Annotated in this window: 97 protein-coding genes, 2 tRNA genes and 1 pseudogene (1 of these 100 running past the window's edge); 47 read left to right on the top strand and 53 right to left on the bottom strand. The window is 72.0% G+C overall.

Features of this window, described 5'->3' with window-relative positions; genetic code table 11:
* The 4 genes from ACERM0_RS19975 to ACERM0_RS19960 form a co-directional block, all read left to right on the top strand.
* A protein-coding gene (locus tag ACERM0_RS19975; protein ID WP_373680394.1) for a DNA polymerase domain-containing protein crosses the window boundary here: on the top strand, window positions 1-934 show its 3' portion. 80 nt of this gene lie to the left of the window's left edge; only the last 934 of its 1014 coding nucleotides appear in the window; its start codon lies beyond the left edge, outside the window; its stop codon occupies window positions 932-934.
* Between the two features lie 301 nt (window positions 935-1235).
* Entirely contained in the window at window positions 1236-2318 is a 1083-nt protein-coding gene (locus ACERM0_RS19970; RefSeq protein ID WP_373680393.1) for an iron-containing redox enzyme family protein, read from the top strand.
* 21 nt (window positions 2319-2339) lie between these two features.
* Window positions 2340-2591, top strand: coding sequence for a Rho termination factor N-terminal domain-containing protein (locus tag ACERM0_RS19965; protein ID WP_373680392.1), 252 nt, complete (start codon window positions 2340-2342; stop codon window positions 2589-2591).
* Window positions 2592-2656: 65 nt separating this feature from the next.
* Complete coding sequence (locus ACERM0_RS19960; RefSeq protein WP_373680391.1) at window positions 2657-4402, top strand: MFS transporter; 1746 nt, start codon at window positions 2657-2659, stop codon at window positions 4400-4402.
* 61 nt (window positions 4403-4463) lie between these two features.
* On the opposite strand, the gene ACERM0_RS19955 is transcribed toward ACERM0_RS19960, so the two are convergent.
* From ACERM0_RS19955 to ACERM0_RS19945, 3 genes are all read right to left on the bottom strand, one after another.
* Entirely contained in the window at window positions 4464-4679 is a 216-nt protein-coding gene (locus ACERM0_RS19955) for a cold-shock protein (protein WP_373680425.1), read from the bottom strand.
* 246 nt (window positions 4680-4925) lie between these two features.
* Window positions 4926-7328, bottom strand: coding sequence for a DNA topoisomerase (ATP-hydrolyzing) subunit A (locus tag ACERM0_RS19950; RefSeq protein WP_373680390.1), 2403 nt, complete (start codon window positions 7326-7328; stop codon window positions 4926-4928).
* 79 nt (window positions 7329-7407) lie between these two features.
* Window positions 7408-9324: a type IIA DNA topoisomerase subunit B gene (locus ACERM0_RS19945; protein WP_373680389.1), complete on the bottom strand. Its 1917-nt coding sequence runs from the start codon at window positions 9322-9324 to the stop codon at window positions 7408-7410.
* A gap of 346 nt (window positions 9325-9670) precedes the next feature.
* On the opposite strand from ACERM0_RS19945, the gene ACERM0_RS19940 reads away from it, so the two are divergent.
* A complete protein-coding gene (locus tag ACERM0_RS19940) occupies window positions 9671-11194 on the top strand; it encodes a sugar transferase (RefSeq protein ID WP_373680388.1) in 1524 nt (507 codons plus the stop codon).
* A gap of 51 nt (window positions 11195-11245) precedes the next feature.
* On the opposite strand, the gene ACERM0_RS19935 is transcribed toward ACERM0_RS19940, so the two are convergent.
* Window positions 11246-12037, bottom strand: a complete 792-nt coding sequence (locus ACERM0_RS19935; RefSeq protein ID WP_373680387.1) for a Crp/Fnr family transcriptional regulator — start codon at window positions 12035-12037, stop codon at window positions 11246-11248.
* 308 nt (window positions 12038-12345) lie between these two features.
* On the opposite strand from ACERM0_RS19935, the gene ACERM0_RS19930 reads away from it, so the two are divergent.
* Complete coding sequence (locus ACERM0_RS19930; protein WP_373680386.1) at window positions 12346-13656, top strand: S8 family serine peptidase; 1311 nt, start codon at window positions 12346-12348, stop codon at window positions 13654-13656.
* 50 nt (window positions 13657-13706) lie between these two features.
* On the opposite strand, the gene ACERM0_RS19925 is transcribed toward ACERM0_RS19930, so the two are convergent.
* Window positions 13707-14468, bottom strand: a complete 762-nt coding sequence (locus ACERM0_RS19925; protein ID WP_373680385.1) for a hypothetical protein — start codon at window positions 14466-14468, stop codon at window positions 13707-13709.
* A 464-nt stretch (window positions 14469-14932) separates the two neighbouring features.
* On the opposite strand from ACERM0_RS19925, the gene ACERM0_RS19920 reads away from it, so the two are divergent.
* The 3 genes from ACERM0_RS19920 to ACERM0_RS19910 are packed head-to-tail and all read left to right on the top strand — an operon-like array spanning window position 14933 to window position 20907.
* On the top strand, window positions 14933-19267 hold the full coding sequence (locus ACERM0_RS19920) for a putative Ig domain-containing protein (RefSeq protein WP_373680384.1): 4335 nt from the start codon (window positions 14933-14935) through the stop codon (window positions 19265-19267).
* A 9-nt stretch (window positions 19268-19276) separates the two neighbouring features.
* A complete protein-coding gene (locus ACERM0_RS19915; RefSeq protein ID WP_373680383.1) occupies window positions 19277-19933 on the top strand; it encodes an adenylyl-sulfate kinase in 657 nt (218 codons plus the stop codon).
* Window positions 19930-20907, top strand: coding sequence for a sulfotransferase (locus ACERM0_RS19910; protein WP_373680382.1), 978 nt, complete (start codon window positions 19930-19932; stop codon window positions 20905-20907). The genes ACERM0_RS19915 and ACERM0_RS19910 overlap by 4 nt, the downstream gene beginning before the upstream one ends.
* A gap of 1 nt (window position 20908) precedes the next feature.
* Here ACERM0_RS19910 and ACERM0_RS19905 read toward each other — a convergent pair whose 3' ends face one another.
* Entirely contained in the window at window positions 20909-22468 is a 1560-nt protein-coding gene (locus tag ACERM0_RS19905) for a flippase (protein WP_373680381.1), read from the bottom strand.
* A 320-nt stretch (window positions 22469-22788) separates the two neighbouring features.
* Here ACERM0_RS19905 and ACERM0_RS19900 point away from each other — a divergent pair, with 320 nt between their 5' ends.
* The 12 genes from ACERM0_RS19900 to ACERM0_RS19845 are packed head-to-tail and all read left to right on the top strand — an operon-like array spanning window position 22789 to window position 35640.
* Window positions 22789-23478, top strand: coding sequence for a sugar transferase (locus tag ACERM0_RS19900; protein WP_373680380.1), 690 nt, complete (start codon window positions 22789-22791; stop codon window positions 23476-23478).
* An 11-nt stretch (window positions 23479-23489) separates the two neighbouring features.
* Window positions 23490-24587: a Gfo/Idh/MocA family protein gene (locus tag ACERM0_RS19895; RefSeq protein ID WP_373680379.1), complete on the top strand. Its 1098-nt coding sequence runs from the start codon at window positions 23490-23492 to the stop codon at window positions 24585-24587.
* Window positions 24584-25786 carry a hypothetical protein gene (locus tag ACERM0_RS19890; RefSeq protein ID WP_373680378.1) on the top strand — a complete coding sequence of 401 codons (1203 nt, stop codon included), beginning with the start codon at window positions 24584-24586 and terminating at the stop codon, window positions 25784-25786. The genes ACERM0_RS19895 and ACERM0_RS19890 overlap by 4 nt, the downstream gene beginning before the upstream one ends.
* On the top strand, window positions 25783-26838 hold the full coding sequence (locus tag ACERM0_RS19885; protein WP_373680377.1) for a sulfotransferase: 1056 nt from the start codon (window positions 25783-25785) through the stop codon (window positions 26836-26838). The genes ACERM0_RS19890 and ACERM0_RS19885 overlap by 4 nt, the downstream gene beginning before the upstream one ends.
* Window positions 26835-27608 (top strand): sulfotransferase, encoded by a 774-nt coding sequence (locus ACERM0_RS19880; RefSeq protein ID WP_373680376.1) that lies wholly within the window; start codon window positions 26835-26837, stop codon window positions 27606-27608. The genes ACERM0_RS19885 and ACERM0_RS19880 overlap by 4 nt, the downstream gene beginning before the upstream one ends.
* A 1-nt stretch (window position 27609) precedes the next feature.
* Window positions 27610-28593: a sulfotransferase gene (locus ACERM0_RS19875; protein WP_373680375.1), complete on the top strand. Its 984-nt coding sequence runs from the start codon at window positions 27610-27612 to the stop codon at window positions 28591-28593.
* Entirely contained in the window at window positions 28590-30098 is a 1509-nt protein-coding gene (locus tag ACERM0_RS19870) for an O-antigen ligase family protein (protein WP_373680374.1), read from the top strand. The genes ACERM0_RS19875 and ACERM0_RS19870 overlap by 4 nt, the downstream gene beginning before the upstream one ends.
* Window positions 30095-31012 carry a sulfotransferase gene (locus ACERM0_RS19865; RefSeq protein WP_373680373.1) on the top strand — a complete coding sequence of 306 codons (918 nt, stop codon included), beginning with the start codon at window positions 30095-30097 and terminating at the stop codon, window positions 31010-31012. The genes ACERM0_RS19870 and ACERM0_RS19865 overlap by 4 nt, the downstream gene beginning before the upstream one ends.
* Complete coding sequence (locus tag ACERM0_RS19860; RefSeq protein ID WP_373680372.1) at window positions 31009-31839, top strand: hypothetical protein; 831 nt, start codon at window positions 31009-31011, stop codon at window positions 31837-31839. Before ACERM0_RS19865 ends, ACERM0_RS19860 begins: the two co-directional genes overlap by 4 nt.
* Window positions 31836-32915, top strand: a complete 1080-nt coding sequence (locus ACERM0_RS19855) for a phosphotransferase enzyme family protein (protein WP_373680371.1) — start codon at window positions 31836-31838, stop codon at window positions 32913-32915. The genes ACERM0_RS19860 and ACERM0_RS19855 overlap by 4 nt, the downstream gene beginning before the upstream one ends.
* Window positions 32906-34147, top strand: coding sequence for a glycosyltransferase family 4 protein (locus ACERM0_RS19850; RefSeq protein ID WP_373680370.1), 1242 nt, complete (start codon window positions 32906-32908; stop codon window positions 34145-34147). Before ACERM0_RS19855 ends, ACERM0_RS19850 begins: the two co-directional genes overlap by 10 nt.
* Window positions 34148-34149: 2 nt before the next feature.
* Window positions 34150-35640, top strand: coding sequence for a hypothetical protein (locus ACERM0_RS19845; protein ID WP_373680369.1), 1491 nt, complete (start codon window positions 34150-34152; stop codon window positions 35638-35640).
* A gap of 78 nt (window positions 35641-35718) precedes the next feature.
* On the opposite strand, the gene ACERM0_RS19840 is transcribed toward ACERM0_RS19845, so the two are convergent.
* Window positions 35719-36708 carry a sulfotransferase gene (locus ACERM0_RS19840; protein WP_373680368.1) on the bottom strand — a complete coding sequence of 330 codons (990 nt, stop codon included), beginning with the start codon at window positions 36706-36708 and terminating at the stop codon, window positions 35719-35721.
* A gap of 227 nt (window positions 36709-36935) precedes the next feature.
* Here ACERM0_RS19840 and ACERM0_RS19835 point away from each other — a divergent pair, with 227 nt between their 5' ends.
* The 3 genes from ACERM0_RS19835 to ACERM0_RS19825 are packed head-to-tail and all read left to right on the top strand — an operon-like array spanning window position 36936 to window position 40481.
* On the top strand, window positions 36936-38147 hold the full coding sequence (locus ACERM0_RS19835; RefSeq protein ID WP_373680367.1) for a DegT/DnrJ/EryC1/StrS family aminotransferase: 1212 nt from the start codon (window positions 36936-36938) through the stop codon (window positions 38145-38147).
* A 10-nt stretch (window positions 38148-38157) separates the two neighbouring features.
* Window positions 38158-39450 (top strand): glycosyltransferase, encoded by a 1293-nt coding sequence (locus ACERM0_RS19830; protein ID WP_373680366.1) that lies wholly within the window; start codon window positions 38158-38160, stop codon window positions 39448-39450.
* Window positions 39451-39452: 2 nt separating this feature from the next.
* Complete coding sequence (locus ACERM0_RS19825) at window positions 39453-40481, top strand: glycosyltransferase (RefSeq protein WP_373680424.1); 1029 nt, start codon at window positions 39453-39455, stop codon at window positions 40479-40481.
* A 6-nt stretch (window positions 40482-40487) separates the two neighbouring features.
* On the opposite strand, the gene ACERM0_RS19820 is transcribed toward ACERM0_RS19825, so the two are convergent.
* The 8 genes from ACERM0_RS19820 to ACERM0_RS19785 form a co-directional block, all read right to left on the bottom strand.
* Entirely contained in the window at window positions 40488-41651 is a 1164-nt protein-coding gene (locus ACERM0_RS19820) for a lipid II:glycine glycyltransferase FemX (protein ID WP_373680365.1), read from the bottom strand.
* Entirely contained in the window at window positions 41648-42799 is a 1152-nt protein-coding gene (locus ACERM0_RS19815; RefSeq protein ID WP_373680364.1) for a lipid II:glycine glycyltransferase FemX, read from the bottom strand. The genes ACERM0_RS19820 and ACERM0_RS19815 overlap by 4 nt, the downstream gene beginning before the upstream one ends.
* A 38-nt stretch (window positions 42800-42837) precedes the next feature.
* On the bottom strand, window positions 42838-44154 hold the full coding sequence (locus ACERM0_RS19810; protein ID WP_373680363.1) for a nucleotide sugar dehydrogenase: 1317 nt from the start codon (window positions 44152-44154) through the stop codon (window positions 42838-42840).
* Window positions 44151-45374, bottom strand: coding sequence for a glycosyltransferase family 4 protein (locus tag ACERM0_RS19805; RefSeq protein ID WP_373680362.1), 1224 nt, complete (start codon window positions 45372-45374; stop codon window positions 44151-44153). Before ACERM0_RS19805 ends, ACERM0_RS19810 begins: the two co-directional genes overlap by 4 nt.
* 76 nt (window positions 45375-45450) lie before the next feature.
* A complete protein-coding gene (locus ACERM0_RS19800) occupies window positions 45451-46506 on the bottom strand; it encodes a GNAT family N-acetyltransferase (protein ID WP_373680361.1) in 1056 nt (351 codons plus the stop codon).
* Entirely contained in the window at window positions 46503-46901 is a 399-nt protein-coding gene (locus ACERM0_RS19795) for a phosphomannose isomerase type II C-terminal cupin domain (RefSeq protein WP_373680360.1), read from the bottom strand. Before ACERM0_RS19795 ends, ACERM0_RS19800 begins: the two co-directional genes overlap by 4 nt.
* Window positions 46902-46974: 73 nt before the next feature.
* A complete protein-coding gene (locus ACERM0_RS19790) occupies window positions 46975-48726 on the bottom strand; it encodes a bifunctional sulfate adenylyltransferase/adenylylsulfate kinase (protein ID WP_373680359.1) in 1752 nt (583 codons plus the stop codon).
* A 92-nt stretch (window positions 48727-48818) separates the two neighbouring features.
* Window positions 48819-49982: a lipid II:glycine glycyltransferase FemX gene (locus ACERM0_RS19785; RefSeq protein ID WP_373680358.1), complete on the bottom strand. Its 1164-nt coding sequence runs from the start codon at window positions 49980-49982 to the stop codon at window positions 48819-48821.
* 243 nt (window positions 49983-50225) lie between these two features.
* Between ACERM0_RS19785 and ACERM0_RS19780 the strand changes: the two genes are divergently transcribed.
* From ACERM0_RS19780 to ACERM0_RS19760, 5 genes are all read left to right on the top strand, one after another.
* On the top strand, window positions 50226-51734 hold the full coding sequence (locus ACERM0_RS19780; RefSeq protein WP_373680357.1) for a diguanylate cyclase: 1509 nt from the start codon (window positions 50226-50228) through the stop codon (window positions 51732-51734).
* Window positions 51735-51745: 11 nt separating this feature from the next.
* Complete coding sequence (locus ACERM0_RS19775) at window positions 51746-51877, top strand: hypothetical protein (protein WP_373680356.1); 132 nt, start codon at window positions 51746-51748, stop codon at window positions 51875-51877.
* A 95-nt stretch (window positions 51878-51972) separates the two neighbouring features.
* Window positions 51973-53580, top strand: coding sequence for an acyl-CoA carboxylase subunit beta (locus ACERM0_RS19770; protein WP_373680355.1), 1608 nt, complete (start codon window positions 51973-51975; stop codon window positions 53578-53580).
* Between the two features lie 5 nt (window positions 53581-53585).
* Complete coding sequence (locus ACERM0_RS19765; RefSeq protein ID WP_373680354.1) at window positions 53586-55736, top strand: biotin carboxylase N-terminal domain-containing protein; 2151 nt, start codon at window positions 53586-53588, stop codon at window positions 55734-55736.
* 107 nt (window positions 55737-55843) lie between these two features.
* Window positions 55844-57976 carry an S-layer homology domain-containing protein gene (locus tag ACERM0_RS19760; protein ID WP_373680353.1) on the top strand — a complete coding sequence of 711 codons (2133 nt, stop codon included), beginning with the start codon at window positions 55844-55846 and terminating at the stop codon, window positions 57974-57976.
* A gap of 115 nt (window positions 57977-58091) precedes the next feature.
* Here the strand turns inward: ACERM0_RS19760 and ACERM0_RS19755 are convergent, their stop codons facing one another.
* From ACERM0_RS19755 to mbhE, 16 genes are all read right to left on the bottom strand, one after another.
* Window positions 58092-59567, bottom strand: coding sequence for a complex I subunit 5 family protein (locus tag ACERM0_RS19755; RefSeq protein ID WP_373680352.1), 1476 nt, complete (start codon window positions 59565-59567; stop codon window positions 58092-58094).
* 1 nt (window position 59568) lies between these two features.
* Window positions 59569-60057, bottom strand: a complete 489-nt coding sequence (locus tag ACERM0_RS19750; protein WP_373680351.1) for a cation:proton antiporter subunit C — start codon at window positions 60055-60057, stop codon at window positions 59569-59571.
* Window positions 60054-60491 carry an MnhB domain-containing protein gene (locus ACERM0_RS19745; protein WP_373680350.1) on the bottom strand — a complete coding sequence of 146 codons (438 nt, stop codon included), beginning with the start codon at window positions 60489-60491 and terminating at the stop codon, window positions 60054-60056. The genes ACERM0_RS19750 and ACERM0_RS19745 overlap by 4 nt, the downstream gene beginning before the upstream one ends.
* Window positions 60488-61099: a DUF4040 domain-containing protein gene (locus ACERM0_RS19740; protein ID WP_373680349.1), complete on the bottom strand. Its 612-nt coding sequence runs from the start codon at window positions 61097-61099 to the stop codon at window positions 60488-60490. The genes ACERM0_RS19745 and ACERM0_RS19740 overlap by 4 nt, the downstream gene beginning before the upstream one ends.
* Entirely contained in the window at window positions 61096-61473 is a 378-nt protein-coding gene (gene mnhG / locus ACERM0_RS19735; RefSeq protein ID WP_373680348.1) for a monovalent cation/H(+) antiporter subunit G, read from the bottom strand. The genes ACERM0_RS19740 and mnhG (ACERM0_RS19735) overlap by 4 nt, the downstream gene beginning before the upstream one ends.
* Window positions 61470-61841: a monovalent cation/H+ antiporter complex subunit F gene (locus ACERM0_RS19730; protein ID WP_373680347.1), complete on the bottom strand. Its 372-nt coding sequence runs from the start codon at window positions 61839-61841 to the stop codon at window positions 61470-61472. Before ACERM0_RS19730 ends, mnhG (ACERM0_RS19735) begins: the two co-directional genes overlap by 4 nt.
* On the bottom strand, window positions 61841-62410 hold the full coding sequence (locus ACERM0_RS19725) for a Na+/H+ antiporter subunit E (RefSeq protein WP_373680346.1): 570 nt from the start codon (window positions 62408-62410) through the stop codon (window positions 61841-61843). Before ACERM0_RS19725 ends, ACERM0_RS19730 begins: the two co-directional genes overlap by 1 nt.
* Window positions 62407-64143, bottom strand: coding sequence for a Na(+)/H(+) antiporter subunit D (locus ACERM0_RS19720; RefSeq protein WP_373680345.1), 1737 nt, complete (start codon window positions 64141-64143; stop codon window positions 62407-62409). The genes ACERM0_RS19725 and ACERM0_RS19720 overlap by 4 nt, the downstream gene beginning before the upstream one ends.
* Window positions 64136-64405, bottom strand: coding sequence for a hypothetical protein (locus tag ACERM0_RS19715; protein WP_373680344.1), 270 nt, complete (start codon window positions 64403-64405; stop codon window positions 64136-64138). The genes ACERM0_RS19720 and ACERM0_RS19715 overlap by 8 nt, the downstream gene beginning before the upstream one ends.
* A complete protein-coding gene (locus tag ACERM0_RS19710) occupies window positions 64402-65892 on the bottom strand; it encodes a complex I subunit 5 family protein (protein WP_373680343.1) in 1491 nt (496 codons plus the stop codon). Before ACERM0_RS19710 ends, ACERM0_RS19715 begins: the two co-directional genes overlap by 4 nt.
* A gap of 221 nt (window positions 65893-66113) precedes the next feature.
* The gene (mnhG, locus tag ACERM0_RS19705; RefSeq protein ID WP_373680342.1) at window positions 66114-66464 is read right to left on the bottom strand and encodes a monovalent cation/H(+) antiporter subunit G; all 351 of its coding nucleotides are present in this window, start codon (window positions 66462-66464) and stop codon (window positions 66114-66116) included.
* Complete coding sequence (locus ACERM0_RS19700) at window positions 66461-66718, bottom strand: monovalent cation/H+ antiporter complex subunit F (RefSeq protein ID WP_373680341.1); 258 nt, start codon at window positions 66716-66718, stop codon at window positions 66461-66463. The genes mnhG (ACERM0_RS19705) and ACERM0_RS19700 overlap by 4 nt, the downstream gene beginning before the upstream one ends.
* A complete protein-coding gene (locus ACERM0_RS19695) occupies window positions 66715-67083 on the bottom strand; it encodes a Na+/H+ antiporter subunit E (RefSeq protein ID WP_373680340.1) in 369 nt (122 codons plus the stop codon). The genes ACERM0_RS19700 and ACERM0_RS19695 overlap by 4 nt, the downstream gene beginning before the upstream one ends.
* Window positions 67080-68627 carry a proton-conducting transporter membrane subunit gene (locus ACERM0_RS19690; protein ID WP_373680339.1) on the bottom strand — a complete coding sequence of 516 codons (1548 nt, stop codon included), beginning with the start codon at window positions 68625-68627 and terminating at the stop codon, window positions 67080-67082. The genes ACERM0_RS19695 and ACERM0_RS19690 overlap by 4 nt, the downstream gene beginning before the upstream one ends.
* Entirely contained in the window at window positions 68624-69073 is a 450-nt protein-coding gene (locus ACERM0_RS19685; protein WP_373680338.1) for a sodium:proton antiporter, read from the bottom strand. Before ACERM0_RS19685 ends, ACERM0_RS19690 begins: the two co-directional genes overlap by 4 nt.
* Window positions 69070-71940: a hydrogen gas-evolving membrane-bound hydrogenase subunit E gene (mbhE, locus tag ACERM0_RS19680; protein WP_373680337.1), complete on the bottom strand. Its 2871-nt coding sequence runs from the start codon at window positions 71938-71940 to the stop codon at window positions 69070-69072. Before mbhE ends, ACERM0_RS19685 begins: the two co-directional genes overlap by 4 nt.
* A gap of 326 nt (window positions 71941-72266) precedes the next feature.
* Between mbhE and ACERM0_RS19675 the strand changes: the two genes are divergently transcribed.
* Window positions 72267-72809: a hemerythrin domain-containing protein gene (locus ACERM0_RS19675; protein ID WP_373680336.1), complete on the top strand. Its 543-nt coding sequence runs from the start codon at window positions 72267-72269 to the stop codon at window positions 72807-72809.
* Here the strand turns inward: ACERM0_RS19675 and ACERM0_RS19670 are convergent.
* The 6 genes from ACERM0_RS19670 to ACERM0_RS19645 all read right to left on the bottom strand — a co-directional run bounded on the left by ACERM0_RS19670 (window position 72806) and on the right by ACERM0_RS19645 (window position 78995).
* Window positions 72806-73987 (bottom strand): MFS transporter, encoded by a 1182-nt coding sequence (locus ACERM0_RS19670; RefSeq protein ID WP_373680335.1) that lies wholly within the window; start codon window positions 73985-73987, stop codon window positions 72806-72808. The two genes, ACERM0_RS19675 and ACERM0_RS19670, sit on opposite strands and share 4 nt — an antisense overlap.
* A 44-nt stretch (window positions 73988-74031) precedes the next feature.
* Complete coding sequence (locus ACERM0_RS19665; protein WP_373680334.1) at window positions 74032-74604, bottom strand: DUF421 domain-containing protein; 573 nt, start codon at window positions 74602-74604, stop codon at window positions 74032-74034.
* Complete coding sequence (locus tag ACERM0_RS19660; protein ID WP_373680333.1) at window positions 74604-74993, bottom strand: four-helix bundle copper-binding protein; 390 nt, start codon at window positions 74991-74993, stop codon at window positions 74604-74606. The genes ACERM0_RS19665 and ACERM0_RS19660 overlap by 1 nt, the downstream gene beginning before the upstream one ends.
* A 128-nt stretch (window positions 74994-75121) precedes the next feature.
* Window positions 75122-75442, bottom strand: coding sequence for a hypothetical protein (locus tag ACERM0_RS19655; RefSeq protein ID WP_373680332.1), 321 nt, complete (start codon window positions 75440-75442; stop codon window positions 75122-75124).
* Window positions 75443-75510: 68 nt separating this feature from the next.
* A complete protein-coding gene (gene acs / locus ACERM0_RS19650; protein WP_373680331.1) occupies window positions 75511-77472 on the bottom strand; it encodes an acetate--CoA ligase in 1962 nt (653 codons plus the stop codon).
* Window positions 77473-77804: 332 nt separating this feature from the next.
* The gene (locus tag ACERM0_RS19645; protein WP_373680330.1) at window positions 77805-78995 is read right to left on the bottom strand and encodes a transcriptional regulator; all 1191 of its coding nucleotides are present in this window, start codon (window positions 78993-78995) and stop codon (window positions 77805-77807) included.
* A gap of 188 nt (window positions 78996-79183) precedes the next feature.
* Here ACERM0_RS19645 and ACERM0_RS19640 point away from each other — a divergent pair, with 188 nt between their 5' ends.
* On the top strand, window positions 79184-80494 hold the full coding sequence (locus tag ACERM0_RS19640) for a M15 family metallopeptidase (protein WP_373680329.1): 1311 nt from the start codon (window positions 79184-79186) through the stop codon (window positions 80492-80494).
* Here the strand turns inward: ACERM0_RS19640 and ACERM0_RS19635 are convergent.
* Genes ACERM0_RS19635 through ACERM0_RS19625 form a run of 3 tightly spaced genes read right to left on the bottom strand, consistent with a single transcriptional unit; the run spans window position 80491 to window position 84138 of the window.
* Window positions 80491-81297, bottom strand: coding sequence for an SDR family NAD(P)-dependent oxidoreductase (locus ACERM0_RS19635; RefSeq protein ID WP_373680328.1), 807 nt, complete (start codon window positions 81295-81297; stop codon window positions 80491-80493). The two genes, ACERM0_RS19640 and ACERM0_RS19635, sit on opposite strands and share 4 nt — an antisense overlap.
* The gene (locus ACERM0_RS19630; RefSeq protein ID WP_373680327.1) at window positions 81294-82694 is read right to left on the bottom strand and encodes a TldD/PmbA family protein; all 1401 of its coding nucleotides are present in this window, start codon (window positions 82692-82694) and stop codon (window positions 81294-81296) included. Before ACERM0_RS19630 ends, ACERM0_RS19635 begins: the two co-directional genes overlap by 4 nt.
* Window positions 82695-82698: 4 nt before the next feature.
* The gene (locus ACERM0_RS19625; protein ID WP_373680423.1) at window positions 82699-84138 is read right to left on the bottom strand and encodes a TldD/PmbA family protein; all 1440 of its coding nucleotides are present in this window, start codon (window positions 84136-84138) and stop codon (window positions 82699-82701) included.
* A gap of 227 nt (window positions 84139-84365) precedes the next feature.
* Here ACERM0_RS19625 and rsgA point away from each other — a divergent pair, with 227 nt between their 5' ends.
* The 9 genes from rsgA to asnB all read left to right on the top strand — a co-directional run bounded on the left by rsgA (window position 84366) and on the right by asnB (window position 95039).
* Window positions 84366-85361 carry a ribosome small subunit-dependent GTPase A gene (gene rsgA, locus ACERM0_RS19620; RefSeq protein WP_373680326.1) on the top strand — a complete coding sequence of 332 codons (996 nt, stop codon included), beginning with the start codon at window positions 84366-84368 and terminating at the stop codon, window positions 85359-85361.
* 40 nt (window positions 85362-85401) lie between these two features.
* Window positions 85402-85776: a hypothetical protein gene (locus tag ACERM0_RS19615; RefSeq protein ID WP_373680325.1), complete on the top strand. Its 375-nt coding sequence runs from the start codon at window positions 85402-85404 to the stop codon at window positions 85774-85776.
* A gap of 70 nt (window positions 85777-85846) precedes the next feature.
* Window positions 85847-85917 (top strand) — tRNA-Cys (locus ACERM0_RS19610).
* A gap of 688 nt (window positions 85918-86605) precedes the next feature.
* Complete coding sequence (locus ACERM0_RS19605; protein WP_373680324.1) at window positions 86606-87481, top strand: formyl transferase; 876 nt, start codon at window positions 86606-86608, stop codon at window positions 87479-87481.
* A 25-nt stretch (window positions 87482-87506) separates the two neighbouring features.
* A complete protein-coding gene (locus tag ACERM0_RS19600; protein WP_373680323.1) occupies window positions 87507-88478 on the top strand; it encodes a sulfotransferase in 972 nt (323 codons plus the stop codon).
* Between the two features lie 505 nt (window positions 88479-88983).
* Window positions 88984-90477, top strand: a complete 1494-nt coding sequence (locus ACERM0_RS19595; RefSeq protein WP_373680322.1) for a hypothetical protein — start codon at window positions 88984-88986, stop codon at window positions 90475-90477.
* A 161-nt stretch (window positions 90478-90638) separates the two neighbouring features.
* The gene (locus ACERM0_RS19590) at window positions 90639-91730 is read left to right on the top strand and encodes a glycosyltransferase family 2 protein (RefSeq protein ID WP_373680321.1); all 1092 of its coding nucleotides are present in this window, start codon (window positions 90639-90641) and stop codon (window positions 91728-91730) included.
* A gap of 239 nt (window positions 91731-91969) precedes the next feature.
* Entirely contained in the window at window positions 91970-93043 is a 1074-nt protein-coding gene (locus ACERM0_RS19585; RefSeq protein ID WP_373680320.1) for a hypothetical protein, read from the top strand.
* A gap of 4 nt (window positions 93044-93047) precedes the next feature.
* Window positions 93048-95039, top strand: a complete 1992-nt coding sequence (asnB, locus tag ACERM0_RS19580; protein WP_373680319.1) for an asparagine synthase (glutamine-hydrolyzing) — start codon at window positions 93048-93050, stop codon at window positions 95037-95039.
* Here asnB and ACERM0_RS19575 read toward each other — a convergent pair.
* The 4 genes from ACERM0_RS19575 to ACERM0_RS19560 are packed head-to-tail and all read right to left on the bottom strand — an operon-like array spanning window position 95030 to window position 100303.
* The gene (locus ACERM0_RS19575; RefSeq protein ID WP_373680318.1) at window positions 95030-96139 is read right to left on the bottom strand and encodes a glycosyltransferase family 4 protein; all 1110 of its coding nucleotides are present in this window, start codon (window positions 96137-96139) and stop codon (window positions 95030-95032) included. The genes asnB and ACERM0_RS19575 overlap by 10 nt on opposite strands.
* Window positions 96136-97704: a lipopolysaccharide biosynthesis protein gene (locus ACERM0_RS19570; RefSeq protein WP_373680317.1), complete on the bottom strand. Its 1569-nt coding sequence runs from the start codon at window positions 97702-97704 to the stop codon at window positions 96136-96138. The genes ACERM0_RS19575 and ACERM0_RS19570 overlap by 4 nt, the downstream gene beginning before the upstream one ends.
* Entirely contained in the window at window positions 97701-98963 is a 1263-nt protein-coding gene (locus tag ACERM0_RS19565) for a hypothetical protein (RefSeq protein ID WP_373680316.1), read from the bottom strand. The genes ACERM0_RS19570 and ACERM0_RS19565 overlap by 4 nt, the downstream gene beginning before the upstream one ends.
* A gap of 23 nt (window positions 98964-98986) precedes the next feature.
* Window positions 98987-100303, bottom strand: a complete 1317-nt coding sequence (locus ACERM0_RS19560; RefSeq protein ID WP_373680315.1) for an O-antigen ligase family protein — start codon at window positions 100301-100303, stop codon at window positions 98987-98989.
* Window positions 100304-100506: 203 nt separating this feature from the next.
* Between ACERM0_RS19560 and ACERM0_RS19555 the strand changes: the two genes are divergently transcribed.
* From ACERM0_RS19555 to ACERM0_RS19540, 4 genes are all read left to right on the top strand, one after another.
* The gene (locus tag ACERM0_RS19555; protein WP_373680314.1) at window positions 100507-101661 is read left to right on the top strand and encodes a GNAT family N-acetyltransferase; all 1155 of its coding nucleotides are present in this window, start codon (window positions 100507-100509) and stop codon (window positions 101659-101661) included.
* Window positions 101658-102743, top strand: coding sequence for a GNAT family N-acetyltransferase (locus ACERM0_RS19550; RefSeq protein WP_373680313.1), 1086 nt, complete (start codon window positions 101658-101660; stop codon window positions 102741-102743). The genes ACERM0_RS19555 and ACERM0_RS19550 overlap by 4 nt, the downstream gene beginning before the upstream one ends.
* A gap of 169 nt (window positions 102744-102912) precedes the next feature.
* Window positions 102913-103677 carry a polysaccharide deacetylase family protein gene (locus ACERM0_RS19545; RefSeq protein ID WP_373680312.1) on the top strand — a complete coding sequence of 255 codons (765 nt, stop codon included), beginning with the start codon at window positions 102913-102915 and terminating at the stop codon, window positions 103675-103677.
* Between the two features lie 218 nt (window positions 103678-103895).
* Window positions 103896-104621 (top strand): hypothetical protein, encoded by a 726-nt coding sequence (locus ACERM0_RS19540; protein ID WP_373680311.1) that lies wholly within the window; start codon window positions 103896-103898, stop codon window positions 104619-104621.
* A gap of 73 nt (window positions 104622-104694) precedes the next feature.
* On the opposite strand, the gene ACERM0_RS19535 is transcribed toward ACERM0_RS19540, so the two are convergent.
* The 5 genes from ACERM0_RS19535 to ACERM0_RS19515 all read right to left on the bottom strand — a co-directional run bounded on the left by ACERM0_RS19535 (window position 104695) and on the right by ACERM0_RS19515 (window position 109847).
* Entirely contained in the window at window positions 104695-107289 is a 2595-nt protein-coding gene (locus ACERM0_RS19535; RefSeq protein ID WP_373680310.1) for a PQQ-dependent sugar dehydrogenase, read from the bottom strand.
* A gap of 156 nt (window positions 107290-107445) precedes the next feature.
* On the bottom strand, window positions 107446-108132 hold the full coding sequence (locus ACERM0_RS19530) for an anti-sigma factor (RefSeq protein WP_373680309.1): 687 nt from the start codon (window positions 108130-108132) through the stop codon (window positions 107446-107448).
* Window positions 108129-108674: a sigma-70 family RNA polymerase sigma factor gene (locus ACERM0_RS19525; RefSeq protein WP_373680308.1), complete on the bottom strand. Its 546-nt coding sequence runs from the start codon at window positions 108672-108674 to the stop codon at window positions 108129-108131. The genes ACERM0_RS19530 and ACERM0_RS19525 overlap by 4 nt, the downstream gene beginning before the upstream one ends.
* An 11-nt stretch (window positions 108675-108685) precedes the next feature.
* Window positions 108686-109282, bottom strand: coding sequence for a hypothetical protein (locus tag ACERM0_RS19520; RefSeq protein WP_373680307.1), 597 nt, complete (start codon window positions 109280-109282; stop codon window positions 108686-108688).
* 127 nt (window positions 109283-109409) lie between these two features.
* Window positions 109410-109847, bottom strand: a complete 438-nt coding sequence (locus ACERM0_RS19515; RefSeq protein WP_373680306.1) for a MarR family winged helix-turn-helix transcriptional regulator — start codon at window positions 109845-109847, stop codon at window positions 109410-109412.
* A 77-nt stretch (window positions 109848-109924) separates the two neighbouring features.
* On the opposite strand from ACERM0_RS19515, the pseudogene ACERM0_RS19510 reads away from it, so the two are divergent.
* A pseudogene (locus ACERM0_RS19510) lies at window positions 109925-110392 on the top strand (NAD(P)-dependent oxidoreductase); the annotation flags it as partial.
* 162 nt (window positions 110393-110554) lie between these two features.
* Here ACERM0_RS19510 and ACERM0_RS19505 read toward each other — a convergent pair.
* Window positions 110555-111346, bottom strand: coding sequence for a thioesterase family protein (locus ACERM0_RS19505; RefSeq protein ID WP_373680305.1), 792 nt, complete (start codon window positions 111344-111346; stop codon window positions 110555-110557).
* Window positions 111347-111561: 215 nt separating this feature from the next.
* On the opposite strand from ACERM0_RS19505, the gene ACERM0_RS19500 reads away from it, so the two are divergent.
* Window positions 111562-111635 (top strand) — tRNA-Val (locus ACERM0_RS19500).
* A gap of 35 nt (window positions 111636-111670) precedes the next feature.
* Here the strand turns inward: ACERM0_RS19500 and ACERM0_RS19495 are convergent.
* The 3 genes from ACERM0_RS19495 to ACERM0_RS19485 form a co-directional block, all read right to left on the bottom strand.
* On the bottom strand, window positions 111671-112972 hold the full coding sequence (locus ACERM0_RS19495; protein WP_373680304.1) for a cytochrome P450: 1302 nt from the start codon (window positions 112970-112972) through the stop codon (window positions 111671-111673).
* 9 nt (window positions 112973-112981) lie between these two features.
* A complete protein-coding gene (locus ACERM0_RS19490; protein ID WP_373680303.1) occupies window positions 112982-113218 on the bottom strand; it encodes a hypothetical protein in 237 nt (78 codons plus the stop codon).
* A gap of 101 nt (window positions 113219-113319) precedes the next feature.
* A complete protein-coding gene (locus tag ACERM0_RS19485; RefSeq protein WP_373680302.1) occupies window positions 113320-114243 on the bottom strand; it encodes a methyltransferase domain-containing protein in 924 nt (307 codons plus the stop codon).
* Window positions 114244-114445: 202 nt separating this feature from the next.
* On the opposite strand from ACERM0_RS19485, the gene ACERM0_RS19480 reads away from it, so the two are divergent.
* Window positions 114446-115276 (top strand): formyl transferase, encoded by an 831-nt coding sequence (locus tag ACERM0_RS19480; protein WP_373680301.1) that lies wholly within the window; start codon window positions 114446-114448, stop codon window positions 115274-115276.
* Window positions 115277-115343: the final 67 nt, after the last annotated feature.

Genomic DNA, 115343 nt, shown 5'->3' with positions numbered 1-115343 from the left:
GTCGGTGTCCAACCTCGACAAGGTCTACTGGCCGCACACCGGCACGACCAAGGCGGCGTTCCTCAACTACCTCGTCGCCGTCGCGCCCGTGATGCTGCCGCACCTCGCCGGCCGGCCCGTGACCCTCAAGCGCTATCCGGAAGGCGTCGAGGGCGGCAGCTTCTTCGAGAAGCGCTGCCCACCCCACAAGCCGGACTGGCTGACCACCACCACGCTGCCCAAGCGGGGGACGGGCCGCTGGGGCCGACCGATCCCCGAGGAGGAGCGCCGCAAGCCGCGCCCCGGGGAGCGAGAGGACCTCGTGGAGCACTGCAACCTCACCGACACGGCCGCGCTCGTGTGGGCGGGCAACCTCGGCGCCATCGAACTGCACGTCACGATGGGCAAGGCACCTCGCCCCGACAATCCCCGGGCGGTGGTGTTCGACCTGGATCCCGGCGCCCCCGCCGACGTGATCACGTGCGCGCAGGTCGCCATGCGGTTGCGTGAGGTGTTCGACCGGTTGTCGCTGACCGCGGTCCCAAAGACCTCCGGCGGCAAGGGCCTGCAGCTGTACGTGCCGGTCAACCAGGACGGGACCACCTACGACGACACCAGCGACTTCTCCCGCGACGTCGCCCAGCTGCTCGAGCGCGTGCACCCCGAGCTGGTCGTGTCGACCCAGACGAAGACCGAGCGGGTCGGCAGGGTCCTGATCGACTGGTACCAGAACACGCTGACCAAGACGACGGTGTGCGTCTACTCGCCGCGCGCCCGCGAGCGCCCGACGGTGTCCACCCCGCTCACCTGGGACGAGGTCGCGGACGCCGCCGAGGGCGGCGACGCCGACGACCTGAGGTTCGAGATGGACGACGTGCTCGAGCGGGTCGAACGGCACGGTGACCTGTTCGCACCCGTGGAGGAGTTGGCGCAGGAGCTGCCCCGGCTCGGGTGACCGGCTGCGTGCCATGCCATCTCGTGGTGTGCCACCGACGTCCGGGCGAGTCCTTCAGCCATCGGACAGGGTCGGTCGCCCGTACGGCCGAACTCGCGCCGCGGTCATGGTCGGCCGGTCGGCGTGGGACGCCCGGCACGCGAGCGGCAGCTTCGTACCGTCCGGTGACGGTCACGTGACCAGCCCCGCTCGCTTTCCTGGACCCGTGGGGCGCCCCGCTGGAGGACGAACACCTGTGGACGCCATCGCCACCACGCCGCAGCCGTCGGCATCGCCCGTCGGAGAAGGAGTGCCCCGCCCGGTGCAGACGCCGGGCCGGCACCTGCCGTGCCCGTTGCCGACACCGCGCGGGCCCGTCAGCAGCTTCCTCGTGGAGCACCTCACCCGCACGCCGCACGACCTCCCCGTCTGGCCGACGGCCGAGGACGACCCCCTCACGGGCGACGACACCCATCTCGCGCTGTACCTCGTCTACGAGCTCGCGTACCGCGGGGTCGAGGGCGTGGACGAGCGCTGGGAGTGGCACCCCGACCTGATCCGACTGCGCGGCCAGCTCGAGGATCGCTTCGAGGCCGCCCTGATCGACCTGGTCGGCGACCTGCCCGACGTGGACGACGTCACCGAGTTCCTGCAGGACCTGACCACCGACGACAGCGACGGGCGCTCGATCTCCAAGTTCATCGCGTCCGACGGCGACCTGCACCAGTTCCGCGAGCAGGCGGTCCACCGCACGGCCTGGCAGCTCAAGGAGGCCGACCCGCACAGCTGGGCCATCCCGCGGCTGGGCGGCAAGCCGAAGGCGGCGCTGGTCGAGATCCAGGCCGACGAGTACGGCGACGGCGTCGACCAGGACGTCCACGCCGAGCTGTATGCCCTGACCATGGAGCGCCTCGGGCTGTCCTCGCGGCCCAACCACTACCTCGACCTGCTGCCCGGGGTCACGCTGGCGACGGTCAACCTCGTGTCCATGTTCGGGCTGCACCGCCGCTGGCTCGGCGCCGTCGTCGGGCACCTCGCCGTCTTCGAGATGTCCTCGGTGACCACCATGGCCCGGTTCGCCACGGCCCTGCGCCGGCTGCGCTTCGACCCGTGGACGTGCCTGTTCTTCGACACCCACGTCGTCGCCGATGCCCACCACCAGACGGTGGCCGCCACGGACCTGGCCGGCGGGTTGGTCGAGCAGGACCCGAAGCGTCTGGACGAGGTGGTCTTCGGGGCCTTGGCGCTGTGCAAGTTGGAGGCCAAGCTGACCGAACACATGCTGGGCGCCTGGGACCGGGGCGAGTCGTCGCTGCGCGGCGAGCTCGACGTCACCGGTCCGGCCCCCGGTCAGGACCTGCTGCACGTGCCGGCCGACGACCCCCGGCTGCGTGCGCGCGTCTGAGGATCGACGAAGGAGCACGACATGGCCAAGGACCACGGACCGTCCGTCAAGAACGACGAGCAGTACGAGGCCCTGCGCGACGAGGGGTACGGCAAGGAGGCCGCCGCCCGGATCGCGAACAGCGGCAACGACTCGTCGAAGAAGGGCGGCGAGAACCCCTCCTACGACGACTGGAGCGTCGACGACCTGCGCGAGCGGGCCGCCGAGCTCGACGTCGAGGGCCGCTCGGACATGAACAAGTCCGAACTGATCGAGGCCCTTCGCAACCGCTGACCGCCGACCGTGACGCGGCCGGGGCGTGGTGCACGCCGCCGGCCGCATCGGCTTGACTGCGTGACGTGACCACCGACCCCGCCAAACTGACTCCCCGGCCACCGGCGCCTCAGGCGCCGGTGCCGACGTTCGCACCCCTGCAGGTGCCCGAGTACCGCCGCATCTGGGCGGCCGCGCTGGTCAGCCACCTCGGCACCTTCCTGCAGTTGACCGCCGGTCCGTGGGTCATGCAGGAGATGACCGACTCGCCGCTGCTCGTGGCGCTGGTCACCACCTCGCTGACCCTGCCGAGGTTGCTGCTGACCCTTCCCGCCGGCGCGCTCGCCGACGTGGTCGACCGCCGCACCCTGATGCTGATCGGCCAGTTCACCAGCGCCATCTCCGTCGCGGTCATGGCGGTGCTGACGGCCACGGGCACGCTCACGCCCTACTGGCTGCTGGGTCTGTCGTTCGTGCTGGGCGTCGGCAACGCGATCGGCCTTCCGGCCTTCCAGACCCTGATCCCCGACCTGGTACCGCGCCGCATGATGGCGCAGGCGATCACGCTGAACTCGGGCGCCTTCAACGTGGCCCGCGCGATCGGGCCGGCCATCGGCGGCGTGATCGTGGGTGCCGGCCTGGCGAGCACGGCGTTCGGGGCCAACGCGGCGTCGTACCTCGCGATCGTCGGCGTGCTGCTGACGTTCCCGAAGGCCAAGGTCGAGGACACGCGTCGTCAGACGCTGTGGCGCTCCACCGCCATGGGGGTGCGCTACGCCCGGTTCACCCGCCCGATCCGCGTGCTGTTGGGCGTCACGGCACTCTTCGCGCTCACCACCGCCAGCATCCAGTCGCTGCTGCCGGTGGTCTCCCGGGAGCTCGGGCTCGGCGGGACCGGCTTCGGCGTGCTCTACGGCCTGTTCGGGGTCGGCGCCCTGGTCGGCGTGCTGACCCGCGAACGGGCCCGCGTGCGCTTCGGGCGGCGCATGCTGCCCGGCGCGGTGCTGGTGTTCGGGCTGTCAGGGGTCGTCTTCGGGTTCGCCCCACACCCGGTGGTGGCCGCCGCGGCGCTGGCGGTCAACGGCCTGTGCTGGGTGTTCACCCTGGTCACCATGAACGCCACGGTGCAGTTGCTGGCACCACGCTGGGTGCGCAGCCGGGTGGTCTCGCTCTACGTGCTGGCGATCGGACTGCAGCCGGTCGGCGCGTTCGCCGCCGGTGCCCTGGCCGAGGGTGTCGGCGCCGGCACCGCGGTCGCCGTGTTCAACCTCGGCACCGTTGCGTTGGGCGCCGCCGCGTTCCGGCTCGGACTGCCGGTCCTGGGCGAGTTCGACGAGCCGTCGGCCCCCGACGACTGGCACGTGCCCCGCCACGCCCAGCACGTCGCGGGCTCACCGGTGCTGGTGGCCAACACCTGGGAGATCGACCGCGACGACGCGGAGGCGTTCTTCGACGTCATGCGCGAACTGCGCCGGCAGCGCTTCCGCACGGGGGCACACCGGTGGTCGCTGTACCGCGACGCGGACCGGCCCACCCGCATCACCGAGTTCTTCGTCGTGCACGACTGGGAGGAGCACCTCGCCCAGCACGCCCGCATGGACCTCGAGGTGGCCGACACCCTGGCACGGGCGCGGGCGTTCGATCGCGGCGACGGGCCGGTGACCCGGCACCTTGCTGGACTGGACGTCCTCGACCCGTCGGCACCGACCGTGGACGAGCAACTGCTCACCATCCATGCCGAGGCGCATCGCAGCGACGGCAGCTTGCCGCTGGATGAGGAGGGGACCACCCCGGCGGCGACGGAGGCGCAGCGATCGGCCCGCGACGGCTGACGGCCGGTCGTCGTGGACGGCGACCGGGGCCGCTGTGGCCCGTCGCTCTCCGAGGCGTCGGTCAGGTCGTGTGGACGTCGAGGGCGCGTGGTCCGCGACCGTCGTCGCTGCGTTCGAACGTCACGCGCTGACCCGCCTGCAGGCACCGGAACCCGTCGCCGGAGATGGACGAGTAACGGACGAAGACGTCGTCGCCGCCGTCGTCCGGGGCGATGAAGCCGTAGCCCTTCTCCTCGTTGTACCAGCGGACCTCGCCGCCGAGGCGGTCGGTCTGGATCGGGATCTCGGTGGTGAACTGCTGCAGGTCGGACTGCACGTGTGGGCTCCTGGAGGGGCGGAAGCGAGCCTCGGCTGATCGCCGTCGAGAGACTACGGACCCGGGACTCCTGTCCCGGGTATTTGCGTGGTCGTCCGTACGGGGAGCGCCCGGAAGGTCCGAGTCGGGAACTTCGGGCGATCGGCGACAGCGACCGTCGGCGCGCCGGCCCGTTCGAGATGGACGCCGAAGCCGCCCGGCGGCGTTTCAGTCCGGCGGGGCAGCGGCGGCGTGCTCGGCGACCACGGGTCCGGCCACGGCGTGGCCGATCGGGCTGCCACGCCCGGCCCGTCGCGCCTCGACCAGGTCGAGCGCCCGCAGCACCGCGGGTTCCTCGCCGTGCACGTGCAGGTCGGCGGCGAGCCCGCACCACAGCAGGTCCGCACTGCCGGTCATCAGGCCCTTCCCGCCCCGCCCCTTGGCCGGGTACTCGCCCAGCGGCGTGCGCTTGGCCGTGCCGTCGCCGCCGATCGTCACCACCTCGGCGTCGTCGGTGCCGCCCGGCACCACGCTGAGGGCCACGACGGCCGCGCCCTTCGGCACGTTCATACCGGCGACACCGGCGGCGCTGCGTCCCATGGCGCGCACGTCGTCGGCGGCGAAGCGGATGACGTGGCCGCCGGAGTTCGCGAGCAGCAGGTGGTCGCCGTCCCGGCACACCGCCACGGCCGCGACCCGGTCGTCGGCTCGGACACCGGCCGCCTGCAGGGAGCGCTGCCGTGCCTCGGCGAACTCGCTCATCGCGGTGCGCTTGACCTGCCCGGCCGCCGAGGCCGTCACGACCGTGGCCGCCGGGTCGTCCGACAGCACGACCGCCCCGGCGAGCTTCGCGTCGGGCCCGCCGCCGAGCAGCCCACCGACGTGCGTCCCGCGCTGGCTCGCCTTCACGACCGGGACGTCACCGACGCCGACCCGGTGCCCGGTGCCGGCCTCGTCGATCAGCAGCAGGGTGTCGTCCGTGGTGCAGCGCAGGACCGCGACCAGCGGATCGTGGGCGTGCTTGTGCGCCGGCGTCGCCCGGCGGCGTGCCAGCGGCTTGAGGTAGCCGCCGCGGGTGACCATCACGGTCACCTCCTGCGCCTCGAAGCCGGCCTGGGAGCCGCCGGCCAGGACGTCCTCGGCGCTGATGCCGGCACCGACGATCCGCGACCGGCGCGGCGTCGCGTGCAGGCGCTTGATCTCGCGCAGTTCGTCGCCGAGCAGCCGGTCCAGCACGCTCGGGTCGCCCAGGATCTCCTCCAGCCGGGCGATGCGTTCCTGCAGGTCCTGGTACTCGTCCTCCAGGGCCGCCCGCTCGAGCGCCGCCAACCGCCGCAACTGCATGTCCAGTACGGCCTGCGCCTGCACCTCGCTCATCGCGAACCGCTCGATCAGGCCGGTGCGGGCGTGTGCGGCCGACTCGCTGCCGCGGATCAGGGCGATCACCTCGTCGAGGTGGTCGAGCGCGAGCAACAGCCCCTCGACGACGTGGGCCCGGTCACGAGCCTTACGCAGCCGGTGCTCGGTCCGCCGGGTCAGGACCTGCCGCTGGTGGGCGAGGTAGTGCCGCAGGCAGTCGACCAGCCCCAGGGTGCGCGGGGCACCGTCGACCAGCGCGACGAGGTTGACGTTGAAGTTCGTGCGCAGGTCGGTGGCCCGGTACAGCTTCTCCAGGACCTTGGCCGGGTCCTCGCCCCGCTTGAGTTCGATCACGATCCGCATGCCGTCACGTGACGACTCGTCCCTCAGGTCGCGGATCGCGTCGAGCTTGCGGCTGCTGACCAGGTCGGCGATCCGCTGCAGCAGCGCGGCCTTGTTGACCTGGTAGGGGATCTCCGTGATCACGATGCGCGGCAGGTTGCCGCTGCGGGTCTCGGTCGTGGCGACCGCCTCGACCGTGATGGCGCCGCGGCCCGCCTCGTAGGCTTCGCGGATGCCGTTGCCCTCGACGATGCGCGCGCCGGTGGGGAAGTCCGGGGCCGGGACGTGGCGGATGAGCCGGTCGAGGTCGGCGTCGGGCCGGTCGAGCAGGGTCAGGCAGGCGTCGATCACCTCGCCGAGGTTGTGCGGCGGGATGTTGGTCGCCATGCCGACGGCGATGCCGGACGCGCCGTTGACGAGCAGGTTCGGGAACCGGGCGGGCAGGACCAGCGGCTCGGTGTCGTAGCCGTCGTAGTTGTCGACGAAGTCGACGGTCTCCTCGTCGATGCCGGCGAGCAGTTCCATCGCCAGCGGCGACAGCCGCGCCTCGGTGTAGCGCATGGCCGCCGGCGGGTCGCCGTCGACGGAGCCGAAGTTGCCGTGCCCGTCGATCAGCGGCTCGCGCGTGGCGAAGTCCTGCGCCATGCGCACCAGCGCGTCGTAGATCGAGGAGTCGCCGTGTGGGTGGTAGGTCTTCATGACCTCACCGACCGCCGACGCGCACTTGCGGTAGGGCCGGTCGGGGTGCAGCCCGGACTCGTACATCGAGTACAGGATGCGGCGCTGGACCGGCTTCAGCCCGTCACGGACGTCGGGCAGGGCGCGCCCGACGATGACCGACATCGAGTAGTCGAGGAAGGCCTGTTCCATCCTCGACTCGAGGCTCACGTCGAGGACCTGGCCGGCCGAGAGGGTGCTGTCCTGCGGCATCGGGGATTGCTCCGAAGATGGGGTGTCGCGGGTGTGTGGGGGCGGAGCCCCCCACAGTCAGCGAGCGAAGCGAGCGGGTCTACACGTCGACGTTCTCGACGAACTTGGCGTTGGTGACGATCCAGTCGCGGCGCGGGTCGGTCTGGTTGCCCATCAGCAGGACGAACAGCTCGTCCGCCCGCGCGGCGTCCTCGATGTTGACGCGCAGCAGCGTGCGCCGGCGTGGGTCCATGGTGGTGGCCCACAGCTGGTCGGCGTCCATCTCACCCAGACCCTTGAACCGCTGGATCTCCACGTTGGTGTTGCGCTTGAACTCCGTGCGGAGCAGCGTGTCGCGTTCCTTGTCGCTCATCGCGTAGGCCACCTTGGTTCCCTTGCGCAGCTGGTACAGCGGCGGCTGTGCGAGGTAGAGGTGGCCCTTCTCGATCAGCTTCGGGGTCAGCCGGTAGAAGAAGGTCAGCAGCAGCGTGGTGATGTGCCCGCCGTCGACGTCGGCGTCGGCCATCAGCACGATCTTGTCGTAGCGCAGCCGGTCGTGGTCATAGGCGTCGCCGACACCGGTGCCGATCGCCTTCACGAGGGCCTGGATCTCCGCGTTCTCCAGGACCCGGCCGAGCTGTGCCTTCTCCACGTTCAGGACCTTGCCGCGCAGCGGCAGGATCGCCTGGGTGTGGCGGTCGCGTGCCGACTTCGACGAGCCGCCCGCCGAGTCGCCCTCGACGATGTACAGCTCCGTCTCCGAGGGGTCACGTGACGTGCAGTCGGCGAGCTTGCCGGGCAGACCCGCCGACTGGGTGTCGAGGAGTCCCTTGCGACGGGTGAGCTCGCGCGCGGCCTTGGCGGCCTGCCGGGCCTTGGCCGCGACGGCGGCGCGCTTGACGATCTGCTTGCCCTTGGCCTTGTGCTTGGCCAGCCACGCCGCGAGTTCCTCGGTGACGACCTGCTCGACGTAGCCGCGGGCGATCGTGGAGCCGAGCCGGCCCTTGGTCTGCCCCTCGAACTGCGGGTCGGGCAGCTTGATCGACACGACCGCGACCAGGCCTTCGCGCACGTCGTCGCCGGTGAGGTTCGGGTCCTTCTTGAGCAGCGCCCCCGAGTCGCGCCCGAACTTGTTGAGTGTCGAGGTCAGTGCCCGCCGGAAGCCCTCCTCGTGCGTTCCGCCGTCGGCGGTGCGCACGATGTTGACGTAGCTGCGCAGCCGGTCGTCGTGGAACCCGTCGGTCCACGTGAACGCGAGGTCGAGGGCGACGGGGTGGCCTTCGAACTCGCGTTCGTCGTGGAGTTCGATGGGGTGGGTCAGCGGATCCTTGCCGTGCAGCAGTTCGTTGACGAAGTCCGTCAGCCCGTGCTTGAACTTCAGCGTCTGCGAGCGCCCGTCGCGATCGTCGGCGAGCATGATCTCCAGCCCCGGGTTGAGCAGGGCGGTCTCGCGCAGTCGTTCGCCGATGCGGTCGTAGTCGAGCGTCGTGGTCTCGAAGATGTCGGGGTCGGCCCAGAAGCGCACCAGTGTCCCGGAGCCCTTGCGCTTGCCGGCCTTCTTGAGGTTCTCCACCTTCGCGCCCCGTGCGAAGGCGATGGTGTGGCGGTGCCCGCCGCGGGTCACCTCCACCTCGGTGCGGGTGGCCAGCGCGTTCACGACCGACACGCCGACGCCGTGCAGGCCGCCGGAGACGGCGTAGGACTGCCGGTCGAACTTTCCGCCGGCGTGCAACGTGGTCAGCGCGAGTTCGACCGCCGGGACCTTCTCGGTGGGGTGCTTGTCGATCGGGATGCCACGGCCGTCGTCGGACACCTCGACGCCACCGTCGGCGAGGAGGCGGACGGCGATCTTCTTCGCGTGGCCGGCGAGGTGTTCGTCGACGGCGTTGTCGACCACTTCCCACACGAGGTGGTGCAGGCCACGCACATCGGTCGAGCCGATGTACATGGCGGGACGCTTGCGCACGCCCTCCAGTCCCTTGAGGACGCTGATGCTCTGTGCGCTGTACTCGGTCACGGGCGGCCTCGTCTCGGGCGCGGCTGCGCCACCGGAAGTCTCCGGCGGGCAAGGTACGACATGGGTGTGATTCGTACGAGCAGCCGTCGCCCTCCGGACCGGTGCCCGTGCGCCGTCTCCGAGGACCGGCGAGGGGGCGTCGCCCACCTGCCGAGCTCTCGAATGGGGCTCCGACCGGTTTACCGTCGGACGTTGGGGGAAAAGGGTCCCGGCCCTTCGCACGTAAAGAGCTGAAGGGACACTGCACCCCGATCATTGGCAGGGCGAAGACAGGACACGTGCCCACACTCATGTTCTGGCCACTGCCCCTAGCCTTTGGTTCGGCAGCAAAGAGCCCGCGTGCTCGATGAAAAACCAGCCCGTATCGGTTGGATCTCTTGAGATCAATAGTCGGGGGGAGTCGGTGACGGGCAGTGCGGAAGTGCGACGCAATAGCAAGCAAGCGAGTGTCGGTTCCAGGGCAGTTCCCGACGTAGCGGCCGCGACGCCGCTGTCGCAGTCGTCCGCTCGGGCGGCCGCCTTCGAGGCTCCGAGCCTTCCGGATCGCCGCAAGCGGGGGCTGCTCGGCGAGGCCGTCCTGCGCCGGCTCATCTCGACGCCGACGTCGGACGCCGTGGCGTTGGCCGTCACCCTCTTCCCGTTCCGGGGTTCGACGGTCACGGTCGGCTACGTGACCTGCGCATGGCTGGTGCTGTTCGTCGGGGAACCCGGTCACCGGCGGCTCAGTCCTCGGGTGAGCGAGGACGGCGGTTGGCTCGTCAAGCGGCTTGCTCTGACGCTGGTCGTGTTTGGGCCGTGGGCCGTGCTCCGCCTGCAGGCCGGGCGGCTGATGCTGGTCTTCGTCGAGGCGACGGTCCTGGTCGTCGCCGCCCGGGCCGTGACCTACGCAGGGTTGCGGCGATTGCATACCCGCGGGCTGCTGCTCTCCAACACGCTCGTCGTCGGGACCGGAGTCGTCGGCCAAGAGCTCGGTCATGTCCTGCGCGACCATCCGGAGTATGGATTGCGCCTGGTCGGCTACGTCGACGGTGACCCGCCCGCCCACGTGGCGAACCAGGTCGTCGCGAGTCCCGAGGAACTGTCGCGGGCGCTGCGGGAACTGGCGGTCCGGCGCGTCGTCGTGGCATTCGGGGCCCGCCGCGCCTCACAGATGGTCGCGATCCTGCGCGCGTGCGACGCCCACGACGTGACCGTCTACCACGTCCCGCGCTTCTTCGAGTTGGGCGCACTGCCGGACGCGCTGGAGCACGACGACGTCTGGGGCATCCCACTCGTGCGGCACCGGCGGGCCGCGTTGCGGCCGCACGCCCGGGTCGTGAAACGGGCTGTCGACCTGTTGCTGTCGGCAGCGGCGCTGCTGGTGGCCGCCGCCCCGATGGCCGTGCTGGCGGCTCTCGTCCACGCCTCGAGTCCCGGGCCGATCCTCTTCCGCCAGGTCCGGATCGGACAGTCCGGCCGCGAGTTCGAGATGCTCAAGTTCCGCACCATGTACGTCAATGACGATTCGGCCATCACGTGGTCGGTTGCCGGTGACCCGAGATTGACGCCTGTTGGCGCCTTTCTCCGCAAGTCATCGTTGGATGAACTTCCACAGTTGTTCAATGTCCTGCGTGGAGACATGTCGCTCGTCGGTCCACGTCCAGAGCGTCCTCATTTCGTCTACAAGTTCGGTTCTGGCATACCCGGATATACCGACCGACACCGGGTTCCCGTGGGCGTGACAGGCTGGGCGCAGATCCATGGCCTGCGCGGGGACACCTCCATCGAGCAGCGCGTCCGCTTCGACAACTACTACATCGAGAACTGGTCGTTGTGGCTCGACTTCGTGATCCTGTTCCGGACGCTGCGGTCGTTCCGGACCGGAGGCTGACGTCGCCCCGGCACCGTCGCGTCGGCGGGAGGTGATCAGGCCGCGGTGGGATCAGGCCGAGGTGGGGGTTTCCTCGGCTGTGGTATCGAGGTGACCGAGCAGCAGAGCGGTGGCGCTGGGCGACGAGTGGCGCCGGGGCGTCAGCCGTGTCTCGAGGGCTGCGAGGTCACGGACGATCAGCTCACGGCGACCGGTGTGGACGATGCCGGTGCGTCGCAGGTCGGCCAGGACCTTCGCCGCCGACTCCCGCGACACGCCGGCCCATGACGCCAGTTCCTCCTGCGTCAGGTGCAGGCGCACCATCACGACGTCGTCGACCTGCTGTCCCCAGCGCGTGGCGAGCTCCAGCAGCCGGTGCACCAACCGCTCGCGCGTCGAGGTGCCGGCGAAGCTGACCTGACGGTCGCGCAGCTCGCCGAGCTGCGCACCGACGGCGTGGAGGCACGCGGCCGCCACGGCCGGATGCGCCTCGACGAGGGGTCGCAGTTCCCGACCCGGCAGCACCAGCAGGGTCGCCGGCTCCAGGGTCGTCACCCGCGCCGCACCGGGATGGCCCAGTGCGGCGGGCAGCCCGGCCGTGTCGCCCGGGCCGAGCAGCGCCGTGACGACGTCGACACCGTCGAGGTTGGAACGGTGCTCCTTCGCGGCACCGCGCAGCACCACGACCACGTCGTCGTCGGACTCGCGCAGGACCAGCGAGCCACGGGCGTGGTCGGCCGCCTGCGCCACCCCGAGCACCAGCGCCAGGTCGTCGCGCGAGAGGCTCCCGAGCAGCGCCGAGGCCCGGGCGGCCGCGACGACGTCGGGCTGCCGCCACCGGCCCGACGCGACCCCTGCGTGCATCCGTACTCCTGGCCCCCGAAGCAGCTCCGCAGCGTGACAGCGGAGACCGGATTGTGCGCCGGTTGGCGATGCACAACATTCGATCACGGCGACGACGTGCGTTGCGCGCCCGGGCTGCCGGGTTGCTGGCGCGAACATCCCGGCGAACCGGGCACGTGGTGGGCATCGGCGGACCGACGGACGCCGTCGGCGGCCGTTCGGCCGCTCAACCTGCGGCCAGCGCCGCCCGATCTCCCGGTGGGGACCCGAACCGCGAGGGACCCGTCGCCGACGCGACGGATCGCGGCTCGGCCATCGCGAGGTGTGCCATGTCCACGAACGCCGGCCGACGCCGGACACGATCGCTCCTGGTCGTCCTGCTGCTGGTGGCGACCCTGCTGCCGACGGGCGCTGCCACGGCACACACGCCGGGCCCGGAACCGACCGAGCGGCTCCTGGTCACCTACCGACCGGGAACCGGTGAGGGGGCGAAGGCTGCGGCCCGGGCGACCGTCGGCGCGTCTTGGGTAGGCGCCATAGAGCGGCTGGGTGTCGAGGTCCTGCACCTACCGGAACAGGCATCTTCGCGGGCTCTGGCGAAGTTGCGCACCAACCCTGCCGTGGCGAGTGTCGAAGCGGACCAGCTGCTGACGCCGGAGGCGACCCCGAACGATCCGGCGTGGGGCGACCAGTGGGGCCCGAAGCACGTGCAGGCGCCGGCGGCGTGGTCGGTCACGACGGGCGCCCCGGACGTGCGCATCGCGGTGCTCGACTCCGGCGTCACCGTCAGCGCGGACCTGCAGGGCAAGGTCCTGTCAGGACACAACGCGATGGACGGTTCCGCGAACGTGACCGACAACCACGGTCACGGCACGCGGTCCGCGAGCGTCGCGGCGGCCGCGACGAACAACGGTCTCGGCATCGCCGGCTACTGCTGGCAGTGCACGATCCTGCCGGTGAAGGTGTTCGACTCCGAGGGGGCGTACGTCTCCGACATTGCCAGGGGCATGGTCTGGGCGACCGACAACGGCGCGGACGTGATCTCGCTGTCCATGAGCGGCCCGAACGCCTCGGCGACGATGCTGAACGGCGTGCGCTACGCCAGCGAGCGCGGGGTCGTCGTCGTGGCGGCGGCCGGCAACTACTCGTCCGACGCGCCGCGGTACCCGGCGGCGTATCCGGAGGTGATCGGCGTCGCCGGCACGACCAGCACGGACGCCCTGTACTCGTGGTCCAACCACGGGGCCTGGGTCGACGTCAGCGCCCCCGGCAACAACCAGGCGCTGACCCAGACCGGCGGCGTCGTCGGCTACTCCGGGACGTCCTCCGCGACCCCGGCGGCGGCCGGAGTGATCGGGCTCGGGTTGGCGACCGGCGCCTCGGCCGCCCAGGTCCGGCGCGCGCTCGAGGATGGTGCCGTGCCACTGTCCAGCGTGCGGACCGGTCGGATCGACGCCGCCGCGATGTTGGCCCTGCTCGGCGGCACGGGTGGTGAAGTGCCGACACCGACCGATCCACCGCCCAGCGAACCGGCGCCCACGGATCCGGCGCCGAAGCCGGGCAAGGGCAACGGTGGCGGCGGCAAGGACAAGGACGCCGGCGGCGGCAAGGGGAACGGCAAGCCCGCCGGCAAGGGCTGAGGAACGGCCGTGGGGCCCGGCGATCGCCGGGCCCCACGCATGTCGAACCCTCAGGTCGTGCCAGGATTCCGGCCGAGCGGGCAGCTGTCCTCGACGCGCTCACCCAGGAAGTCGACGTCCGGGTGCACCTCGCTCAACAGGTCGCCGACGTTGTTGAACGCCTCGCCGCCGTACCACTGCGGGCTCTGGAGCACCTCCCACAGCGTCGGGTCGGTCTTCGCCCCGTCACGGACGGCCTTCGGCGAGAGCGAGATCGCCCCGAAGTAGCTGCCGTACGTCTCCGACGGAGCGATGCCCGTTGCTTCCCACGAGCCGAGGTGGTGAGTCTGGCGCCAGTAACCGGGTGAGCACCACTCGCCGAGGTATCCCTCCGGCGGGATGCGCTCGAGGATCAGGTACACGACGACGTTGCTGATCGCGGGGAACTGGCCGCCGCTGTTCTCGAAGTCGACGTCGTACTCGGTGCCGGTCTCGGTCCCGCTGTTCGAGTTGCTGGCCTTGACGCAGAACTCGACCGTGATCGGGTAGCCGGTCTCGGCGTCGTAGAACTGGACGTTCGTGCCCTGGATGACGACACGGACGTCGTAAGAATCGCCGTTCGTGTCGGCGACCGAGACGATCTCCTCGTAGGCCTCACCGGCAACACCGGAGAAGTCGACCTTGGCACCGGTCTCCGACGGCGCGTCGCAGTTGCCGCCCGAATTGCCTTCATGAGGCGGGCTGGCGAAGGCGGCGGTGCTGGCGAGCATCGCGGCCAGCAGACCGGCGACGACGCCCAGGTAGAGCGGCCGGAGCCGCGATGACGTGCGCATGGAAAGTGCCCCCTTGTCCCGGAGGGATCGAGGCAGCCGCCTCGACCAACGCGTGACTGTTCACGCCTCGCGCGATTCTCCGCCGCGCCCGGGGAGGCGACCACGTCGGCGGACGTGCTGAATCTGCGTCCTTCGGCGCAGAGCGAACCGCTCGAAACCGGCCGATCGCGGAGCGTTCGCTGGGAGTTCGCGATCCGGGTCCGCTCGGAGCCGACGTGTGAGGCGGCGGCACCCCAAATGTCGGGAGCAGGACAGTGCTCCCTGTGCGGGTGTCGGGTTGACGCGGATCGTCGCGGGCACAGCAGCGACGTCCGCCTGTGGGGGCGCCGCGCCGCGAGGTGTGGTGAGAGCGTCGGGGCTGCGGGTTCGCGTGCGCGCGCGAACCGGTGGAGACGAGCCTGGGGATGACGCGGATGTCGCATCACGACCACACCGCCCGACCGTTTCGACGACGCCGGGGGCGGATGCCTGTCACGGTCGCGGTGACGGCTGCGTTGCTGGCCGCCATGGTCGCGCCATCGTCGGTGGCGCTCGCACAGGAGGGCCCGCAGAAGGCACGACACGTGCGCACGACCTACACCTCGGAGTTCGGCATCCCGCGGCCGCACGGCATCGCCGTGGCACCTGAGGAAGGGGTTCTGGTCGCCGGGCCCGCCGAGGAGCAGACCGTCGTGATCCGGCTGTCACCGGGGGAGGATCTGCTCGGGACCACGTCCCTGCCGGGCGTGGACCCGGCGACGATGGCCACCGACCCGGACGACGGCAACCTCGTGGCCGTCGCCGACGGCGAGCTGGTCCAGGTGCACGCGGCGCAGCTACGTCGCGCCCGCCCGACGGTGACGAGCGACCGTCTCGCGGAGCTCGGGCTGCGCCGGGCCGCCGGCGCCACCGTCGACGAGGGCGGCGACCTGCTGCTCCTCGATGCCGGCGACGCGAGCCTGGTGCGGGTCGCGGCCGACGACCCGTCCGCGGCGCCCGAGCGCACGCCCCTGCCGGTGCTCGAAGGCGACGCGCTCGCCGGGCTCGCGTACAACCCCCAGGACGGACGGCTCTACGTGCTGCGTCCTGACGACGACCGCCTGGACGCCCTCGACGAGTCCGGGCAGGTGCAGGCGAGCTACGACCTCTCGGACGTCACGCTCGTGAGCCCGCAGGAGATGGTGTTCGCCCCCAGTTCTGATGCCTCCGACGACCCCGAGACGTACAACCTCTTCGTGGCGGACGCCGGCAGTCAGACGGTCCTCGGCGGCGTGACGGAGATCACGCTCACCGAAGTATCGGCCGCGAACGTGCCGGTGGAGACCGCCTCACTGGTGCGCATGATCGAGACCTCGAAGTGGACGCCGGCCAGCCCCGACCCCTCCGGCGTCACGTACCTGCCGGGCAGTGACCGTTTGATGGTCGCCGACTCCGAGGTCAACGAGGTCACCGGCGCCGGCTACCACGGCGTGAACCTCTGGACCACCACCCGCACCGGCGGCGTGACCGACACCGGTACCACGTTGGGCTTCACCAACGAGCCCACCGGCCTCGGCTACGACGCCGCGACCAACACGCTGTTCGTCTCCTCGGACGCCAGTCAGACCCGGGGCGTGTTCTCCGTCCGTCCGGGCAACGACGGCCGTTTCGGCACCCCAGACGACGTCGTCCGGTTCTTCAACGCGGCGGCCATCGGCGTCGTCGACACCGAGGACCCCGAGTTCGACCCGGTCACCGGGCACCTCTTCTTCCTCGACGGCATCAACACCAACGTCTACCGCGTGAACCCGGTCAACGGGGTGTTCTTCGACGGCGACGACATCGTCACGCACTTCGATGTCGGTCGTCACGGCGCGCTGGACGTGGAAGGCCTCGGATCCGACCCGTCGCGCAACACGCTGCTGGTGGGTGACCGGCGCCAACGCCGGATCTACGAGGTCACGAAGACCGGCGACCTCGTGCGGATCATCGACGCCTCGCGGATCGCGGACCTGACCTTCCTGTCCGGCCTGACCATGGCGCCCGCGACCAACGCCGCCGGCCGGATGAACTACTGGATCGTCGACCGGGCCGTCGACAACGGCGCCGACCCGAACGAGAACGACGGCAAGCTCTTCGAGATCACGCTGGGGGCGACGGGCAACACCGGCCCCGTGCTGTCCTCGGTGACCATCGACCAGTCGGCGCCGCGAACCGACGACACCCTGACCGTCAGCGTGCAGGCCAGCGATGCGGACGGTGACCCGCTGACCTACGAGTACCAGTGGCGCAAGAACGGCGTGGCGCTGCCGGGCGAGACCGGCGATCGGCTCGACCTGTCCAAGTCGGGCAACGGTGACCGCGGCGACGCGATCTCCGTGCGCGTGACCGTCTCCGACGGCCAGGCCGAGGATCAGCGCACCTCCTCTCAGGTGACCATCGTCAACTCGCCGCCGGTGTTCGGCCAGGATCTGCCCAACCGCAGTGATACCGAAGGGGCGAGTGTGTCCATCGTCGCGGGGGCGTCGGATGCGGACGGTGACACGCTGACCTACAGCGCGGCCGGTCTGCCGGCTGGCGTGTCGATCGACACCAGCACCGGCCGTCTGTCGGGCACGATCGCGGCCGGCGCGGCGGCGTCGAGCCCGTACGACGTGACCGTGAGCGTGACCGACGGTGGCACCTCCGGGCCGCCGAGCCCGGGCACGGGCGTCCGACTCGTGCAGAGCAAGGCCGGCGACCAGAACAACAGCACGTCCTACTCGCTGGCGTTCGACCAGCAGCCCAGGCAGGGCAACCTGCTCGTGGCGTTCGGCGCCCACAGCGCCAGCCGCACCTCGACGGTCCCGAGCGGCTGGAGCCGAGCGGTCGACGCCGGCCGGTCGGTGATCTTCTACAAGGTCGCCGGCGCCAACGAGCCGGCCACGGTGACGTACTCGGTCTCCGGCACGGAGACGTTCATGGGTCTGTCCATCCTCGAGTACGAAGGGCTGCACGGCGTGCAGTCCGAGGTGCTCGACCGGGTGGTGAGCCAGTCCGGGTCCGGTACCAGCGTGTCCACCGGCACGACCGCGACCACGCGGCACGCCGACCAGCTCCTGGTCGCGGGGGTCGGCCTGAACGGCACGCGCACCTTCGCGAACCAGTGGACGGAGGGCTTCGCGGCGCGGAGCACGGCTCGCCGGCACAGCGTGGCCGACCGGGTGGTGTCCAGCACCGGACAGTTCCAGACCTCGGAGTCGTGGGACACCTCCGCGAACTTCGCGGTCGGGTCGCTGGTGACCTTCCGGATCGCGGACACCGCCCCGCCGTCGGACCCTGCCGCGGTCACCGACACCTTCCGGTGGACGGTCACCACGGGCGGTGGCGGTGGCCCCGTCCCCGGCCCGCCGGTCGTGGACGCGGTCACGGTGACGCCGACGTCGCCGCGGACCGACGGCACGCTGACCGCGGAGGTGACCGCGTCGGGCGGGTCGGGTTCGCTGACCTACTCCTACCAGTGGCTCAGGAACGGCACGGCGCTGAGCGGGGCGACGTCGCGGACGCTGGATCTGGGTGTTGCGGGCAACGGTGACAAGGGTGACACGCTCGCGGTGCGTGTCACGGCCTCGGACGGCACGTCGACAAGTCCGGCCGTGACCTCGGCCACGGTCACGGTCGTCAATTCCCCGCCGGTGTTCGGCCAGGATCTGCCCGACCGCAGCGACGCCGAGGGAGCCACGGTCTCGATCGCCTCCGGCGCCACCGACCGCGACGGTGACGACCTGACCTACAGCGCCACCGGTCTGCCCGGCGGCATCTCGATCAACAGCGCCACCGGCGCGATCTCGGGCACGCTCGCGGCCGGCTCGGCCGGCACCCACGCCGTGACCGTCACGGTGCGGGACACCAGCAACGCCACGGCCACCGACACGTTCACGTGGACGGTCACCGCGCCGGCGCAGCCACCGCCGGCCCCCACCGCCCTGACGGCCACCAGCACCTCGATCGGCGTGGACCTCGGTTGGAACACCGGTGGCTCGGGCGTGACCGGGTACCACGTCTACCGTGCCTCCAGCGCCAGCGGCCCCTACACGCGCCTGACGACGAACCCGCAGACGTCGACGACCTACCGGGACGAGACGGCGCCGATCGGCAGCACGTCGCACTACCGCGTGACGGCGCTGAACGCCGACGGGCTCGAATCGGCACCCGCGACCGCGAGCAGTCGCCGTGCCATCGGCTTCCGCGGCGCGTCCACTGCCGCGGGGCGCAACCTCACCTCCGCCGCCGTGCAGCGGCCGAGCGGGGTCGCCGCGGGTGACGTCCTGGTCGCGGCCGTGACGGTCTACGGGAACGCCAACATCACGGCCCCCTCCGGCTGGAACCTCGTGCGCAACGACGCCAACGGCACGAACATGCGTCAGGCGGTCTTCTCGCGGGTGGCCGCCAGCAACGAAGCGGCGTCGTACACCTGGACGCTGTCGACACGCACCAGCGCCACCGTGGTCGTCGTCGCCTACCGCGGTGTCGACGCGGCCCAGCCGGTCGACGTCGCGGGTGGACAGGCCAACGCCGCGTCCCGTTCGATCGCGACCCCGTCGGTCACGACGACCGGTGGGGACCGGCTGCTGATCGCGTTCTTCGGCTTCCGCAACAGCACCACCATCGATCAGCCCGAGGGCATGATCGAGCAGGCCGAGGTGCTGCAGTCCTCCGGGAACGACAAGCTCGCCCTCTCGATCGCGGACGAGGTGCGGCCGTCGGCCGGTGCCACGGGCACCCGGACCGCCAGCGTCCCCAGCGGTCCCACGGCCGTCAGCGTCGGCCAGGTGGTCGCGCTGCGGCCGGCGACACCGTAGGAGGCGGCGATGGAGCAGACGGTGGCAGCCGGCCAGCCAGCGGCGGGCGAGGAAACGGCGGCGACTGCCGCGCACGACCACACCGCGCCGTCCCGCGCCGGTGCCTGCATCTGGCTGACGGGTCCCAGCGGTGCCGGCAAGTCGACGCTCACGGCCGCGCTGGTGCCGCGCCTCGAAGTACTCGGCCGGACGGTGAGCGTGCTCGACGTCGTGCCGCTGTTGGCCAAGGCGCCGGGTGAACGGAGCAGCGAGGGCAAGCTGTTGCGCAAGGCCTTCGTCGCCGGCGAGATCGCGCGGCACGGCGGCATCGCGATCTGCGTCACCGTCAGTGCCCGGCGTGAGGTGCGCGAGCGGGCACGCGAGGTCGTCGGTGCCGACCGGTTCGTGGAGGTCCACGTCGACGTGCCTGCCGAGGTGGCCGCCGCCCGCCGGGCAGCGCGTGGTCGCCGGGTGCCGCTCCGTCGCCGCGCCCGCGAGCTGCGCCAGCGCGTCGCCCGCTTCGTCGGCGCGAAGCGGGGTCTGGCCTACGAGCCGCCGGACGCACCGGACGTCCGGATCGACACCTCGCGGACCGCGCCCGATGTCGGTGCAGAGGCCGTCCTCGCGGCCCTGCGTGCGCGGGGCCTGCTGCCCAGCGGAAATCTCCCGCGAACGCCGTGGGCGTGAGCACCACGGACGACACCACCGCGGAGCCAAGGCCGGCAGCCGGCACTCCGCCGCCCGGCCGCGGTCCGGTCTTCCTCGCCGGTGCCGACCGCAGCGGGATCGGGCTGCTCGGCGAACTGCTGGAACACCACCCGTCGTTCGCCCTCACGCGCCGCACCGACTACTGGACCCGGGTCGTGGGCCGGTACGGGGACCTACGCCACCGCCCGAACCTCGACCGGCTCCTGGACGAAATCGCCGCGGACCGGCGGCTCCGGCTGCTGACACCGGACCGCCAGCGGCTCGACCGCGATCTGGCCGGCGACGAAGCCAGCTACGTGCGGCTGTTCGCCATGCTGCAGGAGCAGCGGGCGGCCCGGCTCGATCGTGCCCGGTGGGGTGACAAGTCCCTCGGCAACGAGCGCCACGCGGACCAGATCCTGGGCGCCTATCCCGAGGCGCGCATGGTCCAGGTGCTCCGCGACCCGCGGGACCGGTTCGCGTCCCAGAAGTACCACCGGGGGCTCGGCCGCGGCGGGCTGGGCGCCGGCGCGGCGATGTGGCGCGACTCGGCCCGCCGAGCGGTCCACAACGCGATCCGGTACCCGGAGCGGTACCTCGTCGTCCACTACGAGCGGCTGGTCCGCGACCCAGCGAGCGTGCTGCACGAGGTCGTGACCTTCCTCGGCGAACCGGCCTCGACCGCGGCCACCACGCTGGCTGCGGCAGAGGCCGACGCCGCCGGGCCGGGTCCGCTGCACGACCGCTCCGTCGGCCGGTTCCGGCGTGACCTCGAGCCCAGCGAGGTCGCCTTCCTGGAGCTCGCGACCCGGCCATGGGCTGACCGGCTCGGCTATCCAACTGGCGAGAAGGGCCAGGACCGCGTGCGTGGGTTGCGGTTCGCGCTGGCCGAGGTCCCCCGTCACGGTGCCGGGATGCTGGCCTGGTCCTTGCGCACCCGCCTCCCGGCGCGGGCGAAGCTGCGGCCGCGGTGACTCACACCCGCTCCGCGGCACGCGCCGGACGCAGCGAGCGTCCGAGTTGTCCCGGCAGCCGGCGGACACGACCCCAGACCCGGCCGGCGACCATCGCGTCCTCGGCTTCGGGACGAAGCAGCACGACCAGCAGCGCGTACACCGCCACCACCAGACCGGCCTGCACGGCCAGGACGAGCGGGTGGTCGGCCGGCGACCAGACCCGGGCGACGGCAGCGCCGAACGCGAACGCACCGACGCCGGCCGCCGCCGGCTTCAGGAACGTGCGGTCGTAGGGATGCACGCGCTCCAGCACCCAGACCTGCACGATCCGCAGCACGTTGATCAGCGAGCTCGCCAGCACGGAGGCGACGGCCGCGCCCAGCACCCCCCAACGCGGGATGAGCAGCAGGTTGGCGCCGAGGATCAGCACCAGCCACAGCACGGCGTTGACCAGCTTGGCGCCGGTGCGGCGGGCCATGTCGAGCACCGAACCACAGACACCGGTGGCGGCGTTGACCAGCTCGCCGGCGGCCAGCACGACCAGGGCCGTGGTCCCCGCGGTGAAGGAGTCGCCGAACACGGCCAGGATCGGTTCCGCGTACAGCACCGTGACGAGGCAGAACGGCAGCCCGAACAGCAGTGCCCAGCGGGTGGTCGTGCGGTACAGGTGCCGCAGCCCCTCGCGGTCCCTGCTGCCGTGCAGCTCCGCCAGGTGCGGCTTCACCGACGTGATGATGGCCGAGTAGACGGTGTGGCCGACGAGGTTGACCTTCGCGGCCACGGAGAAGATGCCGACCGAGGCCACCGCGGTCAGCGAGCCCAGCAGCAGGGTCTCGATGTTCTGGCGAAACTTGCGCAGTGCGCCCGCGAGCCACAATGGACCGGCGAATCCGACCAGGCCGCGGACGTCCCGGCGGACCCCACGCCCGAAGGCGGCCCGGAGCGGCAGCTGACGCCTCAGCAGGGCGACCATGGTGAGACTCGACGCCACGTCACCGACGCCGAACACCACCGCCGCGGCCACGGGCTCCAGCCCCAGGAACAGCAGCGGCAGGATCAGGGCCAGACGGACCAACGACTGCACGACCTCTTCCGCCAGCGCCGCGACGTCCATGCGCTTGCTGCCGCGTGCGACACCGAGTAAGGCGTTGCTCAGGGTCATGAACGGGACGATGACGCCGAATGCGCGCAGCACCGGCACCAGCTCGGGGGCGTCGAAGACCCGGTCCGCGACGGCCCCGGCCGCCACGAACAGCCCGACGCCCGTGATCGTGCCGACCAGCGTGGAGATGCCGACGCCGATCTGCAGCGTGCCGGCGACGGCGGAACGGTTGCCCTCACGGGCCTGGATCGCGAGGTAGCGCACCATCGCGTCGTCCAGCCCGAGCGCCGCCAGCGACGAGCACAGCCCGGCCACCGTCAGGGCCAGCATGTACTGACCCAGGCCGTCGGCGCCGAGTGCGCGCGCCAACAGGATCGCGGTGACGAACCGGACCACCTGCCCGACGCCGCCGCCCGCGGTGAGGTAGCCGATGCCCTTCGCCGCGTGGAGCACGTGCGGTTCGGCACTCGCGGCCAACGCGTACCTCCACCTCGACAGGCAGCGTCGGGATGTCTGCCCCGGGGCAGCGAACGAGATGGCGGCTTGGCGCCCCAGAGGCAGGTGTCCCATCGCGGGCGGCGTGGCGGATCAACAGGTTGAGAGAGAGGCCATCTCAGGTCGGGGCATGTGTCACTACGCCGTAACCGTAGGGACAGGTTTTCTCTACCCGGGACATCGGCCGGCCTCGGGGGGAGAGCGCCGGGGCACTTGGTGCCGAGTGCCGCCGGAAAGGGGGAACCATGGAGGTGATGCCTGCGGTGCCGACGCACACGGAGCGGTCGCTCACGTGTCGGTCGGTGACCTCAGACGCCTACTTCGCCGTGAAGCGGTCGTTCGACGTCCTGGTGAGCCTCGTGCTCCTGGTGGTGCTCGCGCCGCTGCTGTTGGCCATCGCCCTGGGCGTCCGGTTGGAGAGCACCGGACCCGCACTCTTCCGTCAGGAGCGGCTCGGCGCCCGCCGTGTCCGCACCGGCGGGGGGTGGACCTGGCAGGTCCGCACCTTCACGATCGTCAAGTTCCGCACGATGCACACCGCCTGCGACGAGGAACTGCATCGGCGCTACATGGCGGCCTACCTCGCCGGTGACGAGGCCGCCATGGCGGCCCTGCGTCCGTCCGGCGGCAAGGGCGACTCCTACAAGCTGGTCGGTGACCCGCGCGTGACCCGCTTCGGCCGGTTGCTACGACGGTTCAGCCTCGACGAACTGCCGCAGATCCTCAACGTGCTGCGCGGGGACATGAGCCTGGTCGGCCCGCGGCCACCGTTGCCCTACGAGGCGGACCTGTACGAGGAGTGGCACTTCGAGCGGCTCGCCTCGGCACCGGGTCTGACCGGCTGGTGGCAGGTGAACGGTCGCTGCGAGACCAGCTTCGAGGAGATGGTCCGTCTCGACCTCGAGTACATCGCCCGGCGTTCGCTGTGGCTCGACCTCAGGATCCTCGCGCGGACGCTGCCTGCAGCCTTCTCCGCGCGCGGCGCCGGCTGAAGGAACCAAGGATGTCCAGGACCAGGATCGGCGCGATCGGCTGTGGCTACTGGGGCCCCAACCTGATCCGCAACTTCATCGAGATCCCGAACACGCGTGTTCTGGGCGTCGCGGATCTCGACGGCGGGCGACTCGCCCACGTCCGGGAGCGCTACCCGCAGATCGGGACGCTGACCAACGACTACCGGGATCTGTTCGGGCTCGGGTTGGACGCCGTGGTGGTGAGCACCCCGCCCGAGACGCACTACGACATCGTCAGGGACTGCCTCGAGCACGGCCTGCACGTGCTCGTGGAAAAGCCGCTGGTCACCCGCAGCGCCGAGGCACGAGAGCTGATCGCCGTCGCCGAGCGCAACGAGCGCATCCTCATGGTCGGCCACACGTTCCTCTACAACCCCGCCGTGCACGCCCTGCGCGACCTCGTCGTGCACGGCGAGCTCGGGGACGTGCTCTACATCGATGCCGTACGTGCCGGGCTGGGGCTGTTCCATCCGCGCCTCAACGTCATCTGGGACCTGGCGCCGCACGACATCTCCATCGCGTCGTTCCTGCTCGGTGCGGCACCGGTCGCGGTGGCGGCACGCGGGGCCGCCTGCCTCAACGAGACCGTCGAGGACGTCGCCTACCTCACGCTGACGTTCCCCGGCAACGTCCTGTACCACGTCCGGCTGAGCTGGCTCGATCCGTCCAAGACGCGGCGTACGACCGTCATCGGCAGTCAGAAGATGGCGGTCTACGACGACGTCGAGCCGCTGGAGAAGCTGCGTATCTACGACAAGCGGGTCGACTCGATCCGCAGGACCGACACCTTCGGCGAGTTCCAGTTCGCCTACCACTACGGCAACGTCGTGATCCCGCACATCCGGTTCGAGGAGCCGTTGCGGCTGGAGTGCCTCCACTTCGCCGACTGCGTCGCGCGCGGGGCACGTCCGCGTACCGACGCGAGCAACGGGCTGGTCGTCGTGGAGACGATCGAGGCGGCGCAGCGCTCCCTGGCCAACGGCGGCGCGAGCGTCCCGGTCGGAACGGCGGCCGCCCCGGCCGTCGAGAACGTCACACCCGACCGGGGACCGTCCCCGGCGCGTAACGAGGTGGTCAACGTCGGATGACGAACACGAACGGCTCGACCGACCGGGGCACGCTGCCCACGGTGTCCTGGACGGTCCCGCCGGCTGCCATGCCGACGGGTGGGTCCAACCTGAGCGTCCAGTACACGTTGCGGCTCTTGCGCAACCGGTGGTGGCTGCTGCTGGTCGGCCTGGTCCCGACGGTCCTGATGGCCTACAACCAGGTCCGCGCGCTGCCCGAGACCTACGAGTCGGTCAGCAGCTTCGTCGTTCGCCCGGTCGAGGGCAACGCCGAACAGCTCGTCCGTGCCATGGACACGCTGCTCCGTGGCGTCGAGATCAACACGACGTACGCCAACGTCGTGGGCAGCCGGGTCGTGACCGACCGGGCGCTCGAGCGACTCGATCTCGGGAACGGCAAGCCCAAGGGGCTCGACGCGACCGGTCAGGTCGTCACTGGCACGAACATCGTGGAGATCCGGACCACGGCGCAGGATCCCGAACTCGCGCAGGCGTTCGGTGAGGCCGTGGCTGCGGAGACGGTGGCCTACATCGACGACCTGCAGAATGCCTTCGGCCTGGTCGAACTCGATCCGCCGACGCTGCCCACCGCGCCGGTCGGCCCGCGGGTGCGTCTGACCGTGATGCTGAGCGCGTTCCTCGGTGGACTGCTGGGCCTGGGGCTGCTGCTCGTGAGCGGCATCGCCTTCCCGCTGGTCGGGGCGCGCCGCATGGACATCGTCGATCCGCTCACGGGGGCGCACACCGGCGACTACCTGCTGATCCGCCTGCGACAGGAGCTGGCCAGGATCCACCGCCACGGTGGCCTCGTGAGCGTCGCGGTCGTGGACGCCGTCCCTCGCCGTCGGCGCGGACCGGGTGCCTGGCTGGCGTGGCTGGTCGCCGACAAGCAGTTGGCGCGCACCGCCGCGATGCTGCGGCGGCAACTCGAGGAGACCGACGTCGTCGCGCACGTCGGAGGCGGCCGGTTCGTGGTCCTCGCTCCCGAACGGGCCGGGTCGGCATGGCTGGCGAGCCTGCGTCTGCCGGGCGCAGCCGGCGAGCGTCCGATCCCGTGCCGCACGATCGTCGGACGACCGGACCGCGCCGCGCCGCCCCTGCCGAGCGACCTCGACGGCTTCCTGCGTGAGATCACCGAACCGAAGCCCGCCGGCCATGACGGCAGCACCCCCAACGGCGCCGTGCCCCGTCGGCTGCCCACCACCGTGGCGGGACGATGAGCGACGCCGCCGGGCGGTCGGCCGGCCCGGTCTACGTCGCAGGACTGGACCGCTCGGGCAAGACCACCATGAGCGCGATCCTGTCATCGCACCCGGATCTCGCCATCCCGGGAGTGGGATCCAACATGTGGACCTACTTCCACCGGCGCTACGGCGACCTGGCCCGGCCTGCCAACTTCGAGCGTTGCCTGGCCGCGATGCTGCGCTACAAGCACGTGCGCTACCTCGAGCCGGACCCCGATCGGATCCGGCGCGAGTTCCGGGCCGGCGAGCCCAGCTACGCCCGGCTGTTCGCGCTGTTCCTCATCCACTACGCACAGCGACGGGGCAAGCCGCGGTGGGGTGCCCAGACCGGCCTCGTCGAGCGTTACGCCCACGAACTGTTCGCCGCCTACCCGGACCTGCGCATCGTGCACCTGTTGCGGGACCCGCGGGACCGCTACGAGGCCTCGCTGTCGCGCTGGCCCGACGGGCGCGGACGGGCCGGAGGCGCGGTCGCACGCTGGCGCTACTCGACCAGCCTGGCGCGCCGCCACGTGGCCGACCACCCGGGCCGCTACCTCGTCGTGCGCTTCGAGGACCTGGTGCGGGAACCGGAGGCGACGGTCCGCGAGGTGTGCGACTTCCTCGGCCTGCGTTACCTGCCGGCCATGCTGGAGATGGGCGAGGCGCCGACGTTGGTGGCCAAGATGGTCGCCGGTGGCGGTGACCCGCAGGCGAGCCTGTTCTCCACCACGCAGCTGGGCCGGTACCGCGGTCGGGTTCCGGAGGCCGAGCTCGCCTTCATCCAGCGTCATGCCGGTGCCCTCATGCAGGCGTACGGCTACGAGGCCGACGCCCTCGGATGGACGCCGGCGGAGCGGCTGCGGTTCGCGCTGGTCGACCAACCCGACCAGCTGGCACGACTGGCGGCCTGGCGGTTGGTCGAGGAGCTCCAGCAGCGCTTCCCGCGGGTCGTGCCACGGCGGCCGGGCAACCGGATGCTCGTCGACGAACCGTTGCCCGCGGCGGTGACCGGCGGTGCCCCGGCGGACCGGGTGGCGGCGCCGTGAGTGGACCCGTGTTCCTGGCCGGCCTCGCCGACACCGGCAAGACCCCGTTGCGGCTGATGCTGTCCGCGCATCCCGACTTCGTGATGGTGCGGGGCACCCGGCTGTGGGAACGCTTCGACGGCCGGTTCGGTGACCTCACCGATCCGGGGAACCTCGAGCGGCTCCTGGCCGCCCTGCTGGCCGACGACGCCGTCGCGCGCCTGCGCCCCGACCCGGCGGGTCTTCGGCGCGCCGTCGCCACCGACGGCGCGTCGTACGCGACGGTGCTTCGCGCCGTCCACGACCAGCACGCGCGGTCGAACGGCAGGCGCCGCTGGGGCGAGCAGTTCGGCATGGCCGACGTGGCGGCCCCGCGCCTGTTCGAGCAGCTGCCCGACGCCCGCATCGTCCACCTCGTGCGGGACCCGGTGTCCCACTGCCGCGTCGTGGCCGGTCGTGGCCGACGTCGGCTCGGCGCGGTGGGCCGGACCACGGCCCGCTGGTTGCGCTCGGCGCAGGCGGCCATCGACAACGTGCGCCGCTTCGAGGGCCGCTACCTGGTCGTGCGGTTCGAGGCGCTGCGTGACGACCGGGAGACGACGCTGCGCCGTGTCTGCGCCTTCCTGGACGCGCCGTTCGCGCCCGCGATGCTGGCAGTGGGCGCCGACGGAGGGCTGCGAAAGCCGGAGGCGGGGCCCGCCACCGGGTCCGCAGAAGCACGACTCGTCACGTTGTTCGCGGCGCGGTATCTGGACACCCTCGGTTACCCGCGCTCGCAGCAGGAGGTGTGAGATGCAGCCGGGCCCCGTGTTCGTCGCCGGGCAGGAACGCAGCGGCACCAGCCTGCTGTACGCGCTGCTGGCCTCCCACCCGAACCTGGCGATGACCCGGCGCACCAACCTCTGGCGCTACTTCTACGGGCAGTACGGCGATCTCGCCGACCCGGCCAACCTCGAGCGCTGTCTGACGATGCTGCTGCGCTACCGCCGCATCGCGGTGCTGGACGTCGACGGCGAGCGTCTGCGCAGCGACTTCCTGCGCGGCGAGGCGACCTACGCCCGGCTGTTCTGGCTCGTCGAGCAGCAGGTGGCCGATCGACTGGGCAAGCCGCGCTGGGGCGACAAGTCGCTGGACACCGAGCGGTTCGCCGATCCGATCATGGCCGCCTATCGCGGAGCCCGGATCCTGCACATGATCCGCGACCCGCGCGACCGCTACGCCTCGGTGCTGGTGCGCTGGAAGTCCCGCCGCGGCGACGTCGGTGCCGGGACCGCGGCGTGGCTCGCGTCGGTGGCGCTCGGCGAGCGACACCAGCGGCGCTACCCGGCGCAGTACCGCATCGTCCGGTACGAGACGCTGGTGCAGGCCCCCGAGCGGACGCTGCGCGAGATCTGCGACTTCATCGGCGAGCCCTACCGCGACGGCATGCTCGGCATGGCGGGCGCGAGCCGCTTCCGCGACGACGGCGGCAACAGCTCGTACGGGCCGCGGACGGTCGGGGTGATCTCGGCCGACTCCATCGGCAGGTATCGCGAGGTGCTGAGCCCCCGCCAGATCGCGTTCATCGACCGCGTCGCCGCGGCGCCGATGGCGCGGATGGGGTATCTGCCCGAGCCGTTGCGGTTGACGCCGCATGACCGGCTGCGCTTCTCCGTCGCCGACCGGCCCGTCAACACCGGCGCGCTGCTGGCCTGGCGTGCCCGTGCGGCCTACGTCGGGCGCACCGGCCAGAAGCTGCCCGCCTACCGGCTGCTGCCCGAGGCCGGCGCACGATGAGCGCCGTGGAGGAGACCGCGCCGCCGGGAGCCTCGCCGCCGGGGGGCTCGCCCCTGGGCGTCCCCACGCGGCTGGGGCTGGTCGCGCTCGTCGGTGGCGGCCTGCTGTCGGCGGCGGCGGTGGCGGCGCTGGTCACGGCCGGCAACTACCAGCTCGCCGCGGCGGCCGCCCTGATCGTCCCGATCGGGTTGCTGATGTACCAGCGGCCGTTCTCGGCCATCGTGGTGTGGCTGCTGGTGGCACCGCTGGTCATGGTCGTCGACGGCGGCGGGGGCGGTCGCCGTGTCTTCTGGCTCGTGCACCGCTTCCTGCCGCTGGCGGCGGTCGGGGCGATCCTGATGCGCGCCGTCCTGGCGCAGGCCGTGGACCGGCTGCCACGGCTCGGCCTGCCCGAGCTGTGCATGGCCGGCTACGTCGTCGCGTCGGTCGTCTCCGTGCTCTACACGTCACCGGAGCCGCTCGCCGACATCTACCTGCTCTACGACCGCATCGTCGTGCCGATGCTGCTCTACGTCGTGATCCGCCTGTCACGTCCAAGCGACCAGGACCTGCGCTCCTGGTACCTGGTCCTGGTCGTCCTGGTGCTCAGCCAGGCCGCCATCGGGATCCTCTCCTGGGTGGCGCCCGAGGTGCTGCCGAGCCACTGGCTCAACCGTGCCGGGAGCCGGACGACCGGGTCCCTGCGCCATCCCAACGTCTATGCGATCTCGCTGCTCTTCGCCGCGGTGCTGTGTCTCCATCTCGCCGGGCGGGCGGGCGGCTGGCTCGGTCGGCGCGTGCTCCCGTCGGTGGTGCTCGTGGTGGCCTGCGCCATGGCCTTCCTGACGCTGTCGCGCGCGGCGTGGTTGGCGACGATCGTGATGCTCGCCGGCGTCGCCCGGCTGCATCTGCGGGCGGCGCTGGTCGCGATGACGGTGGCGGTCGTCGCCGTGATCGGGCTGCTGCAGACCGACGTGCTGGTCGTCGATGCCGCCGACGTCTCGGACCGGTTCTATTCGAGCGCCTCGGAGCAGTCGGCACTCAGCCGGCTGCCGGTGGTGATGGCGTCGCTGGGCATGTTCGAGGCCAAACCGATGACGGGGTGGGGTTACGGGCGCTTCGACGACTTCGACCACCAGTTCCAGCGCCCGATCGACCGCCTCTACGTGCCCGACAAGGACCACGCCTCGCACAACTTCTATCTCACGCTCCTGGCCGAACAGGGGCTGCCGGGCTTCCTGCTCTACGTGGTGCCCGCGGTGTGGCTCCTGGTCCAGTCCCACCGCTACGGCATCTGGCGGGCGGGCAGCCCCGACTGGCGCCTGGCCGTGAGCCTGTGGCTCGTGATCGCCGGCCACGTGATCATCTCCAACTTCGCGAACATGCGGGTCGCGTTCGGGCTCGGCGTCTGGTGGGTCAGCCTGGCGCTGATCGCGACGCTCGTCGATCGTGCCCGCCTGGCCCGGGCCGTGGCCCGATCGCCGCTGCCGACGCTGGCACCCCTGCTGCGCGCGGGCCCCTCGTGAGCGCCCCGGGCCGCCCCGTCCGCCTCGCCCCCCGGCGGCTGGTCAAGTCGCGTCCGGGCCGCTGGCTCGTCGGCACGTCGGCCGGTCGGTGGGCGCTCACCCAGCGACGGCACGCGGCCGCCCGGGCGGAGGCACGCCGCGAACCCGCTCGCTTCACGGACCTGCACACCTGCTGCCTGTTCCTCGGTCACGTCAAGAGCGGCGGCTCCCTCCTCGGCGCGATGATCGACGCCCACCCGGCCGCCGCCATCGCCGACGAGATCGACGTCGCGGCGCAGGTGGCCGCCGGGCTCACGCGCGACGAGGTGTTCCACCTGCTGGTCCGGGGCGCGCGCCGCGAGGCCGGCAACGGCCGCGTCACCGCCCGGCGCCTCGAGCCGTACTCGCTCGCGGTGGAGGGCCAGTGGCAGGGGCGTCACGCCCGCCTGCAGGTCGTCGGGGACAGCCGCGGCGGGCCGACCACGCGAGTGCTCGGCGACGACCCGCAGGCGTTGACCGGCCTGCGGGCCGCGCTGGCCCCCGTGCGCGTCGCCTTCGTGCACGTCGTGCGCAATCCCCACGAGCCGATTTCGGCCATGGTGCGGCGCAGCGGCCGGCCCCTGGCGGCCGCCGTCGCCGACCACCGGGCCCAGTGCCACCGGCTGCTGGACCTGCGCGGCCGGATCCCGCCCGGCGACCTGCACACGGTCCGCTACGAGCGGCTGGTCGCCGACCCGCGACGCGAACTGTCCGGCGTGTTCGCCTTCCTCGGCCTCCCGCTCCACCCCGACGTGCTGACCGCCTGTGCGGCCCTCCTGCGACCCGAGCCGGTGCGCGACCGCGACCGCATCGAGTGGCCGGCCGAGGCGCGCGAGGCCGTCGCCGCGACCATCGCGGACGTGGACTTCCTCGCCGGCTACGGCTTCGAGCGATGAGCGGCCGGCGCCTGGACCCACACGACCGACCGCTGGTGGTCGAGTTCGTCGGCCCGCCCGGGGGCGGCAAGACCACGCTGTTGCCCGTCGTGGCGGCGGCCCTGCGGCAGGCCGGCCTCACGCCGTTCACGGTGGTCGAGGCGGCCCGTCCGCTGGCGGCCCGGACCCGTCTCGGGCGGCGCTTGCATGCGGGGGGCAGCGGACGGCGCAGCCGCCAGCTCGCCTGGGCGCTGTACCGGCTGCAGTCGGAGCTGGCGGGCGCGGCCGCGATCCCCTCGACCTGGCCGCTGGCCTGGCGGGCGGTGCGCTCGCAGCTCGGGCGGCCAGCGGCCGCCGACGCGGGCACGCGACGGGTCCTGCACTGGCTGCGTCGCGTGCATGCCGCGACCGCGCACTTCCGCCGGCACGGTCGTCCGGGGGAGGTGCTGGTGCTCGACGAGGGGTACGTCCACCGGGTCGTGCAGCTGTTCGCCTCCGGCGTCGAGGTACCCGCACGTCGTGACGTCGAGGACTACCTCGCGACGGTGCCGGTCCCGGACCTGCTCGTCGCCGTGCGCACGCCAGTCGAGACCTGCACCGCCAGGATCCGTGCCCGTGGCGTCTGGTCCCGGCTGCGAGCAGCCGACGGCGACGAACTCGAGCAGTTCGTCGTCAACGCGCACCGGGCCGCGTCGCTGGCGGTGGACGTGGCACGTCAGCGCGGGTGGCGGCTGGTCGAGATCGACAACGACGGCGTGGACCCGCGCACGGTCGCCGCGACCCTGGAGTTCGCCGTGGCGTCGCACCTGCCGGCGGCGACCTCGGCCCGGGCGGAGGTCGCGTCGTGAGCGCTTCCGTGGCACCCGCCGCTCCGGTGCGCTGGGCCGTTCCGAAGCCGGGGCGGCTGGCCCGGTCGGTGACGGTCGGCCGGCGGCCGGTTCCGCTGGACGAGGCGACCACCCGAGCCGTGCTACAGCCCCATGCGCTGGCACCGACCGGTCAGGCGGCGACCCTGCCGCTGGGCCGTCGCAACGACACGGTGCTCGTGGACACCGCCCGTGGCCGTGTCGTCGTCAGGCGCTACCCCGCACGCCTGGCCTCGGAGGAGGTCCGCCACGAGCACGCGATCGCGGACGAGGCGCGGCGCCGGGGTGTGCCCGTTCCCGCGGTGCTGCGCACGCGGTCCGGCGACAGCTGGGTCGAGGTGGACGGTGCCCGCTACGGCGTGAGCGCCTTCGTCGACGGGCGCAGCTACAGCGGCTGCCTGCTCTCGCCCGGCGTCGCCGCCGACCTGCACCGAACCGCCGGTCGGCTGCTGGCCCGGTTCCACCTCGAATTGGCGGGCTTCCGTCCGGCGGGCCGCCACCACCTCGGCGACGAGCTCGAGCGGGTCACCCCGGGCGGGTTGCGGGCCTGTCTGCAGACGCTCGACTGGCTGGTGCGGACCGGAGTCGGGCGCCGCGACGAGGACGCCGAGCGCTGGCTCGCCGCCCGCGGCGGCCGGCTGGCGGCCGATCTCGTGCACCTCGACCAGCGGCTGCGGCAGCTCCCCCTGGACCGCGGCGTCATCCACGGCGACTACGGGTTGCACAACGTGACATTCGCCTCCGACGGTCACGTCACCATGCACGACCTCGAGCTCGCCCGCCGCGACCTGCTGCTCGTGGACCTGGCCGCCGTGCTCTCACGATCGTCGGTGCGGTCCGGGCGTGCCTTCCTGGCTGGCTACCAGGAGCTGCGCCCGCTGGACGACGAGGCCTGGGCGGCGCTCCCCGACCTGTGGCGGCACTACCGCCTGTGCGGTGCGGTCCGGTCCTGGCACAACCATCGGCGTTGGGGCGGGCGTCAGCGGCTGGAGACCGCCCGACGTCGGCTGCTGGAGGCGGACCGGGTGGCGCGACGGGGGGTGGACCCATGGCGATGACGCCGCAGGCGGGGGGCTCGGCGGCCGGTCGAGACACGGTCGTCATGGTCGTGCGGCTCTTCCACCCGTGGGTCGGTGGCATGGAGCGCCAGGCCCACAAGCTCGCGCGCGGCATGGTTGCCGCCGGGGTGCCGGTCGAGCTCCTCACCGGTCGGTGGTTCCGCGGCACGGCCGCCCACGAGGTCCTCGACGGCGTCGAGGTCACCCGCCACCAGACGCTCTGGGACCTCGGCGGTGTCCGCGGGCTGCGACGCTTCTCCGGCTACCTCTACATGCTGACGCTGCTGGCCGCCCTGTGGCGCCGCCGCGACCGGTGTCGCGTCGTGCACGTGCACGGGCTGAGCTACCACACCGCGGCCGCGGTGCTCGCCGGCCACCTGCTGGGCGTGCCCGTCGTGGTGAAGCTCGCCAACAGCGGCCGCGGCAGCGACCTGACGCGGATGCGGCGCGGCGACCAGCTGGCCGGCTCGCGCCTGCTCGTGCCGCTGGCGCTGCGCGCCGACGCGTTCATCGCCCTCAACCCACGCATCCGCGACGAGCTGGTGGCGGCGGGCGTCGACCCGGCGCGCATCGTCGACATTCCCAACGGCGTCGATCTCGCCCCCGCAAGGCACGCGGACCGCCGCGGTCGGTTGCGGGTCGTGTACGCCGGCCGCCTGCACGCCAACAAGGGGCTCGACGACCTGCTGCGCGCAGTGGCGTGGCTGCGTGAGCAGACGCTGGTCCCGGCCTTCACGGTCGACCTGCTCGGGCAGGGGCCGGAGGAGGACCGGCTGCGCGAGCTGGCCACCAGCCTCGGACTCGAGGAGGTCGTGCGGTTCTGCGGCCCGACCGACGACGTGTTGGCGGCCTTCGCCCGGTCGGACGTGTTCGTGCTGCCGTCGCGGGCCGAGGGGCTGTCCAACGCCTTGTTGGAGGCGCTGTCGGTGGGACTGCCGGCGGTGGTCTCGGACCTGCCGGGCAACCGCGTCGTGGTCTCGGACGAGCACGACGGCCTGGTCGTCGACGCGACGAGCGCGCCGGTGCTGGGCGAGGCGCTGGCGCGGCTGCTGGAGGACCACGAGCTGCGCCACCGGCTCGGCGAGGCGGGTCGCCGCACCGTGGCACAGCGGTTCTCCACGGCCACGGTGGTCGGCCGCTACCGCGCCCTCTACGACCGCGTGGCACCACCTGCCGATGACCGATCGGTACCCGCGTCGACACCGCCCGCGAGGGTGGGGGAGGAGCGCTGAACATGTCGGTGGTTCGACCGCTCGAGCCGGTCCCGGCACCCACTGACGTCGAGCACCAGGCCTTGGCCCTCGTCGCCGAGCTGGCCGCCGGCCTGCGGGACGCCGGCGTCCGGTACTGCCACTGGAAGAGCAACGAGGCCATCGCGCGCTCCCTCAGCGGCGACAACGACCTCGACCTGCTGGTCGCCCCGGAGGACGCCGGCCGCTTCCTCGCCGTGCTGCACGGCCTGGGATTCCGCGCCGCGAGTCCGCCGCCCGGCCGGCACGTTCCCGGCATCGTCGACCTGTTCGGACTCGATGACGCGACGGGTCGGGTGGTGCACGCACAGGCCCACTTCCGCCTGGTCGTCGGCGACGACATGACCAAGAACGTCGATCTGCCGCTGGTCGCGGCCTACCTCGACTCGTGCCGGCACGACGGCGTGCTGCCGCTGCCGAGCCCCGAGTTCGAGTACCTCGTGCTGCTGGTGCGGATGGGACTCAAACACTGCGCCGTGAGCTCCCAGCTGGTCCGGCAGGGACGGCCGACCGCGTCGGAGCGTCGCGAACTCGCCCAGTTGGAGGCCGACGTCGACCCTGCCGAGGTGGAACGTCTGCGCGCGACCCACCTGCCGGAGCTCTCGCCGGCGCTGCTGCGCTCGCTGCGACACGCGCTGGCGCCCGACGCCGACCGGCTGACCCGGGCACGCGCCGGGCGACGGCTGCTGCGCGCGTTGGCGGGCTACGCCCGCCGGCCGCTGCACCAGGACCTGCTGCTGCGCGTCGGCAAGCGGGCCTGGCGGCCGATCCGCGGGCGGCTGCCGGGTGGTGATCCGCGACGACGGCCGGCGGCGGGTGGCCTGATGGTCGCCGTCCTCGGCGGTGACGGTGCCGGCAAATCCACCACCGTGGGGACGCTCGCGACCGCGTTGGGGGGCGTGCTCGTGACCCGGACGGGGCACCTGGGCAAGCCTCCCCGCTCGCTGCTGACCAGGGTCGGTCGGCGGATGGTGCGGCTGGTGGATGGCGGTGCGCCGCCCGTCACCACCCCCGACACGCCGTCGAGCGCCTTCCCCGGCCACGGCACGCTCGTGTGGCACGTCCTGACGGCTCGCGACCGGGCCCGCGAACGACGCCGGCTGCACCGCGCCGTCGCCGCCGGCGAGGTGGTGGTCTGCGACCGCCACCCGCTGCCGATGCTGCGGACCATGGACGGACCGCGGATCGCACGGATCCCCGACCTCCAGCGGCGGCCGCTGGCCCGCTGGCTGGCTCGGGCCGAGGCCCGCTACTACCGGCGCATGCCGCCACCGGACCTGCTGCTGGTGCTGCGCGCGTCGCCGGACGTGGCCCTGAAACGGCGGCCAGAGCAGGACCGTGACTTCGTGCGGCGACGTGCCGAGGAGATCGACCGGGTGCCGTGGCGCGGGCGGAACGTCGTGGTCGTGGACGCCGACCGTCCGCTGAAGGAGGTACAGCGGGTGGCCGCACGGGCCGTCTGGGACCGGCTCTGACGTCGCGCGGGGGGCCGGGGAACGCGGCGCCCCGACGCCGGAACCGTCGGCGCACGAGCCCGAATCCTCCCCGGGATCTCAGGCGCGTGCCGGCGCGAGCCGCTCCGCGGGGACCGACCGGCGTCGCTCGGTGAACCGGGTGCTGGCCAGCCAACCCGCCAGCCGTGCGCCCTGCACCGGCCACTGCGTGAGCAGGTAGCTCGTCCGTGCGGCGGGCGGCGACCACGGCACGGGTTCCGGAGCGTAGTCCAGCTCACGCATGCGGCGACCGGCGACCGCCTGGATGAAGGCGAGGTCGCGGGGGTCGAGCACCTCGCGGAAGCGTCCGATGGAGCGGGTGGACACCACCCCGGGTGCGAACCGCTCGAACGAGCTGTTGCCACCGGCCCCGTGATCGGGCGCGTCGCCCATCGCCAGCAGTCGCGGTGTGTACGCCGCCTCGAGGAAGTCGCACACCTGTTGCATGGTCGCCTCGGGAGCGCGCGCGAGGTCCTCGTACCGGACGGTCAGCACGTGGGCGGGGAAGAGGCGCTGGTTGCGGGTGATGGCGGCCGTCGAACGCAGCCACCTGCCCATCACCGAGGCCACGCCCTTGGACTGGTCGTCGTAGCGCTTCACCACCGAGGCGTAGCGGTCCCGGGGATCGCGCACCATCTGCACCACCCGGGCGTGCGGCAGCTCCGCCAGGATGGTGGGCACGAACAACTCCGTGTGCAGCGACTTGTCCCCCCAACGGGGACGGCCCGTGGCGCGCGCGTGCTGCTGGTGCAGGAGATCGAACAACCGGCCGTAGGTGGGCTCGCCGTGCCGGAACTCACGGACCAGTCCCGCTGGGTCCTGCACCAGCCGGGCGACACGTGGATAGCGCAGCAACTCGTCCAGGCACCGATCCAGGTTGGACGCGTCCGCCAGGCTGCCGTAGCGACCGTGGAACCACCGCCACAGGTTGGTTCGACGCACCATCGAGATGTCCGGGTGCGAGGCCAACATGGCGTACATCAGGCTGGTGCCGCTGCGGTCCGCTCCTGCGATGAGGATCGGACCACTGCAGCCACGGTGCACGGACATCCCGCCTCGCCCCCTCGTCGTACGCGTCGCATCCTGCGGGTATCGGAGCACGTGGGGCAGGGACAACCGTCACACCGGCGCCCATCGGCCACGTCGGCGGGGACAGGTGTCACTACTGGGTCCAGGCGACGGCCCGTATGAAGCAGCGGGGGACGGGGACGAGGGCCGCGCGGGACACGTGTGCCGACCGCCTCGTGAGCCGTGATCAGCAACGCAACGAGGTATCCATGACGATGTCGTCCGGGAGCGCGGAGTCCGTCGCGACCCCCGCTCCCTTCCGGCCCGACGAGGCCATGCCGTTGCGGCAGCCGGGCGTCGGCCGCGCTGCCGCCACCGGCGTTCCGCCGGTCCGCTTCGTCGACCTGCAGGCGGAGTACCGGGAACTGCAGGGCGAGATCGACGCCGCCCTCGCCCAGGTGATCCAGTGCGCCGAATTCGTCCTCGGACGGCCCGTGGCCGAGTTCGAGAACGCCTTCGCCCGCTACTGCGAGACCGCGCACGCCGTCGGCGTGGACTCCGGTTTCTCGGCGCTGGAACTCGCTCTACGGGCGTTCGGCGTCGGCCCGGGCGACGAGGTCATCACCGCGGCCAACACGTTCTACGCGACCGTCGCTGCCATCATCAGCTGCGGTGCCACACCCGTGCTGGTCGACGCCGATCCGGAGACGGCGACGCTGGACGTCCACGCCCTCGAGCGCGCCATCACGCCGGCCACCCGTGCGATCGTGCCCGTGCACCTGTACGGCCACGCCGCCGACATGGCCCCGATCGTCGAGCTGGCCCACGTCCACGGTCTCCGGGTGCTCGAGGACGCCTGCCAGGCCCACGGCGGTCGCTACCGCGGGCGGCGTACGGGCGGGCTGGGCGATGCGGCGGCGTTCAGCTTCTACCCGAGCAAGAACCTCGGCGCGTTCGGTGACGGAGGGATGGTGGTCACGGACGACGAAGAGGTCGCCGACCGTCTCCGCCTGCTGCGCAACCTCGGCGCCCCCGAACCGAACCAGCACCAGATCCGTGGGTACAACCGCCGGCTCGACGGCCTGCAGGCCGCGGTCCTGATGGCGAAGCTGCCGTGGCTCGATCATCGCAACGTCCAACGCCAGCGCCTGGCCGCCCGCTACGCCCAACAACTGGCCGGTCTTCCCGTCGTCCTGCCGAACACCGCCCCCTGGGCCGAGCACGTCTTCCACCTGTACGTGGTCCGGGCGCCGGACCGCGACCGCGTCCGCGCGCTGCTGACCGGTGCCGGCGTGGAGACCGGCATCCACTACCCGGTCCCGATCCACCTGCAACGTGCTCACGCCGACCTCGGCTACCTGCCGGGCGACTTCCCGGTCGCGGAGACGTTGTCGCGCGAGATCCTGTCCCTCCCGATGCACCCGGCGCTGACCGACGGGGACGTGGACCGCGTCGCCGACGCGCTCGCGGCTGCGTTCTGAGGCGACGGGCATGAGTCGACGACCGGAAGCGACCGAGGCCGCGGAGGTGCGCCCGCCGCGTCTCGCGTACGTGATCGGCACCTACCCGTCACTCACCACGACGTTCATCGACCGCGAGATCCACGTGCTGCGGGGCTGGGGCGTCCCGGTGCGGGTGGTGGCGTTGCGGCGACCGCGTCATCCGCTGGGGCCGGGGCAACGTCGACTGCAGGCGGACGTGCGCTACGTGCTGCCCGTCACGCCGGTGGCGTTGTTGCACAGCCACCTGCACTTCCTCCTTCGCCGTCCGGTGACCTACGTGTCGATCCTGGTGTTCCTGCTGACACGGCGGCATCCTTCCGCCCGGGCACGGTGGCGCACCCTGCTGCACGTCGGCGAGGCCGTCCACGCCGCTCGTCTGGTGCAGCAGGGCGGCGCGGTCGACCACGTGCACGCGCACTTCGTGGATCGAGCCGCCGTCGTCGCGATGGTCGTCAGCCGCCTGCTCGGGGTGCCCTACAGCGCGACGGCACACGCCAACGACATCTACGTCGATCCGGTGCTCCTGCCGGAGAAGTTGGCGGCGGCCAAGTTCGTCGCGACCTGCACGGCCTACAACGCCGCACACCTGGGCACGGTCGCCGACGGCCGCCACACCGATGGCGCCGGTACCGACGACCGCGACGACGATTCGCCGGGCCCGTCGGTGGTGTGCATCCACCACGGCCTCGACCTGCGGGTGTTCCAGCCGCAGTCCGCTCGTGCCCCCGCGGAACCACACCTGCTGTCCGTCGCGCAGTTGCGGCCGAAGAAGGGCCTCGTCCACCTCGTCGACGCCTGCGCGGAACTGCGTCGCCGCGGCTACGTCTTCACGTGCGAGATCGTGGGGGAGGGGCCGCTTCGCGAGGACCTCAGCGCGCGCATCCGAGCGCACGGCCTCCAGGACGTCGTGACCTTGACCGGTGCGCTGCCGCCCTCGGAGGTCGTGGAGCGCTACGCCCGTTCCTCCGCGTTCGTGCTGCCGTGCGTCACTGCGGCCGACGGCGACCGCGACGGCATCCCCAACGCACTGCTGGAGGCCATGGCGATGGAACTTCCCGTGGTCTCGACCCATCACTCCGGCATCCCCGAGGCCGTCGAGCACGAACGCACCGGGCTCCTGGTCCCGCCCGGCGACACGGCAGCCCTGACCGACGCCGTGGCCCGGTTGCTGGACGATCCGGACCTGCGCCGACGTCTGGGCGGGCGAGCCCGTGCGTCGGTGCTGCAGGCCTTCGACATCGAAGCCAACGGACGCCGGCTGCTCGAACAGTTCGTGGCGTGACGATGGCGACCACCGCGCGCACCGACCAGCAGCCGACCACCCGCGCCCCGGGCGTCTTCCTGGTCTGGGGGCCGCCCAGCCACGGGCCACGCAGCCGGGTCCTGGCTGCTGCCCTGGGCCTCGAGCCGTGGTTCGTGCACCGGGTCCGCCGTCGCGGACTGCTGGCCGCGCCGGCCAAGTACACCTACCAGGCGGTGGCCACGGCCTGGCGGCTGGTGCGCCGGCGGCCACGTGTCGTGTTCGTCCAGAGCCCGCCGAGCTTCGCCGCCTGGCTGGTGGCTGCGCACGCCGCGCTGACCGGCGCCCACTTCGTGGTCGACGCCCACAGCGACGCGATGCTGACCCCCTGGTGGACACGCCCCCACTGGCTCAATCGCCTGATCTCGCGGCGCGCCGCCGCGACCTTGGTGACGAACGAGCACTTCGCGGCACGCCTTCGCGGCTGGGGAGCGGACGCGATCGTGCTGCCCGACGTGCCGACGGCGTTCTGCCCGGGGCCGGCACCCGTTCGCGACGACCGCTTCCTGCTGACCGTGGTCAACACGTTCGCGCCCGACGAGCCGCTCGAGGAGATCGTCGAAGCGGCGCGTGGGTTGCCCGACGTGGACGTACGCATCACCGGATCCCTGCGACGGGCGCCGGGACGTGTGCCCGCCGACGTCCCGGCCAACGTCACCTTCACGGACTTCCTGCCCGATTCGGACTACTACGGGCTGCTGGCCGCGTCGGACGCCGTGCTGTGTCTGACCACACGCGACCACACGATGCAGCGCGGCGCATGCGAGGCCTTGAGTCTGGGTACGCCGATCGTGACGTCGAGGTGGCCGCTGCTCCAGGAGTACTTCGACGAGGGCACGGTTCACGTGACCAACGACGCCGACGGCATCCGCGACGGTGTCCTGCGGCTACGGGACGACCTCACCGGGTATCGCGCCGGCGTCGAACGGTTGCGCTCCCGCCGACGCGCGGAGTGGCGGGTGGCGTCGGCCGCGCTGCGTGCCCTGGTCGAGGGATCCGCGCCGCCGCGGTGACGTCTCTCAGGCGGGTGCCGCGTCCGGTCCCTCGTCACGCAGGAGGTTGCCATCACGACGACGGCCGGACACCGTGCTGGCGACGTAGCGCTCGAGGCGTTGGACTGCCGGTCGTCCCTGCACCTTCGGCAACGCCGTCTGCAGTCCCCAGCGCAGCAGCGGGTTGGGTGCCTGCTCGTAGTGGCCGGGCAGGGGCACGACGACGGCGCCGTAGCCCAGCTTGTAGTCGGACACGTAGCAGTCGGCGTGGACGGCCTCCGGTTCGAGCGGTCCCGGCTCGGTGGCCGTGATGCCCTCGAAGTCGTAGAACCGGCAGCCGTTGGCCCGCGCCCACGTCATCGCGGTCCAGTCGAGCAGTTCGTTGGGTTTGCGTTCCGCGTGCCGTCCCGACCAGGCCATGAGGTGGGAGTAGAAGCCGTCACCGAAGCGCACGCCCAGCTGCGCCGACACCAACTCGCCCTCCGTCTCCACCAGGAACAGCTGTGCCAGACCCGCACGACGGCCGAGCGCGTCCCACAGCGCCTCGTAGCGTGAGCGGGCCATCGTGACGAAGTCCTTGCGGCGAGCCGCCTGGGCGTACAGCTCCAGCACGGCTGCCAGGTCGCCGTCGCCACCCAGGCGGGCGGTCAACCCACGGGCCAGCCCGCGGCGGACGTTGGCGCGGGTGCTGCGGCGCATCCGGGCGAGGATCTCCTCCGGTTGTGGGCGCAGGTCGACCCGGGCGGTGGCGCCGGGGCTGCCCGCGCGGTCGTTGGTCCGGAACCCCTGGGCGTGCAGCAGCGCCTCGGGCACCGCGGCACCCTCGGACGCCTGCAGTTCCACGTAGCGGACCCGCTCGCGGCGGCACAGCCGCTGCAGTGCCGTCAGCGCGAGCGGCGCGGCCGCCTCGGCGCCCGGCGCCACGACCGGCCCGTGGTGGACGAGGCCGACGGCCCCGAGCACGGGGAGCGGCCGGACGAGCAGCTGCGTCCCGGCGACCACCTCGCCACGCTCGAGCACGACCGCACGTGCCGCGCGCCAGTCCGACGTCGCCTTGTACCGGCCCCACGCGCTGCTCTGGGTGTAGTGGCCGCCCGGGACGCCCTGGAGGAAGGCGTCCCACGCCGCGTCATCGACCTCGCCGTCCAGGGCGACCGTGTACGTGTCCGTCGTCGTCACCTGCGTGCTCACGCGCTCCCCCTGAGGTCCCGGACCCGCGCGCCGAGCCGCTGGGCCTGGGCGAGGACGGCCGAGGGCGGGATCCGGCCGCCGAGGCGACGGACGACCGGATCGGGCAGGTAGAGCCGCGGCTGGGGGAACACGACCACGTCGTTGCCCCATTTGAGCTTGTACCGGTCGCTGCCGTTCATCGTCAGGCGGTCGGTCCCCACACCCGCGACCAGTCGCTCGGCGACGTCGAGCGACAGGTTCTCCAGGTCGTACCACCGCAGCCCACGCGTCTTCGCGTGCGCGACGACGTGCCAGTCGATCACGTCGTTCGGGTACGCCTCGCCGTGGGAGCCGTCCCACCCCTGCGCGAGGGCGTGCAGCGTGTCGCCGTGGACGAGCGCGAGCTGGGCGCTCACCGGCACACCATGCACCTCGGCCAGGAAGATGGCGACGTCGTGGCCGAACTCGTCCCAGAGGGCCTCGTAGTACGACCGCCCGAACACGGCGTAGTCGAGGCGCGCGGCAGCGGCGACGAGCAGGCGGTGGAACGTGGCGAGGTCGTCGCGGCCACCCCGGCGGACGGTGACGCCCGCGCGTGCGGCCCGGCGAAGGTGCTTGCGCAGGCTCTTGCCGAGGCGCTGCTCGATCGTGGTCAGATCGGGGGCGAGGTCGAGACGAACGGTCGCGCGTGGCGCCACCGGGACCGGCGAAGGCACACAGCCGAGGTCGTCGAGGAGCGGGCCGACCGCCTGGTCGCCCCGCGGTGGCTGCACGACCAGGGCACGTACCCGCTGACGGCGACACCAGACCCGTAGCTGCGCCAGGATGCGGGTGGCGAGGACCGGGTCGGGCTCGCGCAGCAGTGGTGCGTGGCTGCAGTAGGCGATGCGGCCGGTGATCGGGCCACCGGGCAGCGGCTTCGACAGCACCTGCGCCCCGCCCAGGATCTCGTCGCCGTGGCGGAGCACGACGCGGCTGGCGTGCCAACCCTGCCGGGCCTTCACGCGCGCCCACGCCGTCGACTGACGAAAGCTTCCGTCGGGTGTCCTCGCGAGGAACCGGTCCCAGGTGTCCTGGGTCCGCGTGTCGGGCGTCGCCGTCACCACACGGGCCGCCGTCGCGAAGTCGACCGGTCCGCCCTCCTCGACGGCGGCCGAGACGGTGCGCACAGGCGTGCCGAGGCGGACGCGTGCGGGTGCCGGGCCGCTCACCAGCAGATGCCGGCGTAGTGGTCACCGACGCCGTCGACGCCGGCGACGCGGACCAGGTCGACGATGCGGTGCTCGGGTCCGGCCTTCGCGATGATCTCGCGGAACTCGGACGCCGCGTTGCCCACCACGAGCACGTCGCTCTCCTCGAGCAACTCGGCCGGGTCGGTGACCATCAGCGCCCCGATGTGGGGGATCTCCTGCTCGATGTAGGCCCGGTTGGCGCCCTGCAGTCGGGACAGCGACACGTTCCGGTCGAAGATCCGGACCTGGTAGCCCTTGCCGATCAGCCGTTCGACGAGGGCGACCGTCGGTGACTCGCGCAGGTCGTCGGTGCCGGCCTTGAAGCTCAGTCCCAGCACGCCGATGCGGCGGCCGCCGGCCTGTCGCACCAGTTCGAAGGCGCGATCGGCGTGGCGCTGGTTGCTGTCCAGGATCGCGCCCAGCAGCGGCGCCTCGACGTCGAGGCTGCGGGCGTGCTGGACCAGGGCGCGCAGGTCCTTCGGCAGGCAGGAGCCGCCGAAGGCGAACCCCGGCGTCAGATAGGCGCTGGAGATGTTCAGCCGCGTGTCGCTGCAGAGGATGTCCATGACGTCGTGGCTGTCGACGCCCTGTTGTTTGCAGATGCTGCCGAGCTCGTTGGCGAACACGACCTTGAGCGCGTGCCAGGCGTTGCAGCCGTACTTGATCGTCTCCGCGACCTCGATCGCCGTGACGAGCGGCTCACCGTCGACCCGCTCGTAGAGGCCGGTGACGGTGGCCGCCGCGGTGGCGTCGGTCGCGCCGACCAGCGTGAACGGTGGCCGGTGGAAGTCGCGTATGGCGCTGCCCTCGCGGAGGAACTCGGGGTTCACGCACACGTGGAAGTCGCGTCCGGCGGTACGCCCGGAGGCCTGCTCCAGGGTGGGGATCACCAGTTCCCGCGTCGTGCCGGGCAGCACGGTGCTGCGCACGACGACCACGTGTCCCTCGGCCTGCTCGCCGAGGGTGGCCCCGATCTGGTGGCACACCTTCTGCACGGCGGTGAGGTCGAGGGAGCCGTTGGCATGGCTGGGCGTCCCGACGCAGACGAGGCTGAGGTCGCTGGATCGAACGGCTTCCTCGGCGTCCACGGTGGCGCGCAGGCGGCCGCTCGTGGCACCGCGGTGCACCAGGTCGTCCAGGCCGGGCTCCACGATGGGGCTGCGGCCCTCGGTGACCATCCCGACCTTCGTGACGTTGGTGTCCACGCCTACGACGTCGTGGCCGTGGTCGGCCAGGACGGCCGCACTCACGACACCGACGTAGCCCAGCCCGAACACCGCGATGCGGGTCATCGCACGACCTCCCCCTCGGAGTGCGGTGCCGTCGTCCGCCGGCGGCGGCTCAATGCGTCGATCAGTTCCGTGTAGGCGGCGCCGACGGCACGCCAGTCGTGGCGCCGCGCGAAGTCGCCGGCGGCCTGCGACAACGCGGTGCGATGCGGCCCGTCGTCGTGCAGGGCCCGGATGCGGGACGCGAGCTCGTCGGCGTCGTCGGCCGTGCAGAACGCGACCATGCCCGGGTCGAGATCGGCCTCCAGCGCCGGCGTCCAGCTGGCGACGACCGGGATGCCCAGGCTCGCGTACTCCAGCAGCTTGGTGGGCAGGATCTCGTCCGTGAACCGATTGCGGCGGTTCGGGACGACGCCGAGGTCCGCCGTCCGGAGGATCGCGACGACGTCCTGCACCGGCAGCATCCCGGCGCTGAACGTCACCGTGCCGCCCAGCCCGAGGCGGTCGGCCTGCGCCAGCAACTGCGGGCGGGCGTCGCCGTCGCCGAGGATGCTCACGCGCAGGCCCGGCAGGTCGTCGCGGAGGCGCGCGGCCGCGTCGAGCAGCACGTCGACGCCGTAACGCTCGGTCAGCGTGCCGTGGTAGACGACGTGGAAGGCGCCGTCGGCCGACGCGGACGCCGGCGTCGAGACCGGCGCCGCGTCGTCGCGGCGGAAGTGGCGGGGATCGGCCACGTTCATGGTGACCGTGACGTCCTCCGGCGGCACCCCGCGGGCGACCAGTCGCCGGCGCCACCGCCGCGTCACGGTGATGACGTGGTCGGCGAACCGGCACGCGAGGCGTTCCTGCCAACCCACCAGCCGTTCGAGCAGCCGGGCCCGCCGGCCCGTCGCGCGGGAGGCGAACAACTCCGGTGTCAGGTCGTGGACGTCCAACACCACGGGGACGCCCAGCACCTTCGGGACGAGCGCGCACCACACCAGCAGGTCCGGCGGGTTGTGGACCTGGACCGCGTCGTAGTGCCGCCACACCTGCCGCAGGCTCACCTGCACCAGCGCCACCGCGGCGAACGCGAGGTACTCGAGCAGTTGCACCCCCATGCCCTGCCCACGATGCCGGCGGACCGGCAGGCGGCGGACGCGCACACCGTCGACCGTCTCCCGTTGCCGCTCGCCCGGTGCCCGCAGGCACAGTACGTCGACGTCCCAGCCGTCGGCCAGCAGTGCCTCGGCCTCCCGCTGCACGCGGGTCTCGCCGAGCGGGTAGTAGGCGTGCACCACCATGCAGTGGCGACGCCGTCGCCCGCGCGGCCCGGGGGTGGCAACCGCGTGCGTCGGCGTGCCGGCGGTCGGGCGCAGCTCAGGCGAAGTAGCGGTAGAGGACATTCCCCGCGGCCTCCGTGACGTGATCCGGGGTGCGGTCGCCGACGGCCAACCCGGTGAACAGCTCCAGCAGGCGCCGGGTCTCGGCGACGTGCGCGCCGGGTGCCGTGGCCGTGTGCCGCAGCAGCGCGATGTCGCGTTCCTCGGTGGCGTACTTGCGCTTGAAGCGCTGCAGCCCTTCCTGCTCCCACGCGCTCAGCCCGAAGTCGAGGAAGCGGTAGCCGCGCTCGCGAGCCATCGCCATGGCCTCCCACACGACCAGGTCGTTGGGGCGCACGCCGAGGTGCTGCGGGTCGGAGGCGTTGAACTTGTAGTAGAGCGTGTCGCCCCAGCCGAGGAAGAACACGCCGCCGACGACGTCCGCGTCGCGTCGTGCGAGCAGGAGCGTGCCGTCACCGGCGCCGACGAACTCGTCCCACAACGCGAGGAAGAACCGGTAGGGCTGGGCCAGCAGCCGGTACTTGTGCTTGCGCACCTGCAGGTGCAGCTCGAAGAACTGCCGCAGGTCGCCCTCGCTGCGCGCCTCGACGACCCGCAGGCCCGCGTCGCGTGCCCGGCGGATCGCCCGCCGTGCCGAGGCGTCCAGTCGGTCCCAGGCCTCCTCGTGCGTACCCCGCAGGTCGACGCGGTGCCACACGGCCCGGTCGAGCAGTTCGAAGCGCTCGTCGGCCCGGGGGATCTCGTTGTGCAGGCAGCGCAGCTGGACCCGGTCCGCCTCGGTGAGCAGGTCGCGGGTCAGCGCCTGCCAGGTCGCCGGTTCGTCCACGAGCGGGTCGCAGAAGTCGGAGAACGGCAGGCTGAGGACGCGACTGCCCAGCGGGTCCTCGATGCGGCTGTGGACCAGACCGGCCCTGGGCCGTCCCTCGCCGTCGAGGGCGAGGTTCGCGCGGAACCGGAAGCCGTAGGTGTCCTGCAGGGCGCGAAGCCACGGCGGCGAGTGGAACACCGTGCCGAACGGGTGCTGGCGGACGAGCTGGTCCCAGGCCGTGTCGTCGACCGGATCGACGACCGCCAGCGTGGCAACGCCGGTCATGCGCCCGTCCCGGCCGTGGCGGCGGGCGTGTCGGAGCGCCGGCCGTAGTCGTCGTCGAGCCGGACGATGTCGTCCTCGCCGAGGTAGCTGCCGAGCTGCACCTCGATGAAGGTGAGCGGCAGCGGACCCGGATTGGCGATCCGGTGCGCCATCCCGCGCTCGACGTGCACCCGCGAGCCCGGCCGCACGTCGAACCGGTCGCCGTCGAGGACGACGTAACCGTCGCCGTCCACGATGGTCCAGTGCTCGGCGCGGTGGACGTGGCGCTGGTAGCTCAGCCGCTGGCCCGGCAGGACCTCGATGCGTTTGACCTGGTAGCCGGTGCCGTGGTCGATGATCGTGTAGCGCCCCCACGGCCGGGTGCTGGTCGCCGACCGCATCACGTCACCCTTCATGGGCCTCCCCTCGTTCCCCCGCGCAGCAGCCTGCGGCGCGGCCGAGCCCCCGTGAAGTGACTCCTGTCCCGGGTCACACCTGCGACGACGCGACGGCGGGATAGAAGCCACGGGTCTCGAGGTGCTGGAGGATCAGGTCGGCCGCCTGCTCGGGGTAGCCATCGGTGGTGTCGAGCACGACGTCGGCGTCGTGTGGCGGCTCGTACGGGTCGGACACGCCGGTGAACTCCGGGAGCAGCCCCGCCCTGGCCTTGGCGTACAGCCCCTTCGGGTCGCGGGCCTCGGCGACCTCCAGGGGCGTGGCGACGTGGACGAGGACGAACGCGCCGCCGGCGTCCTCGACCAGGCGCCGCACGGCCTGACGGGCGGCGTCGTACGGCGCGATGGGTGCGCAGATGGCCACGCCACCGTTCTTCGCGATCTCCGCGGCGACGAAGCCGATGCGCCGCACGTTGAGGTCGCGATGCTCGCGGGAGAACCCGAGCTCGCTGGACAGGTGCCGGCGTACGAGGTCGCCGTCGAGGAGCGTGACCCGGCGTCCGCCGAGCTCGAGCAACCGTTCGACGAGGACGTTGGCGATCGTCGACTTGCCGGCGCCGGAGAGCCCGGTCAGCAGGATCACCAGGCCCTGCCGGTTGCGCGGCGGATAGGTGCGCCGGAGCTCGTCGGCGACCTCGGGGAACGTGAACCAGTCGGGGATCTCGCCGCCCGTCGCCAGCCGCTGCCGCAGCTCGGTCCCCGACAGCGACCGGGTCGTCGCGTCCGGCGGCAGCTCGTCCACGGGGGCGTAGGCGTCGAGGTCCTGCACGTACACCATCTGCCGGAACGGCACCATGCGGACGCCCAACTCCTCGTCGTGCTCCCGCAGCAGGTCCTGGGCGTCGTAGGGGCCGTAGAACGGCACGCCGTCCGGATCCTCGCCCGGTCCGGCGTGGTCACGCCCGACGATGAGGTGGTCGATCCCGTGGTTCTTGCGGATGATCGCGTGCCAGAGCGCTTCACGCGGACCGGCCATGCGCATGGCCAGAGGCAGCAGCGCCAGCATCGCCGTGCCCTGCGGGTACCGCGCCAGGACGGCCCGGTAGACCCGGACGCGCGTGTGGTGGTCGACGTCGCCCGGCTTGGTCATGCCGACGACGGGGTTGATCAGCAGCTTCGCGTCGACCTCGCGTGCCGCCCGCCGGGTGAGTTCGACGTGGGCGCGGTGCATCGGGTTGCGGGTCTGGAAGGCGACGACGCGGGTCCACCCCTGCTCGGCCAGCCGTGCCCGCAACTCGGCCGGCGTCAGCCGCAGGTCGCGATGATCGTGGTGGGCCGGCGGCCGCAGCACCTCGAGCGGCCCTCCGACGTACCAGGGGCCGGTCTGCTCCAGCAGGTGACGCACGCCTGGGTGCGCGGGGTCCGTGCTGCCGTACACCGCGGCCGCTTCCCGGCGCAGGTCGGGACGCCACACGTCCCGGATCCGCAACACGGCCAGCAGCGTGCCGTCGGGGGCGCGCAGCGCCATGTCGTCGCCCGGGTGCAGGCCGCGGCCGACGGCCTCCGTGACGTCGAGCGTGACGGGGATCGGCCACAGGGTCCCCGCCGGCAGTCGCATGCGGTCGCGGACGGCCTCGTACTCGCTGCGCTGCAGGAAGCCCGTCAGGGGGGAGAACCCGCCGGTGGCGAGGAGCTCGAGGTCGCACAGCTGCCGATCGGTCAGCGTCCACGACGGCCAGTTCCGCGACGCGTGGACGAGCCGTTCGGCCCGCTCCGGGGACACCCGCAGGTCGTGCAGGACGCCTCCGTGCGGCGTGACGAGCGGTTGGCTGAGCGTCTCGGTCATGGCTACCTCGAAGGGCGACGGGCGTTCTCACCGGCGCGCCGAGTGAGCCCGAAGCACCGCCGTCGTGGCAGTGACACCTGCCCCGCAGCGCGTCAGACGGTCCGGGCGCTGACCAGGGCGCCACGCAACCGGCGACGCAGCACGCGTGTGCGCTCGAGCCGTCGCCCCGCGAGCCGGTACAGCCGCCGCTGGAACCGGCCGGGCAGCAGGAGCCGGCTGGAGGGCAACAGGATCACCTCGCCGCCGAAGCCGAGCTTGAAGCGGGTGACCGACGACACCGCCTCCTTGGGGAGCGGGTGGCCGCCGGCCACCCGCTCGGCCACCGAGCGCTCGATGCCGTCGAAGTCGTAGCGCCGGTAGCCGGCGTCGCGTGCCCAGCGCATGGCGGCCCAGTGCAGGGCCTCGTTGGGATGCAGCCCGCTGTGCTCGCCGGACCAGGCGCCGCGCTTGTAGACGAACGTGGACCCGAACGTGACGCCGAGCATGCCCGAGACCGGCTCACCGCCGTACTCCGCGAGGAACAGCTGCAGGTGACCTCGCGCCCCGAGCAGCTCGAACCAGCGTCGGAAGTAGTCGAGCGAGGGCGCCTCGAAGCCCTGCCGCTGGCCGGTCGCCACGAGCAACCGATGGAAGGTCGGCAGATCGTCCGCGCCGCCGTGGCGGACCTCGACACCTCGCCGCTCGGCGACGCGGATGTTGTACCGGGTCTTGGTGCGCATCCCGGCCAGCAACGCGTCCGGGTCACGCGTGAGGTCGACGACCGTCGTGGCCCCGAGGGACAGTCGCTGGCGGGTGGCGACGAGGCCGTCGGCAGCGAGGCCGCGGACCGAGGTAGCCGTGGTCGGATCGGGCTCGATCAGTACGGCATGGATGCGGGCTTCGCGCACCACCTGACCCAGCCGGACCATCACGGCATCCGCCGCCGCCGGGTCGCCGGCCGCGGCCACCGGCCCACGCGGCAGGTACGCCACGCCGCCGACGCCGGCGAACTGCCGGCACAGCAGTTGAGCGCCAGCGGTGATGCATCCGCCACGCTCGACGATCACACGCAAGGGCTCCCAGCCCTCGCGTACCTTGGTCTGTGCCCACACCGAGCTCTGCGTGTGGTGGGCGTAGCCGGTCGCGCGCAGGAACTGGTCCCAACCGGGGTCGTCGAGGTCGTCGGCGACCCGCACGCTCTGGCGCGTCTGTGCCGGTGTGGTGCCCGCCGGGCCGCCCTGCGCCGCACCTGCAGGCCGATCGTTGCCCCGTCCCATGCCGCCCCCGTCGGTTCGACGGCGCGGCTGGTCCTGGCGCGCCGTTCACGCGTCGTGCCCCCGGCTCCCGCCGGTCCGGCCCCCCGACCGGACCATCAGTGAAGGACTCCCGGAGCCAGGTGGGCAGGGACCGGTGTCCCACCTTCCGTGCCGCCCACGGCCCGTCAGCGTCTAGGATCCCGACCGGTACCCGAGCGGGGACGACTCGGGTGGGGCAGTGGACGTCCACGACCTGGGGACCGAGTGGGCTTCGAGGAACTCGACGACTTCGACACCGCGTGGCGACGGCGACGGCAGGATCCGCAGACAGCGTTGCACGTGGCGCAGCGGCTGCGCGACCGGGCCAGCGCGACCGGCGACGACGTGCTGCGCGGCCGGGCGCTCACGCTCGAGGGCGCCTGCCACGCGTTGCGCAACGACTACATGCCGGCGCTTCGGGCGTTGCTCGAGGCGGTGGCGATCCTCGACGAGGCGGCGTCGGCCGACGACCGCGCCCCTGCACTGGCCGAGTACGGCTATCTCGAATGCGTGCTCGGTGAGGTGTCGACCGGCATGGAGCGGCTCCTCGATGCCCTGGCGCTGTACGAACAGCTGGGCGACCTGGCCGGTGCCGCCGCGACGCTCAACCGTATCGGTGTGACGTTCTACAGCCGTGGCGATCTCACCGACGCCCGTCAGGCCTACGAACGCTGCCTCGCGTTGCACGAGGACCTGCAGGACGAGGTCGCCGCCGCCGGGGTGCGCAACAACCTCGCGAAGATCGCGACCGCCGAGGGCGACGTCCTCGCGGCACGGGCGTTGCTGCACACGGCGCGCCGGGCCTTCGCCGCGGCGGGGGAGTGGCGCGGCGTCGCGATGACCGAGCACAACCTCGCGATGGCCGACGAGGTGGCTGGCGCGCTCGCCGACGCCCGCAGCGGTTACGAGGCGGCCCTGCGCAACTACGGGCGGGCGGGACACCTCCACGGGGCCGTGGAGAGCCGCATGCGGCTGGGTCGCCTCGTCGGCGCCGACGAGCCCGGGCGCGCCACGTCCCTGCTGCTCCAGGCGCACGGTGATGCCGAGCGGCTGGGGCTACCACGCGAGTGCGCCCAGTCCGCCGAGGCGCTGGCCGACCTCTGCGAGGACCTCGGGAAGCCGACGGAGGCGCTGCGCTGGCTCCGGCACCTGCGCGAGGTCGAGCGCAGCCTGTTCGACACGGCCTCCGAGCAGCGCGTGCGGGCCCTGCAGGTGCGCTACCAGCTCGAGCGTCTGGAGCGTGACCGCATCACCGACGCGCTGACCGGCCTGCTCAACCGGCGTGGTCTGCAGCAGGTGTTGGACGAGGCGGTCCGGCGCCGCGTCGACGGGCGACCGACCGCCCTGCTGCTGCTCGACCTCGACGACTTCAAGCAGGTCAACGACCGGTTCTCGCACGCCGTCGGGGACCAGGTGCTGCGGCGCGTGGCCACGCTGCTGCAGGCATCGGTCCGGCCCACCGACGCCTGCGCCCGCTACGGCGGTGAGGAGTACGTCGTCGTGCTCGCGGACTGCGACCACGTGCAGGCCCACCGGATCGCCGAGGACGTCCGGGTCGCGGTGCGAGACGACGGCCGGTGGGCGGAACTCGCGCACGGACTCGAGGTGACGACCAGCGTCGGCGTCGCCGAGCTGCGCGTCGGGATGGACGGGGAACTGCTGTTGCAGGCTGCCGACCGTGCGCTGTACGCGGCCAAGCATGCCGGAAAGGACCGCGTTCTGGCCGCCAGCTGAGCGTGCTGGCCGTGGTCCGCATCCCGAGCGGTCGTCGTGGGATGCCGCCCCGGCGCTTCACCCTGGTGCATCGCGGCGCCCGCCTGACCGACGAGGAGATCGAGGTCCTGGTCGACGGTCTTCGGAAGATGGGCACGTCCTGAACGTGTTCGCCGACGCGGCGCCCGGCCAGAACGTTCTGTAGGTTTCCGTTCCGTACGTCGGACGTGAGACGATGCGGCGCGAATCAGGAGGGCCGGTGGGCGTCGGAGGCGGCGTACTGGGGTCGCGGGTCGACGTGACCTCGGAGGGCTTCGCGCGTAACCGCGAGGCGAATCTGGCGCTGCTGGCCGAGATCGAGGCGCAGCTCGTGGCGGCGGCAGCCGGCGGCGGGCCGGACAAGCTCGCGCGGCACCGGCAGCGCGGCAAGCTCACGATCCGTGAACGGATCGCCCTGCTGCTGGATCCCGGCAGCCCGTTCCTGGAGCTGCAGCCGTTGATCGGCTGGGGCAGCGACTTCCACGTCGGTGGCTCGGTCGTGCAGGGCATCGGTGTCGTGCGTGGCGTGGAATGCCTCGTCACCGGCGCGGACCCCACCGTGAAGGGCGGCGCCTCGAACCCGTTCTCGGTCACGAAGGCGCTGCGCGGCCTGCAGGTCGCGGCGCAGAACCGGCTGCCCGTGATCAACCTCACGGAGTCCGCCGGCGCGGACCTGCGCACGCAGAAGGACATCTTCGTGCGCGGCGGTCGGACCTTCCACGACCTCACCGCGCTGTCGAAGGCGGGGATCCCGACGATCTCGGTGGTCTTCGGCTCGTCGACCGCGGGTGGCGCCTACGTACCCGGCATGAGCGACTACACCGTGCTCGTCCGCGACCGCTCCAAGGTGTTCCTGGGTGGGCCGCCCCTGGTGAGGATGGCCACCGGCGAGGAGGCCGACGAGGAGGAGCTCGGCGGGGCCGTGATGCACGCGCGCACGTCCGGTCTGGGCGACTACCTCGCCGACGACGAGATCGACGCCATCCGCATCGCCCGCGACGTCGTCGGTCACCTGCGCTGGAACAAGGCCGGTCCGGGCCCGAGCGAGCCGGCCGACCCGCCGCTGCACGATCCGGAGGACCTGCTCGGGATTGCCTCGGTGGACCTGCGCGAGCCGTTCGACAGCCGCGAGGTGCTGGCACGCGTGGTCGACGGGTCGCGCTTCGAGGAGTTCAAGCCCGCCTACGGGCCGAACCTCGTCACCGGGTGGGCGTCGATCCACGGCTTCCCGGTCGGCGTGCTCGCCAACAACGGGGTCCTGTTCAACCAGGAGGCGGAGAAGGGGGCACAGTTCATCCAGCTGTGCAACCGCCTGCCCGTCCCGCTGCTGTTCCTGCAGAACATCACCGGCTTCATGGTCGGCACCCACTACGAGCAGGCCGGCATCGTCAAGGACGGTGCGAAGCTCATCAACGCCGTCACCAACTCCGAGGTGCCCCACCTCACGCTCATGACCGGCGCCTCGTACGGGGCCGGCAACTACGGCATGTGCGGGCGCGCCTACGACCCCCGAATGCTGTTCACGTGGCCCAATCACCACATCGCGGTGATGGGCCCCCAGCAACTGGCCGGCGTGCTGTCGATCGTCGCGCGCAGCGCCGCGGAGAACCGTGGCGAGCCGTGGGACGAGGAGCAGGACGCGGCGGTACGCCGCATGGTCGAGCAGCAGATCGAACAGGAGTCCAACGCCCTCTACGCCACCGGTCAAGGCTGGGACGACGGGGTGGTCGACCCGCGCGACACCCGGCACGTCCTGGGGCTCGCCCTCTCCGCCGTTCATTCCGCCGAGGTCCGGGGCGCCACCGGCTTCGGCGTGTTCCGGATGTGAGCGCCGTGCCGACCTCCGCTCCGCGGCTGCCGCGCCGCGTCCTGATCGCCAACCGCGGCGAGATCGCCGTCCGGGTCGCCCGGACCTGCCGGCAGCTCGGCATCGCCACCGTGGCCGTGTTCTCGGACGCCGACGCGGACGCCCTCCACGTCGAGGTCTGCGACGAGGCGGTCCGCATCGGCGGTGCCCGGGCGGTCGACAGCTACCTGCGCATCGACCGGATCGTCGAGGCGGCGCTGCGCTGCCGCGCCGACGCGGTCCATCCCGGCTACGGCTTCCTCTCGGAGAACGCCGCGTTCGCAACGGCGGTGGCCGCGGCCGGCCTCACCTGGATCGGGCCGCCGCCGGACGTCATCGCGGCGATGGGCGACAAGCTGGAGGCCAAGCGACGCCTGGCGGCTGCGGACGTTCCGGTCCTGCCGGGCCGCGAGCTGACGTCGGGCCTCGACGACGCAGAGGTGGCCGAACTGGCGCACGAGGTCGGCTATCCGCTGCTGGTGAAGGCGGCGGCGGGCGGTGGGGGCAAGGGCATGCGCCTGGTCGCCGACCCGGCGGAGCTGAACGAGGCCGTCTCGGGTGCGCGGCGCGAAGCGGCGTCGGCGTTCGGCGACGACCGGGTCTTCCTCGAGCGGTTCGTCCAGCGCCCCCGCCACCTCGAGGTGCAGGTCCTCGCCGACGCCCACGGCGCCGTGGTGCACCTGTTCGAGCGCGAGTGCTCCATCCAGCGCCGGCACCAGAAGGTCGTCGAGGAGACCCCGTCCCCGGCCGTGGACACCGAGGTGCGCGAGGCCCTGACCTCGGCCGCGGTCAGCGCCGCCCGTGCGATCGGCTACGTCAACGCCGGCACGGTCGAATTCGTCGCGGACGACGCCGTGCTGGCGCGGCGGCGTGGCGGTGAGGAGGTCGATCCCCGGGAGGCGTTCGCCTTCCTCGAGGTCAACACGCGGCTGCAGGTCGAGCACCCCGTGACGGAGGCGACGGTCCGCATCGCCGGCGACGACGGTGACGGCACCTTGGACCTCGTGCGCCTCCAGCTCCTGGTCGCGGCGGGCCTGCCGCTGCCGTTCGCGCAGGCGGACGTCCGGCAGGCTGGCCACGCCATCGAGGCGCGGCTGTACGCCGAGGATCCCGCGCACGGCCACCGGCCGGCGCCAGGCCCGCTGCTCGTGTTCGAGCCGGCCGCGGGGGACGGCATCCGCTGGGACGTCGGCGTCCGCGGCGGCGACGTCGTCGGTCCGGACTACGACCCGATGCTGGCAAAGGCCATCGGCTGGGCGCCGACGCGCGGCGAGGCCGCCGGCCGGCTCGCCGCCGCGCTCGAGCGGACGCTGCTGCACGCCACCACCAACCGCGACCTGCTGGTCGCCGTCCTGCGCGACACCGCGTTCCTCCAAGGCGACACGACCACCGCCTTCCTCGCCGAGCGCTTCGACCCCGCGACGCGGCCCCTGCCGGCACCGGATCCGGCGGCCGTCGAGCTCGCCGTGGCCGCCGCCGGCCTGCACGCCCTGCTCACGGCGGACTCGGGCGCGCTGCCCCGGGGCGTCCCCGCCGGGTTCTCGAACACCCGGGCGTTCGGGCAGCAGCTCCGGGTGACGGCTCCGGGAGCGACCGCGCCCCGGACGGTGCGCATCCAGCCACGCGACCGCGACGGAGGCGCCTGGCGAATCGGGGTCTTCGACGACGTGAGCCCGGGCGTGCTGCAGGACGACGCCGCACCCGCGTCCGAGCAGCACGTCGAGGTGATCGAGGTCGGGCCCGACTTCCTCGCCCTCGAGGTCGAGGGGCACCGCCGACGGCTGGCCGTGCGATGGTTGACGCCGGCCGGCGCGGGGGAGCAGGCCGTGCGCGTCGCACTGGTCGACACGGCCCGTGGCTGGGTGGGCGTCACCGTGCTCCCGCGCTTCCCCGTTGCGGCGGCCGCCGAGGTGGCGGGTGCCACGACGGCGCCCATGCCCGGCGCGGTCACCCGGGTCGCGGTCGCTCCCGGCGACCGGGTCGCCCGCGGCGACCTCCTCGCCGTCATCGAGGCGATGAAGATGGAGCACCGGATCACGGCTGCCGTCGCCGGTGAGGTGGCCGCCGTTCACGTCGCCCCCGGTGAGTACGTCGACGCGGACACGGTCCTGGTCGTCGTCGATGCGGCGCCCGCCTGACGCTGCGGGCGTCGTGCCGTCAGCGCATGCGGCCCCACGGCCGCCCGGCCGCCACCTAGGGTCGCCATGGGCCGCGGCCATGCGGCCATGGAGAGAGGGAGTACGACGTGACCGTCACGAAACGACGGTTCACGCGCCGGAACGGTGGGATCGCCGTGCTGGCGGCCGGGACGCTCGTCGCGTCCACGGTCGCCACTGCCGCGGCACAGCCGCCGTTCAGCGACGTGGACCCCGATACACGACCACACGGTGAGGCCATCTACGAGCTCGCCGAGCGCGGGATCATGCAGGGCCGTACGGACGGGCGCTTCGACGTCGGTGGCACGCTGACACGGGCCCAGCTCGCCAGCGTCGTCGTCCGCGCCGCGGGGCTGCCCCCGTCGGACGCCCGACCGTTCGACGACGTCCCGGAGTTCGACCACACCGACAACATCGCCGCCGCCTACGAGGCCGGCCTCGTGCAGGGCTACCGGGACGGCACGTTCCGTCCCCACGCGCACATCACCCGCGACCAGGTCGCCGCCGTGCTGCACCGGTGGTTCAGCCCGGACGCGGTCGACGGCGAGGACCGGTTCACCGACCTCGCCGGCAGCGTGCACGCCGACGAGATCAACGCGCTGGCCGACCTCGGCATCGCGCTGGGCTTCGACGACGGCACCTTCCGGCCGCGTCGCGACCTGCGCCGTGACCAGGCCGCGTCGTTCGTGTGGCGGACGGTCCGCCACGTCGAAGGGCTCGACCAGGCGACCTCGCAGGGCGTGACCCATCACACCACCATCGACGTCCGGGGCGTGTCGTCGATCAACGTGATGGAGCAGGGCGGGACCGAGTACATGGTGGCGTTCGGTACCGCCATGGGGCTGCGCGTCTACGACCTGACGGACCCGCTGGACCCGCAGGAGGTCGGTGCCGTCGAACTGGACGAGTTGCGCCTCGACGACGACGACTACGACCTCGACGCGGACGACGCGGAAGGGACGTTCTGGTCGGCGGAGTCGCTCAACATCGACAAGGACCGTCAGGTCGCGTTCCTGTCGCGTGACCCACGGGCGTTCCAGAACCCGCAACCCACCGGGGTGGCCGGTTTCTACGTGATCGACCTGTCCGACGTGACCGCCCCCGAGGTCGTGCTCTTCCACGAGGTGCCCGCCGGGCACACGGCGACCTGCGTGAACGACTGCGACTACCTGTGGAGCGGTGGTCCGGCCACGGCGGCCTACCAGCCGGACGAGTGGATCGGCCGGCCGATCTTCGTCACCGACGTGCGCGACCTGACGAACATCACCACGTTCGAGGAGCCCGTGGACACGGGCCGCTACCGCGGCGCCACCGACTACGCACACGACGTCCAGGTCGACCAGGCCGGCGTCGCGTGGGTGTCCGGTCGCGGGGGTGTGCGCGGCTACTGGACCGACGGGATCCACCCGGACCCGACCAACGACGGCCTGCCGCGCGAGGCGACCGCCTGGGACCCGGTGCCCTTCGCCGGCGGTGAGGTCGGCGAGTACAACGACCCCGACGACCCGTCGCGCATGTTCGGTGCGATCCACAACTCCGAGCGTCCGATCGACGGGGCCGGAGACCGGCTGCTGACCGATTCCGAGCGTCCGCGGCGTCCCGGCCTGGCCGACGGTGCCGGCGGCGACTGGGCGACCGGCGACCTGCTCTACGTCACCGACGAGAACTTCTCCGCGCCGTGTTCCGAGGCGGGCAAGTTCTACATCGCCTCGATCGAGGGCGCGAAGGACGGTCAGGGCTGGTACGACGAGGACGCGGACCCGGAGACCGAGCCGGGCTTCGCGCTCGAGCAGGTCGGCGTGTGGAGCGTCGCGGACAAGGAGGGCTCGGCGTTGGACGTCGCGCCGATCACCTGCTCCGCGCACTACTTCCAGTTGCGCGACGGGATCGCGGCCGGTGCCTGGTACACCCAGGGCTTCCGGTTCCTCGACGTCAGCGACCCGACCGACCCGATCCAGGTGGCGTACTTCCGTCCCGAGGGCGGCAACGCGTTCATGCCGATGTGGCACGACGACGTCATCTACGCGGGTGACTCGGTGCTGGGCATCCACGTGCTGACGCTGGACGAGGACGCCGAGGCGGCGATGCAGACGCGCGCCGAAGTGCTGGCACCACGGCTGTCGGGGGCCCAGCTGACCTCCGCCCAGCAGGTGACCGCGTCGCTGCAGCCCGACGAGGTCTACGGCTGGTCGTGCGCGCTTCCGGCGCCCACGGAGAGCTGACGCCGTCGCACCCGAGGACCGTCGCCCCCGCCGACCCGTCGGCGGGGGCGACGCCGTTCGTGGCGGACGTCACGGGTGCCGCCCAGGACGCGCCGGTGGCGGCACCCCGGGAAGGTCACCCGAGCATGCGGTCGGCGACGGGCATGAGGACGTTCTCGACGATGACGGCGTTGAACACCCCGATGAGCACGACGGCGGCACCCAACACGGCGACGGTGCCGACCACGCGGGGACCGGGTTCCCGGGCGGCGGCGACCACCTCGAGTTCCGGCTCGCGGACGAAGATCTGCTCGAACAGACGCAGGAAGTAGACGGCCGTCAGCAGGCTGGAGGACACGACCACCACGAAGACGGCCCAGTTGCCGGCCTCGATGCCGCCCCAGACGAGGTAGAACTTGGAGAAGAACCCGGCGGTGGGCGGGATCCCGACCATCGACAGCCCGGCCAGTGCGAACCCGGCCATGGTCAGCGGCATGCGCTTGCCGAGGCCGGCGAACTTCGCGATCGTCTTCAGGCCGGTCTGCTGGATGATGCCGCCGGCCACGAGGAACAGGCCGCTCTTCATCACGGCGTGGTTCAGCACGTGCAGTAGCGCGCCGACCAGCGCGAGCGGGTTCGCGAGGCCGATCCCGACCCCGATGTAGCCGAGCTGCGCGACCGTGGAGTAAGCCAGCAGCCGCTTCAGGTCGGTCTGCTGGATGGCGAGGACCGAGCCGACGAGGATGCCGGCCAGGCCGAACCAGGTCAGTGCCGTGCTGACCGGCAGGCCCGCGCCGTCCCCGTAGGCGGGGCCGAACACGTCGAAGAGGATGCGCACGAGCCCGTAGGCGCCGGCCTTGACCTGGACGGCGGCCAGCAGGGCCGCGACGCCGGGCGGGGAGTAGCTGTGCGCGTCCGGCAGCCACACGTGCAGCGGGAACAGCGCCATCTTTAGCGCCAGGCCGATGACGATCAGTGCCATGGCCCCGAGGGTGGTGGGGGAGTCGGCCAGCGGCGGCAGGGCCTGCGCCATGTCCGCCATGTTGAGCGTGCCGGTCGAGAAGTACAGGAACCCGACCCCCAGCAGGTACAGGCCGCTGCCCAGCGTGCCCAGCAGCAGGTAGCGCAGCGACGCGAGTACGCCGCGGTCGCCGCCCAGCGACACCAGTCCGTAGGTCGCGATCGCGTAGATCTCGAGCATGACGAACAGGTGGAAGAGGTCGCCGCTGAGCACGACGCCGGTCAGTCCGGTCAGCAGCAGCAGCGCCAGCGGGTACAGCGGGGCGCCGCCGCGCGGTTTCAGGTCGAACGCGGCCCCCACCGGGTAGACGCAGACCAGCAGTCCGATGAGCGCGATGATCACGGTCATGTACGCGGACAGCGGGTCGAGGACGTACTCGATGCCGATGCTCGGCGCCCAGCCGCCGAGGTCGTGGGTGAGCCGGCCGTCTGGTACCACGCGCAGCAGTCCGACGACGGCCAGGACCAGCGACGCCGCGGTCGACACCACCGCGATGACCTGGGCCGCCAGCGGCCGCCACAGCCCGGCGATCATGCTCAGGATGGCCCCGAACAGCAGGGGCAGCAGGACGAGGATCGGCAGGTTTTCCACGTCAGCGACCCGCCTGGTCGTCGCGGCCGGGCCGCTGGCCGTCCGCGGGGCCCGCGCGCCGGCGTCCCCGGCCTGTGGCGTCGACCGGGTCGGCCTCGGTGGGGGTGCCGATCGGCTCGGCCCGGCCGGAGAGGCGGTCGGCGATGACGGCCTCGTCGAGGGTGCCGTGCGCCCGGTACAGCCGCACGAGCAGCGACAGTGCCACGCCGACGACGCCGACCCCGACGACGATGGCGGTCAGGATCAGCAGGTGGGGGAGCGGGTCGACGTACGCCTGCGGGTCCGAACCCAGCGCGGGGTCGATGATCGGCGCGGTGGCGCCGTCCTGGACGCTGCCCTCGATGAAGAACAGGTAGATCGCGGTGGTGAAGATCGTCATGCCGACGACCTTCTTGACGAGGTCGCCCTTGGCCAGCATCCCGTACAGGCCGATGGCGAGCAGCACCAGCACCAGGACGTAGATGTAGCGGGCGAGGAACAGGTCGATCATCGGCTGCTCCGCCCCGTGATGGCGTCGAAGATCAGGACCATGGCGCCGAACACCGCCAGGCCGACGGCGATCTCCACGACCAGGATGCCGAGGTAGCGCACGCGCGCGGCCTCCATGCCGGCAACCTGGATGGCGCCGTAGTCGAGGAACGCCCCACCGACCAGCAGCGGCAGTGTGGCGACGACGAGGAACAGCAGCATGCCGACCCCGGCGGCCAGCGGCCCGGCCGAGCGGGGGATGAGCCGGTACGCCAGGGACTCGTCGAGCGTCAACCGGGGCAGGATCGCACCGACCGCCACGAACACCCCGCCGGCGAAGCCGCCGCCGGGGCCGTAGTGGCCATGGGCGATCACGTACAGCCCGAACAGGGCGATGAACGGACTCGCGACCGCGCAGATGACGCGGACGACCTCGGACGGGTAGGCGCCGATCATCGCCCGTCACCTTCGCCGTGTCGGTCGTCGGCCGTCGGCGACGGTCGTGGCGTGTCCCCGCTGGCCGGCTCCTCGTCGTCGCCGCGATGACGGACGAGCACCAGCGCGGCGGCCAGGGCGGCGGTGACGATCACCAGCGTCTCGCCGAGGGTGTCCTGCGAGCGGTAGTCGGCGAGGATCGCGGTGACGACGTTGGGCGTCTGCGTCTGTTCGAGCGACCCCTCGATGTAGGCCGTGGCGACGCCCTGGTGGGCGGGCGCCTCGGGGTCGCCACGGTCGGGAAGCCCCGTGCTGGCGTAGAGCATGAGGCCGATGAAACCGGCGATCAGCGGGAGCACGACCCACAACCGTCGGCGGTCCGTGCGTGGTTGCGACCGCCGCGTCGTGGCGAGGATCGCGGCGATGAACAGCACGCCCGTCAGGCCCGCTCCCAGCGCCGCCTCGACCAGGGCGACGTCCAGGGCGGACAGGCCCGCGAACAGCAGCGCGGCGAAGAGGCTGTAGGCCGACAGCAGTGCCACGGCCGCGAGCAGGTCCTCGACGTGCAGGGCCAGGATCGCGGTGGCGATCAGGATGACGAACAAGAGGATGTCGAGGGGGACGATCACGCGCGTTCCTCCTCTTCGACGGCGGTGTCCGCCAGCGCCTGCTGGATCTCGGCCTCGGCCGAGGCCTGGTCGACCGTCTGCACCGGCAGGGCGCCCGAACGGTGAGCCGCCCGGACCAGCGCGTGCACGGCGGTGGGGTTCAGGATCAGCGAGGCGATGAGCACGAACGCGAGCCGGAAGCTCGCGTCGATCTCCAGCTCCGGACGGAACAGCAGGCCGACGAACAGCAGCAGCAGTCCGAGTGTCTCCGACTTCGCCACGGCGTGGGCACGTGTGTACAGGTCGGGGAGCTTGAGCAGCCCCACCGTGGAGGCCACGAGCAGCACCAGGCCGAACACGATCAGCGGCGTGGAGACGAACAGCATCCAGCTCATCGTCCACCCCCGTCCCGCGGGTCGCTTTCGGTCGCGCCGCGGTCGATGGGGGCGCCGTCGATCGGGCCGCCGTCGACGCGGCGCGGATCGTCCGGCGGCGTCTCGCGGCCCTGGAAGTAGCGGCCGAGGGCGATGGGCAGCAGGAAGGCCAGCAGCATGAACCCCAGGGCGATGTCGAGGAAGAACCCGGGCCGGCCGAGCACGAACCCGAGCACCACCATCACGACGACGCCGTTGACCGCCACGAGCGCGACCGCCACCAGGCGGTCGAACACCGTCGGTCCGGACCAGACGCGTGTGAGGCCCAGCGCGATCAGGACGGCGACCACCAGCAGCACGCCGACGAGGAACGGGTCCCAGTCGCCCATCATCGCCTCCCCAGGTCGTCGGGATCGACCGGCGACGGCCGGCGCTCGTCCCAGACGATCCGTGGCGGGTCGTCTGGTGGGTCGCCGAAGACGCGCGCGATGCGGCGCTGCGTCGCGGCGTTGGCGAGGTCGGCGACCGCGGTGGGGGTGAAGGCGTGGATGGTGAACTCGTCGCCGTCGACGTCGAGGGTCATGGTGCCGGGCACCATCGTGATCGAGGTGGCCAGCATGGTGCGGGCGGCAGGGCTGGCGAGGTTGGTGCGGAACCGTGCGACCCCGGGTCGCGGCGGCACCCGCGGGTCGAGCACGACGCGCAGGATGTGCAGGCCGGCGGGCAGCAGGCGGCCGATGAGCCAGACCACGTAGAGCAGCAGATACCACGGACGCACGTGGCGGGCCGCCCGGCCCCGGTCGCCGAGCACCGCGTCCAGAAGTGGGCGGCTCAACCAGGTCACCAGCGCGGCAGAGCCGACACCCATCACCAGGAAGAGCGGGTCGAGCCGCCACGACAGCAGCAGCCAGAACCCCAGCAACAGGGCGAACAGGACGGGGCCGCGTAGCCGGCTCATGACGGCACCACGCTGACGAGGAACAGCACGATGCCGGCGGCCAGCAGCACGGAGCCCAGCGTCCAGGTCGCGGCGACCGGCGGCGGCCCCTCGCGGTCTCGTCCGAAGCGTGCCAGCACGTCGGTCCGCGCGGCCTGGAACCGGGTGAGCAGCGCCGGCCGTGCGGGTGCCGGTGCCGCGACCGGCGCCTCGGCGGTGCGGCCGCGGCGGCCGAGCTCCCCGACCACCAGCGGCAGGCGCCGGTACACCCAGTCCGTGTCCACCGTGATCATCGCCTTGGCCTGCAGCTTCTTCAGTAGCAGCCCGAACGCGAACGCGGTGAACAGCAGGATCTGGATCTTCTCCAGCACCTTGCCCACCGAGTAGGGCTGGTAGTCGACCGGGTGGGGCAGCAGGTCGTACAGCAGCCCGGGCGCCAGGCCGATCGCGAGGTTGAGCGCCGCGACGATCCCCATGGCGGCCAGCATCGTGCGCGGCACCGGCGCCACGTGGATCGGGTGGCCCTCGTCGTTGGTGCGCGGGCCGGCGCCGTCGGTGCCGAACCAGGCCGCGTAGGGCAGCTTGAGCCCGGTGGACAGCCAGGTACCCACCGACACGATCTGCAGGATCAGGACGACCAGCGCGCGTTCGTCGACGTAGGCCGACTCCACCACCAGTTCCTTGGACACGAAGCCGCTGAGGAACGGCAGCGACGAGATGCTGAGCGCGCCGACGAGGTACAGGCCGAGGACCAGCCGCATCCGGTTGGCGATGCCCCCCAGCGCGCTGGCCTTGCTGCGTCCGGTGGCGTACAGCACCGCGCCGGCGCCCATCAGCAGCAGCGCCTTGTAGAGGATGTGCGCGAACGCGTGGGCCGTGGTGCCGTTGATGGCCACCTCGGTGCCGATGCCGACACCCGTGACCATGAAGCCCACCTGGCTGACGATGTGGTAGGCCAGCAGCCGCCGGATGTCGTTCTCCAGGATGGCGTAGATCACGCCGTAGACGGCCATGACCACGCCGAGCCACACCAGCACCTCCCAGCCGGCGAACCCGCGGGCGAGGGCGTACACGCTGGCCTTGGTGGTGTAGGCGGAGAGGAAGACGGTGCCAGCGACGGTGGCCACCGGGTAGGCGTCGGGCAACCAGGCGTGCATCGGCGGGACGGCGGCGGAGAGCAGGCAGGCCAGCAGGATGAGTACGGCGCCGGCCGACGGCTCGAACCGGTCGAAGGCGAGCGAGCCGGTCGCCGTCCAGTGCCACAGGATGCCGGCGAGCAGCAGCTTGCCGCCGAGCACGTGCACGAACAGGTAGCGCATGCCCGACCGCCCCGAACGGGCGTTGCGCCGGGCCATGATCACCAGCGTGCTGGCGACCGCCTTGATCTCCCAGAACAGGAAGAAGGTGATGAGGTCGCCGGCGAACACCACGCCCATGGCCGCGCCGGCGTAGACCAGCGCCGAGGTGCGCTCGGATGCCTGCTGGGTCCGCAGCCCGTACAGCCCGGCGCAGATCGCGGCGACGGCGAAGATGATCCCGAAGGGCCGCGACAGGCCGTCGACGCGCAGGACCTCGAGTTCCCACTGCAGCCACGGCACGGTCACGGACGTGCCGGGCTCCAGGACCCACACCGCCGCGAGCGCCAGCGCCGGCGCGAGCAGCATGACGACGTTGCCGACCGCCCGCGGCGCGACGCGCACGAGCGCCGCGCCGAGCAGCATCGGCACGATCGGATGCAGCAGCAGCTCAGCCACGGACCTCACCTCCCACCTCGGGGGAGACGTCCGGGCGCACGTCGTCCTGCACGTCGGGCGTCAGGTCGTCGGCGTAGTAGGTCTCGCGCCGCTGCAGGACCGACTGGCCGAGCCACTTGGCGACGTAGACCAGCAGGTAGCAGCCCGCGAAGCCGAGGAGCGCCCCGTAGCCGGGGAAACGGGCGTACTGCACGACGAGATCGAGCAGGACGACGACCACGAAGGCCACGGCGGTGACGAGCCAGATGCGGCGGCGGGTCACGGCGCACCCCCCGTCACGGTGGCGGCCACGTCGGAGGCGATCGAGTACACGCCGCCGAGGTCCCCCAGTCCGAGCAGCAGCCCGACCAACGCGGTGACGCACAACGGCACCACCATCAGCGGGGATGCCTCGCCGTGGGGGTGGGCGCGCGCCTCCTCGGAGAGCGGCTTGAAGAAGGCGCGGTAGACGACCGGGAACAGGTAGCCGGCCGTGAACAGGCCGCTGATCACGATGAGTGCGGCGTAGACCTGCTGGTCCGCATCGAGCGCACCGAGGGAGAGGTACCACTTGCTGACGAACCCGCCCATCGGTGGCAGGGCCGCCAGCCCGTAGGACGCCACGGCGAAGGCGACCATCGTGAAGGGCATGCGCCGGCCGATGCCGTCCAGTTCGCTGACATGGTCCTTGTGCGCGGCGATGTGGATCGCGCCCGCACAGAAGAACAGCGTGATCTTCAGCAGCCCGTGGTTGACGATGTGCAGCAGCCCGCCCTCGTAGGCGGTCGCGGACAGCAGCGAGAACCCGAGCACGATCAACGACAGGTGGGCGATCGTGGAGAACGCGAGCCGCCGCTTCAGGTGGTCCTGCCGGAGCGCGACCACCGACGCGACCGCGATCGTGATCCCGGCCGCCAGCGACAGCCAGCCCTGGACGCCGAGGTCGAGCAGGACACCGGGCCCGATCACGAAGCCGACGACACGCCCGAACGCGAACACCCCGGCCTTGACCACGGCGACGGCGTGCAACAGGGCGCTGACGGGCGTGGGCGCGACCATGGCGGCCGGCAGCCACCGGTGGACCGGCATGACGCCGCTCTTGGTGGCGAACCCGGCGGCGAACAGCGCGAACACCAGCACGGTCAGCCCGGTGCCCATGGTGTCGCCGACGATGCCGCCGGGCGCGAAGCCGAGCTCGCCGACGTTGGCCCACACGAGCAGCGTGGCTGCCAGCACCAGCACGCCGCCCGACAGGAGCACACCGAGGTAGAGGCGCCCGGCCGCAATCGCCTTCGCGTCACCCTTGTGGGTCACCAGCGGGTAGGTCGCGATCGTCAGCAGTTCGTAGAAGACGAAGAAGGTGAACAGGTCCCCGGCGAACGCGACGCCGAAGGCGGTCGACAGGCACAGCGCGTAGAAGGCGTAGAAGCGGGTCTGGTTGGCCGCGGCGTCACCGCGCATGTACCCGACGGCGTACGAGCCCGCGAGCACCCACAGGAACGACGCCAGCAGCGCGAACAGCATGCCCATGCCGTCGGCGCGCAGGCTGAGCTCGACGCCGGGGACCAGCTGGCCGAGGCGGGTCGTCGGCACCTCGCCGGCCAGGACCGCGGGCACCAGCGCGCCGACCACCACGAAGGTGACCACGGCGCCGACGACCAGGAGCGCGTCGCGCAGCGTCGGCTTCCGCCGGGTGACGACGATGGCCACGGCGGTCAGCACCGGCACGCCGACAGCGGCGAGCGGCAACAGCGAAGCCTGGGGGCTCATTGGCCTCCGGGGGCAAGAACACGACGGCGAGGTGGGGACGACACCGGTCGACGGTGCCTGGATGCCGTGGCACCGGCCCACGTCCCGCTGGGGAGAGCGACGGGGTGGGCACCGGGTGTCGCGTGGATGTTCGAGCCTAGTGGAGGTGGCAGATGCCGGGAAACGGCCGACCCGACCAGCGGCCGGTTTCGGCGTTTCCGGCTCAAACCTTCATCGGAACTTCAGCGGACCTCGGTTTCGTGCGGTCGCTCGACGAATCCCTGCAACTCGTCGGTGACCGTGCGGTCCCACAGCGGCGCGCCGGCACGGTAGGCCGCCCGGGCGATCACGTGACCGGAGACGGGAGCGCCGACGAACTGCAGCACGATGGCGATGCTCATCTTGACGGCGGCCTCGGGCGTGCCGATGGCGAACGCCGTGCCGGCCAGGACGAGGGCGATGCCCAGCCCGGCCGCCTTGGTGGTGGCGCTCGAGCGGATGAAGACGTCGGGGAAGCGCAGCAGCCCGATGCCGGCGAGCAGGACGAGGAACACGCCCAGCCCGATCAGGACGGCCCCGATGACGTCGGTCACTGGTCACGCCTCCCGACCAGGGCCCCCAGGGAGATCGTCGCGAGGAAGCCCAGCAGCGTCGCGATCAGGATCACGTCGAGGAACTCCTCGTACGTGGTGCGCAGCGCCAGCAGTGCGATGGCGCCGACGAGGGCGTACAGGCACAGGTCCGCGGCGATGGCGCGGTCGGCCACACTCGGGCCGCGCACCGCCCGGACGATCCCGAGGGCGAAGGACAGCGCCAGCACGGCCAGTCCCAGGTCGACGAGGGTCATCGGGTCGCCTTCAGCAGGGTGCGTTCGAGGCTCGCGATGTCGGCCAGGAAAGCCTCGCGACCCTCGTAGTAGAGGGTGTGGACGTACAGGTCCCGGGTGTCCTCGTCGATCTCGATCGACAGCGTCCCGGGCGTCATCGTGATCATGTTGGCCAGCAGCGTCGTCTCCCAGTCCGTCCGGGTGGACGTCGGCACGCGCACGATCGCCGGCGTCATGCCGAAGCCGGGGGTGAGCACTTCCCAGGCCACCCGGACGTTGGAGACGAGCAGCGCCCACAGGAAGACCAGCAGCGCCCAGACGATGAAGGGCAGCCGGCGTACCAGGCCGAGGACCCGCCGCGGCAGCCCGCGTGACCGTTCGCTCACAGGGACCTCACCGCCTCGAGGTAGGCCGTCGGCTCCAGCAACCCGCGGGCGGCCGGCTCGACGAGTTCGAGCAGGGGTTGGGCACCGATGCCCAGCACGAACACGGCGACGGAGACGAGCAGCGCGGGTGCGACCATGCCGGTGACGCGCCGGTTGGAGGCGGCCCGCGGCACGACGGGGTCGTCGTCACCGGCGCCGCCGGCCGGCACGGGCCGCAGACCGACCGCGACCCCGCCGGGCTCCTGCCGGACCCGCTCGGTGAGCACACCCCAGAAGGCGCCGTTCCAGATCTTCACCATCGACAGCAGGGTGAAGAGGCTCACCAGTACGGCCACGCCGCCGGCGACCCACGCCGCGTCGACGAAGGCAGCCCGGATGAGCAGGTACTTGCCGACGAACCCGGAGGTCGGCGGGATACCGGCGAGCGCCAGGGCGGGCAGGAGGAAGGCCACCGCCAACCACGGGCGTGTCCGCACCATGCCGCCGAGGGCCTTCAGCCGGCCGGTCCCCGTGAGGGTCTCCACCGTTCCGACGGCCACGAACAGCGCGCCCTTCACCAGCACGTACTGCACGAGGTAGACGATCCCGGCGGTGACGCCCGCCAGGGTCCACAGCCCCAGCGGCAGGATCAGGTACCCCATCTGGCTGACCATGTGATAGGCGAGGATGCCGCGCATGTCGCCGCGGCCGACGGCGCCGAGCACGCCCACCACCATCGTGATGCCGGCCACGGTCAGCCACAGGCCGCGATAGCCGGGGTCCCCGGCGAACAGCACGCTGTAGAGGCGGAACAGCACGTACACGCCGGCCTTGGTGAGCAACCCGGAGAACAGTGCGGTCACGCCGGGGCCGGCCTGGACGTAGGTCCGCGGCAGCCAGGCATGCATGGGAACCAGGCTGGCCTTGACGGCGATGGCGGCCAGGACCAGCGACGCGCCGACGGCCGCCGTCGGGGTGGACTGGACCACGCCGTACAGGTTCGCGAAGGACACCGTCCCGGCCGTGCCGTACACCAGCGCGATGCCGACGAGGAACGTCGTCGAGGCCAGCAGGCTCACGGTCACGTAGATGACCCCGGCCCGGACCTGGCGTCGGTCGCCGCGCAGCGTGAGCAGCACGTACGAGCCGATCAGCATCACCTCGAAGGTGACGAACAAGTTGAACAGGTCGGCGGTCAGCAGCGAGCCGAGCACACCGGCGAGCAGGACGCCGACCATGGGGTGGAACAGCGGATGGGCGTCCTCGCCCCGGGAGACGGCGAACACCAGCGCCAGGACCGCCGAGACGCTGACGGTCAGCAGCACGAGCGCCGCGAACCCGTCGGCGACGAACGGGATGGCGAGGTTGATCGGCCAATTGCCGATGTCGGCGGCCACGGCCCCGCCGCCGCGGGTGGCGACGACCAGTGAGGCGGCCAGGCCGACCAGTGCGACCATCAGCACGGTCGTGATGGCGCGCTGGACGCGTCGACGGCCGCGGAACAGCATCCCGAGGGCGGCCGCGAGCAGCGGCAGCGCGAACGGGAGCGGCAGGAGGGTGCTCACGGGCGCTCCTCCTGGTCGGCGCGCCCGGGCAGCACGTACTCGTCGACGGGCAGGTCCACGTCCTCGTCGTCGGACAGACGCTGGTCGGATCCGTCGGACAGACGCTGGTCGGATCCGTCGGACAGGCGCGGGTCGGCGTCGGCCTCGACGTCGTCGTGGCCGAGGACGTCACGGCCCCGGAACGCGAGCGTCAGCAGGAACGCGGTGATCCCGAACGAGATCACGATCGCCGTCAGGGCGAACGCCTGGGGGAGCGGGTCGGCGGGCGTGCCGGGCTCGCCGATGAACGGCACGCCCCGGCGGGCGACCCCGCCGGAGGTGACGAGGATCGTGGTGGCGGCGTGACCGAGCAGTGCGAACCCGATCGTGATGCGCACGATGCCGCGCTGCATCACGAGGTAGGTCCCGCCCGCGGCGAGCAGGCCGACGACGATGGCGGCGGTCACGGCTGGTCCTCCCGGCGGGCGCGGCTGGCGCTGGAGTAGGAGTGGTCGTCGGTGTCGGCGCCGGCGGGCGCGCCGCCGTCCGACGTGGCGCGCCCCGTCCCGCGCGGAACCGCCTCGCCGGTGTCGGACGCCCAGGTCGGGACGCCGATGCGGCCGGGGTCGGGTGACGGTTCGGGGATGCCCTGGCCGAGGTGGCGCACGATGGCGACGACCAGGCCGACGACCACGAGGTACACGCCGATGTCGAACACCAGGGACGCAGCGACCTCGAGGTGGAACGGGAGGTACCACTTGGCGCCGTCGAGGAACGCCCCGGTGGTCACGAGGCCGCCGAAACCGTAGCCGACGGCGACGAGCAGCCCGAGACCGACTAGCGGCAGCGTGCGCAGCAGGCGGCTCTGCCAGATGCGCTGGTGGCCCCTGCTGAGGTAGAGCAGCACGACGGCCGCGCCGACGGCCAGACCGCCGATGAAGCCACCGCCGACGGCGTCGTGGCCGCGCAGCAGCAGCCAGACCGAGGCCAGCACCATGGCCGGCGCCAGCAGGTCGGTGGCCGTGCGCAGGATCGCGCTGTCGACCATGCCGATGCCGCTCCACTGTGACGCCCGGGTGGGTTCGCCGTCGCCGCCGGGGCGGGGGACGGCGCCGTGCGAGGACAGCCGCACGAGCGAGAAGATGGCCGCGCCGGCGACGGCCAGGACGGTGATCTCGCCCAGGGTGTCCAGCGCACGGAAGTCGACGAGGATCGTGTTGACGACGTTGCCGCCGCCGGTGAGCCCCTCGCCCTCGGCGAGGAACTCCGCACCGATGTCGGAGATGCCGCGGCGGCCGGTGAACAGGTAGGTGGCGACGGCGACGAGGGTGCCGACGCTGACGGCCACGACGCCGGCGACGCCCTTCCGGACGTTGCCGACGCGTGGGAAGGTCGAGGGCAGACGCCGGAAGACGACGACGAACAGGGCGACCGAGAGCGTCTCGACCAGCAACTGGGTGAGCGCCAGGTCCGGGGCGCCCAGCAGGACGAACCAGCCGGCGACGGTGAAGCCGGCCATGCCCAGGGTCGCGATCGCGGCCAGCCGGCTTCGGGCCTGGATCGTGCCGATGATGCACCCGGCGAGCAGCACGACGATGGCCCAGTCCACCGGCAGCCATGGGGCCGGGTCGCCGAGCCCGTCGGTGCCCACCCGGGCCGTCGCGGCGATGCCGACCCCGGTGATGGTCAGTAGCACCGGCAGGAGGTAGTAGGCGGCGCCGTGCGGCACCGACGGAGTGCCGACACGGGCGCCGAGCGCCAGAACGCCGTCGTACAGGCGGTCGAACGCGTCGGCGCCGCGCGGCAACTCCAGCAGGCCCTGCCACCGCTCGACCCGGGTGCGCAGCAGCACGGCGCCGAGCCCGACCCCCAGCACGATCGTCGACAGCAGCAGCGGCAGGCCGAACCCGTGCCACAGCGCGAGGTGCATGTGCCCGTCGTGGTCGCCGGTGGTGACGTGGCCCACGGCGTCGACGAGCGGATCGAAGATCCAGACGACGGCCGCGAACCCGAGGCCGAGGAGGCCGAGGAGCGCGGCCGGGGCCGCGAACGCGGTCGGCGCCCGGTGTGCATGGGCGCGTTCCGGGCCCTCGAAGGTGCCGAGGTAGTAGCGGGCGCTGTAGGCGACCGTCCCGATGCTGGCGAGCACGGCGAGCACGATGCCGACGGTGCCCAGCCACGCCGGGTCGTGCGTCTCGAGGAAGCCGGCGAAGATCTCCTCCTTGGAGACGAAGCCGAGCAGCGGCGGGATGCCGGCCATCGACGCCGCGGCCAGCCCGCCGGCCAGCGCGGTCGTCGGCAGCGTCCGGCGCAGGCCCCCCAGCTGACGCAGATCACGGGTGCCCGTCTCGTGGTCGACGATGCCGACGGTCATGAACAGCGCGGCCTTGTACAGGGCGTGCGCGAAGACGTGGATCGAGGCGGCGGCGAGCGCCTCGAACGTGCCGATCCCGGCGATGCCCGTGATCAGGCCGAGCTGGCTGACCGTGGAATAGGCCAGCAGCGCCTTCAGGTCGGTCTGCTTGGTGGCCACGACGGCGGCGAACAGGGCGGTGCCCAGGCCGACCAGCACCAGGGTCGTCTGCCAGAGCGCCACGCCGCCGAACAGCGGGGTGAAGCGGAACAGCAGGTAGATGCCGGCCTTGACCATCGTTGCGGCGTGCAGGTAGGTCGAGACCGGGGTCGGTGCGACCATCGCGCCCGGCAACCAGAAGTGGAACGGGAACTGCGCGGACTTCGTGAAGGCGCCCAGCAGCAGCAGCACGATGGCGGCCGAGGCGATGCCCGAGTCCAGGATCACGTCGCGCGAGGCCAGGATCTCGGTCAGGTTGCCCGTGCCCGCTGCCACCGCCAGCAGGGTCACGCCGGCGAGCAGGGCCAGGCCGCCGAGTGCGGTGGTCAGGAACGCGCGGGTCGCGCCCTGCTTGCCCTCGCCGAGCCCGCCGATGAGGAAGAAGCTGGAGACGCTGGTCAGTTCCCAGAAGACGAACAGCAGCAGCGCGTCGTCGGCCAGGACCAGCCCGAGCATCGCCCCGGCGAAGAGCGTGAGCAGCGAGAGGTAGCGGGAGGTCTTGGGACTGCCGGTCCCGAAGTAGCGTGCGGCGTAGGCGAGGACCAGGGCGCCGATGCCCAGGACGATCAGCGCGAAGAGCAGCGACAGGCCGTCGAGCCGGAACGCGAGGGCGATGCCGGCGTCGGGCAGCCAGGTCGTCGACTCGGTCAACGGACGGTCGTCGAACACGGCCGGCGCCTGCAGCCCGAACCAGACGGTCAGGGTCGCCAGCGCCGCGCCGCCGACGTAGCCGGCGTTGCGGTCGAAGAGCCGAACGAGCACGGGTGTGAGTGCAGCGAGCGCAAACACCGTGCCGACGGCGAGAGCGAGTGTCACGAGTTCTTCAGTCCCCTGCCAAGCCGTCACGAGCGTGGCACGACGGCGCCGGTGCGGGTGCGGATCGCTTCCGGGACCGGTCGGTCGGCCGCACGGAAAGTTCAGTGACCCATCAGGATCGACGCGCACGGTATCCGGCGCGGCCGTCGCCGCCGCGTCGGTGTCCGTCCGGTCGCCACGCGGGGTCCGCGCGACGCGCGCCCGCTGGGAGGATGCGCGACGCACGGTCCCGACCGGCGGCCCGTGCTTCCCCCGCGACGAGGAGCACATCCGTGAGCGACACCCACGGCGGCGCGAGCACGGCGGACACCGAGGACGTGGTCGACCTGATCCTGGCCGACCACCGCGAGTTCGAGCGACTGTTCCGTCTGCTGCGCAACCGCGAGGCGGACCGCGCCAGCGCCCGATCGGAACTGGCCGACCTGCTGGTCGCGCACGCCGAGGCGGAGGAGCGTGAGGTGTACCCCGCGCTGCGCGAGCGTGCGCCAGAGGAGGCCGAGGAGATCGAGCACGGCTCCGAGGAGCATGCCGAGGGGCACGAGGCGCTGCTCGAGCTGCTGCGGGTCGAGGACGTCGACGACCACGAGGAGTTCGAGGAGAAGCTCGAGGAGCTCGTCGAGGCCCTCAACCACCACATCGACGAGGAGGAGCGCGACATTCTCAATGCCGCGCGGGAGAACGTCCCGGCCGACGAACGGGCGACGCTCGGCCGCGCCTTCCTCGCCGCCCGTGAGGAACTGCTCGAGGGCTCGCCCGGCGACGTGCGCAACGTCGGCCGGCTGGTGCAGGAGGCCCGGGAGCGCGGCGACCTCTAGGCGCGCGCGGCGTCGTCGCCGGCGGCCCCGTCGTCGGCGACGACCCCCGATCGCAGCGTCAGCACCAGCACCAGCACCCCGACGAGGAACAGCGGCACACGCAGGTCCAGCGCCTCGGTGAGCACACCGATGACGGGCGGTGCGGCCAGGAAGCCGGCGTAGCCGACGGTGGCGACGGCCGCGACGCCCTCGCCCGGTGTGCGGGCGACGCGCCCGGCGGCGCTGAAGCACAGCGGCACGATCGAGGCGAGTCCGGCGCCGACGAGCGCGAACCCGACGATCGCGGCCGGCAGCGACGGCACCAGCGAGACCAGCGCGAAGCCGACGGCCGCGACCAGGCCGCTCGTGCGCACGACCCGGACCGGGCCGACCCGTCGTGTGATCCGGTCACCGAGCAGCCGCGACACGGTCATGGCGGCCGTGAAGGCGACGAAGCCCCAGGTCACCCGGGACTCCGGCACACCGACCACGTCGGCGAGGTGGATACCGCTCCAGTCCGACGCCGTGCCCTCGCCGACGGCCGAGGCGAAGCAGATCAGCGCGATCGGCAGCAGCGCTCCACGGGGCAGGGCGAAGCGGGGTGCGCTGGTGCCGGCGGAAGCGCGATCGCGCATGCGCACCCATCTGGCCGCGGCCGCGACGGTGAGCGCGATCACGACCGCCATGGCGGTCAGGTGGATCTCGACCGGGACGCGTGCCCGCACCGCCGCGGTTGCCGCCAACGCACCCAGCAGGCTGCCGACGCTCCAGGCGGCGTGGAGCCCGACCATGATGGAGCGCCGGTACGTGCGCTCGACCCCGACCCCCTGGGCGTTCATCCCGACGTCCATCGTCGAGACCCCGATACCGAGCCCGACGAGGGCGAGGGCCAGGGTCGGCGGGCTCGGTGCCAGGCCGAGCAGCGGCAGCATGCCGACCATCACGACCGCGCCCGTGAGCGTCACCGCGCGACTGCCGACCCGCGCGACGGCGCCGCCCGCGACCGGCAGGGCGACGATGGTGCCGACCGCCAGGCCGAGCAGGACCAGGCCCAGCGTCGCCTCGCTCATCTCCAGCCCGACGCGCACGTCCGGGATCCGGGCGATCCATGAGGCGACGGCCGCGCCGTTGGCCAGGAACGCCGCCGTCACGGCGGCTCTCGCGGCACGGTCCGGCACCACGAGGTCGGCGGCGGGCAACGGCGGGCTCCGGAGACGGCGAGGTGGCCGGAGCCTACGACGGGTCAGGCGTCGCGCGTGTCGCCGGGCCGGCCCTGCACCCCTTCGAGCAGGGCGGGGTCCAGCGGGCCGGAGCCGTGCAGGACGGTGATGTCACCGGTCGTCTCGAAGACCACGGCCCGCACCGCGTGCGGGTCGAGCACGTTGGCGGCCCGCAGCTTGGCGAACAGGTCCCCGCGGGTGAGTCGGGCCCGCGCCAGGTGTTCGTCGAGGATGCGCCCCTCGTGCACGAGCAGCAGCGGCTGGTTGTCGACCACACGGTCGAACCGGGTGCCTCGGCGCAACTGCGCGACGAGGTACTGCGCTCCGAAGAGCACGGTCACGGCCAGGATCCCGGCCACCAACGGTGCGGTCCCGATGGCGATCCCGGCGATGACCGAGCCGATCGCGACGGTCATCGCGAAGTCGAAGGCCGACATCTTGGCGAAGCTGCGCAGGCCCAGCACGCGCGAGGCCAGGATGACCCACCCGTAGATGGCGACCGCCGCGATCGCGACGACGCCCAGCTGCTGGAGGCCGGCGCCCAGCTCGGCACCGAGCTCGGCGGCGGCGAACGGTGCCGCGGTCGTCGCCGGCATCACCCGACGGCGTCGAGCAGCTCACGGCAGGCCGCCTCACAGCGCCGGCAGGCCTCCGCGCAGGCGCGACAGTGGTCGTGGTGCTCAGCGTGCTGCTCGCACTCCTCGGCACAGTTGGCGCAGGCCTGGGCGCACACGCGCACGAGCTCGAGCCATGGCGCGCCGGAGGCGCCGGCACGCGCGACGACCTTGGCGGTCGCCGCGCAGATGTCGGCGCAGTCGAGGTCGGCGCGGATGCAGCGGGTCAGGGCCGTGTCGCCTTCCTCGAGGCAGGCGTCGGCGCAGGCCGCGCAGTGCGCGGCACAGTCGATGGCCGCTTCGATGACGGCTGCCAGCTGCTCGGTGCGCAGGTCGTCACCATGGTCGCGCAGGACTTCACCGATCGCCATGGTCCCTCCGATGCTCGTCGGGGCGTGATGTCCGCGACCACTCTGCGGTCGCGCACCCACGGTGGTGACTGGGGACCCCGGCCGTTCGCCAACGGCCACGGCGCCGCCCGGCCGGTCGGGCGCCCGTGTCAGGACGGCCCGTGGCGTCGTCCGTGCTCGCGTTCCACCTCGCTGTACAGCAACAGGATCGACTCCGCGGCGCGGTGCAGCGCGTCGTTGTCGAGCCGTTCGATCGCGCCGGTGGTCGTCGCGACGGTGTCCGAACCGCCGAACTGCTGCACGAGCTCTTCGAAATGACGACGGGCATCGCCACTGCCGAAATCCGCCTCACTCTGCAGCCGCAGCAGCGCGTCGAGCGAGCGAGCGAGCCGCGTGGCCAGCGGCTCGTCGGACAACGCGAGCGACCGGACGGCCTCGTGGCTCTTCTCCCAGACGTACCGGAACGACACGATGCCACCTTGGCCGACGACGAGGCGCCCGCGACCCTACCGGTCGCGGGCGTCCAGAGCCGAGGTTGTCAGGGCTGGCTCTTGCTGTGGTCGAGGTAGCGGCCCTTGATGGCGTCGACCACGCTGGCGTCGGCCAGCGTGGTCGTGTCGCCCAGTTCCTTGTCCTCGGCGATGTCCTTGAGCAGGCGCCGCATGATCTTGCCGGAGCGGGTCTTCGGCAGGTCGTGGGTGAACAGCAGCGACGCCGGCTTGGCGATGGGGGAGATCATCTTGGCGACGTGGTCGCGCAGCTCCTTGGCCAGTGCCTCGTCGCCCTCGACGTCACCGCGCGGGGTCACGAACGCCGCGATGGCCTGGCCGGTCTGCGCGTCGCTGCGGCCGACCACGGCGGCCTCGGCGACCGACGGGTGCGACACCAGGGCCGACTCCACCTCCGTGGTGGAGATGCGGTGTCCGGAGACGTTCATGACGTCGTCGACGCGGCCGAGCAGCCAGAAGTAGCCGTCCTGGTCGCGCTTCGCGCCGTCGCCCGCGAAGTAGATGCCCTCGCCGAACCGGGACCAGTAGGTGTCGCGGAAGCGCTGCTCGTCCCCCCAGATGCCCCGCAGCATCGACGGCCACGGCCGGTCCAGGACCAGGTAACCGCCGCCCGGGACGCCGACCTCCTGACCGCGGTCGTCCACGATCGTGGCGGAGATGCCGGGCAGCGGGAAGGTCGCCGAGCCCGGCTTGGTGGTCGTGGCGCCGGGCAGCGGCGAGATCATGATGGCGCCGGTCTCCGTCTGCCACCACGTGTCCACGACCGGGCAGCGCTCGCCACCGATGTGCTCGCGGTACCACATCCAGGCCTCGGGATTGATCGGCTCGCCGACCGTGCCCAGCAGCCGCAGGCTCGACAGGTCGTGCTTGGCCGGGTGCTCGTCACCCCACTTCATGAAGGCGCGGATCGCGGTCGGCGCCGTGTACAGCTGCGTGACCCGGTACTTCTCCACGATCTGCCAGAAGCGGTCCTCGGCCGGGAAGTTCGGCGTACCCTCGTAGAGCACCGAGGTGGCGCGGTTCGCCAGCGGCCCGTACACGATGTAGCTGTGGCCGGTGACCCACCCGATGTCGGCGGCACACCAGTAGACGTCGGTGTCGGGCTTCAGGTCGAAGACGTACCGGTGCGTGAACGCCACCTGGGTGAGGTACCCGCCGGTGGCGTGCATGATCCCCTTGGGCTTGCCGGTCGTGCCCGAGGTGTAGAGCAGGTAGAGCAGGTCCTCGGCGTCCATGTGCTCCGGCGGGCAGTCCGCCGTCTGGTCCGGGACGAGGTCGTGCCACCACACGTCCCGCTCGGCGTCCATCGACACCTCGTTCTCCGTGCGCCGGACCACCAGCACCTTGGCGATGGATGGCGTCTCGGTCAGAGCCTCGTCGGCGTTCTCCTTCAGCGGGAACACGCTGCCGCGCCGCCAGGCGCCGTCGGCGGTGACGAGCACCTTGCACTCGGAGTCGTTGATCCGGTCGCGCAGCGCGGCGGAGGAGAAGCCCGCGAACACGACCGAGTGGATCGCCCCGATGCGCGCACAGGCGAGCATGATCGTCGGCAGCTCCGGGACCATCGGCAGGTAGATCGCCACCCGGTCACCGCGGCCGACCCCCAGCTCCTTCAACGCGTTCGCGGCCCGCTGCACGTCCTGCAGCAGTTGCTGGTAGGTGATGGTGCGCGTGTCGCCGGGCTCGCCCTCCCAGTGGTAGGCGACCTGCTCGCCGTGGCCCGCCTGCACGTGCCGGTCGAGGCAGTTGTGGGCGACGTTCAGGGTCCCGCCGACGAACCACTTCGCGTGCGGTGGCTGCCAGTCCAGGATCGTGTCCCACTCCCGGAACCAGTCCAGCTCGGCCGCCTCGCGGGCCCAGAAGCCTTCGTAGTCGGTGTTGCCCTCGTCGTAGACCTCCGCGCCGGTGATCAGCGCCTGCCGCTTGAAGTCCTGCGGGGGCGGGAACGTCCGTCCCTCGTCCAGCAGGCCCTCGATCGCTTCCGCTCCCATCTTCGCGCTCCCGGTCGACGTCGGACTCGCGCCCGTCCGTGGCCGGAACGGGCCGCGCCTTCGAGGCCCGACGCTAGCCCTTCGCGACGCGTGTCGCGCCGGTGGTCCCTGGCCCCCGTCCGGTGCCGGACACGGCTGGAGGAGGCGCGGGCGGACGCGCCTCCTCCAGCGGGTCGCGACGGCGCGTTCGCACCGTGCCGGCCAGCATGCCGCGGCAGGGTTGGGAGCAGGTAGGGACGGGCTGCCCGGATACTCGCCGCCGAGCGCCCGGACGGGCCGGCGCCGACCGGCCGACGGTGGGTCCGACGCCTCCCCGGAGCCCACCAGGCCGTTCAGGCCAGCCGGGCGCGGACGAGATTCCGGCGAGGATCGCCGTCGGGCAGCAGGCGCAGCGCGTGACGGTGCACCTCGGTGTCGTCCGGGTCCACGCGACCGAACGCGACGGCGGCGGCGGGATCCGCGCTGCGCAACACCGCGGTCCGCAGCGCGACGTGCAGGAAGTCGCGGTGCGCGACGATCGCCGGCGACTCCGAGCGCGGCAGCAGCGGGCCGCGATAGCCCGCCGCGGCCGCCCCGACCAGGCCCGCCTCCAGCAGCCGCTCGACCTCGAGGTGGTCGGCGGCGACGCGGCAGGTGAACCGGTAGGGCCGCGAGCCGATGACGCCGTCGAGCTGGCGGCGCAGGTGGGACACCTCGGCCTTGCAGGAGTTCGTGGCCGCGGCGTGGTCGGGGTAGACGTCGGCGTGGAGCTGCTCGAGGTCGCGACCTTCGGGGTGCAGGCTCAGCACGGTCAGCAGCTCCAGGTGGCGGGGCGAGACACGCACCGGGCGGCCGTCCACCCGAACCGCCGGGTCGGACCCGAGCGTGCGCAGCAGGAGCGTGCCCCGGACGTCGGCGTTCACGTCGACCTGCTGTTGCAGGTATCGGGCCAGCGTGGCGGCGGTCGTCATCGCCAGCGGGTGGGCCAGGTCCCAGGTGGTGGACAGGTCGATGACGCCCAGCGGCCGCCCGCTCGCGTCGCGGACGGGGGCCGAGTAGCACACCCAGTCGTGCACGGCGAGGCTGAAGTGCTCGGCCGAGAACACCGTCTGGGCGGTGCCGGTCCGCAGCGCCAGGTCCAGGGCGTTGGTGCCGACGGAGGCCTCGTCCCAGCGGCCGCCGACCACGAAGTTCACCGTGGCGGCCCGGTCGCGCATGTGGTGCCCGCCGTGGGCGAACAGGATCTTGCCGTCCGGGTCGGTGACCGCCACGACGAAGTCGTCGGTCGCCAGCCGGCTCAGCTCGGGCAGCAGTTCCTGTACCGGCCCGTAGAGCGGGGAGTGCCGCCACTGCTCGGCGGTGCGGTCGAGGTCGTCGACCGGTGCCTCGGGCGCGTCGGGGCGCACGTGCGTGGCCGAGCGCTGCCAGGACGCCAGCACCTCGGTCCGGACCGTGCCGGGGGCGGGGGCGCAGCGGGCGACGTAGCGGTCCCAGGCTGCTCGGACCCGGTCCCGCTTCTCCCACAGCTCGCCGTTCAGCGGCACCTGGTGCCCCTCCCGCGATTCCCGGACGCGACGGTACCCGCGGCACGCCGGCCGCGGTGGAACGGCGCCGGGCGCGGTGGTGCGCTCCTGCGGGCACACCGGTTCCCGGCAGGCGCGATGCGCGCGGCGTGCCCTCGGCCGGCCCAGGTCCGGCAGCATGTCGCGCCACGTGGGCAGGGGAGCACGGAATGCGATCATTGCAGCGGTGGCGGCGGGCGTTCGCCGTGGGCGCGGCGGGGGCGTTGCTGGCCGCCGCGATGCCCACCGGCACCGCCGCCGGCGCGGAGGCCGCTTCCTCGGCGGTGACCGCCGCGGCGCCGGCCACCTCGGCGTGTCCGGTGCGCCACCTGCCGCCGACCGACTTCCTCGACATCGTCGGCGCGCACGAGGACGGCATCCGTTGTCTGGCGTGGTACGGGCTCGCCAACGGGCGCAGTGCGGACCGCTTCGCACCTCGCGGACGTACGACGCGGGGGCAGTTCGCCTCGCTGCTGCTGCGCAAGCTGGAGGAGGCCGCCGTGCCGGTGCCCGCGCTGGGGGCGCGGGCCTTCGACGACACCCGCGGCGTCACGCACGGGGACGCGATGGAGCGTCTGCACGCGGCCGGGCTGCTGCGGGGCACGGCGCCGCGGACCGCCTCGCCGGGCCAGCGCCTGACCCGCGGGCAGCTGGCAACGCTGATCGTGGCCGCCGTCGAGTACGCCGAGGGGCGGCCACTGCCGACCGGGCCCGATGCGTTCCGTGACGACGACGGCCATTTCCACGAGGCCAACATCGACCGGGCGGCCGCCGCCGGGCTGGTCGTCGGACGCACCGCTACCCGCTACGAGCCCGGCAACGCGTTGCGCCGCGACCAGACGGCGACCGTGCTGACCCGGACGCTGGACCGCTTCGTCATCGACGGCCGTCTGGCGCGTCCGCCGGTCCCGGGACTGCGCTGGGAGGCCACCGGGATCCCGGCGGCGGTCCGCCAGGAGATGGCGGGGGTGTCGATGCACACCGGGTGTCCGGTCGGTTTCGACGACCTGCGCCTGGTGGTGCTCACGCACCGCGGCTTCGACGGGCGCCTGCACCGGGGCGAACTGGTCGTGCACCGCTCGGCCGTCACCCCGCTTCGGCAGGTCTTCCAGGCCGCGTACGACGCGGACTTCCCGCTGCGGCGGGTGGTGCGCATCGAGCACTACGCCGGCAGCGACGACCGGTCGATGGCGGCCAACAACACCTCGGCGTTCAACTGCCGGCGGGTCACGGGTGGCACGTCGTGGTCACGGCACGCCTACGGCACCGCCATCGACCTCAACCCCGTACAGAACCCCTACGTCCGTGGCGGCACGGTCCTGCCGTCGGCTGGCGCCGCCTACACCGACCGCGGTGACGTGCGCCCGGGGATGCTGGTCGCCGGGGACCCGGTCGTGCGCGCGTTCGACGCCATCGGGTGGACCTGGGGCGGGCGCTGGCAGACGCTCAAGGACTACCAGCACTTCGAGGCCCCGAGCTAGCGCAGGCGCCGGGTCACCCCGCCGACCAGGCGGCGCGTCACGAGGGTCGGGGTGACCGACGAGGCGGCGACGCCGACCCGGTAAAGCCAGCTGGGCACCACCAGTGCGCGGCCGCGGGCGACGCCGTCCAGCCCGGCGCGGGCGACCTCCTCCGGGCTGTCCCAGACGAAGCCGGGGATGCGGGTGGCGATGTCCTCGGCGTCGGCCGCGTCGACGAACCCCGAGCGGGTGAAGCCGGGCGCCAGGGCGGTGACGGTCACGCCGGCGTCACGCAGTTCCTCGTACAGCGCCTCGGACCAGCTGGACAGGAACGCCTTGGAGGCGGCGTAGGTGGCCATCATCGGCACCGGCTGGAACGCCGCGACCGAAGCGACGTTCAGTACCGCGCCACCCCGCTCCGCCAACGCGGGCAGCGCCGCATGGGTGAGGCGCAGCGGCGCAAGCACGTTCAGGCGGACGGCGGTCTCCGCGTCCTGGACGTCCAGCTCGGCGAACGCACCGACCTGCCCGGCGCCGGCGTTGTTGACCAGCAGGTCGATGGGCAGGTCCTCGTCGGTGAGGCGGTCGCACACCTTCTGCAGGCCGGCCGGGTCGGTCAGGTCGGCCGGCAGTACCTCGACGTCGCCGCCCGGGTCGCCGGCGTGCTCGGTCCGGAGACCCGCGGCCAGGTCGGCGAGCTGGTCGGCCGAGCGGGCCACCAACACCGTCGCGACGCCGCGAGCGGCCAGCAATCGGGCGAAGGCGTCGCCGATGCCCGAGGAGGCGCCGGTGACCAGTGCGCGAGTGAACCGCCGTGTCGTCATCCCTTGGCGCCCCCGGTGAAGTTCCAGGCTCGCAGTCGCAGCGACGGTGCGATCACCACGCCGGCGCCGAACTCGCCGTCGGCGTAGCGGTCATCGTCGCCGATCGCGACCACCTGCCCGGCACCCAGGGCCTGGACGAACGACTGCGTGAAGCGCAGGTTGCCGACCGCGCCGGCGAGCTTGCCGTTCTCCACCAGGAAGGTGCCGTTCCGTGTCAGGCCCGTCACGACCAGCGTCTTCGGGTCCAGGACGCGGCAGTAGTGGAACTGGGTGACCAGCAGGCCCCGCTCGACGTCGGCGACCAGGTCGTCGGGGGCGGTGGTGCCGGGAACGAGCTTGATCGTGGTCGGCACGGCGCCGAACTCCGAGCCGCCCGGCACGGCGCTGCCCGTCGTCTCCGCACCGGCGCGCTTCGCGGTGCGCCGGTCGTGCGCGAGGTTGCGGACGACGCCGGCCTCCACCAGCGGGAACGACCGTCGCGGCGAACCCTCGTTGTCGAACGGCAGCGCGATCGCGCGCGGGTCGGCCGGGTCCTCCAGGATCGTGATGGCCGGGTCGAACTGTGCCTCGCCGAGCTTGGCGAACGAGGCGCCCTCGAGGTGCATCTTCGCGTTGAACCCGTACACGCCCAGGAACGTGAGCATCGTGGACACGGCCTCGGGGCCGAGCACCACCTCGTACACGCCCGGGTCGAGGTCGACGAACTCGGCCGAGCGGCGGGCCCGGTCGGCGGCGACCGTGCCGGCGGCCGCGGCGTCGAGGTCCGCGAGCCGGTGGGAGGTCTGGTGCGCCGAACCGGCCGACGTGTCGGTCTGGTGGATGCCGTCGACGGTCGCGCGGGTGGCCCGGCCCACGGCGCGCTGGCCGGCCGTCGAGGCGAACGCCGCCCAGGTCGCCTCGGTGTCGAGGTAGCCCGCGGCCCGCAGGTCGGCGGCCACGTCGACGAAGGCCTTGACGCGCTCGGCGCGCTGCTCGGGGCGGGCGTCGGCGGTGTCCGGGTCGAAGTTGCCGCTGGCCGCCACGTCGGCGGGGGGCGTGGCACCGGGCCAGTGGGGGTCGACCGGCTGCAGCGCCGCCGACTCCAGCGTGGCCTCGATGAGGGTGCGAAGCGCCTCCTCGCGCGTGTCGGTCGTGCCCGCCGTCGCCGTGCGGCCGTCGACCGCCACCGTCAGGCCGACGGAGACGGTGTCCTCGCCGACGTGCTGGTGGATGAACGAGTTCGCGAAGCGGGTCAGCGCGTGGCGGGTGCGCCCGACCAGGACGTTGGCCTCCACGTTGGCCGCCTGGGCACGGGGGCTGGCCTGGACCAGTTCCACGACCCGGTCCGCGAGGGCCTGCAGGTCGTCGAGGTCGCGAACGACGTGTTCGGTGATCTGCTGCGGTTCGTGCGAGGTCATCGGTTCAGCCCTTCACGCCGACGCGGACGTTGCGGAACCGCCCGGGGGAGGCGGGGTGGCCGGTGTGACCGACCTGCATCGGTTGGCCCTTGCCGCAGTTGGGCACGCCCCAGGGCACCCACTCGTCCGGGCCGGCCAGGCGGTCCAGCGAAGCCCAGAAGCGCGGCGTGATGCCGGTGTAGGTCGGGTTCTTCACCATGCGGCCGAGCTTGCCGTCGACGATCTCCCAGCCGATCTCGCAGCCGAACTGGAAGTTCAGCCGGCGATCGTCGATCGACCAGGAACGGTTGGTGGCCATGTACACGCCGTGTTTGGTGTCGGCGATGATCTGATCGAGCGTGCCTTCGCCCGGCTTCAGGCCGACGTTGGTCATGCGCACCATGGGCAGGCGGTTGAACCCGTCGGCGCGCACCATCCCGCCGGGTTCGAGGCCCGCCAGATGCGCCGTGTCACGCCCGGAGAGGACCCCGACCCAGGTGCCCTCGCGGACGATGTCGACCGCCTTCGCCGGCGTGCCCTCGTCGTCGTAGCCGAACGTCGACAGCGCCCCCGGGATGGTGGCGTCGGCGGTGATGTTCATCAGCTCCGAGCCGTAGCGCAGGCTGCCCAGCTGCTGCAGGTCCAGGAAGCTGGTGCCGGCGAACGCCGCCTCCCAGCCCAGGATCCGGTCCAGCTCGATCGCGTGACCGACCGACTCGTGGATCTGCAGCGCGAGCTGGCTGGACTCCAGGACCAGGTCCATCTCGCCGGAGGGGCACACGTCCGCGTCCAGCAGCTGCACCGCCTCCTCGGCGACCCGCAGGGCGTTGCCCGGCAGGTCGAAGCGGCGGATGACCTCGAAGCCGCCCGTCTCGTAGTGGCCGAACGACTGCGGGTAGCTGCGGCGCTGGGTCTCCTGCTCGCCGACGGCGGTGGCGTCCATGCCGCCACCCGCCTCGACCAGATGCTGGTGGATGCGGTGGCCCTGCGAGGACACGAACCACTTGTCGGTGTCCCAGAAGCCGAGGTGTGCGGTGGCCACGCCGATGCCCTCGACGCCGTGCATCGTGCGGGTCACGCCGACGACGAGTTCGACCTTCTCCGCGAGCGGCACGTCGAACGGGTTCTCCGCGTGCGGCGTCTCGTAGACGTCCTGCGCGATCGGCACGTCGGCGAGCTCGATCGCCGAGCCGGGCACCAGTGCCGAGGCCTTCGCCGTGGCGGTGGCCTCCGCACCAGCCTTCTTCGCGGCCACGTCGGTCAGCTCGCCCGTGGCGGCGAACCCCCACGACGAACCCACCAGCGCACGCACCCCGACCCCGGCGTCCTCGGCGTGGGTGACGGATTCCAACTCGCCGTTCTGGGCCGCGATCCGCTCGTGACGGCGGATCACCACCCGCGCGTCGGCGTAGGCCGCCCCGGCCGCCAGGGCGGCCTCGACCGCCGCACGTGCGTAGTCGTACATCTCGTCCCCGGCGCTCGCGTCGCGCACGTCTACGGCCCTCCCGGTCGGCGATCGGCCCGGGACGCTACCCGTTCTGGTCCGCGTGGGGCTCCTGCCGCCCGGCGCCCGCACCCCGTACCGGTGGTGCACGCCGGACCGCCACCCGCCGCTGCGGCCGTCCCGCGGCGCGCTGGGGCGCGAGCGCGCGAAAGTGGGCCGCTCGCCGTGCGGCTGGCAGGATGCCGCGCATGCCACGCATCGACATCGAGGCGCTCGAGGACGAGTGGGAGGAGGATCACCACCTCCTCGCACAGCGGCGCCGATCCGACCCGCTGTCGCAGGCGGCGAGGGAGCGCCTCGAGGACTACGCGGAGGGCCGCGTCGTCGCCGTCGACAAGGGCCAGGTGCGGGTGCTGTACGAGGGCGAGGTGCTGCCGGCCCGCTTCTCCGGCGCGATGCGCGGCACGAAGGTGGCCGTCGGTGACCGGGTCCGGGTCCGCCCGCCGCGCCACGAGACGGACGAGGCCCGCATCGTCGAGCTGCTCGGGCGCCGCACCGTGCTGCTGCGGACCGCCGACGATGCGCTGGACGACGAACGCGTCGTCGTCGCCAACGCCGACACGGTCGCGGTCGTGCTGGCGGCGGACTACCTCGACGTCGGCACGCGCTTCCTCGACCGGGTCATGGTGTCCGCGTCCGTCGGCGGGCTGGACACCGCGGTGTGCATCAACAAGGTCGACCTCGTCGCCGACCGCGGCGAGGTCGAGCAGGTCGCGGCGCGCTACGAGGCCATCGGCGTCGGCGTGTGGGTGACCTCGGCCCGCACGGGCGAGGGGATCGACGAGTTCGCGCACCCGCTGACCGGCTGTTGGACGGCGTTTACCGGCCACTCCGGGGTCGGCAAGACCTCGCTGTTCAATCGGTTGGTGCCCGAGGCGGGCCGCGAGGTCGGCGAGATCGGCCGCTTCGGGGGTCGCCACACCACCGTCGCGGCGCGGGCGATGCGGATCCCGGCGCTGGACGCGTGGTTGGTGGACACGCCGGGGGTGCGCTCGTTCGGGCTGGGGACGCTGCGGCCGACCGAGCTCGCCGGGCACTTCCCGGAGCTGGCAGCGCTGGACTGCGAGCTCGACGACTGCATCCACGAGGGCGAGCCCGGCTGCACGCTGGAAGGTGCCAGCATCCATCCGGCGCGGCTCGACAGCTATCGTCGCCTGCTCGCGGCGCTGCGCGAGGCGGCCTGACCTCCCCACGCCGCACGGCAGGACCGACCAGGAGCGCGAGGTGGCGACGAGCTGGCAACGGACGGCGGTGCGCGTCGCGTCCCGTCGGGCGTGGCGGGCGATGACCGGCCCCAGCGTGCAGGCGGCACGCGACGACACCTCGAGCCTGCCCTCGACGTGGTCGGTCGACGCGGACTGGCGGCGCGTCGTGGACGGCAGGGCAGCGCGCCTCGACGCGCGGACGACCATCGAGGTGAGCCGTCCTGGACCGTGGCAGCACGTCGATCCCCGTGAGGTGAACGAGGCGTGGAGCCGGCCGGGTCCGACGCTGGGGCTGCTGGTGTGGGCCGGGGCGGTCGGGGCCGCCTGGTGGCTCGGCAGCAGCAGGGGCAAGGGGCCGCTGCGGGTCCTGGCCGAGGACCATGCCGGCTGGTGACCGCGGCCCGCCGTGTCGGCGAGGGCCGATGTGTCGCCGTGGCACGCGGGCGCTACCCTGCGCCCGCCCCGGCGGGGTAGCCAAGTGGTAAGGCAGGGGACTGCAAATCCCTTATCACGGGTTCGATTCCCGTCCCCGCCTCTCGCGAGGAACCGCCCCTGACCTGCGCACGTGGTCGGGGGCGGTTCCCGTTCGCTGCCGATTCGACGTCGCAAGGCGTCCCGACGAGGCGGGTGCCCGCGGCCGGGAGCGGCCCGGATGTAGCGGGCCTTCTGGCTACTCGTGCGCGATGCTGGAGCGGGCCCGGCTTCGCCCCCGCCGCGGATGCAGCCGCCGTGGTGCCGGGGCCACTCGGCAGCCTGCCGCCGTGACCGGTCCGCCCAACCGAACGGTCCGAAGCGGCCGCGGGTGAGGGTGAGCAAGGACGGTTTCCTCCGTGCAACTCGCAGGACGCCTGCCCGTCCTTCGTGGCCGACCCATTCTTTAGGTTTCGTTCGACATGTACGCGGGGGACATGCCATATGGACATCCGGCTTCCGTCGCCCGTCCAAGGACAAGAGGACCTGCCGCTGTTCGACCTCCACGCGAAGAGCGTCGCGCAGACAGGGCTGGTGTCGAGTGCCGTGTTGACGACGGTGGTAGTGGGCGCAACATCGCCGCGTCCGGCACGAAGCATCACTGCTGCAGCGGCCGCGGTCGCGTCGCCTCCCATCGATCGTCCGGACCCCGTCCTCTCTGGGGAGTTCGCGCGAACGACGCCGGTTCGAACGTGGCTTCACCGGACGTCCTTCGACGAGCCACCCAGCCTCTCGACGTGGGGAGGAGTTGCGTGAGGGTGGTCGTCATCAGTTCCTGCCGGGCGAAGAACCGGTACATCCTCGACGTGGTGCGACGCACGTTTCCCGAGGCGATCATTCTGCGTCCCTGGTGGCAAGGATCCAGCAGCCTGCAGCAACTTCGTGTCTGGTCCAAACATCCGCTCCGCGGGGCCGCGAAGATCCTGCGCCGCGTCTCGAACGATGTCCGTGATCGTCGACACGAACGGCGCGCCGTCCAACTGCTGTACGGCGACACGGCCGACTCGCTCGACCTTCCGCCGCACCTGGCCGTGCCGGCCAGGGATCTACGGACCGGGCGGACGGCCGACATCCTCGCCGCCCTGGCACCCGACGTGCTGGTCTTGTCCGGCGCGCCCATCCTGCCGCCGGACCTGCTGGCGATCCCGAAGCACGGCACGGTCAACCTGCATTTCGGGGTGGCGCCGCAGTACCGGGGCGAACACACGCTCTTCCACGCCCTGTTGCACGGCGACTACGACCACGTCGGCATGACCATCCACCGCGTGGACGCCGGCGTCGACACCGGGCCGGTTCTGGCATACGTCCGTCCCGCCATGACCGCCGCCGACGACGAGGTCAGTCTGGGCGTGAAGTGCGCGCAGCTCGGCGCCCGCGTCCTGGTCGAGTACCTGCACACCGTCGAGGAAGGGGCACCCGCGCTCGGGACCTCGCAGACCACGAAGGGCCGGTTGTACCGGCTGGATGATCGCACCCTGTGGAAGGACATACGGTCGTGGGCGTCGAGATCGATCCTCCGCCGTCGGCCCCCGCACCGCGTCGCGGAGACGACCCGGTTCTTCCCCGCAGCTTCTGAACTCGCCCTGAGGCAGGGCTCCGTCGGGAGCCGGGGCAACCGGCTCACCTGAGTGCGGTCAGGGGGGAGGGACGACGGTGACACCACTTCCCGATGATGCGCGGCCGACCGCGGTCGGGTCGGCAGTCAAGGTGCTCTACATCGCCGGTTGGCAGCGGAGTGGCAGCACGCTCGCGGCGAACTTGATGGGTGAGTTGCCTGGGTACTTCCACGCAGGTGAGCTGTACTACCTGTGGGACTACGTCTGGCACGACAACACACTCTGTGGATGCGGTCGCCGTTTCCACGATTGCCCGCTCTGGTCGGCCGTCATCGCGACCGCGTACCCCGAGGGCGTGGACGCCGACTGGATGCGCGCGGCGGCGACCGACACGACGCGGACGCGCCGGATGGCTGGTTTGGCCTGGCCCGCCTCGCGCGAGCGACGACTGGCCGAGGCGGAGACCTTCCGGCGAAGCCTCGACCGTGTGTACCGCGCGATCGCGACCGTCACCGGCGCCGCGGTCATCATCGACTCGTCGAAGTGGCCCTCCTACGGCCTCCTCCTCGACGCCTCCTCCGCCGTCGATCTGCGCGTTCTGCACCTCGTTCGCGACCCGCGCGCCGTCGCTCATTCCTGGCTGCGCCGCAAGCAGTTGATCGACCGTCCCGACCAGCATCTCGAGATGTACCGGTCCCCAGCGGCGAGCTCCGCCCGGTGGCTGGTCTGGAACCTCGCGGTCGAGGCCTATTGGCGCGAGCCGTCCGACGACGTGGTACGGCTGCGATACGAGGACCTCGTCGCCGCTCCCGGACGGGAGTTGCTCGCCGCGCTCGAGCGGCTGGGGCTCCCGGCGGGCTCCCTGCCACTGGTGTCCTCGCACGAAGCGCGCTTGGGACCCAACCACACCGTCTCCGGGAATCCCGATCGCCTCCGGCACGGCGTCACCAGGATCCGGTCCGACGACGAGTGGCGGCGGTCGCTGCCGGTCCGTCACCGCCTCACCGTCGACGCGCTCACCCTGCCGCTGATGTGGCGATACGGCTATCGGGTGCGCGTCGGTGTGTGAACGGCGCGGTGCGCCGACGGATCGGCCCTCCGCACGAGCCACGAACGGTCGGTCGGGCCGCAGGTGACGGTCGAAGCCGACCCTTCTCGGTGACGGCCGAGGTGGGAGAGCGGAGCCGGGCGATGCCCTGAACGCGCGTGTGGCTCGCGAAACCCGGGAGCGATGGCCACCCGCGTGCTCGGCGGGAAGGCGACGGCGGCGTCGGGGCCGCGAAAATCGGATGGAACGCCCCGATCGGGCGGGTGGCGGGAAGTTCCCGGCCCGCAGTTTCCACCGCGACGGGTGCGCGAATCGCGCGGCGTCACAAGTTGGCCGCGAGTTGCGCCTGCGTACATGGGACGTCTGTCCCGGGTGCATGACGTGCGCTTGCCCGCACGAGACGTCAATTCAGCCGCAATTCCGTCGAGTGCGCCGATGAAAGAGGATCTGGAAGCCGGGACAAATGTCCGAAAGCCTCCGCGCCAGCTTTCCGTTTCTCGCGGCTTCTCCGAACAGGTGGTCCCTCATGAAACACCCCTCCCGCCGGCTTCTCCGCCGGGCAGTGCTGCTCTCGGTCATGCTGGCGCTCCTCGTGGCCACGGTAACGCCGGTCTCGGCGCAGGAGCGGGCGCTCTACGTCGCCCCAGGAGCGTCGAACAGCAACCCTGGCACCCTCGAACGCCCCTTCGGCACGCTCGGCCACGCGTTGAGCCAGCTGCGACCCGGTGACACCCTCTATGTCCGGGGTGGCGAGTACCGGGAGCGTCTGCGTAGCGTCTCGCTTCCCAACTCGACGGCGAGCGCGCCCACCCGGATCGTCGCCTATGCCGGTGAGCGTCCGGTCGTGCGGGGCCTGCTGTGGCTCAACGGCGGCTCGCACTGGGTGCTCGACGGCATCAACGTGACCTGGGACCACGCGACCGGCTCCAGCAACGAGCACATGGTCAAGGTCACCAACGGCACGGATTGGGTGGTTCGGAACGCCGAGATCTCCAACGCACACTCCTTCGCCGGGATGCTCATCGCCGGCGATCGTCAGGGCCAACCTGCGCGTTGGCGGCTGGAGCGCAGCTGCATCCGGGACACCGCCGCGAGCAACGGTCTCAACCAGAACCACAACCTCTACGTCAACACGGGGCTCTCGGCCGGGGCCGGCGTCATCGAGGGGAACCTCTTCTACGGTGCGCCGAACGGCGAGAACGTCAAGCTCGGCCCTCCGGGCGCCGACGGGGGCGCTGCCAACGTCGTGGTGCGTCGCAACACGCTCTACGACGCGGCCCAGAACCTGCTGATCTCCGGTGGGTCGAGGGACAACCTGATCGAGCGCAACATCGTCGGTAAGACCAAGGGCAACTACGGCAGTCTGCGCAGCTACCGGATCACGGGCACCAACAACGTCGCTCGGGACAACGTGGCGTTCGCTTCCGCCAGTGCCATCGACAACTACGACGGCGGCAACGGCGTCCAGGACGGGGGGCTGAACCGCCACCCGGTCGACCCGGACTTCAACGGCACCTCGCGCTGCGACCAGTTCGTGCCGCGCAACCCGGCCGTCACCGGGTACGGCCACACCGCCGTCACGTCGTCGCCCGCTCCCACGCCCACGCCGACGCCCGCTCCGACGCCGACGCCCGCCCCGACGCCGGCGCCCGCCCCGACCGCGTCCTTCACCTGGTCGCCGCAGGCGCCAGTGGCCGGTGACGAGGTCGAGTTCGACGGCTCCCAGTCCACCGGTGACATCGTCAAGTGGGAGTGGTGGGACGCGAGGGTGAACACCAAGCTCGCCGAGAGCGCCGACGGGAGGGCCTCCTTCACCTTCCATCACGGTGACTGGACGGCGGACCTGCTGTTGCGGGTGACCGACGCGCAGGGTCGTACGGCCGAGGTGCGCCACCCGCTGCACATCGCCGCCGAACCGGCGCCCGCGCCGGTCCCGGACAGCGGTGGGGACCCGACCGTCGACGAGCGAACGAAGAAGGGCAAGGCGATCGGCTGGCTGCGCAACCGTTCCGGGAACTGAGCACGACGATCCTCCGGCGCTGACCGGCCACTCGGTCCTGGCACGAGCCGCGGCCGGCGACTCGCGTGCCTGGCGTGACCGGGGCCGTGTGCCGAGCCCGGCTGCTGACGGGAGCCTTACCCTCGGGGCGAGGCTCCCGTCCGCGTGTCGAGGGGACGCACATGCCGACCTCAACGCCGCTGCTCTCGGGCAACACCGGCGAGAGCGAGGACCTCGTCACCGTGGTCGTCCCAGCCCGCGACGAGGAGGCGCACATCGGCGCCTGCCTGGACTCCGTGCTCGCCCAGACCCATCACCGCCTCCAGGTCGTCGTCGTCGACGGCGCGTCTCGTGACCACACCGCGGACATCGTGGCGGCACGGCTGGCGCAGGACGAACGTGTCGAGTTGGTGCACAACCCCGCATCGCGGATTCCGATCTCGCTGAACCTCGCGTTGGCGGCGGCCAGGGGTCGGTGGCTCGTCCGCGTCGACGCGCACGCCGTGATCCCTCGTGAGTACGTGTCCATCGCGGTGGGGCATCTGCGGACCGGTCGGTGGGGTGGCGTCGGCGGACGCAAGGACGGCGTCGGTGTGACCCCCGCCGGCAAGGCGATCGCGGCGGCGATGGCCTCGCCCTTCGGCGTGGGGAACTCCGCCTACCACTACGCCACGGAGCCGAGGACGGTCGATCACATCCCCTTCGGCTGCTATCCGGTGGAGCTCGCTCGCCGCCTCGGCGGCTGGGACGAGCGCCTGGCGGTCAACCAGGACTTCGAGTTCGACTACCGCATCCGCCGTGCGGGCTACGAGTTGCTGCTCGACCCGGCGCTCACCATCGACTGGGTCTGCCGGCAGTCCATCCGCGACCTGGCCAAGCAGTACCACCGGTACGGCAGGGGAAAGACCCGCGTGGCGCGGCTACACCCGGACTCGCTCCAGCCGCGCCACCTCGCCGCACCGACACTGGTGATCTCGTGGCTCCTCGCGTTGGTTCTGCTCGTTCGCGGTCGCCCACGCGCGGCGGCGGGCCTCGTGGGTCCGTATGTCGTCGGGCTCCTGGCCGCGAGCGCCTGGACGGCACGTGGGATCAGCGAGCCCCGGGTGCGACGGCACCTGCCCGGTGCCTTCATCGCCATGCACGCAGGGTGGGGCATCGGCTTTCTGAGCGGTGCGGTCCCGTCCCTGCGCTGGCGTGCGACTCCGTGGAAGCCGGCGGGCCCGCTCGTGCCGGCGCCGCGTCCCGCGCGCCCGCCCGGGTCGCGGCACCGTTGACGGCTACGCGGGCAGTGCCCGCCATCGACGACCGGGGACATCAGACAGGTTTCTCGGACCGGTCGCGCCCTTATGGTCTGGGTCCGGCCGTCGCGGGCGGGTGAGCGGAGGCGGATGGGACGGTGCATGGGGATGACTCCCGACACGCGGACGGCATGCCGGATCCACGTGGCCGTGACGGGCGGGTCCCACGCGCGGCGTTTCCGCGGACCCCCCGATCAGTGGCGACGCGTCGGTGTGTGAGCGGACTGCTGGCGGCACTGGTGACCTGCTCCTGCACGGTCACGCCAGAGGATCGGCCCGATCAGCCGGGCGCGACCCCTGATGGGCGTGACCTGTTCGTCGAGACGCAGGGGGACGACGCCGGTTCGGGCAACGAGGACGAGCCGTGGCGCACGGTGGGGCATGCGCTGCAGGAACTGGCGGCCGGCGATCGGCTCACCATCGGTGGTGGGGTCTACCGCGAGCGACTCATCGACGTCCCCATGCCGGATGCCGACGAGGGCGCGCCGACCGTGGTGCGTGGCGCGCCCGGGGAGCAACCGGTCATCCAAGGGCTGCTCTGGCTGGAGGGAGGCAGCAACTGGGTGCTCGAGGGGCTCGACGTGACCTGGGACGAACAGACCGGCGCCCCCCACGAGCACATGGTCAAGGTCACCGACGGCGTCGGCTGGACGGTACGTGGAGCCGAGATCTCCGGCGCACGCTCCTACGCGGGGATGCTGGTCGCCGGAACCGGCGACGGCGAGCCGGCCGCTTGGGAGGTCTCCGGCAACTGCATACGGGACACCGCGCCGACCAACGGCGTCAACCAGGACCACAATCTCTACGTGAACACGGGGCTGTCGGCCGGGCCTGGCCGCATCGAGGGCAACCTGTTGTTCGGGGCGCCGAACGGGGAGAACCTCAAGCTCGGTCCTCCGGGCCAGGAAGGCGGCGCCGTCGACGTGACCGTCCGCAACAACACGCTCTTCCGCGCCGCACAGAACCTGCTGGTCTCGGGCGCGTCCAGCGACAACCTCATCGAGCGCAACATCTTCGGGGGTACGGGGGGTGGGGTCGGCAGCATCCGTAGCTTCGAGCTGACCGGCTCCGGCAACGTGGCCCGGGACAACATCGGGTTCGCTGCGGCCACGCTGCTCGACGTCCCCGACACCGCGGAGGAGGGCGCCGGCCTCGCCGACGGGGGGGCCAACCGCTTTCCGATCGATCCTGGATTCGACCGCGTCGACAGCTGCGACGGGTTCATCCCGTCCAACCCCGAGGCTGCGGGCTACGGCCACACCGGCTGGGAGGACGGCCCCGAGGAGTGATGCAATGTGCGGGATCGCGGGGCAATGGGATCGCGAGCAGGCGACCGAGGCGTCGGCGCTCGAGCGTACCGTCTCGGCCATGGCGGACGTCCTCTGGCACCGCGGCCCCGACGACGGTGGCGCGTGGGCAGATGAGCGCGCCGGCATCGCTCTCGGCTTCCGACGCCTGGCGATCATCGACCTCTCCGAGGCCGGGGCGCAGCCGATGGTCTCCGCCGATGGCCGGTACACCATCGTCTACAACGGCGAGCTGTACAACCACGAGGAACTGCACGCGGCACTGGGCGGCGTCCGGCTCCGCGGCCACTCCGACACCGAGATCCTGCTCGAGCACGTCGCACGCTGGGGGATCGAGAAGACGCTGGCGCGCGCGAACGGGATGTTCGCGCTCGGTCTGTGGGACGCGCAGGAGCGCGTGCTGCGTCTGGCACGCGACCGCATGGGCGAGAAGCCTCTCTACTACGGGTTCCTCGGGCGGACGTTCGTGTTCGCGTCGGGACTCGCCTCGTTGCGCGTGCACCCGGACTTCGACCTGGACGTCGACCGTGACGCGTTGACCGCCTTCCTCCGGTACGGCTTCGTGCCCGCACCGCGATCCGTGTGGCGCGGTGTCCACAAGCTGCCGCCGGGGTGTTGGCTTGAGCTGCACGAAGGTGGCGTCGGTCCGCAGGTGCGCGCCTACTGGTCGGCCGTCGAGGTGGCGAGGGCCGCGCGGGCGGACCCGCTCGACGGCAGCGACCGGGAGTTGGCCGACGCGCTCGAGGAGACCCTGCTGCGCGCCGTGGCCATCCGACGGACTGCGGACGTCCCCCTGGGTGCGTTGTTGTCGGGCGGGGTCGACTCCTCGCTCGTCGTGGCCATGCTGCAGGCGCAGAGCAGCTCACCGGTCCGGTCGTTCACCATCGGCTTCCACGACCGGTCCCTCGACGAGGCGGTCTTCGCTCGGGACATCGCCCGGCACCTCGGCACCGAGCACACCGAGCTGTACGTCGGCGGGGTCGAGGCCTTGGCCGTGGTGCCGCAACTACCCGCGCTCTACGACGAGCCCATGGCCGACTCGTCGCAGTTGCCGACCCACGTGGTCAGCCGGCTCGCGCGCCGCCACGTCACGGTGTGCCTCGGCGGGGACGGCGGCGACGAGCTGTTCGGTGGGTACACGCGCTACCTCTACCGGCAGGGCGCCGTCGGGAAGCTCCACCGCCTCCCATCGCCCCTCCGTCGCGGGCTGGCGGCCGGCCTGGTCCGTCCCCCGGTCGACCAGTGGGACCGCCTGTTCGCTCGCCTCGGTCCGGTGCTGCCTCGTGAACTGCGTCAGAGCCAACCCGGCTGGAAGGTGCACAAGCTCGGTGAGTCCCTCGGCCACGACGACCACGACCTCGCGTACCGGTCGCTGCTGACCCTCTGGGAGCAACCCGAGGCGCTGGTGGTCGGCGGGCGTGAACCCCCCGATGCGCTGACGGCTCCGCCCTGCGGGATGGCCGGGATGCCGCCCGACGATCGGATGCCACTGGTCGACGTGCTGCTCTACCTGCCGGACGACATCCTGGCGAAGGTCGATCGGGCGGCGATGGGGGCGAGCCTGGAGACGCGGCTCCCGCTGCTCGACCCTGACGTCTTCGAACTTTCCTGGCGGATCCCGCCCGACGCGCGCATCCGGGACGGGCAGACCAAGTGGCTGTTGCGGCAGGTGCTGGACCGCTACGTCCCCAGGCAGCTGCTCGACCGTCCCAAGAAAGGGTTCGTCGTCCCCGTCGGCGAGTGGCTCCGCGGCCCGCTCCGCGACTGGGGTGAGGCGCTGCTGGACCCGCGTCGCGTCGCCGAAGAAGGGTTGCTGGAACCCGAACCCATCACCCGGGCGTGGCGTCGCCACCAGGCCGGTCGCGGTGGGGACCCACGCCACCTCTGGGCGGTGCTCGTCTTCCAGCAGTGGCTCGAGGCGCAGCGGCACCCGCCGGTTCCCGCGCGCCTGGGCTCACCTGGCGGTGGTCAGCGGTAGAGCCGGTCCAGCGCGCTCAGCGTGCGGTCGAGGCTGAAGCTCGTGGCGACGTGCTCGCGCCCGGCCGAGGCGAGCCGGGCGCGGCCTTCCGCGTCCTGCAGAAGGCTCCGCAGGGCGTCGACGAGCGCGTCGGTGTCCCGAGGCGGCACCAGCCGGCCGGTCTCGCCATCGATGACGACCCGCGGTATGTCGCCCACCTCGGAGGCCACGACCGCGACGCCCGCCGCCATCGCCTCCAGCAAGATCAGGGGCATCGCCTCGACCCAAGAGGGCAAGCACAGCACGTCGGAGGACGTGAGCAGCTCCATCACCTCGGCCCGGTCGAGCTGACCGGTGAAGGTCGCGACGTCGGCACCGGCCTGCCGCATGCGGGCCTCCTCGGCGGGGCCCTCCTCGTGGTTGCCACCGGCGACCACCAGCTCGTGGACGAGTCCCTCCCGGTGCAGACGGCGGCTCGCCTCGAACAGCTCGAGCAACCCCTTGCGCTCCGAGAGCAGACCCGCGAAGACCACCCGGGGGACGACATCGCTTCGGGCTGCCCGTGCCGGGACGCGGTGGACGTCGATCCCGTTGTCGACCAGTTCGACCTTCGTCGGACCGATGAGTTCCGTGACGGCCTGCTCTCCCGCGGCACACACCGTCACGATGCTCGTCGCCGGTGCCAGCGCGGCGCGGGCCGCGGCGCGACGGACTCGACCCACCATCCAGCTGGCGACCAACCCCCCGTGGATGTGCACGATCACCCGCGGGGCGCGTAGCCGGGCCAGTGCCGCGAGCGCGCCTGCGCGGAGGCAGGTCACCGTCGGTGCGAGTGCCGTGTGGATGTGGACGACGTCGCGCCCGGAAGCGGCGCGCCACACGCGCCGGAGATCGCGCCACATCCGCCGCAGGTTCTCCGCCGAGAGCCGACCGCCCTCGGCGCTCGCGTCGTCGGTGAGGTTGCACAGCGAGAGCTCGTACGTCTCGGCCAGCCGACTGTCCAGGACCGCCGTCAGGTAGGCGGGTATCCCACCCACCTCCGGTGGCCCCTTGCCGACCAGCAGGACCTGGCGTCGGGGACGGCCCGGCGCATCGGCGGCGGCGGTGCCCGCTCGTCTCACGAGGGATCCTCGCCCGTCGACCGCTCGGCGCGGTGTCCGAGCAGCAGCGGCAGCCCCGGCACCCTCGCCAGGGCGGGGAAATTGCTGATGACATCGAGTTCCTGCCGTGCCGGGATCAACACGCCGACGCTCAGGGCGGCAGCGACCAGGAGCGAGGTGAGCGGCCCAGGCTGGACCAGCAGCACGACCCCGGTCGCGGCGAGCGCGGTGAACAGGGCCTGGTAGGGCCGGCGGAACTCGCGACCGGGAAGGCCGATCGATCCGTGGAGCAGCACCAGCACCTGGGTGGCTGCCCCGCGGAACACCAGCGCACCGCCGGTCGCGAGTGCGGCCCCCAACCCGCCCATCGTCGGGATCAGCAGCAGATTGAGCACGATCAACAGCGCGACGGTCACGATGTTGACCGCCAGCAACTGCCGGAACCGAGACGTGACCTCGAGGACGGCCTGGTTCGGTCCCGCGAGCGCGCCGACGTAGACGCCGGCGCCGATGACGGTCAGCATCGGGGCGGAGTCGGCATAGCGCTCACCGAAGAGCAGGACCGTGACCGGCGAGGCCAGCACGGTGCACAACATCAGGATCGGGAAGGCCAGCACCGCACGCCAGAGGGCCGTCTGCCAGTACAGCCGGTTCAGCTCCGCCTCCCGGCGCCGGGCCAGGAGCCGTGCCGCCATTGGCGTGAACAGGACCGTGAAGCCGGTGACCACGAACTCGTTCGCGCGAGCGACCGGCATGATCGCGCGCAGCAAGGCCACCTGTTCCGGGGTGGACAGCTGCACCAGCATCACCACGTCCAGCGTCTGCAATGCGAGCTCGACCAGGTTGTTGGCGAACAGCGGGAGGGTCGTCAACGCCGTGAGCTTGACCGGGAGGCCTCGGATGCCGAGGCGGGCACCACGGAAGAGGTCGTGGGCGCGCAGGATCCGGCGCAGGCCCTGGCCCGCGACCGCCAGACCCAACAGCCCTCCGAGCACGTACCCGAAGGCGAGCAGGACGGGGTTGCTGGGGCCGAGCAGCACCAGGACGACGGCGGCCAGGCGCAGCAGCGGCGCGAGCAGGTACTGCCGTAGCACGATCGCCCGGGGGCGACCCAGCGCCGCGTAGGTGGAGTCGAACAGGGTCTCGGCGCCCTTGATCGGCCCGAGGAACGCCAGCAGGGTGAGCACCACGATGGCCTGCGGATCATCCGCCAGCGAGCCCGCGATCAAGGCACGGAACGAGAACACGGCCAGCACGAAGGCCAGGCCGACTCCCACCACCGACAGCGCGGCAGCCGTCAGCGTGGCCATCGCCGCGCGGACGTCACCCGCTGTCTCGTGGCGGGGCAGCAGGATGACGATCGCGCGGTGCATCCCGGTGACGGAGAGCAACTCGCCGACCCCGGCGACCACCAGTCCGTAGGCGAAGGCTGCGTACCCCGACTGCGTCAACGCACGGACGGTGAGCACCTGCACGCCCATGTTCAGCGCGGTGGCGAAGATCCGGCCGCCGGTCAACAGCACCGAACCACGGACCTGCGCCCGCACGTCCGCGGCGCCGTCCGGCATTCCGTCCTCGGAGCTCACGGCTCGTCGGCTGCGCCCTCACCCACGCGGGCGGGCTTTCGTGGTACATCCGGCCCGAGCTCGGGGGTCGCGGAGCGGTTCCTGGCGGCGCGGTGTGGGCGCCTTTCTCGTTGCACGAACAGCACCCCGGCGACCCCCCCGGTGTAGAACCTCTGACGGAGTCGCTCGAGTGAGGCCGCTCGCTCTCCCTCGGTGACGACGACCACGATGGAAGCGTCGAGGGGCATGTGCTCGGCGAGGTCGACGTCCGCGATGCCCGGCCCCTCCACCACGGTGGGCGCCCGCCGCCAGTCCTCGGGTGCCACCTCCACCGCAGTGCACCGCGTCACTCGTCCGTCCGGTGGTACCCCGTTGGTGTGCTGTGCGTCGCCGCCAGCGACGTAGAGCACGGGACCCTGCCGGGCCAGCGCGCGCGCCACCAGGCTGGCGACCTGGAGCGCGGCCGCACTCGAGGCTTCGGACGCGACGAAGACACACGTCCCGGAGCGTCGCGGGTAGAGGCGACCGACGAGTGCGGAGAGTCCCAGCACCCGAATGGGCGGGGTCGCTCCCATCCGTGCGGCGGGCGGCGGGAAGTAGCCGAGCGGGACCGGCGCTTCCGGGTCGGCGGGTAGCAGGAGGCGGCCGAGGGAGGGCGCGTCCAAGGCTTCTTCCGCGTCCGCCGGGGCGAGCACCGGCCGTCGCCACGTGGCGAGCAGGGCCGCAACGGCGACGGCGGTTGCCAGGCCGCCCACCGCGCCGACCGCGATCAGCACGGTCAGCGCCAGCTGCCCTTCGGGTTCTGCCGGGGGGGTCGCCGGCGTGTGCACCTGAAAGGTGCCGACGGACTCCCCGACGCGGTTCAGCGCACTGACGAGGTACCCGGCTACGGCGTTGGCGACCTCGGCGGCCCGACCCGGGTCGCCATCGGTGGCGGCGACGTTGAGGGCGATGTTGTCCTCGACCGGCTGCAGCTCGACGTGCGCGAGCAGCTCCGTCCGGCCCGTGTACGGCACGTCGTCGTCGAGGAGGGCTGCCTCGATGACGCCACCGTTCTCGAAGACCGCTTGCTGGAAGCGCGAGAGGCGCAGAGCGTCCAGATCGTCGCCGAGGGAGCGGGGGACGACCAGGGCTCGGGCCGAGTACTCCGTCGGACCCACCAACTGCATGCCAGCACCGACGACCAGCGCCAGGAAGGTCAGACCGGCGAGCGCGCACAGCCCCCAGGAGTTCCGCAGCGCCCAGACGAAGCGAGCAACGGCATCGGGACGATCACCCATCCGGTCCTCCTCCGGTGAGGCCATCAGCCCCCGACCAACGCGTGGGACTCCCGTGGCAGACCCTGGACCGCTCCGTTCCGAAGATATCCAGAGGCGGTGAGCGAGAGGTTGACGTACAGCAGCGTCAACCAGAAGTACTTGAAGTCGAAGTTGCTGACGAAGATGTTGGCAGCCAGGAGTGCGGTGAGCGCGGCCATCGGCGGTCCGCGCCAAGCGGCGGGGACGCGGCGCAGCGCTCGGTAGCTGACCACCAGGGCCCCCGTGAACAGCACGAGCGCCAGCACCCCCGCCTGCACGAGCATCTGCAGCCAGACGTTGTGGGGGTCGTAGCCGAAGACCCAGCCGATCCGGTCGGGCGACTCGAGCAGTCCGCGGGCGTGCACCTGCCGGAACGTCGCCCAGCCGCTGCCGAGCAGGCAGTAGTCGTCGCAGGCGGCCAGACCGATGCGCCAGATGTCGGTGCGGCCGGTGGAGCTCGCGTCCTGCAGGCGTTCCTGCACGTTCGTAGGTGTGAGCGTGAAGAGCGCGCTGACCACGAGCAGACCGATCAGGACGTGGCGCGGGCTCGGTCGTCGCGCGGGCTCGGCCAACAGCAGGACCCCGGTGATGGCCATCAGCCCCAGGATCCCTCCGCGCGAGCCGGTCAGGAGGATCGCGGTCACCGTCAGTCCCGCTCCCAGGCTGTAGAGGGACCGGCTTCGCCGGGATCGTCCCCGCTCCACCGCTCGGAACACCGCGATCGAGAGCGGCAACATCAGCCCTGCGGCCGTGATGTTCGGATCGCCGGTTTCGCCGCCGCCGCCGGCGAGCGCGAACCTCGGCACCCCGGTCACGGGCTCGGTCGCCATCGTGCCGGTCGCGAGCTGCACCAGGGCGGTCACGCCAACCAGGGCTCCAGAGACCGCTGAGGCGGTCCCGATGGTGATCAGTCCCTCGGGGCGTACGTCGACCAGGGAGGCAACGACGTAGAGCATCAACAGGCTCAGCAGCACCACGATGCCGCCCATCGTGGCCGAGGTGTCGATGGACCAGGCCACCGTGAGCATGGCAGCGACGACCACGAGCATCCACCACGGCAGAGGCGCCGGGAGCTCCGGCGCCCGATCCCCGCCCAGCAGCAGCTTGACGACGAGCATGCCGGAGATGAGGAGCGCGAGGATCGTGGAGACGGTGCCGAAGGACCCGCCGATCCCGGGGACCGCCAACGAGGAGCCGAAGGGCACGATCGCGGCGTAGGTGGCGAGGAGCACGACGGGGCGTCTCATCGCGCTGAGGCCGGCGAGCCCCAGAAACGGCAGCAGCGCCAGAACCAGCGCGACGATCACCGGGTTCAGTGGCATGGGCAGATGCTACGTCGACCGGGTGTCGGAGGCGGTCGTCCACGCGGCGACGACGGTCGGTGCACAGGACACATGCCCTCGAACTCTCGACCCGGGATCCACGGCCGCCACGCGGCGTGGCGCGTTAGCCTGTGCGTTGCACGGCGGTCGGACCGGCTCCTGCAGCTCGCAGCTGTTGGCAGGCCGACGGCGGATGGTGCCTGATGTCGGCGGACCGTGATCTGCGTGTCGAGTTGTGGGCGGGCCGGGACCGTTTCGCGGAGCACGCCGATGAACTCGAGGTGCTGCTGGAGGCCGTCGACGCACCGATCACCGCACGGGTGTCCTGGCTCGGCACCTGGCTACGGGCGTTCCCGGATGCGCAGCCGTGGGTGTTGGCGGCAAGGGACACGCGCGGCCGGCTGCGGGCCGCCGCGCCGCTGGTCCGGCAGCGTCGGCGCTGGCACAGCGAGCTCGTCCTGATCGCCGACGGGGTGAGCGACCATGCCCGGCTGCCCGCGCTCGACGAACCGGCGGCCAACAGGCTGGCCGATGCGCTGACCTCGCAGCTGGCGAATCTGCGTTCGGGCTGGACCCTGGCGTTGCGTCAGCTTCCCCCGGACGACCTGGTCGCGGTGCGTGTCGCTGCGCGGCTGCGTCGTGCACGGCTGCTGCCTGGTCGCTCCTCGCCGCAGACGCACATCACGCGACGCGAGGTCCGCGCCTACCTCTCGAAGAACCACCGTGGGCAGGCCCGGAACCGGTGGAACCGCCTCGAACGCGACGGTCACCACCCCCGGGTGGAGTTCCTGAGGGAGCCAGCCCGGATCCGCGCGGAGCTCGACGAGATCGTGGCGGTGTGTCGAGCGCGGGAGCGGGAGATGCTCGGTCGCTCTCCGCTCGACGAGCCCGGCCGGGAGCGGTTCCTGCGCGAGGTGACCCTCGCCCTCGCTGGCCAGGGTGCCGTTGAGCTCGTGATCCTCCGCGCCGGGGGCGAGGTGGCGGGGTACACCATCAACCTGCTCGACGGCAACGCCTACCGGTTCTACAACGGCCACCACGCACCCCGCTGGGCGAGCTACAGCCCCGGGCGGCTCATCATGCTCGAGCTCGTGAAACGGGTGCTCGACGATCCCGCGCTGGACACCATCGACTGGATGATGGGACAGGAGCCCTACAAGCTGAGCATGGCCAACGGCGAGGAGCGGGCACTCGAACTGCTGGCGTGGTCCAGTTCGGCCCTCGGCGTCCGAGTCTTCGGTGCCCAACGTCTGCGGGGCCGGCTGGAAGTGGCCGCAGGGGACGACGAGCGTGCGGCCCGACTGCTCCAGGCCTTGCGCGCGAGTCGGCAGCAGGCCCGGGCGCGGCTCGCGCGATGATGCGGCTGCGGACGTCGTCCGACATCCCCTCCGTGGCGGACGCCTGGGAGGAGCTCGCGGAGCGGCTGGGGGGATCGCCCTTCGTGCGTCCGGCTCACGTGGACATCCACCGACGGGCGTTCGGCGGCGGCCGGCTCCGGGTGGTGCTCGCCGAGCGGGACGGTGATCTGGTCGGTGTGCTGCCGCTGCACGAGGTGCGTGGCACGTGGCGGACGGTGACGAATTGGCACACCCCGGCGAGCCAGCTGCTGCTGGCCGACGACGAGGCCGTGGCGGGGATGGTGTGGCTGCTCAGCCGTCGGGCTCCGGCGCGCACGGAACTCCGGTTCGTCCCCGACGAGGATCGCGACCGACTGCAGCGAGCAGCAGTGCACGTCGGGCGGGCACAGCTGCGCGACCGCATTCTGGAACGCTCACCCTACGTCCGGGTGGAGGGCGGGGACTTCGACGCCTACCACCAGCAATTGCGCACCAGATTCCGGAGCGAACTGCGCCGTCGCCGACGGCGGCTGGCCGAACACGGCGAGGTTCGCGTGGTGGTCCACGACGGCTCTCGCAATCTCGATGGGCTGCTCGCGCGCGCGTTCGCTCTGGAGGCGTCCGGCTGGAAGCTGGACACCGGCACGGCGATCGTCACCGACCCGCCGGCCCGGAACTACTACACGGGTCTCGCACGTTGGGCCGCTTCGCAGGGCTGGCTCGTCCTCGCCTTCCTGGAAGCCGGCGGCACGGCTATCGCGGTCGACGTGTGCATCGAGCAGCACGGACGCCACCATCTGCTGAAGACGGGGTACGACCCCGCGTGGCACCGCTACGCGCCGGGTCAGCTCCTGCGGGAGGAGATGATCCGGCGTGCCTTCGACCATCGGTTGAGCTCCTACGAGTTCGGTGGGCGCAACGACGAGTACAAGCGTGAGTGGACCGATCTCACGCGGAACTGGAACGTCGTCAACCTGCATCCCGCCACGCTCGCGGGTCGCACCTCGCTCCTGCTCCAGGAGCGGGTCCGACCGCGGGCCAAGCGGCTCATGGCAGCGGCACGAGAGCTTCGTGCCGCCGTTCGATCTGACCGCGCGGCCTGAACGTGCCCGGACGGCAACGCACCGACCCAGCCGGTCACCTCCCCGCGTCGGTAGCCTGGCACCCTGCCTGCCACGGGCATCCGAGGGCGGGGCTTCTGTGGTCGGGTGCGGAACGGGAGGAGGCCATGGGGACCGGGCCAGGTGCTCCTCGAGTCGACGTGAGCGGCCCGTGACGGTCCTCTGCTACCACACGGTCGAGAGTGGCTGGGAGAGCCCGCTCGCGGTCCGTCCCGAAGCCTTCGAGCAGCAGGCCGAGTGGCTTGCTCGTCGACGCCGCGTCGTCGACCTCCCCGAGGCCAAGCGGCGGTTCGACGGCCGGGGCCAGCTGCCACCGGGATGGGCGTTGCTGACGTTCGACGACGGTTTCGACGGGGTGTACCACCACGCGTTCCCGGTCCTGCGACGACTCGGCCTCCCGGCCACCGTTTACGTGGTGACGCGGACCCTTCACGATCGTGAGACGCCCGTGGACTGGGTCCGTGAGGATGTCGTTCCGCGCGACCTTCGCTGCCTCGACCGGGACCAGATCCTGGAGATGCGTGCCGCCGGCATCCGGTTCGGTTCCCATACCGTCACGCACCGCGACCTGCCGGAGTTGACCTTCGCGGAACAGTTGCAGGAGCTGCGGCAGAGCCGTGAAGCCCTTGAAGACCTGCTCGGGGAGCGCATCGACACGGTGGCCTACCCGCGCGGTCACCACGACCGGGTGACCCGCGAGGCCGCGAGGAGTGCCGGCTACTTCGTCGCGTTCAGCCTCCCGGAGCGTCGGGAGCCGGTCGGTCCCCTCGCGGTGCCGCGAACGGGGATCTACCGGGTCAACACGCTGCGTGGGCTGAGGGTGAAGACCCAGCCCGGTTATCTCCGACTCCGGCTTGCGGGCACTTCGCCGCAGAGCCGTCGCCGCGTCGCGGGGCTGCTGCGCCTCCGCCGCTGAGCTACCGGCCATGCTCGGCCGCCGCCGAGCGGGCCGACCTCGTCCGCCGAGCCACCCGACTGCCGAAGCAGAGCGGCAGCCGCCGCCGAAGCGCTGAGGCCAGGTCCTCCCGGCCGGGGCCACGTGGCGGCGAGGTGGGGCCGGCGCGGGCGGTGCTGCCCGGGCAGTCTCGCCGGCGGGCCAGCGCACCGGCATGGAAGGGGACGACCGTGGACGCCGTGGCCGCCCTCGGACTCGCGACCCTGCACGTCGTCGGCGGGCACGTCCGCCGGCTCCGGGTCATCCCACGCAGCTGGATGCTGTCGGCCGGGTCGGGGATCTCCGTCGCCTACGTGTTCGTGCACCTGCTGCCCGAGCTCGCCGACATCCAACGGCAACTGGAGGAGACGCTCGTCCAGGGGTGGCTCGCGTACCTGGAGATCCACGCCTGGATCGTCGCGCTGTTCGGGCTGGGCGTGTTCTACGGGCTCGAGCTCGCGGCCCGGCGTTCACGAGCCACGCGCGCGATGTCGGGCCGACCGCCGCGCGAGACGTCCGCGTCGACGTCGGCAGGTGTGGGCTGGCTCCGTCTGGGTACGTACGCGATCTACAACGGCATCATCGGCTACCTGCTCACGCAACGTGCGTCCGTCGCCAGCCTCGTGTTCTTCGCGGTGGCCATGGGCGTGCACTTCCTCGTCAACGACTACGGCCTGCGCCAGCATCACGGGCGTCTGTACCACGCCGTCGGTCGCTGGCTGTTGGCGGGCGGTGTCATGGCGGGCTGGGCGATCGGAGGAGTGACCGACCTCGCACCAGCAGTGCTGGGGTTGCTGGTCGCCTTCCTCGCGGGTGGCGTGGTCATGAACGTGCTGAAGGAGGAGCTTCCCGAGGACCGCGCGTCGAGATGGTCGCCGTTCGCCCTGGCAGCCGTCCTCTACACGGCACTACTGCTGGCCACGTGACCCGCAGGCTCTTCCACGTGCGCCGCGGTGAGATCCGATCCCTGCGCTCACTCGCCTTCGACGCGCCCGGCCATCATGGAGCGGGCAACGTGGACAACGAGCGTGTGACGAGGCTCGCCGCCTGATCGCGGCGGAGGTCGGTGCTGGGGAATGCCCGCCCATGCTCGTCACCGAGGAAGATTCCTGCCCTGCGCGCCTTGCGCAGTACATCGTCGTGGGTGCTGCCTGCCGGAACGTCGACGAAGCGCTCGCCTCGCGGGAGCGACTGCCCGCCGGCCTCCTCGGCGAGCCGCACGAGAAGCGCCGCCAACTGTGCCCGGGTGATCCTCGTCCGAGGCCGAAACGTCCCGTCGTCGAATCCGCCGAGTACGCCCGCGCCAGCCAACCGTTCGATCGCGTCTCGGTGCACGTCGGTGCTGGACACATCGGGAAAGGTCCGTCTCGCCCCGCGGATCGGATGGCCGGTCCCGGTGGCGAGTCGGTCGATCACCGTCGCGGCCTGGGCACGTGTGAGCGTCCCATCAGGGCGGAAGCGGCCATCGTTGCCCCCTACGAACAGGCCGAGGGCGTCGGCACACCGCGTGCCGGCGGCATGCGGGGAGGAAGCCGGCACGTCGACGAAGCCACTGCCCGTCCCGGCCGGACACGACATGATCCGGCCGGTACGACGTTCGCCGTTGACCCTCAGGTTTCGGATGCGCCCGGTGTTGTCAAAGGAACCGAAGCCGACCCGACCGCCGTCGAGACGCGTGTCGTTTGCCGTCATCGCAGGCCGCAACATGTCGTCGAGGTAGACCTCGAGCCTCCCCGTCGGCGAGCAGTGCACCACGCGGATGCGATGCCAGTCGTTGTCCGTCAGTGCCGGTGCGATGCCCGACTGGCCGTCCCAGTGCTGGTCGATCCGGCGGCGATGTGCGTCGACGACCGCAAAGATCCCGTTGTGGGTTCCGTTCGTGACGTCGGCGAGGTGGACGTAGTAGAACCGGGTGTCCGCCTGGTGTGCGACGACGAGGACGACGTCTTCGCCGCGGCCGCTGACCGGCGTGTCGAGTCGCACCTCGGCGTCGATCACGACAGATCGGTAGGTCGGCCCAGCGTCGACGAGTGCGTACTCGAAGGGTCGTCGTGGTCCAGGCCGGGCGGTGCCGGGCTCGGCCAGCACGACCTCCGACCCAGGGAATCGCCAGCGTGTGGGGGTCACCGGCTCCCAGTCGCCACGGCCCATGACTTCCGCGACTGTTGTGTCCGGCGACCCGCAGGCGCCTACTCGCTCGGCATCGACGATGCGCCAGATTCGACCGTTGGCCTTGGCGAGAACGTAGAGCTCACCACTCGCATCCTGGCCGAGACGAAGGTCGACACGTTCTTGACCGGCGAGCTGCCGCATGTCGGTCACGACACCCGTCGGCGTGACGATCTCGAGTTCGTGCAGCGGTGCCGCGTGGCCCCCACGCGACATGCGGTCGGCATCCGTGTAGTACAACCGACCCCGCGCGACGTCGCTGAACACGTACCGACCGTGGAGCTCCGGTACCTCGCTGCCCCGATAGACGAACCCGCCCACGATCGCGACGCCATCGGCAGGATTGTCGAAGCTGGCCACGGGGTAGGTGAAACCGGAGGCGTGGTCGTCCGCTGGCAGGGGGTAGACCTGTGTGGGGTCCTCCCTTCGGAACGCGAAGGCGCCCTCGCGGACGTTCCATCCGAAGTTGTCCCCGGCGCGAACGTCGTAGATCGACTCGACCCGCTTCTCACCGATGTTGCCCAGCAGCATGCGCCCGTCGAGGGGGTCCCAGCTGAACCGGTGCGGGTTTCGAAGCCCGAGGGCGAAGACCTCGGGCAGTGCTCCGTGCCGCCCGGCGAACGGGTTGTCAGCGGGGATCCCATAGCGTCCGTTGCCGCTGTTGCTCCCGGTGGGGTCGATGCGCAGGATCTTGCCGCGGGGGCTGTCGAGCCGCTGAGGAGCGTCCGTCCACGTCGACGGCGTCTCGCCGTCGCCCACTCCCAGGTACAGCAGTCCGTGATCAGGGTCGTTCACGCTCACGGTCGGATCGAAGCCGATCTGTTGTATGCCGTGATTGGGGGTGCGAAAGCCGATGCGCAACAACTCGCGACGCGTCCCGCTGAACGTCGCAGCCGCCGGATCCTCCGCACGCCACTCCGTCACGACGCCGTGAAGTGGCGATGTCGAGGGAGACGGGAGAGAGGGCCGAGGCACGTCCGCGGCCATCCCGTCCTCGGTGTGCACGGTGTAGAAGCGGCCGTTGTTCGCGAAGTCCGGGTGGAACGCGACGAAACCGAGCCCCGAACCCAGTCCGGGCGAACGCACGAAGCGAGGTAGGAGCGAAGCCGGGTCCAGGTAGCGGACGGGTTCGCCGTCATCCACGAGCCAGAGGACACCGTTCAGGTCCGGGACGTAGCGTCGACCCGAACCGTCCGGAACCTCGCCCAGGTAGTTGATCCTTGCCGTGGGCGTCGTCGGGTTCGAGGCAGGAATGGTGACGTAAGGCGCCAGCGTCACCTGGATGCCCGAGGCCACCGGTCGATCCGGTACAGGGTCGGCGACGGGCGCGTCGCCGGTGGCCAGAGCCGACGAGGACGCCCCGGTGAGCGGCAGGATCAGGGCGGCGATCGCAGTGAGCAGAACCAGACGACGGATCGATGACATGTTCGCAACACCGAAGGGCCCCAGCGAGCCCGCCCCTCGAGCCCGACCGCTGCTCAGCATGGCAGGCCAGGTGAGGGGCGACGGAAGGCATGCGGTGCTCGCACGGCGCCCAGCACCGGCCCCCATCGGGCTCGGAGGGTTGCAGGCGGTCCCGAATCACCAGCCTCCTTCGGCGTCGGGCGCGCGGGCAGCGGTGGCGTCGGGGAGGGGTTGCTCCACCGCGACCACCTCGTCGGGGGACCCGCGGCCGTGCCAGGTGACGAGGAGTGCGTCGTAGTCCTCGAGCCGGCCGCCACACTGCAGCCGGGCCGTGGCGTGGCCACCGTCGCCGGCCACGAAGGTCCCCGCGGACACGCGCCGATCGCCGCGGGTGAGCCACGCGTGGTAGTAGCCGTCGTCCGCCGGCTGCAGGCCGCGCAGGTCGAGGTGCAGCTGCACGCCGGACGTGACCTGGGCGAGGTTCGCCTCGCCGACCACGCCGACGGCGGGTTCGGCGGGCACCGCGACGGTGAGCCCGTCAGGCGTCGTCGTGTCGTCGAGTCCGGCGACCGTCGCGCCGCCGAGCACGGCCACGAACACCAGGACCGCGGCCGCCGGCCATCGGACGCGCGGCCGCGGACGGGCTGCCGCGAGGGCGCGGTGGCGGAGGTCGGCCGGCGGCGGCGGAGGCGCGTTCTCCGCCAGTGCGAGCAGGTGCGGTAGCGGCTGCAGTTCGGCGAGCTCCGCACGGCAGCCGGGGCAGTGGGCGAGGTGTGCCTCGACGCCGATGCGCTCTTCGGGGGCGAGCCCGTCGAGGACGTACGCGCCGAGGTCGCCGAGTCGGTCGGGGCAGCCGCGGCTCATGGCGTCACCCCCAGCTCCTCGCAGGCCAGCCGGAAGGCGCGCAGCGCGTAGTAGGTCCGCGACTTGACCGTGCCCAACGGCAACTCCAGCACCTCGGCGATCTCCCGTTGCGTGAGGCCACGGTGGTAGGCGAGTTCGAGGACCCGTCGGTGCTCGTCGCCGAGCCTCTCGAGTGCGGCGCGCACCGTCGCGGCCGCCACGACACGGTCGGCCGTGTCCGGTGCGTCCTCGATCGCGGCGATCGTCGCGGTCGGCGACGGTCGGCGTGCCGCCTCGCGTCGCAGGTCCACCACGGTCGACCCGGCGATCGCGAACACGTAGGCGCGCACCGGCCCGCGCCCGGGGTCGTAGCGGTCGGCGCGTCGGCACAGCGTGAGCAGCACCCGCTGCACGAGCTCCTCGGCGAGTTCCCGGTCGCCCAGGCGTTGCAGCCCGAACCCGTAGAGCGGGCCGGCGTACGCGTCGTACAGCGCCGCCGCCGCCCGCTGGTCACCCGCGGCGACCTCGGCGAGCAACCCCGCCTCACCCGTCGGACCGGCCATACCCATGTCGGTCAGTATCCGGACCGGTCGTCTCCGGTGTCGGCCGCCTGCATCACCGGTTCGCCGGTGGGGGAGACCACGAACCAGACCTCCTCGACGTTCTGGCCCGTCACGTCCCCGGGCTCACGGTCACCCTGCCAGTAGTAGAGCGGCCAACCGTCGTAGGTGACCTGCACGTTGCCGTCGTCGCGCTCCGTCGTGCCCAGCAGTGCCTCGTCGGTCCCGTCACCGGCCACGGGCTCACCATCGGTGACCAGCGGTGGCCACGCCTGCGCGCAGGCGTCCGTGCACGTACTCGGGCCCTGCTCGTCGGGGAGGAACAGGTACAGGGTCATGCCCTCCGCGTCGACGACCACGTCGCCCAGGTCGGTCGCGGCGACGGCGACCTCGGCCGGCCCCGTCGACTCCGCTCCGGTGTCGGCGGCCGCCGGCTCATCGGGGTCGGCCGCATCCGGTTCCGCGGCCGCGTCCTCCTCGCCGGCCGTCGCGGCGGGGTCGTCACCCGTCGCGGCGGGGTCGTCGCCCGGGGCGGCCGGGTCGTCGGCGCAGGCGGCCAGGACCAGCACCGTGGTGACCGCCGCGATCAGAATCGGTGCCCTGCATCGCATCTTCGTGCCTCTCGATCGGTCCTCGACCGTCGATACAGCGGCAAGGTCGGCGACGGTTCACGCGACGACGGGCGCGTGCGGTGTCCGACGTCCTGCTCGGACGGAGCGCGCGCGGCTCGTACGTCCGTCAGCCGGGTGCGGGGCCCCGGTCACGGGCCAGTGCGTCGCGGAGGGCCGCAACGGCGTCGCTCCCGATCCGGTCGGACAACTCGTGCTCCAACGCTGGCAGGATGCGGCCGGCGGCCCGTGCCAGGTCCCGGCCCGCAGTCGTCAGATCGACGGTCTGCGCCCGTCGGTCGGTCGGATCCGGCCGGCGCGTCACCAGGCCGTCCGCCTCCAGGCCGTCGACGAGCTGGTGCGCGGCCTGGCGGGTGATGTCCAGCTCGCGCGCGAGATCACTGATGCGTGCGGGGCCACCGGACATCGCGAGGAAGGCCCGCGAGCGTGTCGGTGTCACCGGCGGCCACCCTTCCGCGGCCAGACGGGCACGCAAGGCGTCGTCGAACCAGCGGCTGGCGAGCAGGAGCTCGGCCGCGAGGCGACCCGGTGGCAGTGGGGACGGCATCGCGGTCTTTCGTCAAGTGGCTTGACGAAAGCTACGTGGTCGGCTTACCGTCAAGCAACTTGACGAAAGGAGGCGAGATGCGACTCGCCGTGCTGGGTGCCACCGGCCGCACGGGCGTCGAGGTGGTGGGGCAGGCGCTCCTGCGTGGCCACGAGGTCCGCGCGCTCGTGCGCGATGCCGACAAGGCGTCCGCCGTCCTGCCCGGGTCCGAGGAACTCACCCTGTTCCGGGGCGACCTCACGGATGCGACGGCCGTGGCGCGTGCCGTGGACGGCGCCGAGGCCGTGATCGACGTTTCGGGGCCGGTCAAGGGCTCGCCGGAGGACCTGCGCCGTCAGGTGAGCCGCGCGCTGGTGCCCGCGATGCAGCGCCACGGGGTGAAGCGCCTCGTGTGGCTCACGGGGGCGGGGGTCCGCCAGCCCGGTGACACCCCCAAGCTGCCCGACCGGGCCATCCGCGGCGTCATGTCGCTGCTGCAACGCGAACTCCTCGAGGACGGCGAGGCGGCGGTCCGCACGCTGCAGGCCGCCGACCTGCAGGTGACGGTCGTGCGTGTGCCCCGACTGGTCGACGCCGCCGCCCGAGGTGGCGTCACGACCGTCGCGCGGGTGGGTGGCGGGCACGCGTCACGCTCGGGCGCGCCGACCTCGCGGCCTTCCTCCTCGACGAGGCCGAGCAGGCGGCGTGGGTCGGCCGCGCGCCGGTCGTCAGTTGGTGACGTCGACGTACAGGCTCTGTGCCGCCACGCCGATCCGGCCGCCCAGGTCGTAGATCGTGGAGGACGTCAGGCCGTTGCCCGTCGATTGCGCCACCGACGCGGCGGCCAGGCCGACCCATTCGCCGTCTGGTTGGCGGTCGAGGTGGACGGTCAGGTCCGGGTTCACGAACAGATAGGGGCCCATCTCCAGCGGCGAGCCGATGCCGTTGCCGAAATCGGCGGCCGCCGCGACCCGCGCGGTGGGGGTCAGCGCCACCCCGTCGAGCAGCGGGGCCACCACCCGGAACCAGGCGGTGCCGGGGCCAGCCTCGCCCAGGACCCCGGACACCATCCGCACGTCGACGGCGCGCCAGAACCCGTCGGCCTCCCAGTCGTCGCGACCCGTCAGGCGGGGGAGTTCCTCCGGGCCGATGACCGGCGGCGCCACATCGACCACGGCATCGCCAGGCAGGTCGACCTCGCCGACGCGGAGCCTGAGGGCCCGGCAGCGCATCAGTTCCACGCCACCCGCACCGGTCAGCCACGCTTCGGCGAGCTGGACCCGCTTGCCGTCGCGAACGATGCGGGTGTGGACGTCGAGCGGGCGCAGCGGCACCGGTCGCAACAGGTCGAAGGTCAGGCGCACGACCTGCATGGGGACGGCCGTCGGCAGCGCGTCGATCAGGGCCGTCAGCAGGGCCGCCGGCGCGCCACCGTGGCAGTGATCCGGGTCCCACGGTCCGCGGGCGAGGGCGGTCGCGACGACGCGATCACGGTCACGGTCGAAGATCGGCGTCGACATCGGTCGTGGCTCCGGGCCGTGGACGAACGGCGTTCGAGGCCGCAGCCTAGGAGGGGTCGCCGTCCCCACGGTACGCCTCGCGTCCAGAGCCGACGGAGGGCCGGCGACGCCACTTCGGCAGGGATGGTGCGCAGCCGGCCACAGGTTTGCCTCCGTCCCCGGGCGTGGGTACCGTTCGCGCCGCGCGAGCGGCTCGTCCGCTCGCGAGCCATTGCGGGGCGTTAGCTCAGTCGGCTAGAGCGCTTGCTCGACACGCAAGAGGTCGCAGGTTCGATTCCTGCACGCCCCACTTCTCGAAGCCCCCGACCGTGTCGGGGGCTTCGCTCATGCGTCGCGCAGGCGGGGGCGCAGCCAGACGCCGTTGCGTGGTCGCAGGGTGATCAAGGGCTCGAGCGCCAACGGCCGCTCCGTCACCGGACCCAGGCGCCACTGACGAAGGATCGACGCGAGCGCCAGCACCCCCTCGGTCCAGGCGAAGCCCTCGCCGATGCACTGGCGGATCCCGCCCCCGAAGGGGAAGTAGGCGAACCGCGGACGCCGCGTCGGCGCATCGGCCGTCCAGCGGTCGGGATCGCAGCGGGTCGGGTCCTCCCACCATCGCGGGTCTTGGTGCACGACCCACTGCGGCAGCACGACGAGGTCGCCGACGGGGATCGTGTGACCGTCGAGCGGATGGTCCTCGATGCATTGGCGCCCCATCGCCCACGATGGCGGAAACAGACGCAGGGCCTCGGCGAAGACGCCACGGCACACGGGGAGACGCTCGCGGTCGTCCGCCGTCGGCGGCCGACCCGCCAGCACGCCGTCGACTTCCTCGTGCACCCGGTCCTGGAGGGCGGGATCGCTGGCGAGGAGGTGCAGGGCGAACGCGAGCGCGTTGGCGGTCGTCTCGTGTCCGGCGAGGAGCAGCGTGAGTGCCTCCTCGCGGATCTCGTCGTCGGTCAGTCGGTCCTGCTCGTCGGCCAGCACCAGCGTCGACAGCAGGTCGCCTCGGTCCTCGCGCCTCGTACGCCGGTCGGCGATGGCGCGGTCCACGAGGCCGTGCAGGGCGCGGCGTCCCCGGCGCAGGCGCCGCGGTGGGCCGACGGGCAGGTGCTGGAGTCGCCAGCCGAACGGCACGAAGGCGAGCCGGTAGGCGCTGAGCAGGTCGTCGATCGCCGACTGGACCAGGTCGACGTCCGCCTCGACGTCCGTCCCCAGCAACGTGGCGCCGGCGGTCGCCAGCGTCATCCGCACCGCCTGGGCGTGCACGTCCACCGCTTTGCCGGGCTGCCACGTGCGTGTGGTGCGCTCGGCGCGGTCGACCATCGTGGTCGCGTACTCGTGCACCCGCTGCGGGTGGAACGCGGGTTGCAGCAGTCGCCGGTGACGGCGGTGGTGCGCTCCTTCGGCCGTCAGCAGGCCGTCACCGAGCACGATCCTCGCCCGCTGCAGCACCGGGCCCTTGCGGAACCTCGCCGCGTGCGTCACCAGGACCCCCCGGACCAGGTCCGGGTGTGCCAGTTGCCAGACCCGGTACGGGCCGATGCGGAACGTCGAGACGTCGCCGCGTTCGCGCGCCAGCCGGGTCAGGAACGCCAGGCGATCGGCGCGGAACGCCAGCAGGTCCCCGAACGGGGCACGCACGGACCCGCCTCAGGCGCGGTCGGCGACCTCTTCGCCGACGCCCTCGTGCCGAGCGCAATGGGCACAGCAGAAGAACTGACCGCCCGCCTCGACGCCGTGGCCGATCACCTTGACGCCGCAGTGCTCGCAGATGGGTGCCATGCGGTGGATCGCACACTCGAAGCTGTCGAAGACGTGGACGGCTCCGGCCGCATGCACCTCGAACGCCTTGTCGTAGTCGTTGCCGCAGACCTCACAACTCGCCACTGGTCGACTCCTCCGGGTTCTCGCTCACCGTGACCATGACGCTTAGACGACCCACTGGCACCGCTGCCACGTACGGCCGTCCCGGGCCGGAAGACGCGCTGTCAGCCGTCCTCTTCTGCGATCGTCCACGTCCCAGGGCGCACCAGGTCGTGGAGTTGCACGCGATACCGGATCGTCTCGCCGGCGCCGACCTTGCGGCGCGGTGTCCGCACCAGCCGGTTCGTCCACGAGGTGCGCGCCTCCAGCGGCGAGGTGCTGAGGACGGTCCGGTCGTCGAAGTGCGCCCGGAACCAGATGCAGAAGCCGTCGAACCAGCCGTCGGTGGTCACCTGCCGCGGCACGGTGAGATCCCGAGGCACCTCGTCGACCTGGTGCAAGGTGGCGAGGTCGAAGCTCAGCACCGGCGCCGGCACCCCGAGCGAGTGCGCGACGTCACCCGTGGACACCCGCCGGTAACCGTAGGACTTCCGGGTGTTCGCCGACACGGCCGGGTCACCGCGCAGGAAACCGAAGTCGATCCCGTGGACCTGCATGTCCCACAGGAACGGCACCTGCCGATCCTCGACGAGCGCGACCGGCTCGACGAAGAACTCGAAGCGACCCGGCAGTATGCGGCCGTCCTCGGCCACGACCCGTTGTTTGAGGTCGAGGAGGTTGTCCAGCATGTTCTCGTTGAGCAGTTCGTCGCCCATCTGCTCGTGCAGGACCACGTCGACGGGCTCCGACGGTTGGAACGTCGTGCTGTGCTCCTGGACGAACGTGATGTTGGTGAAGCCGTTGTGGGCCGCGATCCGTTCGGCCACGTCGATGAAGGGCGAGTGGTCGATCGCATACACGCGTCTGGCACGGCGTGCGGCCAGCATGGCGAGGATGCCGGTGCCCGTGCCGAGGTCGACGACCACGTCGGTCGGCCCGACGAGACGGTCGATGGCTTGCGCGTACGCGTCGACCCGCACGCGATCGGCCAGCATCTTCTCGTGCTCGAAGACGTCGGTGAACGCCTGCTTGTTCCACTCGCCGTACACGGCGTTCCGTACGGAACGGTTACGCAGTGCGGCCTCGTAGGCGCGCTGCAGGACGATACTCGCGGCTTTCGGCACATCGGTCCCCGGCTCGACACGTGGCTGCAGAATGCGGAGGTGGTAGCCGCACGACGAGGGGCAGGTGTCCCGGGCACCCCGCGCCTCTGCTGCAAGACTCGGCTGCACCTCGGTCACTGGAGCCGGCATGAACGTCGTCGTCATCAGTGGCTGCGCGGTCGTCGACCGCCACATCGTGGGCCGCCTGCAGCAGCGGTGGCCCGCGACGGCCGTCGTGCGCCCTGTCGATCCTCCCGACCCGTCGACGCGTGATCGGCTGGTAAGGGTGGCTCGAGCACCGATCAGTGGCGCGCGAAGGAGTTGGTACCGCCGGCAGGAGCGGCATCGCGAGCGCGAACTGAAGCGCCTGCTGCCAGATGTCGTGTCCCGCCGTGCCCTGCCGGTTGCCACGATCGACGAGACGCAACTCAACGCTCGCCCCGGCGTGGAGCTGGTCTCGCGACTGCGACCCGACGTCCTGGTGCTGTCGGGGGCGCCGATCCTGCGCGACGACATCCTGGCGGTTCCCACGATCGGCACCGTCAACGTGCACCTCGGTGTCGCCCCCGCCTATCGCGGTGAGCACACGTTGTTCCATGCCCTACGCCAGCTTGACGCCGACGGCATCGGATTGACGATCCACCGGGTCGATCGCGGCATCGACACGGGACCGCTACTCGCACATGCCTTCCCGGCGATCGAGCCAGGTGACGACGAGACCACCCTGATGGCGCGTTGCGCGCGCCTGGGAGCCGAGGTGTTGGTGGGCTGCCTCGAAGAGGTCGCCCGCACGGGGCGGCTGCACGGGCTGCCGCAGCCGGACGAGGGCCGCCTCTACCGGCGCCGTGACCGGCGTGTGTTGCGGCACGACGTCGCGGAGTGGCTCGGCCGCGAAGTGCTCGGCCATGGCCTGGCGCCACGGCCGGAACGCGTGCTGCGCCACGACCTGGCACCGGGACACGAGGAACTGCCGGCCTGACCGGCCCTCGCCCCCGTCCGTGTCCATCGGCGGCGCTTCGTTGGATCGGGGAGTGGCGGTGACTAGC

Source organism: Egicoccus sp. AB-alg2 (assembly GCF_041821065.1).
Lineage (GTDB): Bacteria > Actinomycetota > Nitriliruptoria > Nitriliruptorales > Nitriliruptoraceae > Egicoccus.
The sequence above is the reverse complement of the archived record's forward strand: the minus strand, read 5'-3'. Positions and strand labels throughout refer to the sequence as shown.

Bases quoted from the DNA above. Each gene is read 5' to 3' on its own strand.
- ACERM0_RS19930 (WP_373680386.1), top strand. From the start codon at position 12,346: ATGTCCACGAACGCCGGCCGACGCCGGACACGATCGCTCCTGGTCGTC.
- ACERM0_RS19725 (WP_373680346.1), bottom strand. From the start codon at position 62,410: ATGAGCCGGCTACGCGGCCCCGTCCTGTTCGCCCTGTTGCTGGGGTTC.
- ACERM0_RS19700 (WP_373680341.1), bottom strand. From the start codon at position 66,718: ATGACCCTCGTCGACCTGGGACTGGCCGTGCTGGCGCTGTCCTTCGCC.
- ACERM0_RS19800 (WP_373680361.1), bottom strand. From the start codon at position 46,506: ATGACCGGCGTTGCCACGCTGGCGGTCGTCGATCCGGTCGACGACACG.
- ACERM0_RS19830 (WP_373680366.1), top strand. From the start codon at position 38,158: ATGAGTCGACGACCGGAAGCGACCGAGGCCGCGGAGGTGCGCCCGCCG.
- ACERM0_RS19550 (WP_373680313.1), top strand. From the start codon at position 101,658: ATGATGCGGCTGCGGACGTCGTCCGACATCCCCTCCGTGGCGGACGCC.
- ACERM0_RS19875 (WP_373680375.1), top strand. From the start codon at position 27,610: ATGCAGCCGGGCCCCGTGTTCGTCGCCGGGCAGGAACGCAGCGGCACC.
- ACERM0_RS19630 (WP_373680327.1), bottom strand. From the start codon at position 82,694: ATGACCTCGCACGAACCGCAGCAGATCACCGAACACGTCGTTCGCGAC.
- ACERM0_RS19895 (WP_373680379.1), top strand. From the start codon at position 23,490: ATGTCCAGGACCAGGATCGGCGCGATCGGCTGTGGCTACTGGGGCCCC.
- ACERM0_RS19520 (WP_373680307.1), bottom strand. From the start codon at position 109,282: ATGCGATGCAGGGCACCGATTCTGATCGCGGCGGTCACCACGGTGCTG.
- ACERM0_RS19595 (WP_373680322.1), top strand. From the start codon at position 88,984: ATGAAACACCCCTCCCGCCGGCTTCTCCGCCGGGCAGTGCTGCTCTCG.
- ACERM0_RS19925 (WP_373680385.1), bottom strand. From the start codon at position 14,468: ATGCGCACGTCATCGCGGCTCCGGCCGCTCTACCTGGGCGTCGTCGCC.
- ACERM0_RS19840 (WP_373680368.1), bottom strand. From the start codon at position 36,708: ATGTCCGTGCACCGTGGCTGCAGTGGTCCGATCCTCATCGCAGGAGCG.
- acs (WP_373680331.1), bottom strand. From the start codon at position 77,472: ATGGGAGCGGAAGCGATCGAGGGCCTGCTGGACGAGGGACGGACGTTC.
- ACERM0_RS19805 (WP_373680362.1), bottom strand. From the start codon at position 45,374: ATGGTGGTGCACGCCTACTACCCGCTCGGCGAGACCCGCGTGCAGCGG.
- ACERM0_RS19635 (WP_373680328.1), bottom strand. From the start codon at position 81,297: ATGACGACACGGCGGTTCACTCGCGCACTGGTCACCGGCGCCTCCTCG.
- ACERM0_RS19860 (WP_373680372.1), top strand. From the start codon at position 31,009: ATGAGCGGCCGGCGCCTGGACCCACACGACCGACCGCTGGTGGTCGAG.
- ACERM0_RS19525 (WP_373680308.1), bottom strand. From the start codon at position 108,674: ATGGCCGGTCCGACGGGTGAGGCGGGGTTGCTCGCCGAGGTCGCCGCG.
- ACERM0_RS19565 (WP_373680316.1), bottom strand. From the start codon at position 98,963: ATGGGTGATCGTCCCGATGCCGTTGCTCGCTTCGTCTGGGCGCTGCGG.
- ACERM0_RS19555 (WP_373680314.1), top strand. From the start codon at position 100,507: ATGTCGGCGGACCGTGATCTGCGTGTCGAGTTGTGGGCGGGCCGGGAC.
- ACERM0_RS19920 (WP_373680384.1), top strand. From the start codon at position 14,933: ATGCCTGTCACGGTCGCGGTGACGGCTGCGTTGCTGGCCGCCATGGTC.
- ACERM0_RS19935 (WP_373680387.1), bottom strand. From the start codon at position 12,037: ATGCACGCAGGGGTCGCGTCGGGCCGGTGGCGGCAGCCCGACGTCGTC.
- ACERM0_RS19795 (WP_373680360.1), bottom strand. From the start codon at position 46,901: ATGAAGGGTGACGTGATGCGGTCGGCGACCAGCACCCGGCCGTGGGGG.
- mnhG (WP_373680348.1), bottom strand. From the start codon at position 61,473: ATGAGCTGGATGCTGTTCGTCTCCACGCCGCTGATCGTGTTCGGCCTG.
- ACERM0_RS19850 (WP_373680370.1), top strand. From the start codon at position 32,906: ATGGCGATGACGCCGCAGGCGGGGGGCTCGGCGGCCGGTCGAGACACG.
- ACERM0_RS19745 (WP_373680350.1), bottom strand. From the start codon at position 60,491: ATGATCGGCGCCTACCCGTCCGAGGTCGTCCGCGTCATCTGCGCGGTC.
- ACERM0_RS19890 (WP_373680378.1), top strand. From the start codon at position 24,584: ATGACGAACACGAACGGCTCGACCGACCGGGGCACGCTGCCCACGGTG.
- ACERM0_RS19560 (WP_373680315.1), bottom strand. From the start codon at position 100,303: ATGCCACTGAACCCGGTGATCGTCGCGCTGGTTCTGGCGCTGCTGCCG.
- ACERM0_RS19825 (WP_373680424.1), top strand. From the start codon at position 39,453: ATGGCGACCACCGCGCGCACCGACCAGCAGCCGACCACCCGCGCCCCG.
- ACERM0_RS19870 (WP_373680374.1), top strand. From the start codon at position 28,590: ATGAGCGCCGTGGAGGAGACCGCGCCGCCGGGAGCCTCGCCGCCGGGG.
- ACERM0_RS19785 (WP_373680358.1), bottom strand. From the start codon at position 49,982: ATGGGACGGGGCAACGATCGGCCTGCAGGTGCGGCGCAGGGCGGCCCG.
- ACERM0_RS19845 (WP_373680369.1), top strand. From the start codon at position 34,150: ATGTCGGTGGTTCGACCGCTCGAGCCGGTCCCGGCACCCACTGACGTC.
- ACERM0_RS19965 (WP_373680392.1), top strand. From the start codon at position 2,340: ATGGCCAAGGACCACGGACCGTCCGTCAAGAACGACGAGCAGTACGAG.
- ACERM0_RS19940 (WP_373680388.1), top strand. From the start codon at position 9,671: ATGAAAAACCAGCCCGTATCGGTTGGATCTCTTGAGATCAATAGTCGG.
- ACERM0_RS19505 (WP_373680305.1), bottom strand. From the start codon at position 111,346: ATGTCGACGCCGATCTTCGACCGTGACCGTGATCGCGTCGTCGCGACC.
- ACERM0_RS19640 (WP_373680329.1), top strand. From the start codon at position 79,184: ATGCGATCATTGCAGCGGTGGCGGCGGGCGTTCGCCGTGGGCGCGGCG.
- ACERM0_RS19535 (WP_373680310.1), bottom strand. From the start codon at position 107,289: ATGTCATCGATCCGTCGTCTGGTTCTGCTCACTGCGATCGCCGCCCTG.
- ACERM0_RS19835 (WP_373680367.1), top strand. From the start codon at position 36,936: ATGACGATGTCGTCCGGGAGCGCGGAGTCCGTCGCGACCCCCGCTCCC.
- ACERM0_RS19710 (WP_373680343.1), bottom strand. From the start codon at position 65,892: ATGAGCCCCCAGGCTTCGCTGTTGCCGCTCGCCGCTGTCGGCGTGCCG.
- ACERM0_RS19660 (WP_373680333.1), bottom strand. From the start codon at position 74,993: ATGGCGATCGGTGAAGTCCTGCGCGACCATGGTGACGACCTGCGCACC.
- ACERM0_RS19665 (WP_373680334.1), bottom strand. From the start codon at position 74,604: ATGCCGGCGACGACCGCGGCACCGTTCGCCGCCGCCGAGCTCGGTGCC.
- rsgA (WP_373680326.1), top strand. From the start codon at position 84,366: ATGCCACGCATCGACATCGAGGCGCTCGAGGACGAGTGGGAGGAGGAT.
- ACERM0_RS19885 (WP_373680377.1), top strand. From the start codon at position 25,783: ATGAGCGACGCCGCCGGGCGGTCGGCCGGCCCGGTCTACGTCGCAGGA.
- ACERM0_RS19915 (WP_373680383.1), top strand. From the start codon at position 19,277: ATGGAGCAGACGGTGGCAGCCGGCCAGCCAGCGGCGGGCGAGGAAACG.
- ACERM0_RS19625 (WP_373680423.1), bottom strand. From the start codon at position 84,138: ATGTACGACTACGCACGTGCGGCGGTCGAGGCCGCCCTGGCGGCCGGG.
- ACERM0_RS19590 (WP_373680321.1), top strand. From the start codon at position 90,639: ATGCCGACCTCAACGCCGCTGCTCTCGGGCAACACCGGCGAGAGCGAG.
- ACERM0_RS19790 (WP_373680359.1), bottom strand. From the start codon at position 48,726: ATGACCGAGACGCTCAGCCAACCGCTCGTCACGCCGCACGGAGGCGTC.
- ACERM0_RS19480 (WP_373680301.1), top strand. From the start codon at position 114,446: ATGAACGTCGTCGTCATCAGTGGCTGCGCGGTCGTCGACCGCCACATC.
- ACERM0_RS19750 (WP_373680351.1), bottom strand. From the start codon at position 60,057: ATGATCGACCTGTTCCTCGCCCGCTACATCTACGTCCTGGTGCTGGTG.
- asnB (WP_373680319.1), top strand. From the start codon at position 93,048: ATGTGCGGGATCGCGGGGCAATGGGATCGCGAGCAGGCGACCGAGGCG.
- ACERM0_RS19515 (WP_373680306.1), bottom strand. From the start codon at position 109,847: ATGCCGTCCCCACTGCCACCGGGTCGCCTCGCGGCCGAGCTCCTGCTC.
- ACERM0_RS19810 (WP_373680363.1), bottom strand. From the start codon at position 44,154: ATGACCCGCATCGCGGTGTTCGGGCTGGGCTACGTCGGTGTCGTGAGT.
- ACERM0_RS19950 (WP_373680390.1), bottom strand. From the start codon at position 7,328: ATGCCGCAGGACAGCACCCTCTCGGCCGGCCAGGTCCTCGACGTGAGC.
- ACERM0_RS19530 (WP_373680309.1), bottom strand. From the start codon at position 108,132: ATGAGCCGCGGCTGCCCCGACCGACTCGGCGACCTCGGCGCGTACGTC.
- ACERM0_RS19730 (WP_373680347.1), bottom strand. From the start codon at position 61,841: ATGGGCGACTGGGACCCGTTCCTCGTCGGCGTGCTGCTGGTGGTCGCC.